Raw genomic sequence first — 87,265 nt, forward strand, 5'->3', positions numbered from 1 at the left:
GCAGTGACCAACAGCGCCGCGACCGGGCGCAGCATCAGGTTCAGCGAACGGCTCATCACTTCGCCTCCTGGGTATAGAACAGCGTGACGGCGGGCTTGCCGATCACGTACTGGCGCAGCACACGCTGCACGTCGGCCGCGGTGACGGCTTGCAGCTCGGTCAGCTCGCGGTTCACGGCCTCCGGGTCCTTGTCGTGGATCATCGCCCAGCCGATGGACGTGCCGCGGCCCAGCGAGGTCTGGCGGCCGTTCAGCGCGGCGGTCAGCAGCTGGGTCTTGACCTTGTCCAGCTCGGCGGCGGGGATCGGGCCCTTGGCCAGCCTGGCCAGCTCGGCGTGCAGCGGTGCCACCAGGCTTTGCGGCTGGCGCTGGCCGGAAGCGATTGCGTAGACGGCGACCGCGCCAGCGTCGGTGTGCAGCATCGGCTCCATGCCGGCGGACTGGGCAATGCGCTGCCGATAGACCAGCGACTCGTTCAGGCGCGACGACTCGCCGCCGGCCAACAGGCCCTGGATGACCTGGAACGCGGCAGCGTCCTTGTCGGCCGCGTTGGGCGCCTGCCAGATCAGCACGGCCGCTGGCAGCGGCACGTTCGGGCCGGTCAGCGCGACCTGCCTGGACTGCGTGCGCACCGGCTCTTTCACGTTCACGCGCGGGATGGGCGTGTCGGGCTTTTTCAGCGGGCCGAAGTAGCGGTCCACCCACTGGTCCAACTGCGCGCCATCGAAGTCGCCAGTGACGATCAGCACCGCGTTGTCGGGCCGGTAGAAGGTCGAATGGAAGGCGCGCACGTCGTCCAGCGAGGCCGACTCCAGGTCCTCGATGCTGCCGATTACCGGCCGCTTGTACGGGTGGTCGATGAAGGCATTCGGCGCCATCGCCTCGAACAGCCGGCCGTAGGGATTCGCCAGCACGCGCTGGCGGAACTCTTCCTCGACCACCGCGCGCTCGCTCTTGAAGTTCGCTTCGTCAACGTTCAGGTTGACCATGCGCTCGGCCTCGGCCCACAGGATGCGCTCCAGGTGGTGCGAAGGCACGGTGGCGAAGTAGGCGGTGACGTCCTCGGCGGTGAAGGCATTGTTCTGGCCGCCCACGTCCTCGGTCAGTCGGTCGAACTGCTCGCTCTTCATGTAACGCGTGCTCTTGAACATCAGGTGCTCGAAGAGGTGCGCAAAGCCGGAGCGGCCGACCGGATCGTCCTTGCCGCCCACGCGGTACCAGACCTGCACACTGACGCTGCCGCCGGTGCCACCGGGCTCGGCGATCACCTCCAGGCCGTTGGCCAGCGTGCGGCGCTTGAACTTCATCGGCGCGACGGCCAGGGCAGCCGGCGTCGTGGCGGGCGCAGCGGCCACGACCCAGGCCGGCAGTGCACCGGCGGCGGCCAGCAGGGCCGCCCGGGCAAGCCAGGCGCGCCGGCTTGTTTGCAAAAGCATGCAGTTCTCCGAGAGAAATCGACAGCTCCGCAGGATACAAACATTTATCGTCCGCCCATCTCCCACGAACGGTAAATGCGCCAGCAGGCCTTCTTAAACTGTCGCCATGTGTTTGTGCCCCGCCCACCATGCGCCGCGCTGACCGGCTGTTCCAGCTGGTGCAGCTGATCCGCGGCCGACGGCTGTCCACTGCTGCCTGGCTGGCCGGGCGGCTGGAAGTCTCGCTGCGCACGCTGTACCGCGACGTGGCCGACCTGCAGGCGCAGGGCGTGCCGATCGAAGGCGAAGCGGGCGTGGGCTACCGGCTGGGTGCGGGCTATGAGCTGCCGCCGCTGATGTTCAGCACCGACGAGGCCAAGGCGCTGGTGGCCGCGGTGCGCATGGCCGGGCCGCGCATGGACTCGGCGCTGGTGGCGCAGGCCGAAAACGCGCTGTCAAAGATCCTGGCGGTGCTGCCGAGCGCGGCGCGCGCCGCTGCCGAGGCGCAGGTGCTGTTCGTGCCGGCCGTGGGGCCGGACGCGGCCACGCTGGGGCGGCTGGCCGTGCTGCGCCAGGCGGCCGAGTCTCGCCACCTGCTGCGGCTGCTGTACCGCGACGAAGGCGGCGCGCCGTCAGAGCGCAAGGTGCGTCCGCTCGGCTGCTTCTTCTGGGGGGCCGTGTGGACGCTGGGCGCCTGGTGCGAGCTGCGGCAGGATTTCCGCAGCTTCCGGCTGGACCGCATCGTCGACGCCGAGCGGCTGGACGACCGCTTCCGCGATGACGCCGGTCGCACGCTGGCCGACTTCCTGCGCCATTCCGAGCGCAGCGGCTGGGCTGCGGCCCGCGCGACGGGACCGCGGCCGTCGGCTTGAATGGCGGCCAGCCAGGGGGCCGCAACAGGGTGGGCCTGATGTTTGCATGGGGCTTGCCGCCTGTCTCTTATCTGTCTTCCTCATTCCGGGAGGCCCGCGCCATGATGATTGCCGATTCCATTGGCCCCGTTTCACAGCTGCGCAACACGCTGGCGCAGCTGGAGGCCGGCACGCTGCGGCCGGAGGTGACCTGCGCGCGTTTTCGCATGGCCACGCTGCAATGGCACAGCCTGCCGGACCGCTATTCCACCGTGCTGGAGCGCTTGCTGGCCCCCTTGGACATGGCGGTGATGCTGGGCGAAGAAAGCTGCAGCTTCAGCCGCGCCGACGTGGTGCAAGCCTTGCACCAATGGCTGGATCACGCTGAACAACTGCGATAGGGCACCCGGCCCGGGCCGGGCTGCATCGACCGTCGGCCGTGGCAACAGCCGCGGATCAGCGCTCAGATGTCGAGGTGCAGGCGGCCCGCCCAATGGCGGGTCAGCGGGGTCACCACCGGCTTGGCCATCAGGCACTCGTTGAGCAGTGCGCGGCCGATGGGGGCGTGGCGGGCTTGCGCGGCGGCGGCCATCAGCGTCTGGTCCAAGAGGTCGCGCTGCAGGTGGCTGCCGCCCAGGCGGCGCAGTTGCGGGCGCACCGCGTGCAGTTGTTGCACGGCGGCGTCCGGGTCGCCTTTGGCCAGCGCCAGCAGCCCGCGCATCAGCGGCAGGCCGACTTCGCGGGCGGTGGTGTGGTTGCTGCGGCGCACGTCTTCAGGCTGCATCGCGCGCTCGGCGCAGCGCGCCAGCCAGCCTTCGGCCTGCAGCAGCTCGCCCGCACCAATGCAGGCCAGCGTGACGTGCAGGTCGGTGAAGGCCCGGTGGCCGGCTTCGCTGGCCGGCGGTGACCAGCCACGCAGCAGTTCGACAAAGCGGGCGCTGACGTCTTCACCCATCAGGTGCATGCGCCACAACAGCGACACCGCGTCGAACTGCTGGAAGCTGCTCTGCAGCATGTCGCCGGAAAAGTGAGCGTCCAGCAGGCGGTGCGCGCCCGGCAGGTCCAGCGCTTCGAGCCGGAACAGGCCCATGTGCCACCACAGGTGACTGGCAAAGGCATTGCCTTCGGCCCAGTTCGGCTGGTGCTGGCGCAGCCAGGCGTTGCCGTCTTCCAGCCGGCCGCTCATGTGCAGCACATGGGCCACCGCATGCACTGCCCACGGCACGCTGGCGCCGCCGGCCACCGCACGCCGGCCGGCGTCCTCGGCCTGCGGGTAGCAGTTGTTTTCTTCCAGACCGGATGCGTAGAGCCCCAGCACCTGCGGGAACAGCGGGTCGGCCTCGTCCCACTCGGGCAGCACCTGGGCCGGGCGGCTGCGCAGGCTGGCGGTGTCGCCCTGCAGGTAGTCCCACTGGTGAGCCCATTGCAGCGCCAGCGCGTCGCGCGGGTGTTCCAGCAGCAGGGCGTCCCAGCGCCGGCAGGCCAGCTGCCAGCGGCCTTCGGCGATGGCGCGCAGCGCTTCGAGGTGGGCCCGTTCGCGCTCGGGGGCGTTGGCCTGCAGCGGCTCGGCCTGGTCCAGCAACTGGCGGGCCGGCGCCAACTGGCTGGCCTCGGTCAGGCCCAGCAGGTAGCCGGCTTTCATGATGCGCGGCAGGCCCCAGCCGGGATCGGCAGCGATGGCGGCGTCCAGGTCGGCCAGCGGCGTTTCGCTGAAGGACATCATGCGCCACAGCGCGGTCTCGGCCCGGTCGGCGGCTTCGCGCGAAGCGGTGCCCAGGCGCTGGTCGCGGGCGTCGCGCAGCTGGCTGGCGACGGGCGTCGGGATGGGCGCGGGGGCGCCGGTGGCGGGTGGGACTGCAGGCGGCGGGGATTCGTCGACCGGAGGGGGCATGGCAGGAATGTAAGCCAGCGCGGATGCTGCGCTTTTTCAGCCCCTGGCCGGCGGTGGCGCCGGCCAGGGGCGCAGGGCAGGGCGCAGGCGTTCCCACAGCGCGCCCAGTTGCAGCACGCCCAGGTCGTCGTGCCGGCGGCCGATGATTTGCAGCCCGATGGGCAGGCCTGCAGCATCGTGCCCGGCGGGCACCGACAGCGCAGGCTGCTCGCTCATGTTCCACGGCAAGGTGTAGGCAATGTGCTCGAAGGGCCGCGCCGGGTCGTTCAGCGGGCTGGCCTGCTCGGCGGGGAAGGCCACGTCGGGGCTGACGGGCGAGAGCACGTAGTCGAAGCCATGGGTGGCCGTGACCGCGGCGTCGCGCAGCGCGGCGATCTGCGCGTGGCCCTGGAAGACTTCGGCGGCGCTGAGCTGCTCGCCGCTGGCGATCCAGTCGCGGATGTAGGGCAGCACCTTGGCCTGGCGCTCGGGCGGCAGCGTCGCGTAGTCCATCCATGAGCGCATGCGCCAGAAGCGGTCCAGGCCCTGCACCATCGCCCGGGTGCTGACGGGGCCTAGTGGTTCGACGACGGCGCCCTGCGCCTCGAAGGCGCGGGCGGCGGCCTCGATGGCTGCCCGCACCGCGGGTTGCAGGGCGTCGCCCCAGCCGGCGTCGAGCAGCAGGCCGATGCGCAAGCCGGCGGCGGCGCGGCCACTGTCGGCCTGCTGTGCGCGCTGGCCGTGTTCGGCCCAGGCGATGGGCTGCGCCGGCAGGCTGGTCGCGTCGCGCCAATCGGGCCGGCTCAAGGTCTGCATCGCCAGTGCGGCATCCGCCACGGTCCGGCAGATGGGCCCGGCGACGCGGCCGGCGTAGGGCGGCTTGATGGGGATGCGGCCCAGGCTGGGCTTGAAGCCGACCACGCCGCACCAACTGGCGGGCAGGCGGATCGAGCCGCCAATGTCGGTGCCCAGGTGCAGCGGGCCGTAGCCCGCGGCCGCCGCGGCCGCCGCGCCGGCGCTCGATCCGCCCGGGTTCTTGCGCAAGTCCCAGGGGTTGCGCGCCAGTTTGTGGAAGCTGGACAGGCCGGAACTCAGCATGCCCCAGTCCGGCATCGTGGTGCGGGCGACAAACACCGCACCGGCCTCGCGCAGCCGGGCCGCCGGAGGCGCGTCCTCTACGGCGGGCGTCAGCGCGGTGGCTGCGCAGCCCAGCGGCTGCGGCACGCCACGGGTGGCGATGTTTTCCTTCAGCGTGACCGGCACACCGTCCAGCGGACCCAGCGATGCGCCTGCGGCCCAGCGCGCTTCTGACGCCGTGGCCATGCGCAGCGCCTCGTCGGCGTCCAGCGCCCAGGTGGCGCACAGCTGCGGTTCCCAGGCCTCGATGTGGGCCAGCACTGCGCGCGTGACATCCACAGGGGAGAGGGTGCCGGTGTGGTACAGCGGCGTCAGTTCTGTCGCACTCAGGGCATGCAGGTCGGCCAATTCGAGACTCCTGTTGGCTTTTGGCGGTCATGTCCCCGATTTGGTGACTTGACCTTGATCAAGGGCCGACGCCGGGCGTTACACCATCTTACCCAGCACGGCCGCCACCGATGAGACCGATGAACCGTGACAAAGTCCCGCCGCGCCGGCTGACATCCCCCATGATCAAGGGGGACAGGGCAGGAAGCTGCCCACCGAGAATGATTCTTGGCGACGACGTGAGACAGGTGTCTCTGGGTGTATCGCGCTCTACTGCGCGGGCCGTTGCCTCAGAACCACTACCGAGGAACTGTTTTCATGATCAAAAAATTTGCCACTGCTGCCGTGCTCGCCGCTGCCATGGGCGCAGCCCAGGCTTATATACCCTCCGCCGTTTCCATCAACGGCACCTGCGACACCTTCGTGGACCTGACCACCGAAGGCACCCAAGGTGCCGCCGGTACCTGGGTCAACAGCTGCACCGGCTTCAGCATTCCTGCTGGCGGCGCACAAGTTCGCTCGGGCTCGCAGATCCGCATTGGCTACGTGCTCGGCACCACCGGCGCCACTGGCCTGGCCCTGTCGTCCGGCCACGAGGTGACCTGGTGGCTGCGCGACGATGGTTCCGCCGTCATGTACAACTACCAAGGCGTTGCCGTGTTCACCGGCACCTGGACCGCGACCAGCCCCAAGTAAGGCGTTCGCAAGCGGCGAGCGCCGCGACCGGGGTTTCATGCCCACAAAAACACCCGCCTTGGCGGGTGTTTTTCTTTCCGGGCAGTGATTTAACACACGACGTGAAAGTGATTTTTCCCTTCGCCTTTCTGGCCGTTTGCGAGATTGGGCTGTCCTCGTGAGAGGAGTCTTCCGCAGTAGTCACGGTGGGTGGCAAATGCCCCTAGGTCTAGGGGTTTAGGGAAAACACTTTGAAACACAAAGGGCTTTGCGTAACTCTATCGACCAACTGTCCCTTGGGCCGTTTTGCGCATTGGCGCGGGCAGTTGATCCAAACCTCAAACAGGAGAGTTGCGATATGTACAAGAAACTGGCCACAGCCGCTGTTCTTGCGGCTTGCATGGGCGTCGCCCACGCGGACCTGCCATCCGCGATTTCGCTCGGCGATGCCTACTGTGATTACCTCGAGAACCTGACGCCCGTCGCGGGCGGGGGCTATTCCGGTACCTGGTCCAACGTCAGTTGCACCGGCATTTCGGTGCAGATCGGTGGCGCGGCCACGCCGGCCTACAACGCGCAGGCCGTCGGTGCCGTGATGGGCTCCCAGGGCCTGGCCCTGAGCAGCATGGGCGGCCGGGAGGCGACCTACTGGATCACGGAGGACCAGAACTGGCGCCTGTACAACTACAAGGGCGTGCTGGTGGGCAAGGGCAAATGGACGCCACGCACCAGCCTGACCGTGGGCCAGAAGGCGGTGCTGGCCAACTGATGCGTTCGCGCTTCGCCTCATTCGCGTAGGGCGCGTGAAGCTGGCCGATGACCACAGGACCTGGTGTCCCGGCCTCGCCTGCATTCGCCTTCCCGACATTCCAGTTTCCTGAAGTTTGCCGCCTGCAACGAGGAGCCGTTTCGCTGACGGACCGCAGGCAGCCACAGGCAAAGGAGTTTGCACATGTTCAAGCAATGGTTGATGGCCTCGGCGCTCATCGCGAGCACCGGCATGGCCCATGCCTTCGTCAATTCCGCCATCAAGTTCGATGGCTATTGCGATGGTTTCAGTGACCTGACGACAGAGGGCAGTTCCGGGGCTGCCGGCACCTGGCAGAACCTGGATTGCGCGGGCAGCACCGCCACCAGCGGCGGCGCGCAGGTGCGTGACGCGGGCACCGGTGCCTGGGGTTACTCGATGAGCACCACGGGCGTTGCGGCGTTCACCGGCGGCTACGAGTTCACCTGGGTGATCCGGGGCGACCGCACCTGGTCGGTCTACACCACCACCGGCCAATACATCAACAGCGGCACCTGGTCACCCAAGGTGCGTGGCTGGGTGGCGCCAGTGGGGGCCCGGCCCTCTTGGCAACCTTGACGCAGCTTGGCTGCCAAGCCCCGCCAGGCGACTCATCGCCTGCCCAGACCCAACCCGCTTCGGCGGGTTTTTTCATGACCGCGCGAGCGGGGCGACGCGCCGACTCCCTCGATCTGGGGGCTGTCCGAAGTGGTTTGAACCGGTCATGCTTGTGCATCAATTTCATGAGCCGATGTGCCGTGGCTGTTTTTGTGCATATCAAGCGATTGCCCGAATTCACTGTTTCCAAACCATGGGAAGAAAGCCGCGCATGTACAAGCAAGCTTTGACGCTGATGACCTTGGCCGCAGGCATGGCCTCGGCCCTCGCCGCCGTGCCGTCAGCCGTCGTGTTGGATGGTTATTGTGACTATTTCACCGAATTGACCACCGAAGGCGACACGGGGGCGGCTGGGCACTGGATGAATGTCGATTGCCAGGGGGCCAATTACCTGCTGGGTGGCATGCAGGCGTCCAGCCTGAAAGGCAAGATCAGTTATGTGTTCGGCACCACGGGTTATGCCGCGACGCATTCCTCCCACCATGAGGTGACCTGGTGGATCCGCGATGACGAAACCTGGACGGTGTTCGATTGGCAAGGTGTGGTGCTGAATTCAGGCACCTGGAGCAAGATCGACATCTTGCCCTTGAAGGCCGGCGGCAGCCGGCCGGCCACACGCTGAGGCCCAAAGCAAAACACCCGCCGGAGCGGGTGTTTTTCAGGGCTGCGCTGGAAAGCGCAGGCTTGGCGTTCAGGCCAGGAAATGCGCGTCGCTTTCGTGGCGCGCGGCGGCGGCACGCAGGTCGGCAGCGAAGCCGGGGTCGGTGCGCTCCCACTGGCGGGCCAGTTCACGCACCTGCTCGGCTTCGGACAGGCGGCTGCTTTGCGCGGTGGGGCGGGCATTGCCCTTGAGCATGCGGCTCAGCAGGCGGCCTGCGGCGAGGAACAGGTCCGCGCCGAGCTTGGCACCGCGGGGAATGTTCAGCGCCGGGCCGTGGTTGAAGGTCTGGGAAGTGATGGCACTCATGATGTCGCTCCTGAAGGATGGCAACTGGCGAGAAATTCAGCGAGTGGCGTCCGCCAGACGGCGCCACTGTGTTGCCGCGTCAGGGGCGGCGGGATTCGAAGGGCACACCCATCATCTGCATGTGCTGCGCAGCGCGGCGGTTGCCGTAGGCCTCCATGACCTTCCAGACCAGGGACAGCTTCTGCTTCAGGCGCTGCAAGGCAACCTGACGCAGCGAAGCGGCACGGTAGGTGGCGCTGCTGGGGTAAGAGGTGGCGGTTTGCATGGCTGGAGACTTTCGTTGAAGCAGGCTTTGACGCTGCGATGGGATGAATACTAGGGTTTTCCCTCCGCATGGTCTACTGAATAGTGTGCAGCATAGGTATGCATGCTGCTTATATGACTGCCGTCCGTGAACTTTCGCACCCTGGACCTGAACCTGCTCCGCATCTTCGACACGGTGATGGCCGAGGGCAGCCTGACGCGCGCGGCCCAGGTGCTTGCGATGACGCAGCCCGCCGTCAGCCATGCGCTGAAGCGCCTGCACGATGCCGTGGGCGAATCGCTGTTCCAGCGCAGCGCGCGCGGCATGAAGCCCACGGCCAAGGCCGAGGCCTTGTGGCCGCAGGTGCGCGCCGCGCTGGCTGGCCTGCAGCAGGCGCTGGCGCCTGGCACTTACGACCCGACCGCCGAACCGGTGAACTTCCGCCTGGCGATGGTCGACGCGACCGCCGTGCTGCTGATGCCGCGCGTCATCAAGAGCATCGAAACCCAGCGTGCGCTGGCCAACCTACGCGTGCAGCCGCTGACCACGCGAGACCCGCGCCAGTTGCTGGAGCAGGGCGAGGCCGACCTTGCGGTGGGTTATTTCCCGGACGTGATCGCCGCACTGCGCTCGCAGGGCGATGACGCGACGCTGCGCCAGCTGCGCCTGTATGACACGCGCTACGTCTGCGTGATGCGCCAGGGCCACCCGCTGGCGCAGGGCGCGCTGACGCTGGACGACTTCTGCGCCGCCCATCACCTGCTGGTCAGCTTTTCAGGCCGGGCGCATGGCTTCGTGGACCAGGCCTTGTCCGGCCTGGGCCGGCGCCGCCGCATCGTGCTGACAGTGAACCAGTTCCACACCGCTGGCCAGGTGGTCACCAGCTCGGACCTGCTGACGGTGCTGCCGCGGCGCTTCCTCGCGGCAACCGGCTACGAACACGGCCTGGTCATCAAGGCCTTGCCGTTCCAGCTCGGCCGGGTGCATGTGGACATGCTGTGGCACATGCGCCGGGACGCGGACCCGGCACATGCCTGGCTGCGCGGGCTGATCGCGCAAGGGCCGCTGGCGGCCGATCCGGACGAGGCCGTCGTCCGGGTCGATGAATCGGCTGCTTGAACCGGCCTCAGTCCGCCAGCACCGCCGCCATCGCCTGCGCGGTGCGCTCGACGTTGTGGCTGTTCAGCCCGGCCACGCACATGCGGCCCGAACGCAGGATGTAGACGCCGAATTCCTCGCGCAGACGGTCCACTTGCTGTGGCGTGAGACCGGTGTAGCTGAACATGCCGCGCTGGGTCAGGAAGTAGCCGAAGTCGCGGCCCGGCACCTTCGCGCTGACGATGGCGTGCAACTGCTTGCGCATCGCCTGGATGCGCTCGCGCATGGCATCCAGCTCCAGCGCCCAGGCGCTGCGCAGCTCGGGCGAGCCCAGCAGCGTGGCGACGATCTGGCCGCCGTGCATCGGCGGGTTCGAGTAGTTGCGCCGCACCGTGAACTTCAGCTGGCCCAGCACCAGCGCCGCCTCGGCCTTGCTCGGGCAGACCACGCTCAGCGCGCCACAGCGCTCGCCGTACACGCTCATGCTCTTGGAGAAGGAGTTGGCAACGAAAAACGCCAGCCCGGCGCTCGCCAGTGCGCGCACCGCAAACGCGTCCTGGTCCATGCCGTCGCCAAAGCCCTGGTAGGCCAGGTCCAGGAAGGCCAGCAGCTCGCGCTCGCGCAGCACCGGGATCAGCGCTTCCCACTGCGCCGGTGTCAGGTCCACGCCGGTCGGGTTGTGGCAGCAGGCGTGCAGCAGCACCACGCTGCGTGCCGGCAGTTCGCGCAAAGCGGCCAGCATCGCGTCGAAGCGCAGGCCACCGGTGGCGGCGTCGTAATAGGGGTAGGTGTTGACGGTGAGGCCGGCGCCTTCGAACACCGCCTTGTGGTTGTCCCAGGTCGGGTCGCTGACCCAGATCGCGGCGTCCGGGAACCACTGCTTGATGAAGTCCGCACCGACCTTCAGGCCGCCGCTGGAGCCCACGCTCTGGATGGTGGCCACGCGGCCTTCGGCCAGTGCCGCGTGATCGGCGCCGAACAGCAGCTTCTGCACCTCGGTGCGGAACGCCGCCAGGCCTTCCATCGGCAGGTAGGGCTTGGGACCCGTCTGTTGCGCCACGCGCTGCTCGGCTTCGCGCACCGCCGCCATCACCGGGATGCGGCCTTCGTCATCGAAGTAGATGCCGATCGACAGGTTGATCTTGTCCGCCCGCGGGTCCTTCTGGAAGTCTTCGTTCAGCGAAAGAATGGGGTCGCCAGCGTAGGGCGGGATGTGCGCGAACATGCGGAGGAGTCCTGTCTGGGTGAGGGAAACAAGCGGATTGGCATTATCCCGCCGGGACCCTCCCCGTGTTCAGCCCCGCCATTCCAGCCACGCGCCATGCGGGTGCGAGCGCGCCAGCAGCCGGGTCTGCGGCACTTCGGGCCCCGGCTCGGTCAGCAGCCAGAAGGTCTGGTTGGCGGGCGACGTGCCGGGCTCACCCGGCACCGGCGTGGTCGCCAATGCCAATTCGGGTGCCAGCGGCTGGTTGTGTTGCGCGCCCTCTGCGCTCAACCACAACAGACCGCGCTGCTGCACCAGCCGCTGCACGCGTGTGACATGCGCCGCCAAATCGGCCGGCGCGAAATAGAACAGCACCCAGCTGTTGAACAGCACCGGCACCACGCCGGCCGGCAGTTCGTCCAGCCAGCGTTCCAGCACCGCCATCCCGTCCTCCGCCTGGATGACCGCTGGCCGCAGCGCGCGGGTCTCGGCCACCGCCATCGCCAGCCGGCCCCGCCGCGGCGCGTCCGAGGGCCACAGGCAGGCCATCAGCCAGCGCAGCGCGTCTTCGTCCTGCACGTCGATGGTCGCCTGGTCCACGCCGCAGCGCGCAGCCAGCGTCCAGCTCGGCGGCGCCTCCAGCGCTTCGGGTGCAGCGCCAACGACGCGGCAAGGCAAGCCGCCCGACGCATCGCCGCGGTAGTCGCAGCGATAGCGGTCCACCGCCAGGTTCAACCCGGCGCTGCAACCGAAGTCGAACAAGGCCAGCCGCGGTCCGTGATGGCGCGCGATTTCGTCCAGCGCAGGCTTGAGCGCCGTGCAGCGGCCAATCTCGTTGGTTTGCGTGCGGCGGGTGGCGATCAGCTCGCGCAATGCAGTCGCATGGGCGTTGGCAAACGCCGCCAGCGCGGCTGGTAGCGCCGGGTCGTCCGGTGACCGCGTTCCACCCACGCTGGCGTACCAGCCGCCCAGACCGTTCGCGCTGCCGGCCTGCAGCACCTGGTAATGCAGCGCCGCGAGGATCAGGTTCGGCAGCCGCTGTGTCGGCGGCGCCGCGTCCAGCAGTTCGAGCAGGCCTGCCGAGCGCGCGATCAGCCGGCACAGCGGCGGGTACAGCGGCTCATCGGCAAATGCGGCACCGCTGTTGTCCAGCAGCGCGGCCTGCGGATGGTCCGCCAGCGGCGCGTCGAACGAGGGCGCCGCGATCATGCGGCCAGCGCGGCCTCGATGTCCTTGGCCAGCTTCTCCGGTGCGTCCTGCGGGGCGTAGCGCTTGAGCACCTGGCCGTTTTTGCCGATCAGGAACTTGGTGAAGTTCCACTTGATGGCCTCGATGCCCAGCAGGCCTGGCTTTTCGCCCTTGAGCCAGCGGTACAGCGGCGTGGCTTCGTCGCCGTTGACGTCGACCTTGGCCATCATCGGGAAGTCCACGCCGTAGTGCAGCTGGCAGAACGAGGCGATCTCGTCGTTGCTGCCCGGATCCTGCGAGAGGAACTGGTTGCTCGGGAAACCCAGCACCGTCAGGCCGCGGTCCTGGTAGTCCTTCCACAGCTTTTGCAGGCCTTCGAACTGCGGCGTGAAGCCGCACTTGCTGGCGGTGTTGACGATCAGCAGCACCCGGCCCTGGTACTGCCTGAGCGGCACGGTTTCGCCGGTGATGGCCTTGGCCTCGAAGTCATAGACGCTGTCGCTCATGGAAACCCCGATCCGAAACGCAAAGGTGACGGATGGTAGCGCCGGCCGCGGCGTTCAAGGTCGCACCGCGGTGGGTGCCTTCAAGGCCGCAGCGCGGCCAGTGCTGCGCCGGCGACGATCAGCGCACCGCCCAGCGCCAGCTGCGGCGTCAGCACGCCGGCACCCAGTGCCAGCGCCGAGCCGGCGGCCCACAGCACCTCGGTCAGCATGATCACCGAGGTGACATTGGCCGGCAGCCGGGATGCGCCGTATTGCAGCGCCAGGTTGCTGCCCAGGTAGACCAGCGCCAGCCCGAGCACGCCGGGCAGCCAGCCGGCGGACAGCGGCGGCAGCGCGGGCACCGTCAGCACCTGCGTCAGCACCAGCGAGACCAGGCAGCCGCCGAGGAACATCGCCAGCCCGCGGCCGCCTTCGCTGCGCTGCGATTCGCGCCGCAGCATGATGTTGTTCAGCGCAAAGCTGAAGCCGCCCGCCAGGCCCAGCAGGTCGATGGGCTGGACCTGGCTCAGGTGTTCACCGTCGGCCGGCCACAGCACGAGCACTGCGCCGGCCAGCGCCAAGGCCACGCGCAGCAGCGCGGCACGGGTGACCGGCTCGTGCAGCACCAGCCGCGCCAGCACCACGGTCCACAGCGGCATCAGGTAGAACAGCAGCACCACGCGCACCACGTCACCGGCGGTGATGCCCCAGTTGAAGCAGGCGTTGGTGGTGCCGGCGGCGAGCAGGATCAGCCACAGCGTGGGCTGGGTGGCCAGCTCGCGCCAGGCGCGGGGCTTCCACAGGCCAATGGCCACCACCGCCAGCGCGAAGATCACTGCGGTGGCCCACAGCGGGTGCATGCCCCTGGCCTGCAGCGCGCGCATTGGCCACCAGGTCAGGCCCCAGATCATCGCGTTGAACAGCAGCGCGGCCACGGGCCGGCGCGCCGCGTATGCGGCAGGCGTCGCGCTCATCGGCAGCTCAGTGCCGGTCGCTGCGGGCGATGGTCAGCAGCCGTTCGACCTCGGCCTGGTGCGCAACAGTGTTGCGCAGGTGCCAGCGGCGGATCATCCACATCAGCCCGGCCACGCCGATGCCAAACACGGTGATCGCCGAGAAGGCCGACAGGCCGACGCGCGTCATGCCGGTGTAGAACGCGCCCAGGCCCAGGATGCAGGCCTGCTCGTTGAAGTTCTGTACCGCAATCGAGCGGCCGGCGCCCATCAGGTTGTGGCCACGGTGCTGCAACAGTGCGTTCATCGGCACCACCAGGTAGCCGCCCAGCAGGCCCAGCAGCATCAGGAAGGGTGCTGCCACCCAGACGTTGGTGATGAAGTTCAGGCCGATCACCAGCAAGCCCATGCCAATGCCCAGGGGAATCACCGTGGTTGCCTTGTCCAGCCGCACCCGCATCGAAGCAGCCACGGCGCCGACGGCGGTGCCGATGGCCACCACGCCGACCAGGCTGGAAGCCTTGGTGGTCGAGAAGCCCAGCGCCACGGCGGCCCAGGCGAAGACGATGACCCGCAGGTTGCCCGAGACGCCCCAGAACAGCGTGGTCGTGGCCAGCGAGATCTGGCCCAGCCGGTCGGCCCACAGCCGGGTGTTGCAGTGGCCGAAGTCGCGTACCAGGGCCAGCACATTGGTCGTCATCGGCTGCAGCGGCGCGTCGGTGCGCGGGATGCGCAGGTTGAAGATCGCCGCGATCACGTAAAGCGCGACCAGCGAGGCAATCGCCGCTTCCGGCGGCGTGTCGATGCCGGTGTCTATCATCGGCAGGTCGAAGCCCAGCAGGATCGGCGAGATGTGCGGGCCGACCAACTGGCCACCCAGCAACACGCCCAGGATGATGGAGGTGATGGTCAGGCCTTCGATCCAGCCATTGGCCTGGACCAGCTGCGAAGGCGGCAGCAGTTCGGTCAGGATGCCGTATTTGGCCGGCGAATAGGCCGCGGCGCCCAGGCCGACAATGGCGTAAGCGAACAGCGGATGGCCGCCGAACAGCATCATCAGGCAGCCCACGACCTTGATGCTGTTCGAATAGAACATCACCTTGCCCTTGGGCACGGCGTCGGCGAAGGCGCCGACCAGCGGCGCCAGGATCACGTAGAACAGCGCGAACATCGGCGTCAGCGCCGGGATCTGCCAAGGGGCAGCGCCGGAGCTTTTGAGCAGTTCGATCGCGCCGACCAGCAATGCGTTGTCTGCCAGCGAGCTGAAGAACTGCGCTGACATGATGGTGAAAAAGCCTTTTTTCATGCAGGGCAGAGCGGTGCTGGCGTCGGGCTTGTGTCGCGGTAGCGGCCCGTTCGTCTCGCGAAGTCTCCTTGTGAGCGAGGGCGGTTTATAGCACGGGGGTGGGGCGCGGCCGCCGCGGGGCGGCTGGCACAATCGCCGCGCCAAGGAAATGCTGCGCCGCCCGTCATGCCCCGTCCGATCGAAGCCCTGATCCATCCCGATGCCCTGAGCCACAACATTGGCCGGGCCCGCGACTTCGCGCCCGATGCCCGGGTCTGGGCTGTGGTCAAGGCCAATGCCTACGGCCACGGCATCGAGCGCTGCTTCGACGCGCTGCGTGCGGCCGACGGCTTTGCGCTGCTGGACTTCGCCGAGGCCGAGCGCCTGCGCGCGCTGGACTGGCGCGGCCCCATCCTGCTGCTGGAAGGCTGCTTCGAGCCGCGCGACCTGGAGCTCTGCTCGCGCCTGAACCTCTGGCACGTGGTGCACCAGCCGCAGCAGATCGACTGGCTGGCCGCGCACAAGACCCACACGCCGCACCGCGTGTTCCTGAAGATGAACAGCGGCATGAACCGCCTGGGCTTCAAGCCGGACGCCTTCCGCGCCGCCTGGGCCCGGCTCAACGTGCTGCCGCAGGTCGAAGAGATCTCGCTGATCACCCACTTCTCCGACGCCGACGCCGACCGCTTCGGCCACAACGGCATCGAACACCAGCTCGCCACCTGGCTGGCCACCACGCATGACCTTCCAGGTGAGCGCTCACTCGCCAACAGCGCTGCAACGCTGCGCCATCTTGCCAACGCTGGTGCCCGCTCCGACTGGGTGCGTGCCGGCATCATGAGCTACGGCAGCGCACCGGATTTCCCCGAGCACGACATTGCCCACTGGAACCTGCGCCCGGCCATGACGCTGCGCTCGCAGATCATCGGCATCCAGGAACTGCAGCCCGGCGACAGCGTGGGCTACGGCAGCAGCTTCGTCGCCGAGCAGGCCATGCGCGTGGGCACCGTCGCCTGCGGCTATGCCGACGGCTACCCACGCCACTGCGGCACCGGCACGCCCATCCTGGTCGACGGCGTGCGCACCCGCACCATCGGCCGCGTCTCGATGGACATGCTGGCGGTCGACCTCGGCCCGGTGCCGGCCGCGCAGGTCGGCAGCGCCGTCACGCTGTGGGGGCACGGGCCGCGCGGCAGCGTGCTGGCCATCGACGAAGTCGCCCGCGCCGCCGGCACCATCGGCTACGAGCTGATGTGCGCGGTCGCGCCGCGCGTGCCGGTGCGGGTGCTGGGCGACGGCGAAACACCTTGAGCCCTTGGCGCGGCGCTTGCTGGCAGCCCTGGCCGCCCCGCCCTTTTCACCTTACCCCGCAGCCGCCATGGACCAGCCCTCCCACCAGCTCTCGATGACCGTGCTGATGACGCCCGACATGGCGAACTTCAGCGGCAACGTGCACGGCGGCACCATCCTGAAGTTCCTCGACCAGGTCGCCTACGCCTGCGCCAGCCGCTACGCCGGGCGCTACGTGGTCACGCTCAGCGTCGACCAGGTGATGTTCCGCCAGCCCATCCATGTCGGCGAGCTGGTCACCTTCCTGGCCGCGGTGAACCACACCGGTACCTCATCGATGGAAATCGGCATCAAGGTCGTGGCCGAGAACATCCGCAGCCAGGTCGTGCGCCACGCCAACAGCTGCTTCTTCACGATGGTTGCGGTCGACGACCACGGCAAGCCCGCGCCGGTGCCGCCGCGCCAGCTCGTCACCGAAGAAGAAAAGCGCCGCGCCGAAAACGCCAAGGTCCGCCGCCAGCTGCGCACCGAGATGGAACAGCGCCAGCGCGAAGTGCGGCAGGCGCCGCCACCCACGGCCTGACGTGATACCGCCCAAGGTGGACCCCAGCGAGGTCGAGTTCCACGCGATCCGCGCCCAGGGTGCCGGCGGCCAGAACGTCAACAAGGTCTCGAATGCGGTGCACCTGCGCTTCGACGTGGCCGCCTCCAGCCTGCCCGAAGCGCTGAAGGCGCGCCTGCTGGCGCTGGCTGACCAGCGCATCACCGAAGGCGGTGTGATCGTCATCAAGGCGCAAGAGCACCGCAGCCTGCCGATGAACCAGGCCGACGCGCTGGCCCGGCTGCAGGCCATGGTCGACCAGGCCGCCCACGTGCCCAAGGCCCGCCGCGCCACCAAGCCAACCAAGGGCTCGCAGCGCCGCCGGGTCGATTCCAAGGTCAAGCGTGGCGCCATCAAGGCCGGCCGCGGCCGGGTCAGCGACTGATCGCCCTGCGGCAGCCAAGTAACCAGCGCCTCAGCGCGTGAATGCGGCCTGAAAAGACATTCTTGATCGACAAGGTCAGCCTGATGGGCGGCAGTCCCTGCGGTAACCTCGCCGAGGTGACCCTGCCTGATCCTTCCGATGTTGCTGCGCCTGCGGCTCGCCCGGTGCGCGGCACCGCTGCTGCACCGACGCTGCAGACCCTTGGCCTCAGCGTCGAGGCCGAGGCCCTGTACCGCACGTTGCTGCGCCTGCCCGGCCTGTCGGGCCTGACGCTGGCGCCGCACTTGGCGGGTTGGCCGCCGGCCGAGGTCGAGCCGGCGCTGGTCTCGCTGCAGCAGCGCGGGCTGGTGCGCTGCGAGGGGGGGCAGGCCTGGTTCGCGACCGCGCCGGAGGTGGCCATCGAGCTGCTGCTGATGGAGCGGCAGGTCGAGCTGAACCAGGCGCGGCAGGTGCTGCCGGACCTGCAGCGCGAGCTGATGCGCGGCGAAGGCCTGGCGGCATCCGACGCGGTGCGGCTGGTGGCGGCCGAGGCCGAGGTGCAGCTGTCCGAGTACCTGCAGGTGCACCATGCCGCCCGGCGCGAGGTGGCCATCGTGATGTGCCCGCCGTTTGTCGTTTCGGCACCAGACGCGATGGAGGCTGCGCGCGAGCAGGCCCGGCGGCGCGGCGTGCGCTACCGCACCCTCGTCGGGCCGGAGCTGCTGCAGTGGCCGGGCTGGCACGAGGCCGTGCGCCAGTCCCGTGCCGCGGGTGACGAGGTGCGCGTGCACGCCGGCCTGCCGTTCAAGATGGTGCTGGCCGACCGCATCTGCGGGCTGATCCCGCTGCGCAGCGAGGCGCCCGAAGGCCCGGCGCTGCGGCTGGGGCCAACCGCCGCGCTGGATGCCCTGTGGGCGCTGTTCGAATCGCTGTGGGTCCAGGCCGCACCTGCCCTGGAGCCGCCGGCAGAAGGCCAGCAGGAGGCCGGCGACAAGTCGCTGCACGCGCTGGTCACGCTGCTGGCCTCGGGCGCCAACGACAAGACCATTGCCGGCGTGCTGGAGATTTCCGAGCGCACGCTGCTGCGCCGCATCCATGCGCTCAGCGACCAGCTGCAGGCGCGCTCCCGCTTCCAGTGCGGTTGGCTCGCCGCAGGCCGCTTTTCGCGCGACTTCTGATCGTCGCTGGTGCATGCCGCGCCGCCCCGCGCGGCCGGCGTGTCGGGATTGTGAAATGTCAGGAATCCGCCAGTCCGCTGCGCATCCATCTGCCCTCCAATGCCGTCACACCGCCGTTGCAGACCCCGACAGCTGCAGCCCGGATCACCCACAGATCGACGGAGTTGAGAGATGAAGATGATGGACTCATGGAAGCGCGCCACGCTGTGCGCAGCGCTGCTGGCCCTGGCCGGCACTGGCGTGGCGCAAGCCACCACCAAGGATGGCCTGGTCGACCAGCAGATGCTGGGCACCGCTGCGAACCAGCAATTCGGCTCGCTGCTGAACGTGCAAGGCGACTTCAACCACGACGGCATTCCGGACCTGGTGGTTGGCTCGCCGGCCGGCACTGACATGCGCGGCGCCGTGGACATCTTCTACGGCAAGGCCAAGGGCGTTGCGCAGCAGGCCGCCTTCCACTACGAGGGCCCGATGGCCTGGGCCCAGGTCGGCGCCTCGCCGGTGGTGGCCGACGTGAATGGCGACGGCTATCCGGACCTCATCGTCGGCGCGTCCAACTACTCCGGCGTCCAGCAATACAGCGGCGGCGTGCTGGTCTTCTTCGGCAAGGAACACGGCGTCTCGGCCGAACCCAAGCAGATCCTTGAAGGCCCGTCGACCAATTCGTTCTTCGGCTTTCGCATCCGCTCGCTGGGCGACTTCAACCACGACGGCTACGACGACATCGCCGTGGGCGCGATGGGCGCCAATGGTAGCCTGGGCCAGATCTACATCTTCAAGGGCGGCCCCAAGGGCCTGAAGAAGAAGCCGGTGAGCACGCTGGCCGGCGCCGCGCCGTGGATCTACTTCGGCCAGATGTTCGACGTGGGCGACGTCAACGGTGACGGCATTGCCGACATCATCGTCGGCGCCAGCAGCCCCACCGGCGGCATCCCCGGCATGACCTGGATCTACCACGGCACGCCCACCGGCTATGCCAACCGCGACGAGACCTTGTTCGCTCCGGTTGCGCTGGACGACACCGCCATGTTCGGCAGCAACGTCACCTTCCTCGGCGACGTGGACGGCGACGGCTTCGGCGACCTGGCCGTGGGCGCCCCACGCTACGCCGATGGCACCAGCTCGGGCATGGTCTCGGTGTTCTACGGCAGCGCCACCGGCCCGTCCGGCTCTGTCCGCACGCAGACGATCACCGCGGGCAGCGGCAAGCTGCTGTTCATGGGCGACAACATGCTGGGCCAGCGCGATTTCAACGGCGATGGCCATGCAGACCTGGTCGTCGGCACCTCGTCCTTCGCCCGGCCCAACGACGAGACCCAGCCCTTCCCCGGCGCGATCTGGGTCTACCGTGGCACGGCCACCGGCTTCGACACCGCGCACATCTACAAGCTCAACGGCGCCAAGAACACGCGCGACGAGTTCGGCATGAGCCTGGAAGTGGGCGACGTGAACGGCGACGGCGCGCCGGACCTGCTCACCGGCTCCGGCGTCTACAGCGACACGCTGAGCCAGCAAGGCGTTGTGCGCGTGATCTTCGGCTTGCCCAAGTGATGCAGGCTCCCGGCCTTGCGCAGGCGCGAGGCTGTTCGCCGCCGGCTGCGCGGCGTTTTCCTATCGCCCATCCAGGCCCAACAGGCCTGGGGCGGTGACGGTGGCGTGAAAGCGTCACCTCACCGGCTGCCGCGGCGGTGGCAGCGGGCGGCCCCATGCGGCGGATTCAGCCGCGCCGGCGCCTGCGGCAGCTGATCAGGCTGCCAGGACCTGCGGTGGTTGCGGCAGCGGCTGGGCGGCGGGCGTCGCCATGCCGTCCTGCAGCACCGGCGCCATGCCTGGCAGCTTGGATGGCTGGGCGGCCTGGCCACGCTTGGCCAGCCAGGCGGCGGGCTGCGGTTGTGGCAGCGGCTTGCCCTGGGCCCGCGCCAGCTTGCGGGCCTGGTGTTCGCCGTCAAGCTGGGCGTACCAGTTTTCGAGTTCCAGGCAGGCGTCCACCTCGCCATTGGCTGCCCGGGCCTTGCAGCAGGCGGCCAGCAGCTGTTCCTCGGCGTCGGTGTGGCGGGCGAACAGGTCGGCCACCCAGTCGACGAAGACGCGCAGCTTGGTGCTCAGGTGCCGGTTGGGCGGGTAGACCACGTACAGCGGCAGCGGGTCGGACTCCCAGTCCGTCATCAGCGGCACCAGTTCGGCCGCGTCAATGTGCGGCTTGAGCATGAAAAATGGCGCCTGCACCACGCCCAGGCCGGCCAGGCCGGCGGTCATGTAGGCGGTGCCGTCGTTGACTGACAGCCGGTAGCGGCCCTGCACCTCCACGCGTTCGCCCTTGCGGTTGAAGTCGAACGAGAACTGCCGGCCAGTGCGCGACGAGAAGTAGCTGACGATCTTGTGGTCGCCGCTTTCCAGGTCGCGCGGATGCAGTGGCAGCCCGTGCTCGCGCACGTAGGAGGGTGCCGCGGCGCAGGCATAGCGCCAGGCACCCACGCGGCGCGCCACCAATGATTGGTCGGTGATCTCGCCACCGCGCACCACGCAATCCACGTTGTCGCCCACCAGGTCCACCGGCCGGTCGCTCACGCCCAGGTCGATCTGGATGTCCGGGTAGCGGGCGTGGAACTCCGGCAGCGCCGGGATCAGCAGCAGCCGCGCGACCGAAGACGCCACGTCGATGCGCAGCCGCCCGCGTGGCGTGGCGCGCGCATGCGAGATCGAACCTTCCAGCTCGTCGATCTCGCCCAGCAGCCGGCTCACCCGCTCGTAGTAGGCCGCGCCGTCTGGCGTGACCGTCACGCGGCGCGTGGTGCGGTTCAGCAGCTTGACCTCCAGGTGTTCCTCCAGCGACTGGATCAGCCGGGTCACCGCGGCCTTGGGCAGTTCCAGCGAATCTGCCGCCTTGGTGAAGGTGCCTGCCTCGACCACGCGCGCAAACGCCTGCATTGCACTGAGCTTGTCCATCCAGCATCCCTTCGTTGACCTGAGACGTCATTGTTTCACCAGCCACAAAACTGTGTCATGCCGCAGGGTGTTTATTCCTTCACTCGCAACGCCTATCCTTCGCTGCACTGCAACAAGATTGCCCCTCCTGCTTCCGGCCTTTCCTGTCTTCACCGCATTCCAGCCCCGCCACCATGCCTTCGCTCTCCCCGCTGATCACCGCCGCCTGGCGCGACACCCGCATTGATGCCGGTCTCGCCGAGCCCTTGTCGGTGCGCATCCACCGCGCGGCCGAGCCTGGTCTGACAGCGGGTGACGGCCGGGTGTTGGCGCGCCCGCTGGTGCTGCACCTGCCCGGCGGCGCTTTCATCGGCGGCGACCTGGACAGCGGCCTGGCGACCGCACGGCTGTTGGCGCAATCGGGCTGTGTCGTCGTCTCGCTGGACTATCCGCACGCGCCGGCGCAGCCTTTCCCGGCCGCGCTGCAGGCCGCGGCCGCGTTGCTGCGCTGGATGCAGCGTGCGCGCACCCGGCTGGCCGGCGCTGGTGCGGCGCTGCTGGTGGCCGGGGAAGAGGCGGGCGCCAACCTCGCCGCCGGCCTGGCGCTGTGGGCGCGGGACCAGGGCAAGCCTCTGGCTGGCCAACTGCTGCTGTCGCCGCTGCTGGACCCTTGCCTGGCCACCGCCTCGCTGCGCGCCGCCGGCCAGGGCGAGGCCGGCTGCGCCTGGTCGCGTGGCTGGCGCGCCTACCTGGGCGACAGCGGCGGCGACCACCCTTATGCGGCGCCGCTGCACGCCGCGCGGCTGGGCGGCGTGGCGCCGGCCATGCTGGTCACTGCCACCGACGATCCGCTGCGCGACGAGGCGCATCGGTACAGCGTGGCCTTGCAGCGCGCAGGCGTGGCGGCACGGCTGTTCAAGCTGGCCGGGCCGACCGGTTGGCCGATGGCACTGAGCAAGCTGGCCAGCCTGCAGGCGCCGTGGGCCGCGGCGCTGCGGCCGGCGCTGCGTGAATTCCTGATCGACTGTCTTTCCCGCTGTCCGACCGCGCGGCGCTCGTCCCGCCGCGCTTCGTCTGACAGTTCACCGGGAGCTTGTGCCGGCGCGCTCGCGCCACGCCTGGCCTGAGTTCCCACCGGCGCGGTCTGCTGCGCCGGCTGTTGTCGTTGTCTGGCCGTCTGCAAAACACCGCAGGCGCAGCCGCTGCATTGCCGTTTTTTCTGTATTCCCAACCCTATCCACTGCCAACGGAGCACGCCATGTCCACCTCTGCTTCTTCCAAGACCTTTCAAAAATTTTCCCGCCGCCCCACGGCCATGGTGCTGACTTCGCTGACCGCCGCGCTGGCGCTGGGCGCCGCCGCGCTGATGACGGCCCATACCGCTGAAGCCGAATCGCCGGCAGCCGCGCCGCCCGCGGTGCCGGTCTCGGTCGCCACCGTCGTCAAGCAGGACGTGGCCGCCTGGGAAGAATTCTCCGGACGTGTCGAGGCGGTGGACAAGGTCGAGCTGCGCTCGCGCGTCTCCGGCACGGTGCTGGCGGTGCACTTCCGCGAAGGTGCGCTGGTGAATGCCGGCGACCTGCTGGTGACCATCGACCCGGCGCCGTACGCCGCCGAGGTGGACCGCGCCGAGGCCCAGGTGCTGGCCGCCCAGGCCCGCGTGGGCTATACCCGCAGCGAAAGCGAGCGGGCCGGCCGGCTCTGGCAGGAACAGGCAATTGCCCAGCGCGAGCTGGACGAGCGCCAGAACGCCGCCCGCGAAGCCGATGCCAACCTGCGCGCCGCACAAGCCGCGCTGCAGACCGCCAAGCTCAGCCTGAGCTACACGCAGGTGCGCGCACCCGTGGCCGGCCGCGTCGGCCGCAAGGAAGTCACCGTGGGCAACCTGGTGGCCGCAGGTCCGGGCGCGCCGGTGCTGACCACGCTGGTCTCGGTCAGCCCGATCTACGCCAGCTTCGACGTTGACGAAGCCACCGTCAGCAAAGCCCTGGCCAGCCTGCCGGGCGGCACGGCGCAACGCGGCCAGCTCGAACGCATTCCGGTGCAGATGAAGACCGGGCTGGGCGGCACGGGCGAAAAAGCCATCGAAGGCAAGCTGCAGCTGATCGACAACCAGGTCGACGCGAAGAGCGGCACGGTGCGCGTGCGCGCGGTGTTCGACAACGCCGACGGCGCGCTGCTGCCGGGCCAGTTCGCGCAGCTGCGCCTGGGCCAGGTCAAGGCCACCTCGGCGCTGCTGGTCAACGAACGCGCGGTCGGCACCGACCAGAACAAGCGCTACGTGCTGGTGGTTGGTGCGGACCACAAGGTCGCCTACCGCGAGGTCTCGCTGGGCGCCGCGGTGGACGGGCTGCGCATCGTCACCGCCGGGCTGAAGGCCGACGAGAAGGTCGTCGTCAACGGGCTGCAGCGGGTTCGCCCGGGCTCGCTGGTGCAGCCGCAGGAAGTGCCGATGAACGCCAAGGCCGAGCTGCAGGCCAAGAAGAACAACACCGCAGGTGAGCCGTCGTGATGCACATGCCAGTGCACACGCGCCCCGCCATGCAGAGGAACCTCTTTCAGGACACCCCATGAACTTGTCCAAGTTTTTCATTGACCGGCCCATCTTTGCCGGCGTGCTCTCGCTGCTGATCTTCCTCGGCGGCCTGATCGCGGTGCGCGGCCTGCCGATCTCGGAATACCCCGAGGTCGTGCCGCCGTCCATCGTCGTGCGTGCCACCTACCCCGGCGCGAACCCCAAGGTCATTGCCGAGACGGTGGCCACACCGATCGAAGAACAGATCAACGGCGTCGAAGGCATGCTCTACATGAGCAGCCAGGCGACGACCGACGGCCTGATGACGCTGACCGTCACCTTCAAGCTCGGCACCGACCCCGACAAGGCCCAGCAGCTGGTGCAGAACCGCGTGGCCCGGGCCGAGCCGCGCCTGCCGGAAGAGGTGCGCCGCCTGGGCATCACCACCGTCAAGAGCTCGGTCGACCTGACCATGGTGGTGCACTTGCTGTCGCCCACCGGCCGCTACGACATGACCTACCTGCGCAACTACGCGGTGCTCAACGTCAAGGACCGCCTCGCGCGCGTCCAGGGCGTGGGCGACGTGCAGCTGTTCGGCTCGGGCGACTACGCGATGCGCGTCTGGCTGGACCCGCAGAAGGTGGCCAACCGTGGCCTGTCGGCAAGCGACGTGGTGGCCGCGATCCGCGAGCAGAACGTGCAGGCTGCCGCTGGCGTGGTCGGCGCATCGCCTGGCCTGCAAGGCATTGACGTGCAACTGCCGGTCAACGCGCAAGGCCGGCTGCAGACCGAAGACGAGTTCGGCGACATCATCGTCAAGACCGGCAACGGCGGCGAGGTGACCCGGCTGCGCGACATTTCGCGCATCGAGATGGGCGCGGCGGACTATTCGCTGCGCTCGCTGCTGGACAACAAGGACGCGGTGGCGGTGCCCATCTTCGCCGCGCCAGGGTCCAACGCGATTGCCATCTCCGACGGCGTGCGCGCCACCATGGCCGACCTGAAGGCCGCGATGCCCGAAGGCCTGACCTACGAGATCGTCTACGACCCGACGCAGTTCGTGCGTGCATCCATCGAATCGGTGGTGCACACGCTGCTCGAAGCCATCGCGCTGGTGGTGCTGGTCGTGATCCTGTTCCTGCAGACCTGGCGCGCGTCCATCATCCCGCTGCTGGCCGTGCCGGTCGCGGTGGTCGGCACCTTTGGCGTGATGCATGTGTTCGGCTTCTCGATCAACGCGCTGAGCCTGTTCGGCCTGGTGCTGGCCATCGGCATCGTGGTGGACGACGCCATCGTCGTGGTCGAGAACGTCGAGCGCAACATCGAAGGCGGGCTCTCGCCACGCGAGGCCACCTACCGTGCAATGCGCGAAGTCTCCGGTCCCATCATCGCCATCGCGCTGGTGCTGGTCGCCGTGTTCGTGCCGCTGGCCTTCATCACCGGTTTGACCGGCCAGTTCTACCGCCAGTTCGCGCTGACGATTGCCATCTCCACCGTGATCTCGGCGATCAACTCGCTGACGCTGTCGCCCGCATTGGCTGCCTTGCTGCTGAAGGGCCATGACGCACCGAAGGACTGGCTGACCCGCGGCATGGACCGTGTGCTGGGCCGCTTCTTCCGCGGCTTCAACCGCCTGTTCCAGCGCGGCTCCGAGCGCTACAGCGTGGGCGTGAAGGGTGCGATCTCGCGCAAGGCGGTGATGCTGGGCATCTACGCGCTGCTCGCGGTCGCCACCGTCGGCCTGTTCCAGCTGGTGCCCAAGGGCTTCGTGCCGGCGCAGGACAAGCAGTACCTGATCGGCTTCGCCCAGCTGCCGGACGGCGCCACGCTGGACCGCACCGAGGACGTGACCCGTCGCATGGACGACATCGTGATGAAGCAGCCCGGTGTGGAGCATGCGATCACCTTCCCTGGCCTGTCGATCAACGGCTTCACCAACAGCTCGAACTCCGGCATCGTCTTCGTGGCGCTGAAGGACTTCGACCAGCGCAAGGACCCGTCGCTGTCCGCCGGTGCCATCGCCGGTTCGCTGAACCAGCAGTTCGGCCAGATCCAGGACGCCTTCATCGCCATCTTCCCGCCGCCGCCGGTGCAGGGCCTGGGCACCACCGGTGGCTTCAAGCTGCAGCTGGAAGACCGCGCCTCGCTGGGCTTCGACGCGCTGGACGCCGCGCAGAAAGCCTTCATGGCCAAGGCCTACCAGACGCCTGAACTCGCCGGGATGTTCTCCAGCTGGCAGGTCAACGTGCCTCAGCTCTATGCCGACATCGACCGCACCAAGGCCCGCCAGCTCGGCGTGCCGGTCACCTCGGTCTTCGAGACGCTGCAGATCTACCTGGGCAGCCTGTACGCCAATGACTTCAACCGCTTCGGCCGCACGTACTCCGTGCGGGTGCAGGCAGATGCTGCGTTCCGCGCGCGGCCCGAAGACATCGGCACGCTGAAGGTGCGTTCGACCACGGGCGAAATGGTGCCGCTGTCGGCATTGCTGAAGGTCGTGCCGACCTTTGGCCCGGAACGCGCGATGCGCTACAACGGCTTCCTGACCGCCGACATCAACGGCGGCGCCGCACCGGGCTACTCGTCCGGCCAGGCGCAGGACGCGATCAAGCGCATTGCCGCCGAAACGCTGCCGCCCGGCATCAGCTACGAGTGGACCGACCTGACCTACCAGGAAATCCTGGCCGGCAACTCCGCCGCGCTGATCTTCCCCATCGCCATCCTGCTGGTGTTCCTGGTGCTGGCTGCGCAGTACGAAAGCCTGACGCTGCCGCTGGCCATCTTGCTGATCGTGCCCATGGGCCTGCTGGCCGCGATGACGGGCGTGTGGCTCACCAAGGGCGACAACAACGTCTTCACGCAGATCGGCCTGATGGTGCTGGTGGGCTTGAGTGCGAAAAACGCGATCCTGATCGTGGAGTTCGCACGCGAGCTGGAGTTCGCCGGCCGAACGCCGATCCAGGCCGCGATCGAAGCCAGCCGGCTGCGCCTGCGCCCCATCCTGATGACCTCGATGGCCTTCGTGATGGGTGTGCTGCCCCTGGTGCTGGCGACCGGTGCTGGCGCCGAGATGCGCCATGCGATGGGCGTTGCGGTGTTCGCCGGGATGATCGGCGTGACGGCCTTCGGCATCTTCCTGACCCCGGTGTTCTACGTGCTGCTGCGCCGCATGACCGGCAACCGCCCGTTGAAGCAGCACGGCGAAGTGCCGCATGACGTGGAGCCGTTGCTGGAACCTGGCATGCATGGTGGTGCGCCGTTGCACCCGCAAGTGGCAGCGCCCCGACACGAGCATGAGTAACTGATGCACCCGGTCTCACGATTGCGTGAGACCACCCGCCGGGCGGGTTGCTCGGCCGCCTTGGGGCGGCCCGGCGCCGGCTCCGTGAGAAATTTGGAGATTCCAATGAGAAACCTCTTTTCGCTTGCCTCGAAGCGCTCGCTGACGCCGCTGCTTGCCGCCTTGGTGCTGGCCGGTTGCGTCTCGGCGCCCGCTGTCGATCCGGCCACGCTGCCCACCGCACCGCCGGCCTTCAAGACAACGCAGAGCGCGCCAGCCGAAGGCCACTGGGCGGCCGTGGCGCCGGCCGATGCGGCCGACCGCGGCGCCTGGTGGACCGTGTTCGCCGACCCGCTGCTGAACCAGCTGATCGCCCGCTCGCAGGCGCAGAACACCGACCTGAAGATCGCCGCGGCACGGTTGCAGCAGGCCCGCGCCGGGCTGCGCACGGCCGATGCGCAGCGCCTGCCGCAGCTGGGTGCCAGCGCCGGCGTGAGCCGCGCGACCGACACCACGGCAGGCGTGCAACCGTACCCGGTCTACAACCAGGGCACGGCAGGCGCCAACCTGGCCTGGGAGCTGGACCTGTTCGGCAAGCTGGGCCTGGGCAGCCAGGCCGCCGAGCTGGACGCCCAGGCCAGCGAAGCCACGCTGCGCAGCACCCAGCTGCTGGTGCAGGCCCAGGTCGCGCAGACCTACTTCGCACTGCGCGAGGCCGACGTCGAGCGCCGGCTGGTGCGCGAATCGGTGGACGCCTACCGCAACACGCTCAAGCTCACCGAGCGGCGCCGCGCCGCCGGTGACCTGGCCGAGCTGGACGTCGAGCGCATCCGCACCGAAGTGGCAGCGACCGAGTCCGACGCGATTGCGCTGGACCGCCAGCGTGCTGCGCTGGAAAACGCGCTGGCCGTGCTGCTGGGCGAATCGGCCAGCGAATTCACGCTGCCCGACACCGCCTGGGCCGCCGCACCGCCCACCGTGCCCGCAGGCCTGCCCAGCGCCGTGCTGGCGCGCCGGCCGGACGTGGCCGCAGCCCAGCGCGGGCTGATGGCCGCGCAGGCGCGCCTGGGCGTCGCCCAGTCGGCCTGGCTGCCGGACCTGACGCTGACCGCCACCGGCGGCTCTGCATCGTCCGAGCTGTCCGACGTGTTCCGCTGGTCAGCCCGCGCCTGGTCGGTCGGCACGCTGCTGTCGCTGCCCATCTTCGACGGTGGCCGGCGCCAGGCGAACGAAGACCGCATCGCAGCCGACGCGCAGATCGCGTTGCAGAGCTACCGCGGCCAGGTGCTGACCGCACTGCGCGAGGTCGAGGACCAGCTGACTTCGCTGGAACTGCTGCAGGCCCAGTCCACCGTGCTGGCGCTGGCCGTCAAGTCGGCGACGCGCGCCACACAGCTGTCGGACGTGCGCTACCGCAATGGCCTGGTCAGCCAGCTCGACCTGCTCGACGCCCGCCGCAACGAACTGCGCAACCTGCGCCAGGCCGTGCAGATCCAGGGCGCGCAGTTCCAGAGCACGGTGGCGCTGATCCGTGCGCTGGGTGGCGGCTGGGAGGGCTAGGCGCTGCTGCTTGGCAACTTCGCGAGGCCCTGCACCAGGGCCTCGAACACCAGCCGCACGCGGGCTGGCACGGGGCTCTGGCGTGCACGGTAGACGTGCACCGGCCAGGGCTTCGGCGCTTCTGCATCCAGCACGCTGACCAGCCGGCCCTCGCGCAGCGCCGGCTGGGCCAGGAAGTCCGGCAACTGGCCAAAGCCGATGCCGGCCAGCACGGCGGCCTGTTCGGCCTCCGGGTCGTCGGTCACAAAGGCGGGAACGGCGGGCGCCTGCTGGCGGCTGCCGCGGAACAGCCAGTTCCACGGGCGGCCGTTGTTGAGGTCGATCATCGCGGTGCAGGGCCGCTGGTCCAGCAACTCGGCGATGGTCTGCGGCGCGCCCACGCGCGCCACCAGTGTGGGCGTGGCCACCACGTGGAAATGCACCTGCGCCACGGCGCGGGCCACGAAGCCGCTGTCGCGCATCGGGCCAATGCGCACGCCAATGTCGATCTGCTGGTCCACCACGTCCGCCCTCACTTCGGACAGCCGCAGGTCCAGCACCAGCCCGGGATGGGCGGCCAGCAGCGGCGCCAGCGTTGCCATCAAAGGCGCGCGGCCCAGGAAGCGTGGCGCTGTCACCCGCACCAGCCCGCTGGTCGTCTCGTTGACCTGACCCGGCTGGCCGCGCACCGGGAACAAGGCCTCCACGCCGGCCAATGCGCTGCGTGCGCGTTCCACCAGCTGGGCACCAAAGGCCGTCAGCCGCACGCCGCGTGTGCTGCGGTGGAACAGCGGTTCGCCCAGTGTGTCCTCCAGCTCGCGCACCACGCGCGTCACCACCTGCGGCGAGACGGCCAGCTGCTGCGCGGCGTCGCGAAAGTTGCGCGCCTGCGCGGCGCAGCAAAACACCCGGAGGGCTTCAAGCGGATTGTTCACGGTTGCGGTTGGGTGTTCCTGATGGCGGAATTCTGAACTCGCCAGGGTTCCATATACAAGCATTCGAGCGAATCAGACACTGGCTTCACTGAGTCTTTCCAACCCCCTTCTTTCAGGAGCCCACCATGTCTCAATCCCAAGATTCCATCCGCGGCCAGGTCGTTGTCATCACCGGTGCCAGCAGCGGCTTGGGCGAAGCCACAGCCCGCTTGCTGGCAACCCGCGGTGCACGCCTCGTGCTGGCGGCCCGCCGTGTCGACCGCCTACAGGCGCTGGCCGCCGAGCTGCGCGACGCTGGCGCCGAAGTCGTGGTGCAAGCCACCGATGTGACCCACCGTGCCGACCTCGACGCGCTGGCTGCCGCCGCTCTGAAGGCCTTCGGCCGCATCGACGTGCTGGTCAACAACGCCGGCGTGATGCTGCTGGCCGGGCTGGACAAGCTCAAGGTCGACGAGTGGGACCGCATGATCGACGTCAACATCAAGGGCCTGCTCTACGGCGTGGCCGCGGTGCTGCCGACGATGAAGGCGCAAGGCAGCGGCCACATCGTCAACATCGCTTCGGTGGCCGGCCTCAAGGTCTTCAGCCCCATCGGTGCGGTCTACAGCGCGACCAAGTTCGCGGTGCGTGCGATCTCCGAAGGCCTGCGCGCCGAAGCCCCGGCCGGCGTGCGCACGACCATCGTGTCGCCTGGCGCGGTGGCCTCGGAACTGAAGCTGGGCACCAGCGACGCAGAAGCCTCTGCCGGCGTGAACGCCTTCTACGAAGCCAACCAGATCCCCGCCAGCTCGGTGGCCCGTGCGATTGCCTACGCCATCGAACAGCCGGCCGACGTGGACATCAACGAGATCGTGCTGCGCCCGACGGTGCAGGAATTCTGAGGGCTGTTCCCAGCAGCTTGGCCATGAAAAAAGCCCGCTGATGCGGGCTTCAGGCGAGCGAAGGGCGCGTGGCCCTCGGGCTCAGAACGCGTAGCGCAGGCCGACCGAGAAGTTGCGCAGGTCGGCTTGGGCGTCCGCGTATTCGGCGCGGCTGAAGTCCACGTTCAACTCGACGTGCAGCGCCGGGCTCAGCGCGTAGCCCAGGCCCAGGCCGGCGTAGGCGGCGGTGTTGGTCTCGTCGTCGGATGCGCGGTTGACGCCGTCGGTCGCGCTGACCTTGGTCTTCATGCTGATCACGCCCAGGCGTGCGGTGGCATCCCAGTCGCGCGCAAACGGCGCGCGGAAGGCCACGCCCAGCAGGAAGCCGCCGGCTTCGATCTTGGCGCGCACGCCGTCGACGGTGGCCTTGGCTTCACCAAACGACATGTAGCCCACTTCGCCAGCCAAGCCGCCACCGAGCTCATAGCCCAGCATCACGCGGGCGCCAGTGCCGGAGTTGTCGCACGACTCGGTGCCGGCGCAATCGGCATCGAAGTGGCTGGCGCCGACTGCGCCGTTGACATAGAGGCGGCTGTTCGGCGCTTGTTGAGCCATCGCGGCGGAGCTCAGCAGCGTGGCGGCGGCCAAGGCAACCATGCGGGCCATCGAAATCTTCTTCATCACAAATCCTGTCCACAGGCGAAAAAGCCACCCCCCGGTGGCCAATGGATCGGATTTTCGATGAATTCCCGCGTCTGGGCAGTGAGCGGGCGACTCGGCAAGGGCAATTGCGGCTTGCACGCCACGGCGGATTAACCAGACGTAACAAGCGCTGCCAACTCAAGCCGCCCGCTTGAACGTCGCCAGGAACACGCCGGCTGCGACGAACAGGCTGCCGAAGCTGCGGTTCATCCAGCGGATCTGGCGGGGTTCGCGAAGCAGGCCCAGCACCTTGCTGGCCAGGGCCACGTAGCCGGTCATCACGCAGAACTCGACCACACTGAAGGTCGCGCCGATGTGCAGGTACTGCAGCGGCAGCGGCCGGCTCATGTCGATGAACTGCGGCAGCACGGCCAGCAGGAAGACCGTGCCCTTGGGGTTCATCGCGTTCACCATCCAGCCGCGCAGGAAGATGCTCTTGCGGCTCACGGCCTGGGCGGCGTCGGCACTGGTCGCGTCCTTGGCGGTGATCGGGCTGGCCGGCGAGCGCCATTGCTGCACACCCAGGTACACAAGGTAGGCCGCGCCCACCCACTTGACGACCGCAAATGCCGTCTCGGAGGTGGCCAGCAGCGCGCCCAGGCCCACGCCAACGACCAGCAATTGCGTGATCACACCCAGCCCCAGACCGAAGGCCACGACCTGGCCGCGGCGAAAGCCATGGTTCAGGCCAGCGCCCATTGCGGCGATTGCGCCGGGGCCAGGCGACAGGCTGATGGCCACGGTGGCGAAGAAGAACGGGAGCCAGGTCGAGAAGTCCATGGGGCGTGACGTTGCGAAGCGGGGAGCCGAGTTTAGGGCGCTGCCAGAATGCCCCTCATGTCCAAGGCCAAGACGATCTACACCTGTACCGAATGCGGCGGCACCAGCCCCAAGTGGCTGGGCCAGTGCCCGCACTGCAAGGCCTGGAACACGCTGGAGGAAGGCGTGGCCGAGCCGGCGGCCGGTACCGCCAAGAATCGCTTCCAGTCGCTGGCCAAGTCGCAGCCCGTGGCCACGCTGAGCGAGATCGAGGCCGGCGATGTGGCGCGCACGCCTACCGGGCTGGACGAACTGGACCGGGTGCTGGGCGGCGGCATCGTCGAAGGCGGCGTGGTGCTGATCGGCGGCGACCCCGGCATCGGCAAGAGCACGCTGCTGCTGCAGGCGGTGGACGCACTGGCTTCGCGCATGAAGGTGCTGTATGTGACCGGCGAGGAGTCCACCGCACAGGTCGCGCTGCGGGCGCGCCGGCTGGACCTTTCGGGCGCTGCGGTGCGCGTGCTGGCCGAGATCAGCCTGGAGAAGATCCTCGCCACCATCGAGGCCGAGCGGCCGGCCTTCTGCGTGATCGACTCGATCCAGACCATGTACTCCGAGCAACTGAGCAGCGCGCCGGGTTCGGTCTCGCAGGTGCGCGAGTGCGCCGCGCACCTCACGCGCACGGCCAAGTCCGGTGGCTGCGCCATCGTGCTGGTCGGCCATGTGACCAAGGAAGGCGCGCTGGCCGGGCCGCGCGTGCTGGAACACATCGTCGACACGGTGCTGTATTTCGAGGGTGACACCCACAGCAGCTTCCGGCTGGTGCGGGCGATCAAGAACCGCTTTGGCGCGGTCAACGAGATCGGCGTGTTCGCGATGACCGAGCGCGGGCTCAAGGGCGTGTCCAACCCCAGCGCGATCTTCCTGTCCACCCACAGCGAGCCGGTGCCTGGCAGCTGCGTGCTGGTGACGCTGGAAGGCACGCGGCCGCTGCTGGTCGAGATCCAGGCGCTGGTGGACTCGGGCGGTCCGAGCCCGCGGCGCCTCTCAGTCGGCCTGGACCGCGACCGGCTCGCGATGCTGCTGGCCGTGGTGCACCGGCATGCGGGTGTGGCCTGCATGGACCAGGACGTGTTCGTCAACGCGGTGGGGGGTGTGCGCATCAGCGAGCCCGCGGCCGACCTGGCGGTGCTGATCGCGATCCAGAGTTCGTTGCGGGGCAAGCCTTTGCCGCGTGGCTTCATTGCCTTTGGCGAGGTCGGGCTGGCCGGCGAAGTGCGGCCGGCGCCGCGCGGGCAGGATCGCTTGAAGGAGGCCGCCAAGCTGGGCTTCAGCGTGGCGGTGGTGCCCAAGGCGAATGCGCCCAAGAAACCCATCGAAGGCCTGACGATTCACGCCGTGGAGCGGATTGAGCAGGCGATTGACCTGATGCGGTCGCTGGACTGATTTCAAAGTTCCAGGAAGGCCTTGAACCCGCCCCAGAACATGCGCTTGCCGTCGAACGGCATGGCCTCCGGGTTCATCATCTCGGCCAGTCGCGGATCGCTCATCACCAGCTTGTTGATGCGGTCACGTTCCTTGCGCGAGGGGAAGACGATGAACGAGAAGATCACCACTTCGCCTTCCTTCAGCTTCACGCTCTGCGGGAACGAAGTGCGCTTGCCGGGCTTGGCATCGTCGGCCACGCATTCGACGTATTGCAGCGCGCCGTGTTCCTTCCAGATCTTGCCGGCCTTGCGCGCGATCTTCTTGTAGTCGGCCAGCTTGTCCAGCGGCACCGGGATCACGAATCCATCGACGTAGTTCGCCATCAAGCGCTCCTTTGATTGATTGAGGTGGACTGACGGGCGGAGTGTGCGCCCATCGCGGCAGGCCGCTGCCCAGGGTGAGCCCGGAGCCCCGGGGCCTTCAATGAGGGGTGGTGCTGCCGGCCGCAGCATCCCCCGGCCCGCCGGCGCGCAACAGCAGTCCGCCCATCAACGCTGCCACCAGCGCACACGCCGCGCCCAGCTTGAACGCCAGCTGGTAGCCGGCGTTCAGCGCGGCGGCTGGGTCCAGCCCGGCCAGCGCTGCCGCCTCCGAGCGACCGGCCGCCAGGCTGGCCAGCACCGCCAGCCCCAGTGCTCCGCCCATCATGAAGGCGGTGTTGACCAGGCCCGATGCCAGGCCCGAGTCTTCCGGGCTGACTTCGCTCATCGCGGCCAGCAGCACCGGGTTGAACGCGATGCCGGCGCCCAGGCCCAGCAGCAGCATCGGCGGCAGCACGTGCAGCCAGAAGCTGGCTGCCACCGGGGCCTGCGAGAACAGCAGCAGTCCCAGCGCCGCCAGTGCCAAACCCACGGCGATCGGCCCGCGGATGCCAAAGCGCATCACGATGCGGGCCGACAGGCCCAGCGAACACACCGCCATGATCAGGTTCGCCGGCAGGAAGGCCAGGCCGACCTGCATCGGCGCGTAGCCCAGCACCTGCTGCAGGTACAGCGCCGAGATGAAGAACCAGGCGAACATCGCCGCGGCCCACAGCACGCCCGCACTGTTGGCCACCGCCACGCTGCGCAGCCTGAACAGGCCCAGCGGCATCAGCGGGTGCGCCACCCGCGCCTCGGTCCACACGAAGGCGCCGCCCAGCACCAGCGCGCTGGCCAGCAGGCCCAGCGTCTGCACCGAGGTCCAGCCGGCGCTGTTGCCATCGACCACGGCGTACACCGCGAGCATCAGCGCGGCAGTGACCAGGATCGCGCCAGCCACGTCCAGCTTCTGCTGTTCAGGCGGCGTGTGCCCGGCTGGCAGCAGCGCCACACACAGTGCGTACACCACCACGCCAATCGGCAGGTTGACCAGGAAGATCCAGTGCCAGCTGAAGTTGCCGGTCAACAGCCCGCCCAGCAGCACGCCGATGCTGCCGCCGCCCGCGCAGACGAAGCCGTACACGCCCATCGCCTTCGCGCGCTCGGCCGGCTCGGTGAACAGGTTCATGATCAACGACAGCGAGACGGCCGACACCACTGCGCCGCCCAGCCCCTGCACCGCGCGTGCCACGATCAGGGTGGCCTGCGAAGGCGCCAGCCCGCAGGCCGCCGAGGCGGCAGTGAACAGCACCAGCCCCGCAAGGAACAATCGACGGTGGCCGTACAGGTCGCCCAGCCGCCCGCCCAGCAGCAGGCAGCCGCCGAAGCTCAGCAGGTAGGCGTTGACGACCCACACCAGCCCGGTCTCGGAGAAGCCCAGGTCGGCCTGGATGGACGGCAGCGCGACGTTCACGATGGTGCTGTCGAGCACGATCATCAGCACGCCCAGGCACAACACGGCCAGGGCCCACCAGCGGCGGCGAGGGGTGAGCAGGTCTTTCATGTGCTGCTTTGTACTATGGCGGTGCACCAGCCAGGCATGCCAACCGGCATCACTGCTGGGCCGGCCGCCTGAAGACGGCCGGGGAAGCCGGCGCACTTCGCGGCTTTTGCTGCAGTGCAGCGATCACAAAATCGAGTGAACTGTGGACCCTGTGGCCGAGTCGGCCCGGGCCGCGTCCTCCTTTTGTGAAAGTTGCCCCCATGTCGTTCCTCAGCAATCTCTCCATTGGCAAGCGACTGGCCACCGTGCTCGGCACGATGCTGGCCTTGTCGCTCGGCACCTTCATGTTCGCGGCCGTGATGCTGCAGCAACTGGGCAGCGAGATCGACACCATGCTGCAGCAGAACATCCAGACCGAGCGACTCGCCGTGGACTGGCGCATGAGCCTGGCGGCCGCCATCCAGCGCCGCGCTGCGGTGTCCCGCAGCAGCGACGACAGCCTGGAGGCCTATTTCGCACCGGCCAATGCCGAGTCCGTGCGCCTGACCGGCGAGCTGCAGAAGGCGCTGGATGACCGGGTCAGCAATGACAGCGAGCGTGAGCTCATGGCGCAGGTCAAGGCCAGGCGCCAGGTCTACCAGAACGGGCGCGACGAGGTGCTGAAATTCAAGAAGGCGGGCGACGTGGCGGCCGCCAGCCGTGCCTTCAGCGAGCATTTCGAGCCCGCGGCCAATGCCTACCTGGAGGCCGTGAAGGCCGTGGTGACGCGGCAGCGGGACGACCTGGATGCGCGCGCCGGCTTGGTCAGCGATCTGCGCCGCCGCATGCTGGCCGTGCTGGCGGGCAGTGCGGCGCTGTCGGTCGGCATCAGTCTGGTGCTGGCCTGGCTGCTGACGCGCAGCATCACCGGCCCCTTGCGCCATTCGCAGCAGATGGCCGCAGCCATCTCCAGCCTGGACCTGCGCGGCCGCGCGTTGGGCGACTACGCCCAGGACGAAACCGGCCAGCTGCAGCGCTCGCTCGATGCGATGCGCGATGCCTTGAAGCACTCGATCCGCGAAGTGCGCGGCGTGGTGGACAACGTGACGACCGCCACCACCCAGATCGCCGCCGGCAACCATGACCTCAGTGCGCGCACCGAGCAGACCGCCAGCAACCTGGAGGAAACCGCCAGCGCGATGGAGCAGCTCACCGGCACCGTTCGCCAAAGCGCCGCCTCTTCGGTGCAGGCCAACCAGCTCGTGCACTCCGCCGTTGCAGTGGCGGCGCGCGGCGGGCAGATGGTGGCCGACGTGGTCGCCACCATGGGCGACATCCATGCCAGCGCCAGCCGCATTGCCGACATCACCAGCGTCATCGACGGCATTGCCTTCCAGACCAACATCTTGGCCCTGAACGCGGCGGTGGAAGCCGCCCGGGCCGGTGAACAGGGACGTGGTTTCGCCGTGGTGGCGGGCGAGGTGCGCACCTTGGCCCAGCGCTCGGCCCAGGCCGCCAAGGAGATCAAGCATCTGATCGGCGACAGCGTGACCAAGGTCGCGTCCGGTACCCAGCAGGTGCACGCCGCCGGCGACACCATGGGCGAGATCGTGCGCAGCATCCAGCAGGTCAGCGACATCATGGGCGAAATCACCACGGCCGCATCCGAGCAGAGCGATGGCATCGGCCAGGTCAACATCGCGGTGACCCAGCTGGACCAGATGACCCAGCAGAACGCCGCGCTGGTCGAGCAGGCCGCCGCAGCCGCCGCCAGCCTGCAGGAGCAGGCCGTGCGCCTGGCCAGCGCGGTGGCCGAGTTCCAGCTCGACACCGTCTCCCAGCACGGCTGAGCGCAGGGCCTCGGGGGGGGCGGCATGCCGCGCCTTGCGCAGCTGCTTTTGTACTATGGTGGCGGACCTCCCACGCATTCGCCATTGACACGCATGCTGCCACCTGCCTCCGCCGACGCCTTGCCGCCGCCGGGCTTCGCCCCCCGCCCTCAGCCGCCGTACTACGCGGTCATCTTCACCAGCCAGCGCACCGAGGCTGACGGTGGCTACGGCGAGGCCGCCGAACACATGGTGCTGCTGGCGCGTGAACAGCCCGGCTACCTGGGCGTGGAAAGCGCGCGCGGGGCCGATGGCCTGGGCATCACCGTCTCATACTGGCGCTCGCTGGCCGACATCGCCGCCTGGCGCAACCAGCTCGACCATGCGCAGACCCGCGCCCGCGGCCGGGCCGAGTGGTACACCCACTACGAACTGCGCATCGCCAAGGTCGAGCGCGCCTATGGCTGGGACGAGGCCACCAGCCCGCCCCGCACCGACCCCGGTCAGTCATGAACCGAATTGCCTTCGTCTCCGACATCCACGGCAACCTGCCTGCGCTGGAGGCCGTGGCCGCGCAGATTGCCGCTGCCGGCGTCGACACCGTGGTCAACCTCGGCGACATCGCCTCCGGCCCCTTGTGGCCACGCGAAACCGTTCAGTGGCTGATGCAACGCGACTGGCCGACCATCGCGGGCAACCACGAGCGACAGGTGTTGACGCTGCCACGCGAACGCATGGGTGCCAGCGACGCGTTTGCCGCCGCGCAACTCGGCGCGCCCGAGCGCGCCTGGCTGGCCGCGCTGCCGCCCAGTCGCTGGTGCGGCGAGCAGGTCTTCTGCTGCCACGGCACGCCGACCGACGACCTGCAATACCTGCTCGAAACCGTGGTACCTGGCTTCGACCCGGCCGACCCCACACCCACCACGCTGAGCCTGCGCGCAGCCACTGCTGCGGAGCTGCAGGTCCGCCTCGCCGGCCTGGCCCACCAGCCTGTGCAGCCCACGCTGCTGGCCTGCGGCCACAGCCACGTGCCGCGCACCGCAGCGCAGGGCCACACGCTGCTGCTGAACCCCGGCAGCGTCGGCCTGCAGGCCTATGACGACGTGCACCCGCATCCGCACTGGGTCGAGACCGGCCACCCGCAAGCCTGCTGGGCCTTGGCCGAACTTGGCCCCACCGGCTGGCAACTCGCGCTGATGGCCACGCCCTACGACTTCGAGCCCGCCGCCAGCCGCGCCGACGAAAACGGCCGAGGCGACTGGGCAGATGCGCTGCGCAGCGGACGCGTCGGCCGGCTTGAACCTGCCGCCTGAGCTGCGCCGCTCAGCGCCTCGCCAAAAGAACAGTAGCGTCAGCTCGATGAGCGCGGACTTCGCCCGCCTACCTGGCCCAGCCCGACTCCGCTCAACAGGCGCCACCCCGATGACCCCACCCATGAACCTCAGCGGCCGTGTCGCCGTCGTCACCGGCGCGGCTGGGGGCATCGGCTGCGCGATCACGCTGTCGCTCGCGCAGCGTCACTGTCACTCGCGCTGGCCGACCTGGATGCAGCCTGGCTGGCCGACGTCGAGGCCCGGGCCGTGCGCTGGATGTGAATACTCCCAATCGCGGCGCCTTGCAGCGTGTGCGCCGGGTGTCGGCGGCAGTCCAAAGACTGGGTGCTGACGAGTGAGGCTGCTTGTCGCCGATGCGCCGAAATCGTACCGGCCCACCAGCCGGCGATGCCGCCATCGAACTCTATCTTTGCGTGCCATTCCATGACAGATCGAATCCTCGTGGCAGCAGGTCTCCTGCTTTTTTCCTCTGCGGCCTTGGCGCAGGTGGAGTGCGGGGGAACCATGCTTGTCTACATGCAAGGTGCACCTAGCAAACGCGAAGTTCGGCTGAGCGTGGCGACGGATTTCCGGGCCGAGTCGCCCATCAAGCCTGGCATCGTCTTGAACATCATGGTCCCGGCAGGGACCGAGCCCGCGACAACCGCAGACGTCGCTGTCGCTGGCTTTGGAAGCGTCGCCATTCCGCTGCAACTCGCCAAGGCCGAATACTGGGTGCTGAGTGACGGGCCTCGGGCGGCCGTGCCCATCGCTGGTTTCAGCAGCATCCGCTCGATGCACGACAAAGCCCCGACGCTCTACAAAATCTTCTTTGCAGTCCCGGCGCAGGTGCCTGCAATGTTCACAGTTCAATTCCCCGGCTTCGGCAATTCGAAATCCAGGTTCACGCTGCCGGCCCTGGCATTTCAGCGCAGCGACGGCAACGCTGGGGTTGAGCTGTGCCGCAACCTGCCTGGCAGCCCGTAAGACCTCCTTTATCCGGATGCCGGTTTCAGGGTGGTGTTGCGTGGCCAGTACATGCTGGGCCGGGTCTTCGCGCCCGATGCGGCTCCCGAACACTTTTCCACCCGCGGCGGCGGCCTGCTCGGCATCCGCCCTGGCAGCTTCATCCACGCCTTTCGCGAACTCGCGCAAGCCAAGGCCGGCATAGGTCGAACTTGCCTTCGGCTGGGTCTCGGCATCTTTTGAAGGATCGACTGGCAGGCCTGGCGTTTCTGCCGTGCGCCGATCGCACAATCCGATGCGTGGTCCATGCCGCGCCCGTTGTCGCAAGTCACATCCGCTCATGAAAATTTCAGTGATCCTGGTCTTGATCGGTCTTTGCCTGCTGGCTGGAGGCGTGCTCTACCTGCCCTTTTTCCTCTGGTTCCGATACAGGCGTCGCGACGGCCGGGAAGTTGCTGCTCAACTGCGGTTCACCCACCTCGGATACGGACTCATTGCGCTGCAGGTTGTCCTGCAATTCGCTGGCCTCGCGGCCGGCATCCTGGCGCCAGAGTCCCGGCTCGGATCGCAGACGCAAGGATTCGCCGGCTTCTTGCGATGGTCGGTCTGCATCATCGTGATCTTCTGCATCGTGAATGCGTTGCTGCAGCGCTTTGGCGTTGCATTGGATCAGCCTAGAGCGGCGGAGGACTCGCCCACCGCAGCCCTCCAGGCCGATCTACAGGCGCAGCGGGGGCGCTTGAAGGTGGCCACGCTGCGCGGCGTCCCTGTGTTCGTCCACTGGTCGTTCCCGGCTGGCGGATTGTTGATCTCTTGCGTCGCCAATCCCGGCGTACTTGGCGCGGTGTTCTATTGCCTCGCGTACGCTGCGCTCATTGCGATTCACGAATTCGGCCATTTCTTAGCCGCGCGCGCCTTCGGGTTGAAGGTCTTCGCCGTGGACATTTCAGGCCTGGGCGGCGCGTGTCTCGTCCAGGCGCCGCGCAGTCTCGTCCCTGCTTTTTGGATCTATGGCGCGGGTGCCCTGGCGCAAGCCGGGCTGTTGGCGTTGACCCTGGCCGCAGTGGCGCTTCACGGCGCCCCGCAGTCGGTCGGTGGACGCAGCGTCGTCATCACGTTCACCTTTGTCAACGGGCTTCTCTTGCTCATGAATCTCATTCCCGGCAAGACTCGTGGCGGGCTGTCGACCGATGGCGAAGTGCTTTGGGGCCTGTACCTGCACGCCACCAGGGGCCATGCTCACCCACTGGCCCAGCAACTCGCGGCCTCACCCGTGTTCCCACCGTCAGCGCGGCTGCTGGCGATGGAAAAGCTGGTACCTCCCGGTTTCACAACAGGCATTGAATTGCTGAATGACGACACGACACCGATGGAGTTTGTCGTTGAGATGCTGGAGAAGCATGCGAAGCTGGAGCGCGAGGCCGCCATCGCGTTGATGCTGGGCATTCACACTCAGGGCGGCATGTTGTTGCCGCTTGCAAATTTCGATCAGGCAGAGAGGGTGGCCTTGGCCATTCAGAAGGATGCACTTGCCAATCGGCATCAACTGGTCTGCAGGGCAGTGGAATCGCGATCGCAGTGAGCCGGCTCGCTGCTCGTTGGCACGGCCGGCCATTGTTTGCCACGGCGGTCTCAATTCTGAAGTGCAACACCCGGCATAGATTGCAATGTCAGATGGCGCCGAGGCCATCGGCTCGGGTCTTCGGATACGCTGCCAAGCCTCCCCATACCCATCGAAACCTCTCATGAAAATTCATTTCGTGCTCGCCGCCGCAGCCCTGCTGGCGGCTACCGGCGCCCAGGCCCAGGCGACAGCCCCGTCCGCCGACAGCATGAAGCAGCAGATCCAGGACCGTTTCACCAAGGCCGATGCCGACCATGACGGCAAGCTCAGCCGTGCCGAGGCGCAGGCCGGCATGCCGCGCGTGGCCGCGAAGTTCGATGAGATCGATGCTGCGCATTCAGGCTTTGTGACGCTGGAACAGATCCTGAAGTTCGCGGCGGCCGCCCAGAAGAAGTGACGGTGGCGCGGCAGGTGTTGCGCCAGGTGCCGAGCAAATCCTGCAGCCATGTGGGAAACCGCCGTTTGGCCTGCCGTCCCAGTCGGCACAATCCCGCCTTCGTTGGGTCGCGAGCAAGAGTTTTCAGATGGATGCACGATGGGGTTGGCCGCTGGCCGCGCTGGCACTGGTGGCTGGCTATTTCCAATGGGGCTGGCAGGGCCTGCTGTTCGCGGGCACGGTGGTGGTCTTCTGGCTGTTGCTGCAGTTCAGCCGCTCGGTGCGCGCGCTGGGCGAAGCCGGCAAGGCGCCGCTGGGCAGCGTGGCCAATGCGGTGATGCTGCATGCCAAGCTGCGCAAGGGGCTGACGCTGCTGGATGTGCTGCGCATCACCGGCAGCCTGGGGGACCGGGTGTCGGAACCGCCGGATGAGCGCTTCGTCTGGACCGACGGCAACGGTGACTCGGTCGAGGTGTTGCTCAAGGGCGGCAAGGTGGCGGAATGGCAGTTGCGCCGCGCGGCCGGCGCCGACGCCTAAAATCTCCGCTTCGTTTGAACGCACCGAACTCACAAGGATTTCCCATGGGCATGGAAGACCGCGACGGCAAGATCTGGATGGACGGGCAGCTGGTCGACTGGCGCGACGCCAAGATCCATGTGCTGACCCACACGCTGCACTACGGCTGCGGCGCCTTCGAAGGCGTGCGCGCCTACAAGACGCCCAAGGGCACGGCCATCTTCCGGCTCAAGGAGCACACCGAGCGCCTGTTCAACTCGGCCAAGATCCTGCGCATGAAGATCCCCTTCAGCTACGAGCAGGTCGCCGAGGCGCAGAAGCAGGTCGTTCGCGAGAACCAGCTGGAAAGCTGCTACCTGCGTCCGCTGACCTGGATCGGCTCCGAGAAACTGGGTGTGAGCCCCAAGGGCAACACGGTGCACCTGATGGTCGCCGCCTGGACCTGGGGCGCCTACCTGGGCGAAGAAGGCCTGAAGCGCGGCATCCGCGTGAAGATCAGCAGCTACACCCGGCATCACGTCAACATCACGATGACGCAGGCCAAGGCGGTGAGCAACTACACCAACTCCATCCTGGCCAACATGGAAGCCACGGAAGACGGTTACGACGAAGCCATGCTGCTGGACGCCAACGGCTTTGTCTCCGAAGGCGCGGGCGAGAACCTGTTCGTGATCAAGAACGGCGTGGTCTACACGCCCGACCTGTCGGCCGGTGCGCTCAACGGCATCACCCGCAACACCATCTTCCACATCTGCGAAGACCTGGGGCTGAAGCTGGTCGAGAAGCGCATCACGCGCGACGAGGTCTACATCGCCGACGAGGCTTTCTTCACCGGCACCGCCGCGGAAGTCACGCCCATCCGCGAGCTGGACCGCATCGAGATCGGCAGCGGCTCGCGTGGCCCGATCACCGAGAAGATCCAGAGCGCCTTCTTCGACATCGTCAACGGCCGCAACGACAAGTACGCCCACTGGCTGACGCTGGTCTGATTCCCCTTTCTTCACCGCATCACTGCCATGAGCGAAACCCAAGCTGCCGCCACCGTCGAAGTCACCGCCAAGGACCTGCAGGGTGAGGGCGTGCTGTTCTGCCCCAACCCGCGCATGCCGCTGTGGAGCAACCACCCCCGCGTGTTCCTGAACCTCAGCCAGGATGGCCAGGGCAAGTGCCCGTACTGCGGCACCGTCTACAAGCTGAAGGACGGCGAACACCTTCCGCACGGCCACTGAGCTGTTGAGGAAGTCGCGCCATGCACGCTGAAGCGGTCTGGCGCGAAGCCCAGGCGGCGCTGCTGGACCACTTGCAGCGCCGCGATGCCGGTCATGCGCTGCAGCGCCTGGCCCGGTCCGTGGCCCATCTGCTGGACCGCCCTTGCGGGCTTCTTGCCCACGCCCAGCCGGCAGGCACCCCGCCCTGGCTTGGCGGCATCCAGGCCGACGCGGCACTGTTGCGCGGCACCGGCCAGCGTCTGCCGCTGCGCCATGCCGGCCACGAGGTCGGCGAACTCTGGCTGATGCCCGCACCGGATGGCGTGCCGGTCGAGCCCGGCACCGTCGCTCCGCTGATCGATGCTGCCGCCGCCCTGTTGGCCACCTGGCTGGAACAGCAAAACCTGGCCGCGCCGGCCTCGCTCACGCTGACCCGCAGCGCGCTGCGCGAAGCCGGCGCCTTCGTCTGGGAGTGGGACATTCGCAGCGACGTGCTGGGCGACATCGACGAAGGCGCGCTGATGCTGGGCTACGCCCCGCACCAGATCGGCAACACCCAGGCCGACTGGACCGCGCTGATCCACCCTGACGACATCGCCCAGGCCGAGGCCGCCTACCAGGCCCATTTACGCGGCGACAGCCCGCTCTACCGCACCGTCTACCGCGCCAAGGCGGCCGATGGCCAGTGGCGCTGGCTGGAAGAGCGTGGCCGCATCGTCGAGCGCGACGCCAACGGCCAGCCGCTGCGCATGTACGGCACGCAAGCTGACGCCAGCGTCGAAAAAGCGCTGGAGCAGGCCCGGCGCGACCAGCTCGCCGCCGAAGCCGCCAGCGCCGCCAAGACCCGGTTGCTCTCGCACATGAGCCACGAGCTGCGCACGCCGCTGAACGCCGTGCTCGGCTTTGCGCAGTTGCTGGAAATGGGCCGCCAGCCGCCGCTCTCCGAAGGCCAGCGCCGCCAGATCGGCCAGATCCGCCAGGCTGGTGAACACCTGCTGGCGATGATCGGCGACCTGCTGGACGTCTCTCTGATCGAATCCGGCCGCATGTCCATGCAGCCCGCACCGCTGGCGCTGGCCCCGCTGCTGGCCGACGCGCTGGCGCTGGTCCAGGCGCAAGCCCAGGCCGCCGGCATCACGCTGCACCTGGCACCGCCGCCCGAAGACGCCACCGTTCAGGCCGACCGCACCCGCCTGACCCAGGTCCTGATCAACCTGCTCGCCAACGCCATCCAGTACAACCGGCCCGCCGGCAGCGTCACGCTGTCGGCCGAACTGGTATCCGACGCGAACGCCTGGGTCATCGCCGTGCAGGACACAGGCCTCGGCATCGCCCCGGACCGCATGCGCCAACTCTTCCAGCCGTTCAACAGGCTTGGCCGCGAGCACGGGCCGGTGCCCGGGGCCGGGTTGGGACTCTCGCTGTCGCTCAGCCTGGTGCAGGCGATGGGTGGGACGTTGCAGGCGAGCAGTGATGCGCAGGGAAGTCGGTTCGAGGTGCGCTTGCCTGCCTTGCCGCCCGGGCCAGCCTCATGAAACATGCCGGCCCCGAAACGCTGACTTTGATCGCGCCGCTGCTGTCCGACATTCGCGCCTTGCCCGGCCTCACGGAACGCAAGCCCGGCATCTTCTACCGCCGCGGCGAGGCCTGGCTGCACTTCCATGAAGACCCGGCCGGGTTGTTTGCCGACGTGAAATTGCCGCCCGCCAAGGGCTTCACGCGCCTGGCAGTGGACACGCCGGAACAGAGGTCGGCATTGTTGGCATGTTTGGCCGGGCAGTGGCGCGCATGAGCACGTCAGCGTTGTTGCTCAGCGTGCTGTTTGGCGCCATCGGCTCCGGCTATTTCCTTTACGGGAGAAAGCAGCAGGCCGTGGTGCCCTTGCTCTGCGGCCTGGTGCTGATCGTGATGCCGTATTTCATTCCGAATGCCGCGCTGCTGGTCGTGGCGGGCGTTGCGGTGTCGGCCATTCCCTATTTCTACCGAATCTAGCCAACGGTCGCGGGTGGCGGGTCACCCCAGAAACTTGCGGGCGCGCAACCAGGCTGCGTACTGCTCGGGCCACTGTGTGGTCTCCGTGCCTGGCCGGCCCATGCCGAAGCCGTGTTTGCCATTGGTGAAGCGGTGCATCTCGACGGGTACACCGGCATCGCGGCAGGCCTGGGCCATGATCAGCGTGTTGTGAGGATCGGAGATCGGGTCGTCCTCGGCCTGCGCGAGGAACATGTCGGGGCAGCGCGCACGCACATGCGTCTGCACGGACCACTCGCGTGCTTGCGCCTGGGATGGGTCCTTGCCGACAAGCACCTTGCGGGTCGAGGTCTTGTCGTAGGGCGCCTCCAGCGTGATGACGGGGTAGATGAGGGCGCAGGCATCGGGCTTGGCGGACTGCTCGTCGACGCTGTCGATCGCGGTGTAGGACGCGAAGTCGGACCAGGCCGATGCCAGGCCCAGCAAATGGCCGCCCGCTGAGAATCCGAGCACACCCACTTTTTGAGGATGGACACCAAAGCTTCGCGCATTCGCACGGATGAGGCGGATGGCCCGTTGCGCATCCTGCAGCGCGCAGGCAGTGCCGGCGGCCCAGCCTTCGCCTGGCAGCCGGTAGCTCAGGACAAAGGCCGTGATGCCGCGCGCCGCCAGCCAGGCAGCGGCCGGATCGGCCTCCATCGCCATCTCGATGCGCTTGTAGCCGCCGCCAGCCGCGATCAACACGGCTGCGCCATTGGGTTGCAGCGGGGCGATCCGCGTCAGCGAGGGGCGGCCGATGTTGCTCACCGCGCCCTTCTTGTCGGTGATCGCCTCGCCGCCGGGGCCGCCTCCGCCGGGCGGGTTACCTGGCCACAAGGTCAGTTGCGCTTCGTTCGGCGCAGCAGCACGCGCGGCTCCCAGAAACGGCGCGAATGCGGCCGCGGCCATGAGGCTTCGGCGCGTGAGATGGGCAAGAGGGGCGGACAAAATTTCTCCTGTGGACGCGCCGGACGACGATGGCGCGCTCGGCGTTGAATGAACGGCTGCGCCTCGCGTTCCGTGCACGCAGCATCGCCCGAAGCCGCTTGGCCCGTGAATCTTGACGTTTTTCGGTTCAGCGATTCGCCGTGCTTTTCCTGTAGCGTTCGCCCCCGTGGTTCAGGTTTGGAGAAGGGCCGGTTTGACCCACGGCCTGCCAGACCTGCGGTTTCCCCAACACCCCGACCTGAAGGCCCATCCATGAAACACGCCGTCGTCCTCCTGCTCGCCATCCTGGTGTCCGCGCAAGCAAGCGCGGCCAAGCCATGCGAAGAACTCAAGTCCGAGATCGCCGCCAAGCTCGAAGCCAAGGGCGTGACGAACGCAGTGCTCGAAGTCGTGGACAGCGACAAGGTGGGCGGTGCGAAGGTGGTCGGCAGTTGCGAGGGTGGTGCCAAGAAGATCACGTACGCGAAGAAGTAGCGCCACCACGGCAGCCGCACCCCGCGAGCTTGGGCTGGCGCTACATTTCCAGCAAGACCGATTGATGCGGTTGTCATCACCCAAGCGAGCCTCACCATGTCGACACTCGAACGCGCCATCGAAATCGCCGCGGCCGCCCATGCCGGACAGGTCGACAAGGCCGGCCAGCCCTACATCCTGCATCCGCTGCGTGTGATGTTGCGGGTCAGCGGCGAGCATGCGCGCATGGCCGCGGTGCTGCACGACGTGGTGGAAGACACCGACGTGACACTGGCGCGGCTCGCGGCGGAAGGCTTCGCGCCCGAGGTGGTCGCGGCCGTCGAGGCCCTGACCAAGCGGCCCGGCGAAACCCGGATGGCTGCCGCCGCGAGGGCTGCGGTCGACACCATCGCCCGCAGCGTCAAGTTGGCGGACAACGCCGAGAACATGGACCTGAGCCGCATTCCCAATCCCACCGAGAAGGACCACGCGCGGCTGGAGGAATACCGGGCCGTTCGTGCCCTGCTGCTGCAGGCGGAAGGCGCACCTCCTGCCTGATCGGCGCGGATGCGTTGACGCCTTGTTACGCCCGCAACCCCCTGAATGGGGAGCGATTCGCGGCATCGCCGTCGCAGCCGCAAGTTAGAGTCTCAGCCCGTTCGAGATGACAAGAGGGCAGGGGCAGGTGACGCTCGCGCAACACAAGAAAAAACTGATCGCCGTGGGTGCGGTGGTGCTGCTGGGCGTGGCGGCTGCCGCGGTCTGGCTGGGGCGCAGCCACTTTGCCGGGCGCATCAATGCGCTGGGCGTGGACCTGCAGCGGCCAGCCGCTTATGTGGCCACGCCTTCGCTGGTGAAGCTCTCGCAGGACCTGGTGAAGGCGCCGGTGCTGCGCGAGCTGCTCACCGAAGACTTCACCTTCTACTACGAGGCCCACGAGGACAAGCTGGGCCTGGCCGGGGCCATCCGCCGCATTGCCTACGAGCACGACACCAAGCTCAGCGACGAGCTGCTGACGCTCGCACTCGACCAGCCGGCCGAGGTCGCGCTGTGGGCCGACGACCGCGGCGCCGCGCGCCACTGGGCGCTGGCGATGACCCGCGACACGCTGGCCAAGGCAGTGCAGGGCCTGGCCACGCTGGCGCTGGACGACAAGCAGCTCAGCGTGTTGGCCGAGGTGCCGCTGGCCCGCTTCGGGCGCGACAAGCTCACCGTCTACGCGCTGACGCTTTCGCCGCGGCGCACGCTGGCGCTGGCCGCCAAGGGCAACCGCGTGGTCGTGCTGTCGGACCCTGGCCTGCTGTTCGACGACGAGCGCAACCCCGACGACCACGCCGCCGAAGTCCTCAGCGCGCTGCTCTCAGGCAGCAGTGGCGACCAGGGCCTGTGGCGCCGCCACTTCGGTCTTGCCGGTGCACCGGGTGCGGACCACACACTGGTCGCCAGCGGCCCGCTGCTGGCCTTCGGTTACCAGCATTTCTTCCCGGCGTTGAAGGCGCTGCGGGTGGACGTGGCGCCCGGCGGCACGGCCCTGCACACCTGGCTGCGCCAGGGCGGCGCATGGCCCGCTTCGCCGTGGGCGGCCTTGCCCTCGCAGCCGGCCGCCTGCGCCGCGCTGCCGGTCAACTGGGCGCTGGCCCGGCCGGTGCTGGACGGCAGCAAGACGCCCAAGGCCGCCGCAGCCGATGCCGCCAGCGACGCCACGACGGACGACGCCAGCGCCGAAGCCAGCAGCGACACGCCCGCCCCCGAGCTGCCGCCCGAAGTGCGCGCCGCGCTGACCGACATGGCCCAGCGCTTCGACGGCCCGGCCGCCGTCTGCTGGTACGCCGGCTCGCAGCTGCACACCCCCCTGCTGGTGGCCCACGCCAAAGGCACGCCGCCGGACGCGGCCACGCTGCAAGCCTTCATGCAATGGTGGCTGCCCAGCAGCGCCGCCTGGCAGCCAGGCCAGCCCGCCGCGGAAGTGAGCGCGCCCTACGGTGCCAAGCCCGCCAAGCAAGGCTCGGCCTACCGCCTGGCCTTCAAGCGCGCGGGCGACTGGTGGCTGTTCTCGCCGGACGCCGCGCTGGTGGCCAAGGCCGAAGACGCGATCGCGCGCCGCTATCCCAGCGTGGCCGATACCTTGGGTGGCGGCAACGCCGTGGCAGTTGCGACGCCAGCGCAGATCGCCGAGCTGATGCGCCGCGAGACGCTGGCCGTGCTGGGTGCTAACCAGCAGGACTTCCGCCAGGCCGCCGAAACGCAGTTGCTGCCGCGACTGGCCGCCTTTGGCAAGCTGCCCGCTGCGCAGGCCGTGCCCACTGGCACGCCGGACGGCCAGGGCTGGGTGCCGTTGGATTGGCGTCCGCTGGCGCCCTGAGATGCGCAACACGTTCTCGCCCACCCGCCGCCAGCTCTGCGGCGCCGGCCTGGCAGGTGTGCTGACCAGCCATGTGCCGGCCAGCCTGGCGGCCGATGCCGCGCCGCCGCTGGACGCCGCCCAGTCCCGCGTGCTGCGCGACTGGATCACCGTGCTGATCCACGCCCAGGTCGAGCAAGGCCCCACGCCGCGCTGGACGCACCGCGACTGCGCCGGCCTGGTGCGCTTCGCAGTGGCCGAGGCGCTGCGCCCGCATGACCTGGCCTGGCGCCAGGCCATGGGCTTGATGGGCCAGCGCCTGCCGCCGGACCTGGACCCGCAGCTCACCGCGCCGCTGCGCAACCAGTGGCGCCGGGCCGACGGCAGCCAGGGCGCCTTTGTCTCGGCGCTGGAGCTGGTGCAGGGCAACACGCGCTTCATCGGCCGCCAGCTGGCGCAAGCCCAGGCGGCTGACCTGCTGTTCTATGACTTTGGCGACGACCAGCACCTGATGGTCTGGATGGGCCGCTACATCGCGTACCACACCGGCCGCCACGACGCGCACGACAACGGCCTGCGCGCGCTGCGCCCGTCGCAGCTGATGGCCTGGAACGACACCCGCTGGCGCCCGGCCAGCGACAACCCGAATTTCGTCGGCCTTTACCGGCTGGCTTTCATCGCATGAGCCTCGCTCCCTTTGCCGCCCTTCGTCGCGTTCTGGCGTTCGTTGCCTTCGCCAGCTTTTTGGCCACGCCGGCGCTCAGCCCCGCGGCCGACGAGCCGCCGCTGCCGAACTTTCACAGCCCGTTTGTTGGCGAGCCGTTTTTCCTGCTGTCCGACGCGACCTTCGGCAGCACCGAGCCGGCCCAGGTGCGGCTGGAGATCAACTCGCCCGAGAGCCTGGCCACCAGCGGCGGCGTGGACGTGGTGCTGTACCGCGTGCCGGAGCCGCTGGCCTTCCTGCAGAAGCAGCGCAACCTGCACCGCATCCAGGTCGACAACAAGCCAGCCGGCGAAGGCCTGGCCAACACGCTCACGCACCTGTGGGACAGCTGGGTCGTCAAGGCCCGGCTGGCCTGGCAGAAGCTGTTCTCCGGCAACGCCCGCCGCGCGGTGACGCAGCAGGCGCCCGCGCTGAAGACCTCGCCCACGCTGACCCGCCCGTCCAACTTCGAGGAGCCGCCGCAGTTCAAGCCGCTGCCCGGCCTGCCCGTCGCCACGCGCTTTCGCTACCCGGTGCAGCTGGCCAAGCCCATCCAACCGCCGAAGGATTTGAAGCTGGCCGGCAGCAGCAGCGAGTTCATCGCGCCCAGCCAGGGCAATGTGTTCATCCCGCTGGGGCCGCAGAAGCCCGGCCTGTACCTGGTCGAAGCCATGGCCGGCCAGCACCGCGCCACCACGCTGCTGTTCGTCAGCGACACGCTGGCGCTGACCAAGGTCTCGGGCGAGCAGATGCTGGTCTGGGCCACGCAGCGCCAGGCCGGCCAGGCGGTGCCCGGCACGCAGGTCGTGTGGACCGACGGCGTGGGCGTGCTGCAGTCCGGCAAGACGGACGCGCAAGGCCTGCTGCGCATGGCGCGCAGCGCGCCGGAGCAGACCTATGCGTTCGGCCAGGACCCGAGCGGCGGCGTCTTCATCTCCGAAAACTTCTACTACGACAGCGAGATCTACAACGCCAAGGTCTACGCCACCACCGACCGCCCGCTCTACCGCCCTGGCGACCAGGTCCTGCTCAAGGTCACCGGCCGCGAGTTCAAGAACGCACGCGACTCGGTGCCCGTGGCCGACGGCGACATCGCCTTGACCGTGCGCGACCCGGCCGGCCAGGTCGTCGCCACCCAGACGCTGGCCTTCAACGGCAAGACCGGGGCCGACGGCCGCTTCCAGCTGCCTGACAACGCCGCAGCCGGTGGCTACGAGCTGCTGATGACGCTGCGCGGCGACAGCTACACCGCAGCCTTCCGCGTGGCGGACTACCAGAAGCCGCACTTCGAGATCCAGTGGGTGCCCGACAAGGCCGACTTCGCCACCGGCCAGCCGGTCAGCGGCGTGATCCAGCTCGCCTACCCGGACGGCAAGCCCGTTGCCAGCGCCCACCTCTCGCTCAGCGCCCGCGCGCAGGCGCTGAGCATGGTCGAAGGCGAGCTGGACTACAGCGGCGCCTTCCCGCTCAAGCTCAGCCAGACCGAGCTGGAAACCGACGGCAGCGGCAAGGCCAAGTTCTCGCTGCCCGCCGCCGAGCTGCCCAGCCGCTACACGCTGACGGTGCTGGCCACGGACGGCGCCGCCTACCGCGTGCGCAGCACCCGCGAGCTGCTGGTCGAACGTGGCAGCGCCGGCTGGCTGCTGCAGGCCGAGCGCCAGTTCTCCACGCCGGGGCAGAACACGGCATTCCGCTGGAGCCCCAGCCGCCGCGCGAGCGACGTGGCCCCGGTCGCACCCACGCAATGGGAATGGCTGCGCCTGGAAGACCGCCAGAAGGCCAGCGGCAAGCTGGATGCTGCGGGCACCGCAGCGGGCGGCAGCGTGGCCCTGAACTTCCCCAAGCCCGGCTCCTACACCGTGACGCTGCGCGACGCGAACCAGCGCATCGTCGCCGCCAGCCCGCACTTCGTCGCCGGCGAGGGCCTGAAGGCGCCGGCCGGCAGCATCAGCATCGTCTTCGACAAGCTGCGCTATGCGCCCGGCGACACCGCCGAAGCGCTGGTCACCTTCCCCGAGACTGTGGACCAGGCGCTGCTGACGCTGGAGCGCGAGCGCGTGGAAGCCGCCGCGCTGCTGACGCAAGGCGGCGAAGGCTTCAGCACCCAGCGCCTGGGCCCCACGCAGTGGAAGCTGAAGGTCGCGGTGAAGGAGACGATGAGCCCGAACATCACCGTCTCGGTGGCCTACGCCAAGAACGGCGACAGCGTGTTCCAGAACCAGGGCCTGGCGGTGGTGCAGCCCAAGGTGGCGCTGGCCTTCAAGACCGACAAGCCGGTCTACCAGCCGGGTGAAACGGTGAACGTCGAAGTCTCCACCACGGTCGCCGGCCAGCCGGTCGAGGCCGAGGTGGCGGTGGGTGTGGTGGACGAGATGATCTACGTGCTGCAGCCCGAGATCGCGCCCAGCATCGAGGACTTCTATTTCCACCCCCGCCGCAACAACGTGCGCACCAGCGTCTCCTTGAGCTTCATCGGCTACGACCTGGCCACGCGCGCCCTGGGCGAGCTGCCTGGCCGCCGCGCCGAGCCGCAGCGCGCCATCAAGGTGCTGGAGCGCCCGCGCCGCGACAACATCGACACGGCGGCCTGGGAACCCCGGCTGCACACCGACGCCAGCGGCAAGACCCGCTTCAGCTTCAAGATGCCGGACTCGCTGACCCGCTGGCGCTTCACCGGCCGCGCGATGTCCGCAAGCGGCCTGGTTGGCCAGCAGACCGCCTGGGTGCGCAGCGACAAGCCGTTCTACGCCAAGTGGACCAGCCCGGACTGGCAGCGCGTGGGCGACAAGGCGCAGGCCAGCCTGGCGCTGTTCAACCAGGGCAGCAGCGCGCAGGCGGTCGAGTGGTCGGCGCAAGGCGCTGGCGTGGCCCAGCAAGGCAGCGTTACGCTGCAGCCGGGTGCCAACTTCGTCAACCTGCCGCTGAATGCCGAGCAATACGGCGCGGCCGACCTGACCATCACCGTGAAGGCCGGCGGCAAGGTGGTGGACACGCTGGCGCAAGCCGTCAAGCGCCTGCCCATGGGCTGGACCAGCCCGCGCGAGCTGGTGCTGGACCTGGCCGCGGGCCCGGCCGCGCTGCAGCTGCCGCCGGACGCGCGCAACCTGCGCGTGACCCTGGCCACCGACCCGGCCGCCGGCGCCTTCAGCCGCTGGATGGACGAGCTGGTCGAGTACCCGTACGGCTGCGTGGAGCAGACGGCCAGCCGCATGCTGCCGCTGAGCATCGCGCTGCAATCGCTGTCCGCAGCGCAGCAGCCGCTGGCGCCCATGCTCACGCAGCGCCTGGCCACTGCCCGGCTGTCGCTGGCGCAAATGGCCGGCCCCGAGGCCAAGTTCGGCTGGTGGGGCCGCGGCATGGCGCCCGACGCCTTCCTGACCGCCTACGCCTATTACGCCGACTGGCGCGCCACGCAAGCCCTGCGCACCACGCTGCCGGCCGAACACTGGCAGCGCCTGCTGGACGTCTACGCCAAGGACGGTGCCAAGCAGCCGCCGCTGCAGCGCGCGCTGGCCTTGAGCTGGATGCAGGAGATCGGCTTGCCCGTCAACAGCATGGTGGACGCATTGCTGGACGAGCTGATGACGGCCACCGATGGCAAGGCGGACGCCGCGAATGCTGTCGCAAGTGCCGCGCGCCGCGGCAGCGTGGTCATGAGCGAAGAAGCCGGCGGCACGCGCGACCTGGCGCTGCTGCTAGCGGTGCAAACCGCCGGCAGCCGCGCCACCGCGCCGCAGCGCGCCGAGGCAGACGCCGCGGCGACGCGCCTTGCGCCGTCGCCGTCCCCCTTCGTGCAAAGCCTGCTGGTGCTGGCCAGGAAGGGCGGCGCGGCCCAGGCCGGCGCGCTGCTGGCCCAGGTGCGTGGCGAACAGCCCACCTTCGACCGCGCGCAGGCGCTGATCTGGCTGCACAAGGCGCTGGGTGGCCAGCCGGACGTGCGGGCCGATGCCGGTGCCTTGCCGGCCCCGTGGGTCGCCAGCCAGGGCAGCGTGGGCCAGCCGCAGTGGACGCTGCCGGCCGGCGCCATCCGCCCACCCACCGTGGCGGCGACGGGCGCCGCGAAGTTCGCCTTTGTCGCCTTCGACAGCCTGGACAGCGGCAAGGCCGCGCCGCTGCCGGTCGGCATCACGCGCCAGCTGTTCCGCGTCGTGCCACAGGCCAAGGCCAAGCCGGCACCGGCCGCTGCCGCCTCGGGCGTCGCGCCCGAGCCGGTGGTGGACGACGGCCGCATGGACGTCAAGCTCGAAGCCGTCAAACCCGGCAGCACGCTGGACACCAACACGCTGTACCTGGACGTGCTGACCGTCAAGCGCAGCGCCGGCAATGGTTCGCTGCGCTGGGGCGTGCTGGACGTGGCGCTGCCGCCGGGCGCCGCGGTGGAGGCCACCACCTGGGGCCTGGATCTGGCCAGTGCAGACGGCAAGGTCCAGCCGCTGGAACGTGCCATCCACCAGCCCACGGCCCAGGGCTATGCCGTGCCGGTCGAGCAGCTGGGCGCGGACGAATCGCAGGTCTACCGCCACCTGCTGCGCTTCTCGCAGCGCGGCCGCTTCGTGCTGCCGCCGGCCCGCTACTACCGCATGTACGAGCCGGAGGCCAAGGCGGTGGAGGCCGGCAACGCCTGGGCGGCGGTCGAGGTCAAGTAGGGCAAGGCGATGGCGGCGCAACGGCACTGGCAGACCATCGCGGGCGGCGTGCTTGCGATGACGGCCGCTTGTGCGTGTGCGGCGCCTCCTTCCACGGTGCTGGCCTGGCGCGTGCCAGGCGGCGAGCTGCGCAGCAACGCACCGCTGCCCGCCACCGTGCCGTTGGGAAGTACCTGGAAGCTGTTTGTCTACAGCTACCTCATTTCAATCGGTGCGCAGGAGCCGGTTTACCGCTGCGAACGCGCGCAGCGCGAGGCCGGCGACGAGTACTGCTGCGACCCCGGCGAAAGCATCGGCCGCGACGCCGCGCTGCAGCGTTCCTGCGGCGCCTACTTCGCGCCGCGACGCCTGGGGCTGACGGACGCGAACTGGCGCCGTTTCTGGTCTGAACTGGACGCGCCGGCCTGGCTGCTCTCGCTGCCTGCGCTGCAGCCCGCCACCACGGTGCCGCCCGAGCGCCTGCTGGATGCGCTGCAGCACGTGCCTGCCGCCGGCCGCGTCGCCGCCCGCGAGGCGCTGCTGCCCAACACCTTGCGCGAGCCGGCGCTGCTGGCTGCGGTGGGCAGCTCGCCGCGCTTCAAGACCTGGTCATGGTTTGACGGTCAACAGGAGCGCTGGGGCGGTGCCGCCGGCTGGCTGGCGGATGGGGCACCGTTCTGGCTGGGCGCGCCCGGCACCGGCCAGAAGGTGCTGGCGCGTGAGGCCGGCCGGCTCGCCGAAGCCTGGCAGGCCAGCGGCCAGCTGGAAGGGGCGCCCGAGGCCGTTGCGCTACAGGCCCAGCCCTGCGTGGACGTGCGCCTTTTCGCCCGCTACCCGCTGGCCAGCGTCAAGCGCCAAGGCCAGCCCGCGGCACCCGGCCCGCTGACGGCCGGTGCCCGCTACGCCCTGCGCTTCGCCAACGGCCAGTCGCTGGAAATTCCCGGCCAGCCCGAGCTGCTGCTGGGGGCCGGCCCGCAACTGCAGGCCCGCCTGCCGCTGGAGGACTACGTGGCCCGCGTGGTGGACCGTGAAGGCGACGCCCGCGAGACTGCCGCCGCGCGTGCGCTGGCCGTCGCCGCGCGCAGCTGGCTGCGGCAGAACGCCGCCACGCCTGGCGGCTGCCTGCAGGTGGCCGACGACAGCCGCGCCCAGCGTGTCAGCCCGCGCCCGCCCTCCGACGCCGCACGTGCTGCAGCCGCTTTCACCGCCGGCCTGGTGCTGGACGGCGCGCCGGTGCATTACCGCAGCGACGGCGCCGCGCCGCAGCTGATGGGCTGGCGCGAGGCCGTCGCCGCCAGCCGCGCCGGCAACAGCTTCGAGGCCTTGCTGCGCAATGCCTATCCCGCAGCCGTGCTCGCCGGCTGGCATGACGACAGCGACTGCGCGCCGCTGCCGCTGGCCGCCGCCTGGCTGGGCGAACGCTCGGCGCGCTGGGGCCGCGTGCTGCGCGCCGAAGCCGGCTACGAGCCGCCGGACGCGCTGCCGCAAGTCTGCGAGCTGGGCCAGGGCGTGCCGCATGCCGACCCGCGCCGTGGCCGCATCTTCCTGCGCGAATGGCAGAGCCGAGAAGGCCGCGTCACGCTGATCCACGAATACCTGCACCTGGCCTTCCGCCGCCATCCGCGCGGCCAGGATGAAACCTACATCGAGCGCCTGGCCCAGCAGCTGGCCGACGTTTGAGGAACCTTTGATGCCCCGCCACCTTTTCCTCCTGTTGTCTTCCCTCCTGGCTTGCACCGCGCAAGCCCAGCAGTCGCCCGGCATCGACACGCCACGCGGCGGCTGGCGTGCCAGCGACAGCACCGGGCAGGACTTCGTTCAGGAGGTCCACTACCCGGCCTCCAACGTCAACACCGCAGGCCGCAGCAGCACTGCTTTGATCGCCGGCCGCATCGGCAATGAGATCGCGGCGAGGCCGAAAGATGGCCGCAGCGTCGCTCGGCTGGTGGTGGACGGCGTGGCGCTGCCGCTGAGCGTGGGCGAAGACGGGCAATACGCCCGGCCCTGGTCGTTTGGCGCCGGCTCGCATGGCGTGAGCGTGCGCGGGCCGGGCGGCACCGAGAAGCGCGTGCAATTCATCGAGGCCAATCCCGGCCGCGCGCCGGTCAAGCTGCGCGTGGTGCTGAGCTGGGACACCGACCAGACCGACCTGGACCTGCACGTCGTCTCGCCCGATGGCCAGCACGCCTGGTACGGCGAGCGCGTGGTGGCCAACGGCGGTGCGCTGGACGTGGACGTCACGACAGGCTTCGGACCCGAGATCTACGCCAGCCGCGCACCGGTGCCCGGGGTCTATCACGTCTACGTCAACTACTTCGGCGCCGGCGAACAGCGCGACGTGATCACCGTGGCCCAGGTCGCAGTCATCGAAAACGAAGGCACGCCCAGCGAGAAGCAGCAAACCTTCCGCGTACCGATGCGCAAGCCCGGCGAGCTGACCCTGATCCGTTCCTTCGTGATCCCGTGATGCGTGCCGTCCTGATTGCCTTGCTGCTGGCCGCCGGTGTGTCCGCGATCGCAGCCGACCGCGACATCCAGCACCCCGCCGGCGGCTGGACCCACAGCGGCCTGCTCGACAACGGCGACACGGTCGGCTACGCCTACCCGAACAACCTGATCGACCGCGGCGGCCAGCGCGGCCGCACGCTGATCGAAGGCCAGCTCAAGGCGTTTGACAAGACCCAGCGCCATCCGCCCACGCTGGTCGTCAACGGCAACGCCATGCCGCTCTACAGCGACCAGGAAGGCCGCTTTGCGCGCCCCTATGCCTTCGGCCCAGGCAGCAACACCATCTCGCTGCGCGGCACCGACGGCAAGACCCAGCAGCGCGTGCAGTTCTACGACGCCAACCCGCTGAAGACCAAGGCCCAGGTCCGCATCATCCTGGCCTGGGACGATCCGCACGCCGAGCTGGACCTGCACGTGCTCACCCCCGATGGCGGCCACGCCTTTTTCGGCAATCCCATCCTCGCCACCGGTGGCGGCCTGGACGTGGACAGCGTGGACGGCGCCGGCCCAGAGATGTTCTCGGTCACCGCGCCGGTGCCCGGCGTTTATCACGTCTACGTCAACTACTGGGGCAACTTCGGCGACCAGGGCTACCACTTCGACGAGTCCACCCGCCAGCAACCCATCATCACCGGCCGCGTCACGCTGGTCTTCGACGAAAACACCGGCGCCGAACGAAGAGAGACCTTTGTCGTGCCGATGCGCAAGATCGGCGAGCTGCAGCTGGTGCGGTCGTTCCGCCGCGGATGATCCAGCCATGGCCTACGCCTACTGCCCACGTTGCGATCGCTCGTTCCGCTACAGCACGGATGCACCGGAGGGGCCTTCGTGGCTGAAGGAGCTGGCTCGCGCCATTGGTCGCGGTGATCAAGCCTTGGCCCTCTGCTTCGGCTGCTGGCGTCTGCCGCGTGTCGGCGATGAAGTGCAGGTGCTACATCCACCGTACGATCTTTTGGATCGCGTCCAGCGTGGAAGCTCGGGGCAGGTGATCGAGATCGTGGCAACGCCGGAGGGCGTCACGTGCTACCTCGTTCAGTCCCCTTTGGATGCGATGGGCGAATCGATTTGGACGGCTGTGTTTCGTCGGCATCAGATCAAATTGATGAATGCGGAAGAAGGCCGAACCCTTCGATTGCGGCTGCCCGGTTCCGAAATGTCTTGAACTTTCCATCTCACATGTTTCCGACCGTCGCCGACGACTGCATCCAGAAACTGCCGGTACAGGACAACGGAGAGCCGCTGGTCCCGCTGGTGGCCGAGGCCGGCGGCGCGCTGCTGCTGGACGAGTCGCCGCAGAACGTGGCCCACCTGGGCTACGTGCCGGACTTTCGGCTTCGCGCTGGTGCGGCGCAGCGCCTGGCGGCGGTGGCCGCGTCTCTGCCGGCAGGGACGCGACTGCTGGTCAAGGAGGCCTACCGCCCGCTGGCCATTCAGCACCGCTACTTCGACCGCTACTTGGCCAAGTTGCGTGGCCTGCATCCCGAGATGGATGCTGCCGCGCTGCGCCTGCTCGCCGCCCGCTTCATCGCCCCGCCGGACTGTGCGACCCACGTGACCGGCGGCGCGGTCGACGTGACCCTGGCCGACGCTTCTGGCCGTGAGCTGGACATGGGCACCGCCTACGACGCCTCTCCCGAGGTGAGCGAGAACCGGTGCTTCACCGGCGCCGAGGACATTCCCGAAGCTGCACGGGCACTGCGTCGCTGTCTGGTCGACGCCATGCAGTCCCAGGGCTTCGTGAACTACCCGTACGAGTGGTGGCACTGGTCGTTCGGGGACAAGTATTGGGCGCATGGTGCGGGGCAACGGGCGGCACCGTACGGTCCTGCGCCAGGTTGATCGGGACGAGTTGGCGTCCAACGGCTGGAAGCATGTCTGCAAGTCCGTACATGCGACGGGCGAGACCTCGGCCATTTTGTGGCGCGTCGTTGTGCGACCATGAGGTTGACGGCCACAAGCCGGCCGCCACCCACCGCTCGCCACGCGCCAGCCAAGGAGGACTTTCTTGCCATTCGTGACCCCTCGCACCCTGCAGAAGGACTACGACGTGATCGTGGTTGGTTCGGGGGCCGGTGGCGGGCAGACGGCTTACACCCTCGCGATGGAAGGCGTGAAGGTGTTGATGCTGGAGGCCGGCCGGAACTACGACATCGCGGCGGAGACGCCGATGTTCCAGACCTATGCCGACGCGCCCTTGCGCGGCGCCGGCACGCCGGACAAGCCCTTCGGCTTTTACGACGCCACCATCGACGGCGGCTGGGCGGTGCCGGGCGAACCGTACACCAGGGCCTCCAAGGAAGATGGCCGGCAGTTCGAGTGGTGGCGGGCTCGCATGCTGGGCGGGCGCACCAACCACTGGGGCCGCATCGCGCTGCGCAACGGGCCGTACGACTTCAAGCCGCATTCGCGCGACGGCCTGGGCTTCGACTGGCCGATTGGCTATGAGGACCTGGCGCCGTATTACGACAAGGTCGAGATGCTGATCGGCGTCTACGGCTCCAACGAGGGGCTGGAGAACACGCCTGATTCGCCGGACGGCTGCCTGCTGCCGCCGCCGGCCGCCCGCGTGGGCGAGCGGCTGGTGCAGCAGCGCGGTGCCACGCTGGGTGTGCCGGTGGTGCCCATCCACCGTGCAGTGCTCACCCGGCCGCTGGACCACAAGACGATTCCCGCCAAGCTGCACCCGGGCAACGAGCGCGCCCAGCGCATCATTGCGCAGGACATGCAGGCCCGGGCCGCTTGCTTCTGGGCCACGCCCTGCAGCCGTGGTTGCTCCATCCGTGCGACCTACCAGTCCACCGCGGTGCATCTGCCGCCGGCGCTGGCCAGCGGCGCGCTGGACATCGTCTGCAATGCGATGGCCTACGAGGTGGTGACCGACAAGGCTGGCAAGGCCACCGGCGTGCGCTTTGTCGACAAGACCAATGGCCAGCACGAACTGGTGACGGGCCGCGTCGTGGTGCTGGCAGCCAGCGCCTGCGAGTCGGTGCGCATCCTGCTGAACTCCAAGTCCGCGCAGTTCCTGCATGGCGTGGCCAACAGCAGCGGCAAGCTGGGCCGCTACGTGATGGACACCGTGGGCAGCGACCTGGGCGGCCAGATCCCGCTGCTGGAAAACCTGCCGCCGCACAACGAGGACGGCGCTGGCGGCTCGCACCTCTATGCCCCCTGGTGGCTGTACCAGCAGCAGGCCAAGGGCCAGATGAATTTTGCGCGGGGTTATCACATCGAGCTGGGCACCGGCCGGCGCATGCCGTCCATGGGCACTGCGGCGGAGCTGGAGTGGCTCAACGGCGGCACTTACGGCCGGCAGCTCAAGGCCGACGCGCGGCGCTACTACGGCTCGTTCGCCTACTTCTCCGGCCGGGGCGAGATGATCCCCAACGAGCAGTCCTACTGCGAGATCGACCCGGCGGTGAAGGACAAGTGGGGCATTCCGGTGCTGCGCTTCCACTGGCAATGGTCGGACCACGAGACGCGCCAGGCCGCGCACATGCAGAAGACCTTCGCCGAGATCATCGAGGCCATGGGTGGCAAGGTGCAGGGCAAGGCCGAACTGGACGGCCGCAAGGCCATCGCGGCGGGCGGTTCCATCATCCACGAGGTGGGCGGCGCCATCATGGGCAGCGACCCGCAGCGCTCGGTCACCAACGCCTTCTGCCAGACCTGGGACGTGAAGAACCTGTTCATCACCGACGGCGCGCCGTTTGCTTCCAACGCCGACAAAAACCCCACGCTGACCATCATGGCGCTGGCCTGGCGTGCGGCGGACCACATCGTCGAGCGCTTGCGCCGCAAGGAGCTGTGATGACCATGCAAAGACGCGAATCGCTGCAATGGATGCTGGCCGCGGCCACCTTGCCGGCCTGGTCGCCCACCGGTGCGGCCGTGCCCAAGCCGCGGCCCACCGGCTACGGCACCGACCCGAACCTGGTCAAGACCTACCGCGCCGGCGAGCTGTGGCCGCTCAGCTTCAGCGAGCGCCAGCGGCGCTGCGCCGAGGTGCTGTGCGCGGTCATCATCCCGGCAGACGAACACTCGCCCAGTGCGGCCGAGCTGCAGGTGCACCAGTTCATCGACGAATGGGTCAGCGCGCCTTACCCGGACCATGTGAAGGACAAGGCGCTGATCGTGCAAGGCCTGGCCTGGATGGACGCCGAAGCCGGCCGTCGCTTTCGCAAACCGTTTGCCGAAACAAGCGCTGAGCAGCAGCACGCCGTGTGCGACGACATCTGCAGCGTGGCCGCCAAGACCAGCCCGCGCTTTGCCAGGCCGGCCCGGTTTTTCGCCCGCTTTCGCGACCTCACGGCCGGCGGTTTCTACACCAGCCCGCAAGGCATGAAAGACCTGGGCTTTGTCGGCAACACGCCTTCCGAAACCTTCGACGGCCCGCCGGCCGAGGTGCTGAAGATCGTCGGCATCCGCCCTGTTTGAACCGAAGATGCGCATGAACAAACTGACCTTGATCGCCGGCCTGCTGCTTGCACAGGCGGCCACCGTGTTTGGAGCCGAAGTGAACACCCTCAGTCCCACCGAGCAGGCAGAAGGTTGGCAACTGCTGTTCGACGGCAAGAGCCTGGACAACTGGCGTGCCAGCGACGCGCCCGGCACCTTCAGCGTGAAGGATGGCGAGATCGTCGTGCACGGCCCGCGCTCACACCTGTTCTACCTCGGCCCGGTGGCCAACCACGACTTCAGGAACTTCGAGCTGCGCGTCGACCTGAAGACGTATCCGAAAGCCAACTCCGGCGTCTACTTCCACACCCAGTGGCAGGAGAAGGGCTGGCCGGACAAGGGCTACGAAGTGCAGGTCAACAACTCGCACAGCGACCCCAGCCGCACGGGAGGGCTGTGGGGCATCGTCGACTACTCCAAGGTACCGGTGCCCGACGGCCAATGGCTGACGATGAGCATCCGCGTCGAAGGCAAGCACGTGGTCACCCGCATCAATGGCGAGCGCATCGTCGACTACACCGAGGAAGCCAACCCGCCGCGGCCCGAAGGCCTGGAGCAGCGCCTACTGGCCAGCGGCACCTTCGCGCTGCAGGGTCACGACCCCGGCAGCGAAACGCATTTCAGGAACCTCAAGGTGAAAGTGTTGCCCTAGGAGACAGGTCATGGCCACGGTACGCGAAGGCAGTCGTTCGATCTTGCTGGTGGTGGACGTTCAGGTCGGTGTGGTGCGGAACGCTTGGCAGCCGGTGCCGGTGGTGGCGCAGGTGCAGCGCGCGGTCGAGCGCGCCCGCGCGGCGGGGGCGCCGGTGCTGTGGGTGCAGCATCACAACCAGGAAATGCCACGGGACTCGGCGGACTGGCAATGGGCGCCGGGTCTGGCGCCTGCGCAAGGCGAGACGCGCATCCACAAGCAGTGGAACTCGGCCTTCGAGGACACGCCGCTGGACGGCGAGCTCGCGCGGCTGGGCGCCACGCACATCGTGCTGGCCGGCGCGTCCAGCAACTGGTGCATCCGTGCCACCGCCTACGCCGCGCTGGACCATGGCTACGACCTCACGCTGGTGTCGGACGCGCACACCACCGACTCGATGACGCTGGAAGATGGCAGCGTGATCGAGGCGGCGATGGTGATCCGCGAGCTGAACATTGCGATGCGCTGGCTGGAATATCCAGGCCGCAAGAACCACGCGGTGCCGGCGGAAGAACTGGTGTTCTGAGGCTGGTTCGCTGACTCAGCGCGCCCAGTCGATCTGCGCCAGCAGGCCTTGCAGCTTCGCGGCCTTGGCCGGGTTGAGCTGTGCCGCCCAGGCCACGCGGCCTTGCAGGTGGCCGCGCCAGTCGGCATGGCCTTCGCGGTTCTGCGCCGCAGGCCCGGCCGTCACGCACTGGTGCAACACGGCCTTGAGCCGGTCGAATTCGTCGCGCGGCAGGTTGGGCCGCTGGTTCACCACGATGCTGCAGACCGACTGCCGGCGCCCGGCCGTCTGGCAACGCGTCTTGCGGTGGTTCAGCGCCAGGCCTTCTTCCAGCGCGATGCGGCCGACCCAGCGTTCCACCCGCTCGGCCAACCCTCCCAGTTCCGCGCCGCCGGAGATCACCAGGTCGTCCGCATACCGCGTGTAGCGCGCGCCCAGTGCAAAGGCCAGGCCGTCCAGCCGCAGGTCCAGCCGGAAGGCGCAGAGGTTGGCCAGCGCGGCCGAGGTGGGCGCGCCTTGCGGCAGGTGCGCGTCGCGCAGGCGCTGCAGCTGCGGCCAGCTCAGCGAGCCGGCCTGGTGCCGGCGGTGCAAGACTGGCTCCGGCGTGGCCACGGTGCACAGCGCGGCCAGCGCGCGGGCGACCGCGGCCGGGTAGCCCAGCGTTGCGAACAGCGCATGCACGCGAGAGTGGCGCACCGAGGCGAAGAAGTCCTGCAGGTCGAACTTCAGCACCACGGCCTGGCCGGCATGCGCGCGTGCATGGTCCAGCACCGAGCGGCCCGGCGTGTAGCCGCAGGCGGCCTCATGCGGAGGGACCCGGTTCAGCACGGCGTCCAGCAGCTTGCGCTGCAAGGCCATCAGGTAAGGCTCGGGCACTTCCAGCAGCCGGAAGCCACCGCTGCGCTTGGGCAGCAGCTGGCTGCGGTAGTGCTGCTGGCCCAGCGGCTGCTTGCGCTGGCGTTCGCGCGCCAGCGTCAACCGCCACAGGCCGGCGGCCGGAATGCCCAGCCAGCGGCTCAGCGCCGGCACGTCGGGCCAATCCGGCAGTTCGAGTTCGTCCAGGCCCAGCGGCCGCGGCTGCATGCCACCTGGCAGTTCCAGGAAGTAGTGGCGCACCTGCGGCCGCTCGTGCGCGAGCCAGGCGGCTTCGAAGCTGTCGTCCGCCTCCACCAGGTCGGCCAGCCGGTTCAGGGCCTGCGGTGTGGCAGCGCGCCAATGCTCGCCAGGCAGCTGTGCCACGCGCTCGGCCAAGGAGCGGTACCAGGCCGCCTTGCGCCCCAGGCAGGCCTGCAGGCGCGCGGCCAGCCCGTCCACCCGCGGCGGACCGGCCATCATCGCGCGCGCCATGGCCAGCGCGGTGAAGCGACGAACGCTGGTCATCGGCGACGCGAGACGCGGGCCTGGCCTACGGGCGCTCGACCTCGTCGCCGCGCTTGGCAAAGCGCGCCGCCTCCGGCCCGTGCACCAGCTCGGCTTCGGGCCAGGGCCAACCGCCGAACTGGGTGCGCTGGTAGTCGGCAAAAGCCTGGCGGATCTCCGCCTCGGTGTTCATCACGAACGGGCCGTATTGCGCCACCGGCTCGCCGATGGGCTTGCCTTGCAGCAGCAGGAATTCGGCCTTGGCGCTGCCCTGGTTGACCAGCTCGACGGCGCTGCCGGCGTGCAGCTCGATGGCGGCATGACCTGCCATCGGCTGCCCGGCCACCGTGACCTTGTCACCTGCGAAGAAGTAGAGCTGGCGCCGTGTGTCCGGCCCGTTGGCCGCCGGCAGCGTCCATGCCGCGCCGGGGTCCAGCTGCACGGTCCAGATCGCCACGTCGCTGTCATCCGCCGAGGCCCAGGAATGCGGCGGTGGTGCCAGCGGCTCGGCGGGCAGCTCGGCCAGGCGGCCGGCGATGCAGGTCACCTCGGCCCGTGCGCCGTTGGGGCCGCTGGGCACGACGAGGTGTGGAATGTCCTTTGACCAGAACATCGTGAAGTGCGGGTCGGCCATCTTGCTGCGGGCCGGCAGGTTCAGCCAGATCTGGAACAGCTCCAGCGGGTTGGGCGCCTCGGTGTCCAGCAGCGGAAACATCTCGCCATGCACGATGCCCTTGCCAGCGGTGAGCCACTGCACGTCGCCCTGGCCGTAGCGCGCTGCCGCGCCCAGCGAGTCCGCATGGTCGATCCAGCCGCGGCGCACGATGGTCACCGTCTCGAAGCCGCGGTGCGGGTGCGGCGGGAAGCCAGGCACGCCCTGGCCGTGGTACATGCGCCAGCCGTCGGCATTGTGGAAGTCCTGCCCCAGCGAGTGGCCGGCCAGCGAAGCGGCGGGGCCGTAGCGGCCGTTGGCCTTGGGGTACGCGTCGTCGTGGTAGACGCAGAACAGGAAGGGATCGAAGGTCGGCCAGGGAAAGCCCAGCGGCGCCAACTTCAGGACGGGGTTCATGGCAGGTCTTTCGCAGAAGAAGCGGCCAACCACCCAACCTGCGGGTGATGCGTGAGCTGATTGGCAAACAGCCACTCCGCTCACGCCCCGAAAGTACCAGGCAAACCATCAACCGCGGGGGTACCCCGCGGCGCGAAGACGCCACCGCCAGCACGAGGCTGCCGAAAGAGGCTTCGCCGAGAACTTGGGTGGCGGCCGCACGGTCATCATAGATGGCGCTCCGCAGGCACTGCGCGAGTGCTGCCGTGTCCGCTTCGGCGCTCCGGGTGGGCGGCCGGGTCACCGCAATGGGCCGCCGAGCGCCCGGCCCCGAGCCCCGAGCCCCGCCCGGCGCATTCGCAGCTTCTCAGCTGGTCAGCCAGCCCAGTGCATGCGCTTTCAGCACCAGCTGGGCCACGCTGTTGACCTCCAGCTTGCGCATCAGGTTCTCGCGGTGCTTGTCCACCGTCTTGGGCGACAGCGACAGCAGCTCGCCCATCTCGGCATTGCTCAGGCCGTCGCCAATCAGCTTGACGACCTGCATCTCGCGGCGGGTCAGCAGGCCTTCGCCCGGCGCCATCAGCGCGGCCACTGCGGCGGGGATCACCCGCTGCCCTTGCATCACGGCGCGCAGGTTGGCGAGCAGGTCTGCCGCGCTGCTGTCCTTCAGCAGCACGCCATCGGCCTGGGCGTCGGCCAGTTGCTTGAGCACCCTGCCGGCGCTGCTGCCGGTCAGGAACACAATGCGCAGCCCGGGTTGCGTGTGCTTGAGGTGGTTCACCACCGCCGAGCTGTCGCCGCCTGGCATGTGATAGTCGATCAGCAGCAGGTCCGGTTGCGTCAGGCGGAGCAGGTCCCTCAGTCCGAGCAGGTCCTGCGCCTCGCCCACCACCTGGAAACCGGCATCCCTGGTGAACAGCAGCTTGAGGCCTTCACGGAACAGCGCGTGATCGTCTGCGAGCAGCACTTTGACGGCGACCGGAGCTTGGGTTGGCAATGAACTGTCCTGACGGCGTGACGACCGGAGCGATCCGGCGGATTATCGCCAGCCTGCTGCTGATTGGCGCGGCGGCGATGCCCGCGTGGGCGGCGCCTTGTGTGCTGCTTGCGAACGAGGCCAGTCCGGACATCCAGCCCTGCATGAGCGAGAGGCCCGCGGCGGACGGCCTGCGACACCTGCGCATCGAGCTGTCCTGGGCCGGCCCCGGTGTGCTTCAGCGCGTGCTGGACCTTCGCGTGCCGGACGCACTGTCGCTGGCGGTGCGCCAGCAGGCCGTGGCATCAGACGGCAGCATGACAGGTCCGCCGCTGCTGCTGCAGGCCTTGCGGGCGGACTCGGCGTATGCCGAGCGTCTGCTGCCCAGCCCGCGCATCGCGGTGCCGCTGTCTCTCGCGCCAGGCCGCCACCTCATCGAGCTGGACTACCGCATTCACCTGGACGGCCGGCTGTATCCGCGGCTGGACGACGGCGCCGGCTGGCGTGCCCGCAATGCGCTGGGCGACATGTTCAGCGGCATGCAGTGGGGCCTGATGCTGGCCTCGCTGCTGCTGGCGGTGATGACCCGCGTGCTCGCCAGGACGCCGGTCAACTGGGCCTATGCCGCGCTGGTGGTGGTGCACGGCGCCGGGCTGGTGCAGATCCGTGGCGACGCCTTTGCCTACCTGTGGCCCCAGGCGCCGATGTTCAACCAGGGCATCACCGTGCTGGCGGTTTCCCTGGTGCTGTGCACCCATGCCTGGTTCGCCACCCAGTTCCTGGACCTGCGCGAGCGCTGGCCGCCGGTGTACCGCCTGCACCTGCTGCTGCTGGCGCTGCTGGGCCTGAACCTGCTGCTGCAGCGGGGGGAGGCCGCGGCGGCCGGTGCCGGGGTGTTGGCGCTTGCCTATGCCGCGCTGGCGTTCGCGGTGAGCTGGCGCAGCCTGCGCAGCGCAGCGGCAGACGCCAGGCTCTACACCGCCGGCACCGCGAGCTACGTGTTGTTCACGATCGTGCTCTTCGTGCCCTTTGCCGCCGGCCACAACCCGTGGCCGAGCTTCGACTTCCTGGTGCTGCCGGAGATCGGCTACATGCTGGAAACGGCATGTCTTGGTGCGGCCATGGTCTGGCGCGTGCGCCGCATGCAGCAGCGCCAGGCAGCGGCGCGCGAGCAGCAGCTGCAGGACGCACAAGGCCTGATCGAGGCCGAGTCGGCCCGGCTGGCCGCCCATGCCCGGGCCGAGCGCAATACGCTGCTGCTGGCCGGTGCCGGCCACGACCTGTCGCAACCGCTGGCCTCGCTGCGGATGGCGCTGGCTGCGCTGCAGCTGCCGCAAGGCCAGGAGCCGGTGGCCCACCACCTGGAGCGCACCATCGCCTATGCCCAAACCTTGCTGCGCGACATGCTGGCCGAGGCACGCAATGAACACCGTGCGCACGACGACCGCGTCTCGCTCGGCGACTGCATCACCCAGGTGGCGCGGGCGCACGCCGGTGCGGCGGCGGCCAAGGGCCTGGCGCTGAGGGTGGTCGACACCCAGGTCGAGGTGCGCGCCTCGTCGCTGCTGCTGGCCCGGGTGCTGCACAACCTGGTCGGCAATGCCGTGCGCTACACACCGCGTGGGCGGGTGCTGGTGGGCGTGCGCCGGCGCGCAGGCGGGGTCGAGCTGCAGGTGCTGGACACCGGGCCCGGTTTGCGGCCGGACCAGCTGCAACTGCTGCAACAGCCCTTCCAGCAAGGCACGGCCGCCGCGGCCGAAGGCCACGGCCTGGGCCTGTTCATCGTGCGCACGCTGTGCGAGCAAAGCGGCTTTCGCTTGCGCGTGGCCTCGCGCGTGGGGCGAGGCAGCGCGTTCTGCGTGTGGGTGCCGCTGGGGCCGGCCGGCGAGCCAGGCCCACAGCGCAGTGTCCCCTTTACTTCTTCGTGAAACGCACGACGGTGGTGCCGCTGTTGTCCGAACAGAATTCGTCCGTGATGTAGCCCCACACGCTGTCGTTGGGGGCGGTGACCTCGATCGTCTTCTTGACATTCGGCTTGGCGACCATGGCCTTCTCGTATTGGAAGTCGCTGCCGAACAAGCTCAGGTTGACCTCGGGTTGCGGGCAGTAGCCAATGGTCGGGCAGAGGTCCACCGTGCTCGACAACACCGTCATGCTCCAGGTACCAATGGGCAGGGCGATGCGCGGGAAAACGTTGTACGTGCCGCCTCCGGCTTCGATGCAGTGGGCATGTGCATCGATCGTGAGGTCGAGGTGCGTGCTGGCTTGCGCGCTCGCGGCGAAGACGATGAGGCCGAAGCTGGCAGCCTTGGCCAGGCGCTTGGTACGTTGCAGGTGAATGATGTTCATGATGGTTCTCTCCTTGGGTTTCTGTGCAAGGCCCCTGTTGATGAGGCCGATGTGTGTGCCTTGCGCGGACGGTGCCGGCGAGGTGCCGATGCATCAGGCACAGCTGCACGATAGGAGTTCGTCCGCGCCGCTCACATCAGGTAAGCGCCGTAGTTGCGACCGGGCGAGATCCCCCAGAAGGGGGGCTCAGCGCCGCAGGTCGGCGTCGGTCAGCGTCTGCAGGAAGGCGACGATGGCGGCGATCTCGGCGTCGTCCAGCGCCGGTTTGTCGCCCACATGGCGGTCGAATGGCGGCTCGGTGTTGACGTTGCCGTGAAAGGCTGGCGGCAGGTCGTCGAACTTCTGCCCCGGTGGGTAAAACTCGGCCGGGTGCGTGTCCCGCCGGGCGTAGAAGCGAAGCACTTCGTCCAGTGTGTGGAACTGGCCGTTGTGGAAGAAGCTGCGGCGCAGCGCCACGTTGCGCAGCGAGGGCGTGCGGAACAGGCCGCAGTAGGCCGGGCGGTCCTGGAAGTCGGTGCGCAGCGGGCCGCACAGGCCGAGGTCGAAGAAGCGCGGGTCGGCGTTGGCCGGCAGCGTGCGGTTGCGTGGCACGCCGAGTGCGATCAGGCCGAAGTCGGTGAACAACGGGAAGGCGCCGTCGGGGGTCTTCTGGCTCAGGTGGCAGGCCGCGCAATTGCCCTTGGCCGGGTCGTTGAACAGCGCGAGGCCACGGGCCTCCTGCGCCGTCAGCTGGGCCTTGCCGCGCAGCACTTCGTCATACCGGCTGCTGTACGGATAGAACTCGGCCGGCGACTGCTGGAAGACCTCCAGCGCCAGCAGCGCGGCGTCGAAAGCGCGGGCGTCGTCGGCCATCGCTTCCTCGCCAAAAACCTGCTTCAGCCGCGCCGCCTGCGCACCGTGCCGCAGCTTGGCTGCCACCTCGGCCGCCGAGGCATTGGCCATCTCCAGCGGCGACAGCAGCGGCAGCCGAGCCTGCTCGCGGCCCGAGCTGGCGCGGCCGTCCCATGTGTGGCCGCCGGTGGGGCCGGCGTCCACGCTGTCGTCGCCGTCGTTGTCGAAGAAGTGCTCGCTGAAGGGCGGCAGCGTCTGCAGGTAGCGCAGCGAAGGCCCGGCGCGCAGGCCGGGCATCCTGCCGTCGCGTCCGGCCAGTTGCACCGCCAGGTCGTTGGGCGGGCCGAAGGCGAAGCGCGGGTCGTGGCAGCTGGCGCAGGCGACCCGGCCCGAAGCGGAGAGGCTGGGGTCGAAGAACAGCGCGCGGCCGATCTCGGTGAGCGCCGGCACGTCCAGCTTGCGGCCGTAGGGCGTGGCGCTGGCCGCGGGCGCGGCAGCCAGCCGCAGCGACAGCGTGATTGCGCCGAGCAGCAAGGCCAGCAACAGTGCAAGCGAAGGGCGTGTCATGAACCAGGGATGTTAGCGAGCCTGCTTGCGACCATCGCCCTTGGGGGCTAGGCTGCGGGCCACCATACCCAAGACCGCCCCAAGACCGACATGACCACCAGACCTGCGCTGCTCATCCCCTTGCTGCTGCTCTCGGCCTGCGCCGGCTCGCCAAGCCCCTCGCCAACGGACGCCGCCGTCAATGCCATCGACACCGTCGTCGTGATCTACGCCGAGAACCGCGGCTTCGACACGCTCTACGGCCTGTTCCCCGGCGCCAACGGCATCCCCGGCGTGAACCCCAGCGCCGTCGGCAGCTACGTCCCGCAGAAGGACTTCGACGGCAGCGTGCTGCCGGTGCTGCCGCCCACCTGGCGAGGCCTCACCGCCGGTGGCCAGCCCGTCACGCTCACACAGGCGCAAAGCACCGGCATGCCCAACGCGCCGTTCCGCATCGACGCGCCAGAAGGCCTCAACGGCACCGGCATCGTCGTGCCGCAAAGCGTCATCACGCGCGACTTGGTGCACCGCTTCTACAACAACCAGATGCAGATCGGGCTGGACGGCCACAACGACCGCTTCGCCGCCTACTCCGATGCCGGCGGCCTCAGCCTGGGCTACTACGACGGCAGCCGCATGAAGCTCTGGTCGCTGGCGCAGCAGTACGTGCTGGCCGACAACTTCTTCATGGGCGCCTTCGGCGGCTCCTACCTGAACCACCAGTACCTGATCTGCGCCTGCGTGCCGGTCTACCCCAATGTGGATCAATCACCGGCCAAGGATTCGATCAGCGAGATCGAGACCGACGCGCAAGGCCGCTTCCTGCGCCTGAAGCCTGCGGCCGACATGCCCGCCAGCGTGCTCGCCGGCCCGCCGCGCCACCTGCGCGACGCCACGCTGACCCGCGGCGCAGACGGCGTGGCCTACAGCGTCAACACCATGCAGCCCGCCTACCAGCCCAGCGGCAACCCGCCGGTGATCGGCGGCGATGCGCTGTATGCCGACCCCGCCAAGCCCACCACGCTGCCGGCGCAGACCCTTGCCACCATCGGCGACCGGCTGGACGCCAAGGGCGTCTCCTGGGCCTGGTACGGCGGCGCCTGGGCGGCGACCAGCGCCGGCACGCCCGAGGCGCGCACGCAGATCTACGGCGGCACCGCGCAGTTCCAGCCGCACCACCAGCCCTTCAACTACTACGCCACGATGGATCCGCAGCGGCACGCCGCCTACCGCGCCGAGCACCTGCGCGATTTCGACAGCCGCTTCCTGGCTGATGCCGCCGCTGGCCAACTGCCGCACGTGACCTTCTACAAGCCGCAGGGCAACCTCAACCAGCACGCCGGCTACGCCAACGTCGCCGACGGCGACGCCCACATCGCCGAAGTCATCGCACGGCTCCAGCAAAGCCCGCAGTGGCCGCACATGCTCATCGTCGTCACCTACGACGAAAACGGCGGCTTCTGGGACCACGCCCGCGTGCCCAAGGGCGACCGCTGGGGCCCCGGCACCCGCATCCCGGCGCTCATCGTCTCCCCGCTCGCTCGCAAAGGCTTCGTCGACAAGACCCAGTACGACACCGCCTCCATCCTGCGCTTCATCACCCGCCGCTGGGGCCTGGACCCGCTGCCCGGCGTGGTCGAGCGCGACCAGGGGCTGAAGGCGAATGGTTTTCCGGCGATGGGGGACTTGAGTGGGGCGTTGGGGCCGGGGTGAGGCCATTGCTTGTGCCTGATGGGTCGACAATGCTGCCTGACCCGAGTGGACAACGCCCTTACCGGCATCACACGCAACGCGAACCATGTTGGCTGCCTCTCAAATTCCGCTGCCCCTGCCCCGCGAGGCCCTGGTGTCAACCCTGCGAGACCGTTTGCCTGGGCTCCTGGCCGTGTACGTCTTTGGCAGTCGCGCCCAGGGCACGGCAGGGCCGCAAAGCGATCTCGACATGGCGGTGCTGGTGGCAGGCCAGGTCGAACCGCTGGTCCTGTGGGAACTGGCCGGCGACCTGGCAGACCTGAGCGGCTGCCCGGTCGACCTGCTGGACCTGCGCGCAGCCTCTACCGTTATGCAGTACCAGGTCATCACCACCGGGCAGCGCTGGTGGGCGCTGGACGCACAGGCCGCCCTCTACGAAGCGGCGATCCTGAGCGAGAAGACCGAGTTGGACCAGGCGCGCGCCGGCCTGCTGGCAGACATCCAGGCAGAGGGAACCGTGTATGGCCGATGACGTGCTGATCAACAAGGCCGCCGCGATCGAGCGCTGCGTGCGCCGCGCTCGCGAGGAATACGCCGCCGACCCGGCCAGCTTCGCCACCAACTTCACCCGCCAGGACGCAGCCATCCTGAACATCCAGCGCGCCTGCGAAGCCGCACTGGACATGGGCCAGCACATGGTCCGCCGCGAGCGCCTTGGGGTGCCTCAAAGCGCCCGCGACGTGTTCGCGCTGCTGGCGCAAGGCGGCTGGATCGAAGCGCCACTGGCCGATGAACTCAAGCGCATGGTCGGCTTCCGCAACATCGCCGTGCACGATTACCAGGCCCTGCAACTGCCCATCACCGTGAGCATCATCCAGAATCATTTGGACGGTTTCCTGCGCTACAGCCAGGCGTTGTTGCTGGGGGATGCGGGCAAGGGTGGCGGTTGAAGCTGCGGCGCCAGTAAAGCCCCCTCAGCGCTCGGCGCGCTGCATGTTCACCACTTCATAGCGCAGCTCGGCGGCACCGCGAACAAAAAACGAAGCTTCTTTCGCCACGAATCCGTGCCGCTCGTAGAAGCCCTGCGAGTTGCGGGTGGCGACCACGGTGAGCGGTCCGTCGTGGCCGATCTCGGCCTGTGCCATGGCCAGCCGGAACAACTGCCCACCCAGCCCGGAGCCCGCGGCTTCCGGCCGAACGAACAGCAGCGTGACCTCGCCCGGCACAAAGCCCGCAAAGCCCAACACCCGTCCCTCGCGCTCGGCAACAAGGATCTGCCCCGCCTGAATCGCCGGCCAATGGACCTGATGCGTCCGGCCCTCGAACCAGGTCTGCATCTGCAGTGGCGTGTAGGCACCGGCGCAGAGCGTCAGCACCGAATCCTGGTGGGCTTCGAAGACGGCTTGGGAGTCGGCGAGGGTGGCCGGGCGGATTGAAGCCGGCGGCAGGGCGTTCAGGGTCATGAGCGGCGGTGTTCTGCGAACCTATCGATGCGGCCGCCCGCACGTAGAAGGTAACTCATGCAACAGCGCGGGCTGTGAGATGTGTGAATTCAGTACCTCATGGTCCATGGGTCCTGTGTCAGCTTGCCCAAGTCTTATCGAGAGATCCCTTGCGCGTGTCTGTTGCGGCGCCGTCCCCGCCTTCCGCCTGAGGGCAACTTCAATACAGCCTGAATCTATCGATAACCGTCGTGAGGAAACAGCGCCTCAAGCTCAATTGCGAGTTGATGTGCGGGGCAGCCCATGTCGCTTGCAGAGGCTTCGATGCGGTCGGCATGGGTGGCAGGAAACCTGATGCCTCGCCCGACGAGCGCGGCCACCAGGTCATCGATTCGAGCTGCGCTGGCCGCTGGGACCTCAAGGTCTGCATCGCCAACGGTAGTGGCGAACAGGCCCACAGGTTCCCCAGTGGCTCTTGAACGTTCTGCGAAGCGGTCGAGGTGCCCTGCTGCACCGGGCGAGATGACGCGAACGTTCGGTTCAAAGCAGAGGATGACCGAGACGCTGACTTTGGCCCATGCGCCAACCGGAGCGTTCAGCGCCAAAAGTACCGCGAACACCGCGGTGAAACGAGGCGTCTTGTTCATGTGACCTCATGGACGTTTCTGGCGATCCGCGCCCTGCGCTGAGCTCAAGAATCAGCGCACCTCAGCCCGCAATCGCCCGCTTCCCCGTCGGTGTGATCGCCAGCACCAGCGCAGCATCCTGCTTCCCATAGGCGCCTCGCCCTGAATTCACCGGCGGCATTGCGAGCTTGATGTAGCCCAGGGCTGCCAAAGCCTGAGCGCCTTTGAACTCTTCGGCGGCCAGGAGGCGGACGGGCATTTTTTGGGAGGTGAATTTACGGAGCAGTTCCAGGTCGGCCATGTTCGTTCCAATTGTTCTGTGTTGAAGGGGTGATCGTAGTCGCAAGCCGAGATTGCGGTCATGCGCTGGCTGGCGACAGCGTGGCATGCGGCCAGTCCGGGCGTTCCGCGTGGGCGGGCGCCTGTGCGGTCAGTGCCGCCAACCATGCCGGCATCGTTGCGCTCGGCTCCGGCCCCCAGCCCCTGACGACGCAGACGCTGTGTGCGCCCGCCGCCTTGGCGGCACCAGCCTGTTCGGGCGTCAGCACCCCGCCAATCGCCACCACCGGCGCTGGCGAATTGACCACCCACCATGCCAGGTTGTCCAGCCCTTGCGGGCGCCACGGCATGTCCTTGGTCGTCGTCGGCCAGACGGGGCCGCAGGCGATGTAGTCGGGGGTCCATGCGGCGGCGCGGGCGAGTTCCCAGGGACTGTGGCTGGACAGGCCCAGGCCGATGCCGCTCGCCTGGGCCTGGCGGAGTTGCCGGCGTTCCGGTTCGCTCAGCGCGAGCAGGTCTTCCTGGCCGAGGTGCAGGGCTTGGGCGCCGGTGGCGAGGGCGAGTTGCCAGTGGTCGTTGACCCAGAGGATGGCGCCGGCGGCGTCGCAGGCGGCGAGGGACTGGCGCAGTTCTCGTTGGTAGTTGGACTGCCAGCGTTCGGCTTCGGTGCCGGCAAGGCTGGGTGGGCGCTTGATGCGCAGTTGCAGTTGGCGCAGGCCGGCGCCCAGCAATTGCGCGATGCGCTCGGCGCTGTCGGCAATGCCGTAGAGGCCTTCACGCAAGATGCTGGAACGGGCCGGTGCGGACCAGGCTTCTGGTGCTTCGTTGCCGATGTGCAGGCGCGGTAACGGGCGTTTCGTGGAATGGCCGCTCCAGCCGTGCATCGCCCGCACCGGACCCGCGCCCTGGCCTTGCGGGGTGGCCTGGCGCAGCGCGTGGGCGGTGAGCTGCTTGGCGAGCACGGCGGCGTCTGCGTTGGTGAAGCCGTGGGCCAATGCTGCTGCGGCGGCGCTGGCCAGCGTGCAGCCGGTGCCGTGCGTGTGCCTTGTGGCGATGCGCGGCAGGCTGAGCCAGCCTTGGGCATGCGGGGCGTCCAGCCAGTCGAGCGCGAGCTGTGGGTCGGCTGCGTCGCCGCCGGTGATCAGCACGGCTTCGGCGCCGAGGCGGCGCAGCGTTGTGGCTTGATTGGGTATGCCGCCTTCGGTGCCCAGCAGCACGCTGGCTTCGCGCTGGTTGGGCGTGACGAGGGTTGCGCGGGGCAGCAGTTCTTCGCGGTAGACGGCCAGCAACTCGGCGTCCGCAAACGTGGCGCCGGTGGTGGCGCGCAACACCGGGTCGACGACCAGCGCCAGCGGGCCGTGGCGGCGCTGCTGGTCGACCCAGCGGGCGACGATGCGGGCGTTCGCGGCGCTGCCCAGCAGGCCGGTCTTCAGCACGCGCGGCGGCAGGTCCGCGGCGAGCGCGTCCAGTTGAGCTTGCAGCAGCGCGGGTGGCATGGGCTCGACATGCGTGACGGCCCGGCTGTTCTGCGCGGTGACGGCGGCGACGACCGGGCACAGGTGCACGCCGAACGCATCGGCGGCGCGCTGGTCTGCGGCGAGGCCTGCGCCGCCGCCACTGTCGGTGCCGGCCACACTGGCCACGCGCGGCAGTTCGTTGGATTCAGGCATCTCTTTTCGTCATCCGATCAGGAAGGGGTGACCGGGCACGGGGGTGCTGGGCACGGCGAAGTCCTGCGTGGCCATCACGCCGGCTTCGAAGCCGAGGCGACCGGCGTCGATGGCGCTGGCGAAGGCGCGCGCCATGCGCACCGGGTCGCGCGCCTGGGCAACGGCGGAGTTCAGCAGCACGCCGTCTAAGCCCAGCTCCATCGCTTGCGCGGCGTGAGACGGCGCGCCGATGCCGGCGTCCACGATCAGCGGCACGCCGGGCAGGCGCTCGCGCAGCGTGCGCAGCGCAAACGGGTTCAGCAGGCCCTGGCCGGAGCCGATGGGTGCGCCCCAGGGCATCAGCACCTCGCAGCCGGCGTCCAGCAGGCGGCGGCAGCTCACCAGGTCGTCCAGGCAATACGGGAAGACCTGGAAGCCGTCTTTCACCAACTGCGTGGCGGCGGCCAGCAACTCGAACGGATCGGGCTGCAGCGTGTGCTCGTCGCCTACGACTTCCAGCTTCAACCACGTCGTGTCGTACAGCTCTCGCGCCAGGTGGGCCAGCGTGATGGCCTCGCGGGCGCTGCGGCAGCCGGCGGTGTTGGGCAGCAGCTGCGCGCCGCTGGCCAGCGCGAGGGCGACAAAGCCGTTATCCGGTCGATCATTGGCAACACCGGCGAGCGCCCTCTTCAAGCCGACGGTGACGACCTGTGCGCCGCTGGCGCGGATGGCGTCCTGCAGCACCTGCGGGGACGGGTAGCCGGCGCTGCCGATCATGAAACGGCTTTGCAGCGGCGTGCCGTAGACGGTCCAGGCAGTGGGTTCGATCATGGTTTCAACCTCCGACGATGGCGCGGAACACGGTGAGCTCGTCGCCCGGCTGCAGCAGCGTGCGGGCGCGGGCGTGGCGTGGCAGGAATTCGCCGTTCAGCGCTGTGGCCACGCGGTCCTCCGGCTGGTCATGTTCGGCCAGCAGCGCGGCGGCGCTGAGGCCTTCGCGCCAGGGCAGCGGCTGTTCGTTGAGCATCACGAGGCGTGCGCCCCCAGACCTGTCGCTTCGCGCCAGGCCCCCCGAGGGGGATGAGGAAACTGGGGGGCGGCCCGGCGTTTCCTCATGCGACGCGTCAATGCGCGAGTTGAGGGACATGGGTGTCAGCATGTGGGGTCTCCTTGGGCACAAGGCCGCAGGCGGCCAGCGCGTCGTCCACCAGGGCAGGCGCGAGCAGCCAGCCATGGCGGAACAGGCCATTGAGCTGCAGCAGGCCGGGCTCGGCGTGGCAACGCGGGTGATGGTCCGGCAGGGCAGGGCGCAGGTTGGCTTCGAGGTGCAGCAGGCGCGCTTCGGCCAGTTCGGGCAGCACGCTGTGCGCTGCGGCGAGCAGCTCGACCAGGCTGCGCAGGCTCGGGGGCGAGCGGTCTTCGCTTTCGATCTCGCTGGCGCCGACGACGATCACCTCGCCCGGCCGCGGCACCAGGTAGACGCGGTGCCGCGGGTGCAGCAGCCGCAGCGGGCGCGTGAGCGGCAGGCCCGGCGCATGCAGCCAGGCGAGCTCGCCACGCACGCCGCGAGGTTGCAGCGCGCCGACCTGGCCGGCCACGCCGCGAGTGTCGATGGCCCAGTCGCAGCGCAGCGTTTCGCCGTCGCTCAGGCTCAGCGTGCGAGCCGTCACCGAGGTGACGCGTTCGCGCCAACGCCAGCTCACGTTGGCCGTATCGTCATGCAGCGCAGCCATCAGTTCGCGTGGCATCACCTGGCCTTCGCCGGGCAAGTGCCAGCCAACGAGGCCTGGCGCCAGCGCTGGCTCCAGCGCAGCGAGCTGCGTCGCGTCCAGCGCTTCGGGCCGAGGCGTGCCGGCCGGCGCTTCGTGCAGCCGCGCCAGCAGGCGCTGCGCGCTGCCGCGATCACCCGGATGCGCCAGCAGCAGGCTGCCGTGCTGGCGGAACAGCTCGGACCGGCCCAGCGCTTCGCAGGTGGCGCGCCACAGCGGCAGCGAGCGCCAGCCCAGCGTGGCCAGCGCAGGGCCGGTGCTGTCCAGCTCGGCCAGCGGGCTGAGCATGCCGGCGGCGGTGAAGGCCGCCGCGTGCTGCACCGCTGCGATGCTGCCGACTGGCGGTGGCTGCGGGCCGGGCGCCGGGTCGACCACGGTGACCTGGTGGCCCGCTCGCGAGAGCCGCCAGGCCAGCAACCGCCCCAGCAGGCCGGCGCCTGCAATGGCGACATGCAGGCCGGTTTGGCCCGCGGTGGCGATGCTGGCCATCGCTCAGGCCGGCTGGATGGGAATGTAAAACTCGCCGCCCGCCGCCTTGAACTCCGCCGACTTCGCGGCCATGCCGGCTTCGGCCTCCTTCTTCTGCGCCTCGCTGTAGTCGCGCACGTCCTGCGTGATCTTCATCGAGCAGAACTTGGGGCCGCACATGGAGCAGAAGTGGGCGTGCTTGGCTGCCTCCTTGGGCAGGGTTTCGTCGTGGTAGCTGCGCGCGGTGTCCGGGTCCAGGCCGAGGTTGAACTGGTCTTCCCAGCGGAACTCGAAGCGCGCGGCGCTTATCGCGTCGTCGCGTGCGCGGGCCCCTGGGTGGCCCTTGGCGACGTCGGCGGCGTGCGCAGCGATCTTGTAGGCGATCAGGCCCTGCTTCACGTCGTCGCGGTCCGGCAGGCCCAGGTGTTCCTTGGGCGTGACGTAGCAGAGCATGGCCGTGCCCATCCAGCCGATCATCGCGGCGCCGATGGCGCTGGCAATGTGGTCGTAGCCGGCGGCGATGTCGATGGTCAGCGGGCCCAGCGTGTAAAAAGGTGCCTCATGGCAGTGCTTCAGCTGCTCGTCCATGTTGGCCTGGATCAGGTGCATGGGCACGTGGCCTGGGCCTTCGATCATGGTCTGCACGTCGTGCTGCCACGCGAGCTTGGTCAGCTCGCCCAGCGTGCGCAGCTCGGCAAACTGGGCCTCGTCGTTGGCGTCCGCCAGGCTGCCGGGCCGCAGCCCGTCGCCCAGCGAGAAGCTCACGTCGTAGGCCTTCATGATCTCGCAGATCTCTTCGAAGTGCGTGTAGAGGAAGTTCTCCTTGTGATGCGTGATGCACCACTTGGCCAGGATGGAGCCGCCGCGCGAGACGATGCCGGTGCGGCGGTCGGCCGTGAGGTTGATGAAGGGCAGGCGCAGGCCGGCGTGGATGGTGAAGTAGTCCACGCCCTGCTCGGCCTGCTCGATCAGCGTGTCGCGGAAGATCGCCCAGCTGAGGTCCTCGGCCACGCCGCCCACTTTCTCCAGCGCCTGGTAGATGGGCACGGTGCCGATGGGCACGGGGCTGTTGCGCACGATCCAGTCGCGCGTGGTGTGGATGTGGTTCCCGGTGGACAGGTCCATCACCGTGTCCGCGCCCCAGCGCAGCGACCACACCAGCTTGCCCACCTCTTCCTCCACGCCGGAACTCAGGGCAGAGTTGCCGATGTTGGCGTTGACCTTGACCAGGAAGTTGCGGCCGATGGCCATCGGTTCCAGTTCGGGGTGGTTGATGTTGGCGGGGATCACGGCGCGGCCCGCGGCCACTTCGCCCCGCACCCATTCGGGCGTGATGACGGCCGGGATGCGCGCGCCGCGGCCGTCGCCGCGCAGCCGGGCCTCGCGCTCGGCATTGCCCAGGTGCGCGGCCATCCATTCGCGCTGGCCCATCTCGCGTTCGGCAACAAAGGCCATTTCGGGTGTGACGATGCCGCGCCGCGCGTAGTGCAGTTGGGTCACGTTGGCGCCGGCCTTGGCGCGGCGAGGTGTGCGCTGCAGGCCGGCGGCCTGGGCGCGCAGCGCTTCAAGCCGTGCGGCGCCTTGCGGCGTGCGCACGCCGCCGTCATCCTGCACGTCATGCGAGCGGCCGGTGTAGGCCTCGGTGTCGCCGCGTGCGGCCACCCATTCGGCGCGAGGGCCGGGCAGGCCGCGGCGCACGTCCACCGCCACGGCAGGGTCCGTGTACGGGCCGGTGCAGTCGTAGACGCTGACGCGCTCGCCATTGCTCAGCGCGATCTCGCGCATCGGCACGTGGATCTTCAGCGGGCCTTGCGGCGTCGTGACGGCCTGCTGCGTGTGGACTTTGCGCGAACCTGGAAAGGGCGCGCAGGCCTCGGCCAGTTCGGTAGCGAAGCGCTGGGCGGCAGAGGATTCGGGTGCGTTCATGGCGGTCTCCTGGATGGCAAGCACAAAGGTCAGTGCTCCGGAGACCGCCTGCTGGCCGGGGTGGATGCAACCGGGCCGAGGACACGTCTGCCCCAGGCCCAGGTTGCACGCCCGGCCAATCGGGCATGCGCTCTTCTTCCGCCGGTACGAACCGGATCAAGTTCACGGGTTGGACCTTTCAGTCCTCTCAGCGCTGTGCGCACCCCGGAGCGAGGCGGAGTGTAGCCGCATTGCCGCGCGCGGGAAAAGCCCGTCAGCGCAACAGGGCGCTGGCCCCCGCTGTGATCAGCCCGCCGCCCAGCAGCAGCCAGCCGAACAGCAGCGCCGCCAGCAGCAGGGGCCGCGGACCGGCGCGGCGCAGCAGGGTCAGCGGCGTGGCCAGGCCCAGTGCGGCCATCGCGGTGGCGATCAGTGCCAGGTCCAGGCCTTGTGCGGCGTGCAGCCAGGCGGCGGGCAACCAGCCTGTCGAGCGCAGCAGCACCATGCCGATGAAGCCAAATGCGAACCAGGGCAACGCCAGTTTAGAAGAGGCGCCTGAATTGCCGCCGCGCCGTGCCAGCAGTGCCGACAGCAGCAACAGGAACGGTGCCAGCATCATCACGCGCAGCATCTTGGCGACGACCGCCGCGTCGCCTATCTCCGCAGGCAGCACGCGGCCAACGGCGAGCGCCTGCGCCACCTCGTGCAGCGTGGCGCCCGCAAACAGCCCGAAGCCCGGCGCCCGCCCGCTCCACGAAAACAGCAGCGGGTAGAGCAGCGTGGCCACCGTGCCGAACAGCACCACGCAGGCCACCGCAACTGCCGTCTGCTCGGCGCGGGCCTTCAGCAGCGGCTCGGTCGCCAACACCGCAGACGCGCCGCAGATCGCGCTGCCCGCGCCGATCAGCCACGCGGTGTTGCGTGCCACGCCCAGCCGCGGCCCGGCCCAGGCCGCCAGCGCAAAGGTGCTGGCCAGCACCAGCGCGTCCACCAACACACCGGCCCAGCCGACCTGCGCCACGTCCTGCAGCGTGAGCCGCAGCCCGTACAGCACCACGCCCGCGCGCAGCAACCGCAGCCGCGAGAACAGCACGCCGGCAGACGCGCCCGGCTGCCAGCGCGCACCGCCCAGCAGGCTGCCCGCCACCAGGCCCAGCAGCAGCGCCAGCGTCAACGGGCCCAGGCCCAGTGCCTGCAGCAGCGGCCAGCGCCCGGCCCAGGCCGCTGCCGCCGCAAGTGCCGCGCAGCCCAGCAAGCCAGGCACCAGCGCAGGCAGAAAGGCCAAGCGAAACGGCGAGGCGGGGAAGGTTCGGGACAGCATGGTGTGCAGTGTGCGCAGCGGCCACTGACCCGTCCAACGGCTTGTATGGTTAGGATTGAGCGATTGAGCCGGTCATTGACGCTGTCTGGGTGGTCATCTCAGGCTTGGCTTCCATAGCACTTGGTGCTATATATCGCTCGGCGAGGGGGAACAACATGGCGATCTACACGACCCGATGGTTCGACCGTTGGGCGCGCAAGCAAGGGTTGGGCGATGCCAGTCTCTGTGCAGCGGTGCAGGAAATGAAGGACGGACTGTTCGATGCCGATCTCGGCGGCGGCCTGTTCAAGAAGCGCATTGCACGGCCGGGACAGGGCAAGCGCGGTGGCTATCGGACGCTGGTCGCCACCAGGCGAGCCGAGCGTTGGATCTTTGTCTATGGCTTCCCGAAGAACGAGCGGGGCAACATCGACAAGGATGAGGAGGAAGCGCTGAAGAAGTTGGCGGAGCACCTCTTGTCACTGTCGGCGCAAGCGGTGGCCCAGGCGAAAGAGGCAGGTGAATTGAGAGAGGTGGACTGCGATGAGAAAGAATGAATCTCCGATCCTGGCCGCCGTGCATGAGACGGCCAAGGGGCTGCACAAGGCCGGCGTCATGGACCAGCTCACGCTGCGTGAGTTCGACCAACTCTGCCTGCCACCGATCGCGCCGCTGGCGCCGGAGCAGATCAAGCGCGTGCGTGAGGATTCGCGGGTCAGCCAGGCCGTGTTTGCCCGGCTGTTGAACACCAGCCTCTCGACAGTTCAGAAGTGGGAGATTGGCCAGAAGAAGCCCACCGGCACCGCGCTGAAGCTGCTGCACCTGGTGCAGAAGAAGGGGTTGGAGGTCCTGGCCTGATGAACATCCTGCGCCTCACGCTGCGCCAGCTGCAGATCTTCGTGGCCGTCGCGCACGAAGGCAGCACCAGCGCGGCTGGCGAGGCGATTGCCTTGTCGCAATCGGCCGCCAGCGCGGCGGTCAATGAGCTGGAGCGGCTGCTGGGGCTGAAGCTGTTTGACCGCGCCGGCAAGCGGCTGCTGCTCAACGACAACGGGCGGGCGCTGTTGCCACGCGCACTGGGCCTGCTGGATGGCGCGGCCGGCGTGGAGCAGATGGCGCGCAACCCGGACGCGCAGCTGCAGGCGCTGCGCATCGGTGCCAGCACCACGCTGGGCAGCCAGTTGCTGCCGGGGCTGCTGAAGCGCTTCTATGGCGAGGTGCCGCGGCAGGCTGCGCATTGGCAGGCGGAGGCGAGGGTGGGCAACACTGCGCAGGTCTGCGCAGCGGTGGCGGCCTTTGAGCTGGACATCGGGCTGATCGAAGGGCCATGCCACGAACCGGCGCTGCAGGTGCAGCCCTGGCTGACCGACGAACTGGTGCTGGTGGCGGCGGCGGGCACCGAGGCCAGGCTGGCGCTGAAGGCTTTGCGCGACTGTGTGTGGCTGCTGCGCGAACCTGGTTCGGGCACCCGCGAGGCGATGGACCAGGCGCTGCTGCCGCACCTGCGCAGCTACCGCCGCAGCATTGCGCTGGGCAGCTCGGAGGCGATCCGCCAGGCCGCAATCGTTGGCCTGGGCGTGGCCTGCCTGTCGCGCTGGCTGGTGGCGGACGCACTGGCTGCCGGCCGCCTGGTCGAGCTGCGCACGCCGCTGCCGCCGCTGCGCCGCCAGTGCCATTGGGTGACCCACCGCGACAAGCAGCCCACCCAGGCATTGCAGCGTTTCATCACCTTGCTGGCGGCCGCTGCCGACACGCCCTTGCCAGCCTGAGCGGCGGCCGGGCGGCACCGCGATCAGCCAGCCTCTTGCTGGCGCAGTTGCCGGGCGTGTTCTTCGTCGCGTGCGTCGTCGATCTCGCGCAGCACGCTGCCCAGGTCCACCGGGCCTTGCCTGGACTTGAACTCACCGCTGAGGGGCGTGTCCGGGTGCAGCAGGCCGCGGGTGTAGAGGTCCCACATCTCGGCGCCGTGCTGGGTGGCCAGCAGCGCGGGGGCGAACTGGCCGAAGAAGTTGCGCAGGTTCTCCACGTCGCGCAGCAGCATGCGCTGGGCGTGGTTGTTGCCGGCGGCGTCCACCGCCTGGGGCAGGTCGATGATGACCGGCCCGTCTTCGGCCAGCAGGATGTTGAACTCGGACAGGTCGCCGTGCACGACACCGGCGCACAGCATGCGCACGACTTCGCGCAGCAGCGTGGCGTGGTGGCGCAGCGCGTCCTCGGGCGTGAACTGCACGTCGTTCAGGCGCGGCGCGGCGTCGCCGTTGGCGTCGGCCACCAGCTCCATCAGCAGCACGCCGTCGAGGAAGTTGTAGGGCCGCGGCACACGCACGCCAGCGGCGGCCAGGCGGTACAGCGCGTCCACCTCGGCGCTTTGCCAGGCGGCCTCGGCGGCCTCGCGGCCAAAGCGCGTGCCCTTGGCCATGGCGCGGGCCTGGCGGGTGTTCTTGACCTTGCGGTTCTCGGTGTAGTCCACCGCCTGGCGGAAACTGCGCTCGGTGGCGGCCTTGTAGACCTTGGCGCAGCGGGTGTCGTCGCCGCAGCGCACGACATAGACGGCGGCTTCCTTGCCGCTCATCAGCTGGCGCAGGACGCTGTCGACCAGCCCCTCGTCGATCAGGGATTGCAGGCGCTTCGGGGCTTTCATCGGGCAGGGATCACAGTTCAGGCAGGCAGAGGGCAGACCCTTTCGGGACTGCCGCATTGTGTGCCCTGGCCGGCAAAAGGCCCATGACGGCCCCGCCCATGAAAAAAGGCAGGCCCTTTCGGGCCTGCCTTGGCAGCGAGCGCCGGAGCGCTGGCGAGGTTCAGCGCGAGGCGGCGATGCGCGCCTTGCGGGCGCTCATGTCGCTGGCGCCCAGCGTCAGGCTGGGCGCATTGGGTTCGACGGTCAGCAGCGTGGTGCCGACCGTCGAGCCGTCGCCCTTGGCGTAGCGGATGCCACCGAGGTAACGCAGGTTGGCCAGGCCGGACCAGCTGGCCTTGACCGAGGCCTGGTCGGCCACTGCGACGGTGGTGGGCAGGCCGGTCACGGCCAGGCTGCCACCGGCATCGGCAGCCGACAGCACCCAGGAGGACAGCGTGAAGTTGCTGCTGCCACCGACCGGGTTGTAGCCCTGCACGCAGGCCTTGTAGGTGCCAGCGACCGGGGCGGTGACGCTGACCAGTTCGTCGGCCGTGGCGCCGCCGCTGGAGGCGACGGTAGTGCCCGAGGGGTTGAGCAGCGTCATGTCCAGGTCGTCGCCGCCGTTGCCGGAGGTGTCGGCGTTGTACAGCGCGGCGCGCACCACCAGCGCGTCGGCCGGCACGCTGATGTTGAAGCAGACCTGGGCGTTCAGCGCCACGGTGCCGGCGGTGCGGGTGGCCGGCTTCAGGCCGGTGACCAGCGCGCTGGTGGCGCCGTCGAAGCCATAGGCGACCTTGAACTTGGCGGAACCGGTGGCGGCCGTGCTGGACAGCACCGCCGGGGCCGACAGCGCCCGCGCCCGCGCCAGCACCGGGCTGGTGACGACGTGCGAACCATCGGTCCAGCTCAGGTTGCCGAAGACGCCGGTGTTCAGCGCCGCGCCATTGGTCTTCAGCGTCAGCGTGAAGGCGGCCACCTCGTTCTTGGCCAGGCTCAGCGTGGGCGGCGTGACGGTGGCAATGAAGCCGGGCACCGTCGCACTGGCCGAGTAGATCGCCGGGCCGGTGCCGACATTGCGCACGTGCCGCTTGATCGTCAGGGTGCCCGGCACATCGGCCGCGACGGTCGGCAGGTTCAGGTTGCTCGGCGCGGCGCTGCCAAAGGCGAGGCAGTTGGCGTCATCCGCGGCGAGCCAGTTGGCGCCGCAGAGGAAGCTGAGGTAGTCGGCCGGGTTGATCGGGTAGACCAGGCCGGGATCCGCGGCGCCGCGCGGGTTCACGTGGCCAGCGCCGTAGCCATTGGGGTTGGTGTCCGGCGCGCCGCTGGCGAGCTTGACGCCGGTGGTGCTGGTGACCATGGCCGACTTGATCTGGGCCGGCGGCCAGTTCGGGTGGGCCTGCTTGATCAGTGCGGCAATGCCGGCGATGTGCGGCGTGGACATCGAGGTGCCCTGGTACGACTCGACCACCGGCGACGGCACCAGCGTGCCGGCCAGGATCGCGTCATGGTCGGCCTGGCTTTGCTGCGCGTAGGTGACCGAGGCGATCACGTCCACGCCAGGCGCGGTGATCTCGGGCTTCATCACCGACAGCTCGGCCAGGTTCGGGCCGCGCGACGAGAACGAGGCCATGATCGGGGCGACCACGTTGGGTGCCTGGTAGCGCGCGCTGATGGCGCCGGTGGCGCTGGCGCCGCTGCTCGTCACGTAGTTGCGCACGGCGGTGCGCGAGGGCGCGTCCAGGTGCACCGTGGGCACGCTGTGGAAGTCGGCCACGACGGTGTTGGCGCTCGGGTTGATCAGCACCATGCCGACACCACCGACACGCGCCACTTCCTGGCTTTTCTCGACGCGGGCATTGGTGCCGCGGTCGCAGACGACGATCTTGCCGACGGCCTTGGTGCTGTCCAGCGAGTTCAGGAAGCACAGGTTGGCGTTGGCCACCGGCACGCCTGCGGCCGGGATGTCGCTCGACAGCACCATGCTGGCCGAGGGCAGCGCGGCCGGGTCGAACGAGGCGCCGGTGTACGGGCCGGTGCCGTTGCCCAGCGACAGGTCGGCAATGAACTGGCGGTCGTGGGTGGACGCGGCCACCGTGGTCAGCCACGGGCTGTTGTGGGCGACCTGGTTGCCCGGGCCGCTGTTGCCGGCCGACGCGGCGACGAACACGCCGGCCGCCGTGGCATTCAGGAAGGCCACTTCGACCGGGTCCAGCAGGTTGGTCTGCGAGCCGCTGATCGAGTAGTTGATGACGTCCACGCCATCGGCCACGGCCTGGTCGATCGCCGCGACCAGGTCGCTGTTGAAACCGTTGCCGCCCAGCGAGCCGTCCGCCGCGATGGTGCCGAACAAGGCCTTGTAGGTGGCCACGCGGGCGCGCGGCGCCATGCCACTGGTGGTGCCGACATAGATGCCGGCCGAGGTGTAGGCCGGTGCATTGGCATTGCCGCCGGCGGTGGACAGCGTGTGCGAGCCGTGGCCGACTTCGTCGCGCGGCACGTCGTAGAAGTTCAGGAACGGCGTGACGGCACCCTGGGCGACTGCCTGCTGGTAGCCGGCGCTGAAGACCTGCGCGCCGATCAGCTTGTTGTTGCACGAGTCGGCCGTGAAACCGGCGCCGGTGGTGCAGGTGCCGCTGTACTGGCCGGCCGGCAGCGGCTGGTAGGCCAGCGTGCCGCCGGTCTTCACGGGGGTGCCGTTGGCGTCCACATGGTCGTAGAAGGCCGGGTTCTCGGGCTGGATGCCGGAGTCCACCACCGCGACGATGACGTTTTCGCCCTTCTCCAGCACGCCCTGGACCTTCTTGGTCCAGACGCCGCCAGGGCCGTCCAGGCCGAGGAACAGCGGGGTGGTGATGGTGGTGGCTTCACGCCGCTCGTCGGCCAGCACGCTGGAGACGGCGCTGTTGGCGCGCAGCTTCTTGGCTTGCGCTTCGGTCAGCACGGCCGAGAAGCCGTTGAAGGCCACGTTGTAGCGGTGCAGCAGCTTGACCGGGCCCAGCGAGCTGATCAGCTTCTGCTGTTCACCGGCCAGGTGGGCGCGGTAGGCCTGCACGGCCGCGGCGCGGGCGTTCAGCTTCTGGCCCTCGGGCACCTGGGTGGCGGCAAGGCCTGCCACGCCACCGCGGTAGCTGGCCGCCGGGGCCTCCTTCAACAGCACGATGTAGCTGCGGGATGCGCTCGGGCTGGTGGCCGCGAATGACGCCGACATCACGCCCGAAAGCAGCATCAGCTGCGTCAGCCGGACAGTCCTGGGAAAAAAGCTCATGACCCAAACTCCACAAAAACGAACGTTGAGGCGCCGAGTGCTGCCCGGGTAGGACTGCCTGCGCTGGTGAATCGCCGACGTTAACGAGGCGTTCAGCACTGTGGGGTTTTGTAACTAGGGGGATGGGCGGGCTTTGGCGCCGTTGCCGGGCGGATGTCGTCGGCTTGTCATGCGTCATCGCTACGGTTCGCGCCATGGATGCTACTTTTTTGAGCCTGCGTGCCTCGCGCAGGCAGCTGCTGCGTGCCGCTGGCGCGCTGGGCCTGGTTTCGGTCTTGCCTGCCGCGCGCGCCTGCGAGTTCTTCTGCAGCAGCCTGCGGGTCTACAAACCCTACGCGCGTGAGACGCTGGCCGGTGACAGCAGCGTCATCGTCGGCATGACGCTGGACGAGGTGGTGCAGGACGACCGGCTGATCGGCGTCACCTCGCCACTGGCCAGCTCGGCGGAGATCGGCGGCATGGGCGCGCGGCCGGGTGCCATCGACCTGCCGATCCGGCGCGGCCAGGTGCTGGTGCTGCACGAGGACACCACCTACATCCGCCTGCTGGGCCTGAAGCAGCCGCTGGGCCTGGGCCGCGAATACCCACTGACGCTGCACTTCGAGAAGGCCGGCGTGGTCGACGCCGACATCGACGTGTCCTACACCCGCAACCAGTCCATCAAGTGAATCGGGGCACCCGGCTCCGCGGGTACGCGGAACCACCCGCCGGGCGGGTCGCGCAGGCCGCTTGGGGCGGCCCGGCGCCG

At 68.8% G+C, this 87,265-nt stretch carries 87 protein-coding genes and 1 riboswitch (1 of these 88 running past the window's edge); of the genes, 53 read left to right on the forward strand and 34 right to left on the reverse strand.

The window, feature by feature from the left end; translation table 11 throughout:
* Together LRH25_RS27355 and LRH25_RS27360 are read right to left on the reverse strand one after the other, a co-directional pair.
* Positions 1-56, reverse strand: the beginning of a protein-coding gene (locus LRH25_RS27355) for a M16 family metallopeptidase (protein ID WP_231012908.1). The gene continues 1,423 nt to the left of window position 1, outside the view; only the first 56 of its 1,479 coding nucleotides appear in the window; the start codon lies at positions 54-56; the stop codon falls past the left edge of the window.
* Positions 56-1,435, reverse strand: coding sequence for a M16 family metallopeptidase (locus LRH25_RS27360; protein WP_231012909.1), 1,380 nt, complete (start codon positions 1,433-1,435; stop codon positions 56-58). The genes LRH25_RS27355 and LRH25_RS27360 overlap by 1 nt, the downstream gene beginning before the upstream one ends.
* Positions 1,436-1,563: 128 nt before the next feature.
* Between LRH25_RS27360 and LRH25_RS27365 the strand changes: the two genes are divergently transcribed.
* Positions 1,564-2,286 (forward strand): helix-turn-helix transcriptional regulator, encoded by a 723-nt coding sequence (locus LRH25_RS27365; RefSeq protein ID WP_231012910.1) that lies wholly within the window; start codon positions 1,564-1,566, stop codon positions 2,284-2,286.
* 101 nt (positions 2,287-2,387) lie between these two features.
* On the forward strand, positions 2,388-2,666 hold the full coding sequence (locus LRH25_RS27370) for a hypothetical protein (RefSeq protein WP_231012911.1): 279 nt from the start codon (positions 2,388-2,390) through the stop codon (positions 2,664-2,666).
* Positions 2,667-2,728: 62 nt separating this feature from the next.
* On the opposite strand, the gene LRH25_RS27375 is transcribed toward LRH25_RS27370, so the two are convergent.
* Complete coding sequence (locus LRH25_RS27375; RefSeq protein WP_231012912.1) at positions 2,729-4,156, reverse strand: tetratricopeptide repeat protein; 1,428 nt, start codon at positions 4,154-4,156, stop codon at positions 2,729-2,731.
* 36 nt (positions 4,157-4,192) lie between these two features.
* Positions 4,193-5,620, reverse strand: coding sequence for an amidase (locus LRH25_RS27380; RefSeq protein WP_231012913.1), 1,428 nt, complete (start codon positions 5,618-5,620; stop codon positions 4,193-4,195).
* 297 nt (positions 5,621-5,917) lie between these two features.
* On the opposite strand from LRH25_RS27380, the gene LRH25_RS27385 reads away from it, so the two are divergent.
* The 4 genes from LRH25_RS27385 to LRH25_RS27400 all read left to right on the forward strand — a co-directional run bounded on the left by LRH25_RS27385 (position 5,918) and on the right by LRH25_RS27400 (position 8,301).
* A complete protein-coding gene (locus LRH25_RS27385) occupies positions 5,918-6,295 on the forward strand; it encodes a hypothetical protein (protein ID WP_141288953.1) in 378 nt (125 codons plus the stop codon).
* Positions 6,296-6,632: 337 nt separating this feature from the next.
* Entirely contained in the window at positions 6,633-7,043 is a 411-nt protein-coding gene (locus tag LRH25_RS27390) for a hypothetical protein (RefSeq protein WP_141288951.1), read from the forward strand.
* A 183-nt stretch (positions 7,044-7,226) separates the two neighbouring features.
* Positions 7,227-7,640 carry a hypothetical protein gene (locus LRH25_RS27395; protein WP_141288950.1) on the forward strand — a complete coding sequence of 138 codons (414 nt, stop codon included), beginning with the start codon at positions 7,227-7,229 and terminating at the stop codon, positions 7,638-7,640.
* A 250-nt stretch (positions 7,641-7,890) separates the two neighbouring features.
* Entirely contained in the window at positions 7,891-8,301 is a 411-nt protein-coding gene (locus tag LRH25_RS27400; RefSeq protein ID WP_141288948.1) for a hypothetical protein, read from the forward strand.
* A 69-nt stretch (positions 8,302-8,370) separates the two neighbouring features.
* On the opposite strand, the gene LRH25_RS27405 is transcribed toward LRH25_RS27400, so the two are convergent.
* A complete protein-coding gene (locus tag LRH25_RS27405) occupies positions 8,371-8,646 on the reverse strand; it encodes a hypothetical protein (protein ID WP_141288946.1) in 276 nt (91 codons plus the stop codon).
* A 79-nt stretch (positions 8,647-8,725) separates the two neighbouring features.
* Positions 8,726-8,911, reverse strand: a complete 186-nt coding sequence (locus LRH25_RS27410; protein ID WP_141288944.1) for a hypothetical protein — start codon at positions 8,909-8,911, stop codon at positions 8,726-8,728.
* Between the two features lie 126 nt (positions 8,912-9,037).
* Between LRH25_RS27410 and LRH25_RS27415 the strand changes: the two genes are divergently transcribed.
* Complete coding sequence (locus tag LRH25_RS27415; protein ID WP_211361450.1) at positions 9,038-10,009, forward strand: LysR family transcriptional regulator; 972 nt, start codon at positions 9,038-9,040, stop codon at positions 10,007-10,009.
* A gap of 7 nt (positions 10,010-10,016) precedes the next feature.
* On the opposite strand, the gene LRH25_RS27420 is transcribed toward LRH25_RS27415, so the two are convergent.
* From LRH25_RS27420 to lplT, 5 genes are all read right to left on the reverse strand, one after another.
* A complete protein-coding gene (locus LRH25_RS27420) occupies positions 10,017-11,213 on the reverse strand; it encodes an amino acid aminotransferase (RefSeq protein WP_141288940.1) in 1,197 nt (398 codons plus the stop codon).
* A gap of 69 nt (positions 11,214-11,282) precedes the next feature.
* The gene (locus LRH25_RS27425) at positions 11,283-12,401 is read right to left on the reverse strand and encodes a DUF2332 domain-containing protein (RefSeq protein WP_231012914.1); all 1,119 of its coding nucleotides are present in this window, start codon (positions 12,399-12,401) and stop codon (positions 11,283-11,285) included.
* Entirely contained in the window at positions 12,398-12,886 is a 489-nt protein-coding gene (locus LRH25_RS27430; protein ID WP_141292012.1) for a glutathione peroxidase, read from the reverse strand. The genes LRH25_RS27425 and LRH25_RS27430 overlap by 4 nt, the downstream gene beginning before the upstream one ends.
* A gap of 80 nt (positions 12,887-12,966) precedes the next feature.
* Positions 12,967-13,839: a DMT family transporter gene (locus tag LRH25_RS27435; protein WP_231012915.1), complete on the reverse strand. Its 873-nt coding sequence runs from the start codon at positions 13,837-13,839 to the stop codon at positions 12,967-12,969.
* Positions 13,840-13,846: 7 nt separating this feature from the next.
* Entirely contained in the window at positions 13,847-15,124 is a 1,278-nt protein-coding gene (gene lplT, locus LRH25_RS27440; RefSeq protein ID WP_141290768.1) for a lysophospholipid transporter LplT, read from the reverse strand.
* Positions 15,125-15,289: 165 nt separating this feature from the next.
* Here lplT and alr point away from each other — a divergent pair, with 165 nt between their 5' ends.
* The 5 genes from alr (at position 15,290) to LRH25_RS27465 (ending at position 20,087) form a co-directional block, all read left to right on the forward strand.
* Positions 15,290-16,414 carry an alanine racemase gene (gene alr, locus LRH25_RS27445; RefSeq protein WP_231012916.1) on the forward strand — a complete coding sequence of 375 codons (1,125 nt, stop codon included), beginning with the start codon at positions 15,290-15,292 and terminating at the stop codon, positions 16,412-16,414.
* Positions 16,415-16,481: 67 nt separating this feature from the next.
* On the forward strand, positions 16,482-16,976 hold the full coding sequence (locus tag LRH25_RS27450) for an acyl-CoA thioesterase (RefSeq protein WP_141292022.1): 495 nt from the start codon (positions 16,482-16,484) through the stop codon (positions 16,974-16,976).
* 4 nt (positions 16,977-16,980) lie between these two features.
* Complete coding sequence (gene arfB, locus LRH25_RS27455) at positions 16,981-17,379, forward strand: alternative ribosome rescue aminoacyl-tRNA hydrolase ArfB (protein WP_141292023.1); 399 nt, start codon at positions 16,981-16,983, stop codon at positions 17,377-17,379.
* A 62-nt stretch (positions 17,380-17,441) separates the two neighbouring features.
* Positions 17,442-18,536 carry a TrmB family transcriptional regulator gene (locus LRH25_RS27460; RefSeq protein WP_231012917.1) on the forward strand — a complete coding sequence of 365 codons (1,095 nt, stop codon included), beginning with the start codon at positions 17,442-17,444 and terminating at the stop codon, positions 18,534-18,536.
* 171 nt (positions 18,537-18,707) lie between these two features.
* Entirely contained in the window at positions 18,708-20,087 is a 1,380-nt protein-coding gene (locus tag LRH25_RS27465; protein ID WP_141291477.1) for an FG-GAP-like repeat-containing protein, read from the forward strand.
* Between the two features lie 195 nt (positions 20,088-20,282).
* Here the strand turns inward: LRH25_RS27465 and LRH25_RS27470 are convergent, their stop codons facing one another.
* A complete protein-coding gene (locus LRH25_RS27470) occupies positions 20,283-21,482 on the reverse strand; it encodes a LysR family transcriptional regulator (protein WP_310742448.1) in 1,200 nt (399 codons plus the stop codon).
* 173 nt (positions 21,483-21,655) lie between these two features.
* Here LRH25_RS27470 and LRH25_RS27475 point away from each other — a divergent pair, with 173 nt between their 5' ends.
* From LRH25_RS27475 to LRH25_RS27490, 4 genes are all read left to right on the forward strand, one after another.
* On the forward strand, positions 21,656-22,588 hold the full coding sequence (locus LRH25_RS27475; RefSeq protein ID WP_231012918.1) for an alpha/beta hydrolase fold domain-containing protein: 933 nt from the start codon (positions 21,656-21,658) through the stop codon (positions 22,586-22,588).
* A gap of 188 nt (positions 22,589-22,776) precedes the next feature.
* Positions 22,777-23,973, forward strand: coding sequence for an efflux RND transporter periplasmic adaptor subunit (locus tag LRH25_RS27480; RefSeq protein ID WP_141289613.1), 1,197 nt, complete (start codon positions 22,777-22,779; stop codon positions 23,971-23,973).
* A 58-nt stretch (positions 23,974-24,031) separates the two neighbouring features.
* Positions 24,032-27,277: an efflux RND transporter permease subunit gene (locus LRH25_RS27485; RefSeq protein WP_141289612.1), complete on the forward strand. Its 3,246-nt coding sequence runs from the start codon at positions 24,032-24,034 to the stop codon at positions 27,275-27,277.
* Between the two features lie 105 nt (positions 27,278-27,382).
* Positions 27,383-28,816: an efflux transporter outer membrane subunit gene (locus LRH25_RS27490; protein ID WP_231012919.1), complete on the forward strand. Its 1,434-nt coding sequence runs from the start codon at positions 27,383-27,385 to the stop codon at positions 28,814-28,816.
* Here LRH25_RS27490 and LRH25_RS27495 read toward each other — a convergent pair.
* Positions 28,813-29,730, reverse strand: a complete 918-nt coding sequence (locus LRH25_RS27495) for a LysR family transcriptional regulator (protein ID WP_231012920.1) — start codon at positions 29,728-29,730, stop codon at positions 28,813-28,815. The genes LRH25_RS27490 and LRH25_RS27495 overlap by 4 nt on opposite strands.
* 125 nt (positions 29,731-29,855) lie before the next feature.
* Between LRH25_RS27495 and LRH25_RS27500 the strand changes: the two genes are divergently transcribed.
* A complete protein-coding gene (locus tag LRH25_RS27500) occupies positions 29,856-30,611 on the forward strand; it encodes an SDR family oxidoreductase (protein WP_141289773.1) in 756 nt (251 codons plus the stop codon).
* A gap of 81 nt (positions 30,612-30,692) precedes the next feature.
* Here the strand turns inward: LRH25_RS27500 and LRH25_RS27505 are convergent, their stop codons facing one another.
* Both LRH25_RS27505 and LRH25_RS27510 read right to left on the reverse strand, forming a co-directional pair.
* Positions 30,693-31,271 carry an outer membrane beta-barrel protein gene (locus LRH25_RS27505; RefSeq protein ID WP_141289772.1) on the reverse strand — a complete coding sequence of 193 codons (579 nt, stop codon included), beginning with the start codon at positions 31,269-31,271 and terminating at the stop codon, positions 30,693-30,695.
* Positions 31,272-31,430: 159 nt separating this feature from the next.
* Complete coding sequence (locus LRH25_RS27510) at positions 31,431-32,072, reverse strand: LysE family transporter (protein WP_141289771.1); 642 nt, start codon at positions 32,070-32,072, stop codon at positions 31,431-31,433.
* A 57-nt stretch (positions 32,073-32,129) separates the two neighbouring features.
* Between LRH25_RS27510 and radA the strand changes: the two genes are divergently transcribed.
* The gene (gene radA / locus LRH25_RS27515) at positions 32,130-33,497 is read left to right on the forward strand and encodes a DNA repair protein RadA (protein WP_141289770.1); all 1,368 of its coding nucleotides are present in this window, start codon (positions 32,130-32,132) and stop codon (positions 33,495-33,497) included.
* A 2-nt stretch (positions 33,498-33,499) separates the two neighbouring features.
* Here radA and LRH25_RS27520 read toward each other — a convergent pair whose 3' ends face one another.
* Positions 33,500-33,862 carry a DUF1428 domain-containing protein gene (locus LRH25_RS27520; RefSeq protein WP_141289769.1) on the reverse strand — a complete coding sequence of 121 codons (363 nt, stop codon included), beginning with the start codon at positions 33,860-33,862 and terminating at the stop codon, positions 33,500-33,502.
* Between the two features lie 97 nt (positions 33,863-33,959).
* Positions 33,960-35,402, reverse strand: coding sequence for a DHA2 family efflux MFS transporter permease subunit (locus tag LRH25_RS27525; protein ID WP_231012921.1), 1,443 nt, complete (start codon positions 35,400-35,402; stop codon positions 33,960-33,962).
* A gap of 200 nt (positions 35,403-35,602) precedes the next feature.
* Between LRH25_RS27525 and LRH25_RS27530 the strand changes: the two genes are divergently transcribed.
* From LRH25_RS27530 to LRH25_RS27590, 13 genes are all read left to right on the forward strand, one after another.
* Entirely contained in the window at positions 35,603-37,171 is a 1,569-nt protein-coding gene (locus tag LRH25_RS27530; RefSeq protein WP_141290141.1) for a methyl-accepting chemotaxis protein, read from the forward strand.
* Between the two features lie 93 nt (positions 37,172-37,264).
* Positions 37,265-37,663 (forward strand): antibiotic biosynthesis monooxygenase family protein, encoded by a 399-nt coding sequence (locus tag LRH25_RS27535; protein ID WP_141290142.1) that lies wholly within the window; start codon positions 37,265-37,267, stop codon positions 37,661-37,663.
* The gene (locus LRH25_RS27540) at positions 37,660-38,463 is read left to right on the forward strand and encodes a metallophosphoesterase family protein (protein WP_231012922.1); all 804 of its coding nucleotides are present in this window, start codon (positions 37,660-37,662) and stop codon (positions 38,461-38,463) included. The genes LRH25_RS27535 and LRH25_RS27540 overlap by 4 nt, the downstream gene beginning before the upstream one ends.
* Before the next feature lie 444 nt (positions 38,464-38,907).
* Positions 38,908-39,450, forward strand: coding sequence for a hypothetical protein (locus LRH25_RS27545; RefSeq protein ID WP_141289576.1), 543 nt, complete (start codon positions 38,908-38,910; stop codon positions 39,448-39,450).
* A gap of 51 nt (positions 39,451-39,501) precedes the next feature.
* Positions 39,502-39,672 carry a hypothetical protein gene (locus tag LRH25_RS27550; protein ID WP_170200988.1) on the forward strand — a complete coding sequence of 57 codons (171 nt, stop codon included), beginning with the start codon at positions 39,502-39,504 and terminating at the stop codon, positions 39,670-39,672.
* A 97-nt stretch (positions 39,673-39,769) separates the two neighbouring features.
* The gene (locus tag LRH25_RS27555; RefSeq protein ID WP_211361494.1) at positions 39,770-41,011 is read left to right on the forward strand and encodes an ATP-dependent Clp protease adaptor ClpS; all 1,242 of its coding nucleotides are present in this window, start codon (positions 39,770-39,772) and stop codon (positions 41,009-41,011) included.
* A 163-nt stretch (positions 41,012-41,174) separates the two neighbouring features.
* The gene (locus tag LRH25_RS27560; protein WP_141289577.1) at positions 41,175-41,450 is read left to right on the forward strand and encodes an EF-hand domain-containing protein; all 276 of its coding nucleotides are present in this window, start codon (positions 41,175-41,177) and stop codon (positions 41,448-41,450) included.
* Positions 41,451-41,577: 127 nt separating this feature from the next.
* Positions 41,578-41,967, forward strand: coding sequence for a hypothetical protein (locus LRH25_RS27565; RefSeq protein ID WP_141289578.1), 390 nt, complete (start codon positions 41,578-41,580; stop codon positions 41,965-41,967).
* A 44-nt stretch (positions 41,968-42,011) separates the two neighbouring features.
* Positions 42,012-42,935, forward strand: a complete 924-nt coding sequence (locus tag LRH25_RS27570; protein WP_141289579.1) for a branched-chain amino acid transaminase — start codon at positions 42,012-42,014, stop codon at positions 42,933-42,935.
* Between the two features lie 27 nt (positions 42,936-42,962).
* On the forward strand, positions 42,963-43,175 hold the full coding sequence (locus LRH25_RS27575) for a zinc-finger domain-containing protein (RefSeq protein WP_141289580.1): 213 nt from the start codon (positions 42,963-42,965) through the stop codon (positions 43,173-43,175).
* A 20-nt stretch (positions 43,176-43,195) separates the two neighbouring features.
* Positions 43,196-44,689 (forward strand): PAS domain-containing sensor histidine kinase, encoded by a 1,494-nt coding sequence (locus tag LRH25_RS27580; RefSeq protein WP_231012923.1) that lies wholly within the window; start codon positions 43,196-43,198, stop codon positions 44,687-44,689.
* A gap of 26 nt (positions 44,690-44,715) precedes the next feature.
* On the forward strand, positions 44,716-44,946 hold the full coding sequence (locus LRH25_RS27585; protein WP_141289776.1) for a hypothetical protein: 231 nt from the start codon (positions 44,716-44,718) through the stop codon (positions 44,944-44,946).
* Complete coding sequence (locus LRH25_RS27590) at positions 44,943-45,146, forward strand: hypothetical protein (protein WP_141289777.1); 204 nt, start codon at positions 44,943-44,945, stop codon at positions 45,144-45,146. Before LRH25_RS27585 ends, LRH25_RS27590 begins: the two co-directional genes overlap by 4 nt.
* A 21-nt stretch (positions 45,147-45,167) precedes the next feature.
* Here LRH25_RS27590 and LRH25_RS27595 read toward each other — a convergent pair whose 3' ends face one another.
* The gene (locus tag LRH25_RS27595; protein WP_141289778.1) at positions 45,168-46,073 is read right to left on the reverse strand and encodes an alpha/beta hydrolase; all 906 of its coding nucleotides are present in this window, start codon (positions 46,071-46,073) and stop codon (positions 45,168-45,170) included.
* Positions 46,074-46,364: 291 nt separating this feature from the next.
* On the opposite strand from LRH25_RS27595, the gene LRH25_RS27600 reads away from it, so the two are divergent.
* The 14 genes from LRH25_RS27600 (at position 46,365) to LRH25_RS27665 (ending at position 62,414) form a co-directional block, all read left to right on the forward strand.
* On the forward strand, positions 46,365-46,586 hold the full coding sequence (locus tag LRH25_RS27600; RefSeq protein ID WP_141289779.1) for a DUF1161 domain-containing protein: 222 nt from the start codon (positions 46,365-46,367) through the stop codon (positions 46,584-46,586).
* 96 nt (positions 46,587-46,682) lie between these two features.
* Complete coding sequence (locus tag LRH25_RS27605; protein ID WP_141289780.1) at positions 46,683-47,123, forward strand: HD domain-containing protein; 441 nt, start codon at positions 46,683-46,685, stop codon at positions 47,121-47,123.
* Positions 47,124-47,250: 127 nt separating this feature from the next.
* Positions 47,251-48,927 (forward strand): DUF2138 family protein, encoded by a 1,677-nt coding sequence (locus tag LRH25_RS27610; RefSeq protein ID WP_231012924.1) that lies wholly within the window; start codon positions 47,251-47,253, stop codon positions 48,925-48,927.
* A 1-nt stretch (position 48,928) separates the two neighbouring features.
* Positions 48,929-49,591, forward strand: coding sequence for a DUF1175 family protein (locus LRH25_RS27615; protein WP_231012925.1), 663 nt, complete (start codon positions 48,929-48,931; stop codon positions 49,589-49,591).
* On the forward strand, positions 49,588-54,255 hold the full coding sequence (locus LRH25_RS27620; protein ID WP_231012926.1) for an alpha-2-macroglobulin family protein: 4,668 nt from the start codon (positions 49,588-49,590) through the stop codon (positions 54,253-54,255). Before LRH25_RS27615 ends, LRH25_RS27620 begins: the two co-directional genes overlap by 4 nt.
* 9 nt (positions 54,256-54,264) lie before the next feature.
* A complete protein-coding gene (locus tag LRH25_RS27625) occupies positions 54,265-55,914 on the forward strand; it encodes a DUF2300 domain-containing protein (protein ID WP_231012927.1) in 1,650 nt (549 codons plus the stop codon).
* 10 nt (positions 55,915-55,924) lie between these two features.
* Entirely contained in the window at positions 55,925-56,701 is a 777-nt protein-coding gene (locus LRH25_RS27630; protein ID WP_231012928.1) for a YfaP family protein, read from the forward strand.
* On the forward strand, positions 56,701-57,492 hold the full coding sequence (locus LRH25_RS27635) for a YfaP family protein (protein ID WP_141288488.1): 792 nt from the start codon (positions 56,701-56,703) through the stop codon (positions 57,490-57,492). The genes LRH25_RS27630 and LRH25_RS27635 overlap by 1 nt, the downstream gene beginning before the upstream one ends.
* Before the next feature lie 7 nt (positions 57,493-57,499).
* Positions 57,500-57,904 (forward strand): hypothetical protein, encoded by a 405-nt coding sequence (locus tag LRH25_RS27640; RefSeq protein ID WP_141288489.1) that lies wholly within the window; start codon positions 57,500-57,502, stop codon positions 57,902-57,904.
* A gap of 14 nt (positions 57,905-57,918) precedes the next feature.
* Positions 57,919-58,581 carry a M15 family metallopeptidase gene (locus LRH25_RS27645; protein WP_141288490.1) on the forward strand — a complete coding sequence of 221 codons (663 nt, stop codon included), beginning with the start codon at positions 57,919-57,921 and terminating at the stop codon, positions 58,579-58,581.
* Positions 58,582-58,756: 175 nt separating this feature from the next.
* The gene (locus tag LRH25_RS27650; protein ID WP_231012940.1) at positions 58,757-60,550 is read left to right on the forward strand and encodes a GMC family oxidoreductase; all 1,794 of its coding nucleotides are present in this window, start codon (positions 58,757-58,759) and stop codon (positions 60,548-60,550) included.
* A complete protein-coding gene (locus LRH25_RS27655) occupies positions 60,550-61,176 on the forward strand; it encodes a gluconate 2-dehydrogenase subunit 3 family protein (protein WP_211361425.1) in 627 nt (208 codons plus the stop codon). The genes LRH25_RS27650 and LRH25_RS27655 overlap by 1 nt, the downstream gene beginning before the upstream one ends.
* A 13-nt stretch (positions 61,177-61,189) precedes the next feature.
* Positions 61,190-61,849, forward strand: coding sequence for a 3-keto-disaccharide hydrolase (locus tag LRH25_RS27660; protein WP_211361426.1), 660 nt, complete (start codon positions 61,190-61,192; stop codon positions 61,847-61,849).
* Positions 61,850-61,859: 10 nt separating this feature from the next.
* Positions 61,860-62,414 carry a cysteine hydrolase family protein gene (locus LRH25_RS27665; RefSeq protein ID WP_141288493.1) on the forward strand — a complete coding sequence of 185 codons (555 nt, stop codon included), beginning with the start codon at positions 61,860-61,862 and terminating at the stop codon, positions 62,412-62,414.
* A gap of 15 nt (positions 62,415-62,429) precedes the next feature.
* Here the strand turns inward: LRH25_RS27665 and LRH25_RS27670 are convergent, their stop codons facing one another.
* The 3 genes from LRH25_RS27670 to LRH25_RS27680 form a co-directional block, all read right to left on the reverse strand.
* On the reverse strand, positions 62,430-63,773 hold the full coding sequence (locus LRH25_RS27670; RefSeq protein WP_231012929.1) for a reverse transcriptase family protein: 1,344 nt from the start codon (positions 63,771-63,773) through the stop codon (positions 62,430-62,432).
* A 25-nt stretch (positions 63,774-63,798) separates the two neighbouring features.
* Positions 63,799-64,821, reverse strand: a complete 1,023-nt coding sequence (locus LRH25_RS27675; protein ID WP_141290572.1) for a pirin family protein — start codon at positions 64,819-64,821, stop codon at positions 63,799-63,801.
* 346 nt (positions 64,822-65,167) lie between these two features.
* Positions 65,168-65,797: a response regulator gene (locus tag LRH25_RS27680; protein ID WP_141290574.1), complete on the reverse strand. Its 630-nt coding sequence runs from the start codon at positions 65,795-65,797 to the stop codon at positions 65,168-65,170.
* Positions 65,798-65,940: 143 nt separating this feature from the next.
* Here LRH25_RS27680 and LRH25_RS27685 point away from each other — a divergent pair, with 143 nt between their 5' ends.
* Positions 65,941-67,704: a sensor histidine kinase gene (locus tag LRH25_RS27685; RefSeq protein ID WP_231012930.1), complete on the forward strand. Its 1,764-nt coding sequence runs from the start codon at positions 65,941-65,943 to the stop codon at positions 67,702-67,704.
* Here the strand turns inward: LRH25_RS27685 and LRH25_RS27690 are convergent.
* On the reverse strand, positions 67,691-68,125 hold the full coding sequence (locus LRH25_RS27690) for a hypothetical protein (protein ID WP_141291858.1): 435 nt from the start codon (positions 68,123-68,125) through the stop codon (positions 67,691-67,693). The two genes, LRH25_RS27685 and LRH25_RS27690, sit on opposite strands and share 14 nt — an antisense overlap.
* 186 nt (positions 68,126-68,311) lie before the next feature.
* Positions 68,312-69,523 (reverse strand): cytochrome-c peroxidase, encoded by a 1,212-nt coding sequence (locus tag LRH25_RS27695; protein WP_231012931.1) that lies wholly within the window; start codon positions 69,521-69,523, stop codon positions 68,312-68,314.
* A 90-nt stretch (positions 69,524-69,613) separates the two neighbouring features.
* On the opposite strand from LRH25_RS27695, the gene acpA reads away from it, so the two are divergent.
* The 3 genes from acpA to hepT all read left to right on the forward strand — a co-directional run bounded on the left by acpA (position 69,614) and on the right by hepT (position 72,144).
* Positions 69,614-71,215: an acid phosphatase gene (gene acpA / locus LRH25_RS27700; protein ID WP_231012932.1), complete on the forward strand. Its 1,602-nt coding sequence runs from the start codon at positions 69,614-69,616 to the stop codon at positions 71,213-71,215.
* 115 nt (positions 71,216-71,330) lie between these two features.
* Positions 71,331-71,726, forward strand: a complete 396-nt coding sequence (gene mntA / locus LRH25_RS27705; protein WP_141290120.1) for a type VII toxin-antitoxin system MntA family adenylyltransferase antitoxin — start codon at positions 71,331-71,333, stop codon at positions 71,724-71,726.
* Positions 71,716-72,144 carry a type VII toxin-antitoxin system HepT family RNase toxin gene (gene hepT / locus LRH25_RS27710; protein WP_141290115.1) on the forward strand — a complete coding sequence of 143 codons (429 nt, stop codon included), beginning with the start codon at positions 71,716-71,718 and terminating at the stop codon, positions 72,142-72,144. The genes mntA and hepT overlap by 11 nt, the downstream gene beginning before the upstream one ends.
* A gap of 24 nt (positions 72,145-72,168) precedes the next feature.
* On the opposite strand, the gene LRH25_RS27715 is transcribed toward hepT, so the two are convergent.
* From LRH25_RS27715 to LRH25_RS27755, 9 genes are all read right to left on the reverse strand, one after another.
* Entirely contained in the window at positions 72,169-72,657 is a 489-nt protein-coding gene (locus LRH25_RS27715; RefSeq protein ID WP_141290116.1) for a GNAT family N-acetyltransferase, read from the reverse strand.
* Between the two features lie 215 nt (positions 72,658-72,872).
* Complete coding sequence (locus LRH25_RS27720; RefSeq protein ID WP_141290117.1) at positions 72,873-73,283, reverse strand: hypothetical protein; 411 nt, start codon at positions 73,281-73,283, stop codon at positions 72,873-72,875.
* 61 nt (positions 73,284-73,344) lie between these two features.
* Complete coding sequence (locus LRH25_RS27725) at positions 73,345-73,563, reverse strand: hypothetical protein (protein WP_141290118.1); 219 nt, start codon at positions 73,561-73,563, stop codon at positions 73,345-73,347.
* 58 nt (positions 73,564-73,621) lie between these two features.
* Positions 73,622-75,211: a bifunctional hydroxymethylpyrimidine kinase/phosphomethylpyrimidine kinase gene (thiD, locus tag LRH25_RS27730; protein WP_231012933.1), complete on the reverse strand. Its 1,590-nt coding sequence runs from the start codon at positions 75,209-75,211 to the stop codon at positions 73,622-73,624.
* Between the two features lie 9 nt (positions 75,212-75,220).
* Positions 75,221-76,021 carry a thiazole synthase gene (locus LRH25_RS27735; RefSeq protein ID WP_231012934.1) on the reverse strand — a complete coding sequence of 267 codons (801 nt, stop codon included), beginning with the start codon at positions 76,019-76,021 and terminating at the stop codon, positions 75,221-75,223.
* Between the two features lie 4 nt (positions 76,022-76,025).
* Positions 76,026-76,217 (reverse strand): sulfur carrier protein ThiS, encoded by a 192-nt coding sequence (gene thiS, locus LRH25_RS27740; RefSeq protein ID WP_141292081.1) that lies wholly within the window; start codon positions 76,215-76,217, stop codon positions 76,026-76,028.
* A 97-nt stretch (positions 76,218-76,314) separates the two neighbouring features.
* On the reverse strand, positions 76,315-77,448 hold the full coding sequence (locus LRH25_RS27745) for an FAD-dependent oxidoreductase (RefSeq protein WP_231012935.1): 1,134 nt from the start codon (positions 77,446-77,448) through the stop codon (positions 76,315-76,317).
* Between the two features lie 3 nt (positions 77,449-77,451).
* Positions 77,452-79,353 carry a phosphomethylpyrimidine synthase ThiC gene (gene thiC / locus LRH25_RS27750; RefSeq protein WP_231012936.1) on the reverse strand — a complete coding sequence of 634 codons (1,902 nt, stop codon included), beginning with the start codon at positions 79,351-79,353 and terminating at the stop codon, positions 77,452-77,454.
* A 116-nt stretch (positions 79,354-79,469) separates the two neighbouring features.
* Positions 79,470-79,570, reverse strand: a riboswitch (TPP riboswitch).
* Between the two features lie 36 nt (positions 79,571-79,606).
* Complete coding sequence (locus LRH25_RS27755) at positions 79,607-80,653, reverse strand: YeiH family protein (RefSeq protein WP_231012937.1); 1,047 nt, start codon at positions 80,651-80,653, stop codon at positions 79,607-79,609.
* 155 nt (positions 80,654-80,808) lie between these two features.
* On the opposite strand from LRH25_RS27755, the gene LRH25_RS27760 reads away from it, so the two are divergent.
* Genes LRH25_RS27760 through LRH25_RS27770 form a run of 3 tightly spaced genes read left to right on the forward strand, consistent with a single transcriptional unit; the run spans position 80,809 to position 82,401 of the window.
* Positions 80,809-81,189: a type II toxin-antitoxin system RelE/ParE family toxin gene (locus LRH25_RS27760; protein WP_141291744.1), complete on the forward strand. Its 381-nt coding sequence runs from the start codon at positions 80,809-80,811 to the stop codon at positions 81,187-81,189.
* On the forward strand, positions 81,176-81,490 hold the full coding sequence (locus LRH25_RS27765) for a helix-turn-helix domain-containing protein (protein ID WP_141291746.1): 315 nt from the start codon (positions 81,176-81,178) through the stop codon (positions 81,488-81,490). The genes LRH25_RS27760 and LRH25_RS27765 overlap by 14 nt, the downstream gene beginning before the upstream one ends.
* Positions 81,490-82,401: a LysR family transcriptional regulator gene (locus LRH25_RS27770; RefSeq protein WP_231012938.1), complete on the forward strand. Its 912-nt coding sequence runs from the start codon at positions 81,490-81,492 to the stop codon at positions 82,399-82,401. Before LRH25_RS27765 ends, LRH25_RS27770 begins: the two co-directional genes overlap by 1 nt.
* 23 nt (positions 82,402-82,424) lie before the next feature.
* Here LRH25_RS27770 and LRH25_RS27775 read toward each other — a convergent pair whose 3' ends face one another.
* Positions 82,425-83,273 carry a PA4780 family RIO1-like protein kinase gene (locus tag LRH25_RS27775; protein WP_141287615.1) on the reverse strand — a complete coding sequence of 283 codons (849 nt, stop codon included), beginning with the start codon at positions 83,271-83,273 and terminating at the stop codon, positions 82,425-82,427.
* Between the two features lie 160 nt (positions 83,274-83,433).
* Positions 83,434-86,517 carry a S8 family serine peptidase gene (locus tag LRH25_RS27780; protein WP_141287616.1) on the reverse strand — a complete coding sequence of 1,028 codons (3,084 nt, stop codon included), beginning with the start codon at positions 86,515-86,517 and terminating at the stop codon, positions 83,434-83,436.
* A 194-nt stretch (positions 86,518-86,711) separates the two neighbouring features.
* On the opposite strand from LRH25_RS27780, the gene LRH25_RS27785 reads away from it, so the two are divergent.
* Complete coding sequence (locus LRH25_RS27785; RefSeq protein WP_170200856.1) at positions 86,712-87,185, forward strand: copper chaperone PCu(A)C; 474 nt, start codon at positions 86,712-86,714, stop codon at positions 87,183-87,185.
* Positions 87,186-87,265 lie beyond the last annotated feature (80 nt).

This window comes from Ideonella azotifigens (genome assembly GCF_021043325.1).
In the GTDB taxonomy this organism is placed as follows: Bacteria; Pseudomonadota; Gammaproteobacteria; order Burkholderiales; family Burkholderiaceae_C; genus Ideonella; species Ideonella azotifigens.

What these genes read in the sequence shown, in the direction of transcription:
- LRH25_RS27560 (WP_141289577.1), top strand. Translation starts at nt 41,175, where the DNA reads ATGAAAATTCATTTCGTGCTCGCCGCCGCAGCCCTGCTGGCGGCTACC.
- LRH25_RS27475 (WP_231012918.1), top strand. Translation starts at nt 21,656, where the DNA reads ATGCCTTCGCTCTCCCCGCTGATCACCGCCGCCTGGCGCGACACCCGC.
- LRH25_RS27400 (WP_141288948.1), top strand. Translation starts at nt 7,891, where the DNA reads ATGTACAAGCAAGCTTTGACGCTGATGACCTTGGCCGCAGGCATGGCC.
- LRH25_RS27630 (WP_231012928.1), top strand. Translation starts at nt 55,925, where the DNA reads ATGCCCCGCCACCTTTTCCTCCTGTTGTCTTCCCTCCTGGCTTGCACC.
- LRH25_RS27625 (WP_231012927.1), top strand. Translation starts at nt 54,265, where the DNA reads ATGGCGGCGCAACGGCACTGGCAGACCATCGCGGGCGGCGTGCTTGCG.
- LRH25_RS27575 (WP_141289580.1), top strand. Translation starts at nt 42,963, where the DNA reads ATGAGCGAAACCCAAGCTGCCGCCACCGTCGAAGTCACCGCCAAGGAC.
- radA (WP_141289770.1), top strand. Translation starts at nt 32,130, where the DNA reads ATGTCCAAGGCCAAGACGATCTACACCTGTACCGAATGCGGCGGCACC.
- hepT (WP_141290115.1), top strand. Translation starts at nt 71,716, where the DNA reads ATGGCCGATGACGTGCTGATCAACAAGGCCGCCGCGATCGAGCGCTGC.
- LRH25_RS27580 (WP_231012923.1), top strand. Translation starts at nt 43,196, where the DNA reads ATGCACGCTGAAGCGGTCTGGCGCGAAGCCCAGGCGGCGCTGCTGGAC.
- LRH25_RS27375 (WP_231012912.1), bottom strand. Translation starts at nt 4,156, where the DNA reads ATGCCCCCTCCGGTCGACGAATCCCCGCCGCCTGCAGTCCCACCCGCC.
- LRH25_RS27675 (WP_141290572.1), bottom strand. Translation starts at nt 64,821, where the DNA reads ATGAACCCCGTCCTGAAGTTGGCGCCGCTGGGCTTTCCCTGGCCGACC.
- lplT (WP_141290768.1), bottom strand. Translation starts at nt 15,124, where the DNA reads ATGAAAAAAGGCTTTTTCACCATCATGTCAGCGCAGTTCTTCAGCTCG.
- LRH25_RS27540 (WP_231012922.1), top strand. Translation starts at nt 37,660, where the DNA reads ATGAACCGAATTGCCTTCGTCTCCGACATCCACGGCAACCTGCCTGCG.
- LRH25_RS27595 (WP_141289778.1), bottom strand. Translation starts at nt 46,073, where the DNA reads ATGGCCGCGGCCGCATTCGCGCCGTTTCTGGGAGCCGCGCGTGCTGCT.
- LRH25_RS27360 (WP_231012909.1), bottom strand. Translation starts at nt 1,435, where the DNA reads ATGCTTTTGCAAACAAGCCGGCGCGCCTGGCTTGCCCGGGCGGCCCTG.
- LRH25_RS27430 (WP_141292012.1), bottom strand. Translation starts at nt 12,886, where the DNA reads ATGAGCGACAGCGTCTATGACTTCGAGGCCAAGGCCATCACCGGCGAA.
- LRH25_RS27780 (WP_141287616.1), bottom strand. Translation starts at nt 86,517, where the DNA reads ATGAGCTTTTTTCCCAGGACTGTCCGGCTGACGCAGCTGATGCTGCTT.
- LRH25_RS27385 (WP_141288953.1), top strand. Translation starts at nt 5,918, where the DNA reads ATGATCAAAAAATTTGCCACTGCTGCCGTGCTCGCCGCTGCCATGGGC.
- LRH25_RS27685 (WP_231012930.1), top strand. Translation starts at nt 65,941, where the DNA reads ATGAGCGAGAGGCCCGCGGCGGACGGCCTGCGACACCTGCGCATCGAG.
- LRH25_RS27615 (WP_231012925.1), top strand. Translation starts at nt 48,929, where the DNA reads ATGCGCAACACGTTCTCGCCCACCCGCCGCCAGCTCTGCGGCGCCGGC.
- LRH25_RS27420 (WP_141288940.1), bottom strand. Translation starts at nt 11,213, where the DNA reads ATGTTCGCGCACATCCCGCCCTACGCTGGCGACCCCATTCTTTCGCTG.
- thiC (WP_231012936.1), bottom strand. Translation starts at nt 79,353, where the DNA reads ATGAACGCACCCGAATCCTCTGCCGCCCAGCGCTTCGCTACCGAACTG.
- LRH25_RS27510 (WP_141289771.1), bottom strand. Translation starts at nt 32,072, where the DNA reads ATGGACTTCTCGACCTGGCTCCCGTTCTTCTTCGCCACCGTGGCCATC.
- LRH25_RS27480 (WP_141289613.1), top strand. Translation starts at nt 22,777, where the DNA reads ATGGTGCTGACTTCGCTGACCGCCGCGCTGGCGCTGGGCGCCGCCGCG.
- LRH25_RS27570 (WP_141289579.1), top strand. Translation starts at nt 42,012, where the DNA reads ATGGGCATGGAAGACCGCGACGGCAAGATCTGGATGGACGGGCAGCTG.
- LRH25_RS27405 (WP_141288946.1), bottom strand. Translation starts at nt 8,646, where the DNA reads ATGAGTGCCATCACTTCCCAGACCTTCAACCACGGCCCGGCGCTGAAC.
- LRH25_RS27555 (WP_211361494.1), top strand. Translation starts at nt 39,770, where the DNA reads ATGAAAATTTCAGTGATCCTGGTCTTGATCGGTCTTTGCCTGCTGGCT.
- LRH25_RS27690 (WP_141291858.1), bottom strand. Translation starts at nt 68,125, where the DNA reads ATGAACATCATTCACCTGCAACGTACCAAGCGCCTGGCCAAGGCTGCC.
- LRH25_RS27525 (WP_231012921.1), bottom strand. Translation starts at nt 35,402, where the DNA reads ATGAAAGACCTGCTCACCCCTCGCCGCCGCTGGTGGGCCCTGGCCGTG.
- LRH25_RS27785 (WP_170200856.1), top strand. Translation starts at nt 86,712, where the DNA reads ATGGATGCTACTTTTTTGAGCCTGCGTGCCTCGCGCAGGCAGCTGCTG.
- LRH25_RS27365 (WP_231012910.1), top strand. Translation starts at nt 1,564, where the DNA reads ATGCGCCGCGCTGACCGGCTGTTCCAGCTGGTGCAGCTGATCCGCGGC.
- LRH25_RS27470 (WP_310742448.1), bottom strand. Translation starts at nt 21,482, where the DNA reads ATGGACAAGCTCAGTGCAATGCAGGCGTTTGCGCGCGTGGTCGAGGCA.
- LRH25_RS27370 (WP_231012911.1), top strand. Translation starts at nt 2,388, where the DNA reads ATGATGATTGCCGATTCCATTGGCCCCGTTTCACAGCTGCGCAACACG.
- LRH25_RS27720 (WP_141290117.1), bottom strand. Translation starts at nt 73,283, where the DNA reads ATGAACAAGACGCCTCGTTTCACCGCGGTGTTCGCGGTACTTTTGGCG.
- LRH25_RS27500 (WP_141289773.1), top strand. Translation starts at nt 29,856, where the DNA reads ATGTCTCAATCCCAAGATTCCATCCGCGGCCAGGTCGTTGTCATCACC.
- LRH25_RS27490 (WP_231012919.1), top strand. Translation starts at nt 27,383, where the DNA reads ATGAGAAACCTCTTTTCGCTTGCCTCGAAGCGCTCGCTGACGCCGCTG.
- LRH25_RS27645 (WP_141288490.1), top strand. Translation starts at nt 57,919, where the DNA reads ATGTTTCCGACCGTCGCCGACGACTGCATCCAGAAACTGCCGGTACAG.
- LRH25_RS27640 (WP_141288489.1), top strand. Translation starts at nt 57,500, where the DNA reads ATGGCCTACGCCTACTGCCCACGTTGCGATCGCTCGTTCCGCTACAGC.
- LRH25_RS27755 (WP_231012937.1), bottom strand. Translation starts at nt 80,653, where the DNA reads ATGCTGTCCCGAACCTTCCCCGCCTCGCCGTTTCGCTTGGCCTTTCTG.
- LRH25_RS27695 (WP_231012931.1), bottom strand. Translation starts at nt 69,523, where the DNA reads ATGACACGCCCTTCGCTTGCACTGTTGCTGGCCTTGCTGCTCGGCGCA.
- LRH25_RS27635 (WP_141288488.1), top strand. Translation starts at nt 56,701, where the DNA reads ATGCGTGCCGTCCTGATTGCCTTGCTGCTGGCCGCCGGTGTGTCCGCG.
- LRH25_RS27660 (WP_211361426.1), top strand. Translation starts at nt 61,190, where the DNA reads ATGAACAAACTGACCTTGATCGCCGGCCTGCTGCTTGCACAGGCGGCC.
- LRH25_RS27590 (WP_141289777.1), top strand. Translation starts at nt 44,943, where the DNA reads ATGAGCACGTCAGCGTTGTTGCTCAGCGTGCTGTTTGGCGCCATCGGC.
- acpA (WP_231012932.1), top strand. Translation starts at nt 69,614, where the DNA reads ATGACCACCAGACCTGCGCTGCTCATCCCCTTGCTGCTGCTCTCGGCC.
- thiS (WP_141292081.1), bottom strand. Translation starts at nt 76,217, where the DNA reads ATGCTCAACGAACAGCCGCTGCCCTGGCGCGAAGGCCTCAGCGCCGCC.
- LRH25_RS27760 (WP_141291744.1), top strand. Translation starts at nt 80,809, where the DNA reads ATGGCGATCTACACGACCCGATGGTTCGACCGTTGGGCGCGCAAGCAA.
- LRH25_RS27390 (WP_141288951.1), top strand. Translation starts at nt 6,633, where the DNA reads ATGTACAAGAAACTGGCCACAGCCGCTGTTCTTGCGGCTTGCATGGGC.
- LRH25_RS27565 (WP_141289578.1), top strand. Translation starts at nt 41,578, where the DNA reads ATGGATGCACGATGGGGTTGGCCGCTGGCCGCGCTGGCACTGGTGGCT.
- LRH25_RS27435 (WP_231012915.1), bottom strand. Translation starts at nt 13,839, where the DNA reads ATGAGCGCGACGCCTGCCGCATACGCGGCGCGCCGGCCCGTGGCCGCG.
- LRH25_RS27715 (WP_141290116.1), bottom strand. Translation starts at nt 72,657, where the DNA reads ATGACCCTGAACGCCCTGCCGCCGGCTTCAATCCGCCCGGCCACCCTC.
- LRH25_RS27600 (WP_141289779.1), top strand. Translation starts at nt 46,365, where the DNA reads ATGAAACACGCCGTCGTCCTCCTGCTCGCCATCCTGGTGTCCGCGCAA.
- LRH25_RS27550 (WP_170200988.1), top strand. Translation starts at nt 39,502, where the DNA reads ATGCTGGGCCGGGTCTTCGCGCCCGATGCGGCTCCCGAACACTTTTCC.
- LRH25_RS27410 (WP_141288944.1), bottom strand. Translation starts at nt 8,911, where the DNA reads ATGCAAACCGCCACCTCTTACCCCAGCAGCGCCACCTACCGTGCCGCT.
- LRH25_RS27545 (WP_141289576.1), top strand. Translation starts at nt 38,908, where the DNA reads ATGACAGATCGAATCCTCGTGGCAGCAGGTCTCCTGCTTTTTTCCTCT.
- LRH25_RS27465 (WP_141291477.1), top strand. Translation starts at nt 18,708, where the DNA reads ATGAAGATGATGGACTCATGGAAGCGCGCCACGCTGTGCGCAGCGCTG.
- LRH25_RS27735 (WP_231012934.1), bottom strand. Translation starts at nt 76,021, where the DNA reads ATGATCGAACCCACTGCCTGGACCGTCTACGGCACGCCGCTGCAAAGC.
- LRH25_RS27620 (WP_231012926.1), top strand. Translation starts at nt 49,588, where the DNA reads ATGAGCCTCGCTCCCTTTGCCGCCCTTCGTCGCGTTCTGGCGTTCGTT.
- LRH25_RS27665 (WP_141288493.1), top strand. Translation starts at nt 61,860, where the DNA reads ATGGCCACGGTACGCGAAGGCAGTCGTTCGATCTTGCTGGTGGTGGAC.
- thiD (WP_231012933.1), bottom strand. Translation starts at nt 75,211, where the DNA reads ATGCCTGAATCCAACGAACTGCCGCGCGTGGCCAGTGTGGCCGGCACC.
- LRH25_RS27395 (WP_141288950.1), top strand. Translation starts at nt 7,227, where the DNA reads ATGTTCAAGCAATGGTTGATGGCCTCGGCGCTCATCGCGAGCACCGGC.
- LRH25_RS27450 (WP_141292022.1), top strand. Translation starts at nt 16,482, where the DNA reads ATGGACCAGCCCTCCCACCAGCTCTCGATGACCGTGCTGATGACGCCC.
- LRH25_RS27765 (WP_141291746.1), top strand. Translation starts at nt 81,176, where the DNA reads ATGAGAAAGAATGAATCTCCGATCCTGGCCGCCGTGCATGAGACGGCC.
- LRH25_RS27655 (WP_211361425.1), top strand. Translation starts at nt 60,550, where the DNA reads ATGACCATGCAAAGACGCGAATCGCTGCAATGGATGCTGGCCGCGGCC.
- LRH25_RS27425 (WP_231012914.1), bottom strand. Translation starts at nt 12,401, where the DNA reads ATGATCGCGGCGCCCTCGTTCGACGCGCCGCTGGCGGACCATCCGCAG.
- LRH25_RS27505 (WP_141289772.1), bottom strand. Translation starts at nt 31,271, where the DNA reads ATGAAGAAGATTTCGATGGCCCGCATGGTTGCCTTGGCCGCCGCCACG.
- LRH25_RS27770 (WP_231012938.1), top strand. Translation starts at nt 81,490, where the DNA reads ATGAACATCCTGCGCCTCACGCTGCGCCAGCTGCAGATCTTCGTGGCC.
- LRH25_RS27530 (WP_141290141.1), top strand. Translation starts at nt 35,603, where the DNA reads ATGTCGTTCCTCAGCAATCTCTCCATTGGCAAGCGACTGGCCACCGTG.
- LRH25_RS27725 (WP_141290118.1), bottom strand. Translation starts at nt 73,563, where the DNA reads ATGGCCGACCTGGAACTGCTCCGTAAATTCACCTCCCAAAAAATGCCC.
- LRH25_RS27775 (WP_141287615.1), bottom strand. Translation starts at nt 83,273, where the DNA reads ATGAAAGCCCCGAAGCGCCTGCAATCCCTGATCGACGAGGGGCTGGTC.
- alr (WP_231012916.1), top strand. Translation starts at nt 15,290, where the DNA reads ATGCCCCGTCCGATCGAAGCCCTGATCCATCCCGATGCCCTGAGCCAC.
- LRH25_RS27670 (WP_231012929.1), bottom strand. Translation starts at nt 63,773, where the DNA reads ATGACCAGCGTTCGTCGCTTCACCGCGCTGGCCATGGCGCGCGCGATG.
- LRH25_RS27535 (WP_141290142.1), top strand. Translation starts at nt 37,265, where the DNA reads ATGCTGCCACCTGCCTCCGCCGACGCCTTGCCGCCGCCGGGCTTCGCC.
- LRH25_RS27520 (WP_141289769.1), bottom strand. Translation starts at nt 33,862, where the DNA reads ATGGCGAACTACGTCGATGGATTCGTGATCCCGGTGCCGCTGGACAAG.
- LRH25_RS27745 (WP_231012935.1), bottom strand. Translation starts at nt 77,448, where the DNA reads ATGGCCAGCATCGCCACCGCGGGCCAAACCGGCCTGCATGTCGCCATT.
- LRH25_RS27485 (WP_141289612.1), top strand. Translation starts at nt 24,032, where the DNA reads ATGAACTTGTCCAAGTTTTTCATTGACCGGCCCATCTTTGCCGGCGTG.
- LRH25_RS27605 (WP_141289780.1), top strand. Translation starts at nt 46,683, where the DNA reads ATGTCGACACTCGAACGCGCCATCGAAATCGCCGCGGCCGCCCATGCC.